The organism is Labilibaculum euxinicum (assembly GCF_963678175.1).
Lineage (GTDB): Bacteria > Bacteroidota > Bacteroidia > Bacteroidales > Marinifilaceae > Labilibaculum > Labilibaculum euxinus.
Map to the genome: position 1 here is coordinate 2,595,215 of NZ_OY782756.1, position 115,343 is coordinate 2,710,557.

Annotated in this window: 82 protein-coding genes, 2 tRNA genes and 3 riboswitches (2 of these 87 running past the window's edge); of the genes, 59 read left to right on the forward strand and 25 right to left on the reverse strand. The window is 35.5% G+C overall.

Annotation, left to right across the window (positions count from 1 at the left end):
* On the forward strand, positions 1 to 825 hold the 3' portion of the coding sequence (locus ACY0M5_RS10440) for a PfkB family carbohydrate kinase (RefSeq protein ID WP_461629048.1). 207 nt of this gene lie to the left of the window's left edge; the window shows 825 of its 1,032 coding nt (coding positions 208-1,032); its start codon lies beyond the left edge, outside the window; it ends in the stop codon at positions 823 to 825.
* A 242-nt stretch (positions 826 to 1,067) separates the two neighbouring features.
* Here ACY0M5_RS10440 and ACY0M5_RS10445 read toward each other — a convergent pair.
* A tRNA-Arg gene (locus ACY0M5_RS10445) sits at positions 1,068 to 1,141 on the reverse strand.
* A gap of 306 nt (positions 1,142 to 1,447) precedes the next feature.
* On the opposite strand from ACY0M5_RS10445, the gene ACY0M5_RS10450 reads away from it, so the two are divergent.
* Together ACY0M5_RS10450 and ACY0M5_RS10455 are read left to right on the forward strand one after the other, a co-directional pair.
* Positions 1,448 to 1,828, forward strand: a complete 381-nt coding sequence (locus ACY0M5_RS10450) for an ISAon1 family transposase N-terminal region protein (protein WP_156197417.1) — start codon at positions 1,448 to 1,450, stop codon at positions 1,826 to 1,828.
* Entirely contained in the window at positions 1,803 to 2,786 is a 984-nt protein-coding gene (locus ACY0M5_RS10455; RefSeq protein WP_461629049.1) for an ISAon1 family transposase, read from the forward strand. Before ACY0M5_RS10450 ends, ACY0M5_RS10455 begins: the two co-directional genes overlap by 26 nt.
* Positions 2,787 to 2,904: 118 nt before the next feature.
* On the opposite strand, the gene ACY0M5_RS10460 is transcribed toward ACY0M5_RS10455, so the two are convergent.
* Positions 2,905 to 2,978 (reverse strand) — tRNA-Arg (locus tag ACY0M5_RS10460).
* A gap of 256 nt (positions 2,979 to 3,234) precedes the next feature.
* Here ACY0M5_RS10460 and ACY0M5_RS10465 point away from each other — a divergent pair.
* The gene (locus ACY0M5_RS10465) at positions 3,235 to 5,712 is read left to right on the forward strand and encodes an AsmA family protein (RefSeq protein ID WP_461629050.1); all 2,478 of its coding nucleotides are present in this window, start codon (positions 3,235 to 3,237) and stop codon (positions 5,710 to 5,712) included.
* Positions 5,713 to 6,120: 408 nt separating this feature from the next.
* Here the strand turns inward: ACY0M5_RS10465 and ACY0M5_RS10470 are convergent, their stop codons facing one another.
* The 4 genes from ACY0M5_RS10470 to ACY0M5_RS10485 all read right to left on the reverse strand — a co-directional run bounded on the left by ACY0M5_RS10470 (position 6,121) and on the right by ACY0M5_RS10485 (position 12,661).
* Positions 6,121 to 7,296 (reverse strand): TolC family protein, encoded by a 1,176-nt coding sequence (locus ACY0M5_RS10470; RefSeq protein WP_461629051.1) that lies wholly within the window; start codon positions 7,294 to 7,296, stop codon positions 6,121 to 6,123.
* On the reverse strand, positions 7,289 to 10,381 hold the full coding sequence (locus ACY0M5_RS10475) for an efflux RND transporter permease subunit (RefSeq protein WP_461629052.1): 3,093 nt from the start codon (positions 10,379 to 10,381) through the stop codon (positions 7,289 to 7,291). Before ACY0M5_RS10475 ends, ACY0M5_RS10470 begins: the two co-directional genes overlap by 8 nt.
* Positions 10,382 to 10,460: 79 nt before the next feature.
* On the reverse strand, positions 10,461 to 11,984 hold the full coding sequence (locus ACY0M5_RS10480; RefSeq protein ID WP_461629053.1) for an efflux RND transporter periplasmic adaptor subunit: 1,524 nt from the start codon (positions 11,982 to 11,984) through the stop codon (positions 10,461 to 10,463).
* Between the two features lie 260 nt (positions 11,985 to 12,244).
* Entirely contained in the window at positions 12,245 to 12,661 is a 417-nt protein-coding gene (locus ACY0M5_RS10485; RefSeq protein WP_461629054.1) for a hypothetical protein, read from the reverse strand.
* 231 nt (positions 12,662 to 12,892) lie between these two features.
* Between ACY0M5_RS10485 and ACY0M5_RS10490 the strand changes: the two genes are divergently transcribed.
* Positions 12,893 to 14,266, forward strand: a complete 1,374-nt coding sequence (locus ACY0M5_RS10490) for an MATE family efflux transporter (protein ID WP_461629055.1) — start codon at positions 12,893 to 12,895, stop codon at positions 14,264 to 14,266.
* A gap of 113 nt (positions 14,267 to 14,379) precedes the next feature.
* On the opposite strand, the gene ACY0M5_RS10495 is transcribed toward ACY0M5_RS10490, so the two are convergent.
* Positions 14,380 to 14,637 carry a hypothetical protein gene (locus ACY0M5_RS10495; protein WP_461629056.1) on the reverse strand — a complete coding sequence of 86 codons (258 nt, stop codon included), beginning with the start codon at positions 14,635 to 14,637 and terminating at the stop codon, positions 14,380 to 14,382.
* A gap of 878 nt (positions 14,638 to 15,515) precedes the next feature.
* On the opposite strand from ACY0M5_RS10495, the gene ACY0M5_RS10500 reads away from it, so the two are divergent.
* Positions 15,516 to 16,286 carry a hypothetical protein gene (locus ACY0M5_RS10500; RefSeq protein WP_461629057.1) on the forward strand — a complete coding sequence of 257 codons (771 nt, stop codon included), beginning with the start codon at positions 15,516 to 15,518 and terminating at the stop codon, positions 16,284 to 16,286.
* 145 nt (positions 16,287 to 16,431) lie between these two features.
* Here ACY0M5_RS10500 and ACY0M5_RS10505 read toward each other — a convergent pair whose 3' ends face one another.
* Entirely contained in the window at positions 16,432 to 17,028 is a 597-nt protein-coding gene (locus ACY0M5_RS10505) for a hypothetical protein (RefSeq protein WP_124993845.1), read from the reverse strand.
* A 427-nt stretch (positions 17,029 to 17,455) separates the two neighbouring features.
* Here ACY0M5_RS10505 and ACY0M5_RS10510 point away from each other — a divergent pair, with 427 nt between their 5' ends.
* The 11 genes from ACY0M5_RS10510 (at position 17,456) to ACY0M5_RS10560 (ending at position 34,296) form a co-directional block, all read left to right on the forward strand.
* Complete coding sequence (locus ACY0M5_RS10510; RefSeq protein ID WP_461629058.1) at positions 17,456 to 18,454, forward strand: TIM barrel protein; 999 nt, start codon at positions 17,456 to 17,458, stop codon at positions 18,452 to 18,454.
* A 154-nt stretch (positions 18,455 to 18,608) separates the two neighbouring features.
* Positions 18,609 to 18,814, forward strand: a riboswitch (cobalamin riboswitch).
* Between the two features lie 88 nt (positions 18,815 to 18,902).
* Positions 18,903 to 20,084: an ABC transporter substrate-binding protein gene (locus ACY0M5_RS10515; RefSeq protein WP_461629059.1), complete on the forward strand. Its 1,182-nt coding sequence runs from the start codon at positions 18,903 to 18,905 to the stop codon at positions 20,082 to 20,084.
* Between the two features lie 7 nt (positions 20,085 to 20,091).
* Positions 20,092 to 21,147 (forward strand): iron chelate uptake ABC transporter family permease subunit, encoded by a 1,056-nt coding sequence (locus tag ACY0M5_RS10520; protein WP_461629060.1) that lies wholly within the window; start codon positions 20,092 to 20,094, stop codon positions 21,145 to 21,147.
* Positions 21,148 to 21,157: 10 nt separating this feature from the next.
* Positions 21,158 to 22,192 (forward strand): ABC transporter ATP-binding protein, encoded by a 1,035-nt coding sequence (locus ACY0M5_RS10525; protein WP_124993849.1) that lies wholly within the window; start codon positions 21,158 to 21,160, stop codon positions 22,190 to 22,192.
* A gap of 26 nt (positions 22,193 to 22,218) precedes the next feature.
* Entirely contained in the window at positions 22,219 to 23,385 is a 1,167-nt protein-coding gene (locus ACY0M5_RS10530) for an ABC transporter substrate-binding protein (protein WP_461629061.1), read from the forward strand.
* A 96-nt stretch (positions 23,386 to 23,481) separates the two neighbouring features.
* Positions 23,482 to 23,688, forward strand: a riboswitch (cobalamin riboswitch).
* A 165-nt stretch (positions 23,689 to 23,853) separates the two neighbouring features.
* Positions 23,854 to 25,977: a TonB-dependent receptor plug domain-containing protein gene (locus ACY0M5_RS10535; RefSeq protein WP_461629062.1), complete on the forward strand. Its 2,124-nt coding sequence runs from the start codon at positions 23,854 to 23,856 to the stop codon at positions 25,975 to 25,977.
* Positions 25,978 to 25,995: 18 nt separating this feature from the next.
* Complete coding sequence (locus ACY0M5_RS10540) at positions 25,996 to 27,294, forward strand: DUF5074 domain-containing protein (RefSeq protein ID WP_461629063.1); 1,299 nt, start codon at positions 25,996 to 25,998, stop codon at positions 27,292 to 27,294.
* A 109-nt stretch (positions 27,295 to 27,403) separates the two neighbouring features.
* Positions 27,404 to 27,609, forward strand: a riboswitch (cobalamin riboswitch).
* A gap of 90 nt (positions 27,610 to 27,699) precedes the next feature.
* Positions 27,700 to 29,574: a TonB-dependent receptor plug domain-containing protein gene (locus ACY0M5_RS10545; protein ID WP_461629064.1), complete on the forward strand. Its 1,875-nt coding sequence runs from the start codon at positions 27,700 to 27,702 to the stop codon at positions 29,572 to 29,574.
* A gap of 10 nt (positions 29,575 to 29,584) precedes the next feature.
* Positions 29,585 to 30,985, forward strand: coding sequence for a cadherin-like domain-containing protein (locus tag ACY0M5_RS10550; RefSeq protein ID WP_461629065.1), 1,401 nt, complete (start codon positions 29,585 to 29,587; stop codon positions 30,983 to 30,985).
* A 153-nt stretch (positions 30,986 to 31,138) separates the two neighbouring features.
* Positions 31,139 to 33,391: a family 20 glycosylhydrolase gene (locus ACY0M5_RS10555; RefSeq protein ID WP_461629066.1), complete on the forward strand. Its 2,253-nt coding sequence runs from the start codon at positions 31,139 to 31,141 to the stop codon at positions 33,389 to 33,391.
* 92 nt (positions 33,392 to 33,483) lie between these two features.
* A complete protein-coding gene (locus ACY0M5_RS10560; RefSeq protein WP_461629067.1) occupies positions 33,484 to 34,296 on the forward strand; it encodes a hypothetical protein in 813 nt (270 codons plus the stop codon).
* Here ACY0M5_RS10560 and ACY0M5_RS10565 read toward each other — a convergent pair.
* A complete protein-coding gene (locus ACY0M5_RS10565) occupies positions 34,293 to 36,689 on the reverse strand; it encodes a transglycosylase domain-containing protein (RefSeq protein WP_461629068.1) in 2,397 nt (798 codons plus the stop codon). The two genes, ACY0M5_RS10560 and ACY0M5_RS10565, sit on opposite strands and share 4 nt — an antisense overlap.
* 254 nt (positions 36,690 to 36,943) lie before the next feature.
* Here ACY0M5_RS10565 and ACY0M5_RS10570 point away from each other — a divergent pair, with 254 nt between their 5' ends.
* Together ACY0M5_RS10570 and ACY0M5_RS10575 are read left to right on the forward strand one after the other, a co-directional pair.
* Positions 36,944 to 38,080: an FIST signal transduction protein gene (locus tag ACY0M5_RS10570; protein WP_124993858.1), complete on the forward strand. Its 1,137-nt coding sequence runs from the start codon at positions 36,944 to 36,946 to the stop codon at positions 38,078 to 38,080.
* A gap of 5 nt (positions 38,081 to 38,085) precedes the next feature.
* Positions 38,086 to 40,224 carry a PAS domain S-box protein gene (locus ACY0M5_RS10575; RefSeq protein WP_461629069.1) on the forward strand — a complete coding sequence of 713 codons (2,139 nt, stop codon included), beginning with the start codon at positions 38,086 to 38,088 and terminating at the stop codon, positions 40,222 to 40,224.
* Positions 40,225 to 40,237: 13 nt separating this feature from the next.
* Here ACY0M5_RS10575 and truA read toward each other — a convergent pair whose 3' ends face one another.
* The gene (gene truA, locus ACY0M5_RS10580) at positions 40,238 to 41,044 is read right to left on the reverse strand and encodes a tRNA pseudouridine(38-40) synthase TruA (RefSeq protein ID WP_461629070.1); all 807 of its coding nucleotides are present in this window, start codon (positions 41,042 to 41,044) and stop codon (positions 40,238 to 40,240) included.
* Between the two features lie 210 nt (positions 41,045 to 41,254).
* Here truA and ACY0M5_RS10585 point away from each other — a divergent pair, with 210 nt between their 5' ends.
* Entirely contained in the window at positions 41,255 to 42,868 is a 1,614-nt protein-coding gene (locus ACY0M5_RS10585) for a dipeptidase (protein WP_461629071.1), read from the forward strand.
* A 209-nt stretch (positions 42,869 to 43,077) separates the two neighbouring features.
* On the opposite strand, the gene creD is transcribed toward ACY0M5_RS10585, so the two are convergent.
* From creD to ACY0M5_RS10600, 3 genes are read right to left on the reverse strand one after another with little or no spacing between them, the layout of a single operon-like run.
* The gene (gene creD, locus ACY0M5_RS10590; RefSeq protein WP_461629072.1) at positions 43,078 to 44,421 is read right to left on the reverse strand and encodes a cell envelope integrity protein CreD; all 1,344 of its coding nucleotides are present in this window, start codon (positions 44,419 to 44,421) and stop codon (positions 43,078 to 43,080) included.
* A gap of 55 nt (positions 44,422 to 44,476) precedes the next feature.
* Positions 44,477 to 44,767, reverse strand: coding sequence for a winged helix-turn-helix domain-containing protein (locus tag ACY0M5_RS10595; RefSeq protein ID WP_124993863.1), 291 nt, complete (start codon positions 44,765 to 44,767; stop codon positions 44,477 to 44,479).
* Positions 44,764 to 45,381 (reverse strand): hypothetical protein, encoded by a 618-nt coding sequence (locus tag ACY0M5_RS10600; RefSeq protein ID WP_124993864.1) that lies wholly within the window; start codon positions 45,379 to 45,381, stop codon positions 44,764 to 44,766. Before ACY0M5_RS10600 ends, ACY0M5_RS10595 begins: the two co-directional genes overlap by 4 nt.
* A 239-nt stretch (positions 45,382 to 45,620) precedes the next feature.
* On the opposite strand from ACY0M5_RS10600, the gene ACY0M5_RS10605 reads away from it, so the two are divergent.
* From ACY0M5_RS10605 to ACY0M5_RS10615, 3 genes are all read left to right on the forward strand, one after another.
* Positions 45,621 to 46,424: an ATP-binding cassette domain-containing protein gene (locus ACY0M5_RS10605; protein ID WP_156195743.1), complete on the forward strand. Its 804-nt coding sequence runs from the start codon at positions 45,621 to 45,623 to the stop codon at positions 46,422 to 46,424.
* 121 nt (positions 46,425 to 46,545) lie between these two features.
* Positions 46,546 to 47,247: a GTP-binding protein gene (locus ACY0M5_RS10610; RefSeq protein WP_461629073.1), complete on the forward strand. Its 702-nt coding sequence runs from the start codon at positions 46,546 to 46,548 to the stop codon at positions 47,245 to 47,247.
* A 27-nt stretch (positions 47,248 to 47,274) separates the two neighbouring features.
* Entirely contained in the window at positions 47,275 to 47,934 is a 660-nt protein-coding gene (locus ACY0M5_RS10615) for a (Fe-S)-binding protein (protein ID WP_461629074.1), read from the forward strand.
* A gap of 164 nt (positions 47,935 to 48,098) precedes the next feature.
* Here the strand turns inward: ACY0M5_RS10615 and ACY0M5_RS10620 are convergent, their stop codons facing one another.
* The 10 genes from ACY0M5_RS10620 to ACY0M5_RS10665 all read right to left on the reverse strand — a co-directional run bounded on the left by ACY0M5_RS10620 (position 48,099) and on the right by ACY0M5_RS10665 (position 58,820).
* Entirely contained in the window at positions 48,099 to 49,124 is a 1,026-nt protein-coding gene (locus ACY0M5_RS10620) for an inorganic phosphate transporter (RefSeq protein ID WP_461629075.1), read from the reverse strand.
* A 155-nt stretch (positions 49,125 to 49,279) separates the two neighbouring features.
* Positions 49,280 to 49,924: a response regulator transcription factor gene (locus tag ACY0M5_RS10625; RefSeq protein ID WP_461629076.1), complete on the reverse strand. Its 645-nt coding sequence runs from the start codon at positions 49,922 to 49,924 to the stop codon at positions 49,280 to 49,282.
* On the reverse strand, positions 49,921 to 50,862 hold the full coding sequence (locus tag ACY0M5_RS10630) for a sensor histidine kinase (protein ID WP_461629077.1): 942 nt from the start codon (positions 50,860 to 50,862) through the stop codon (positions 49,921 to 49,923). The genes ACY0M5_RS10625 and ACY0M5_RS10630 overlap by 4 nt, the downstream gene beginning before the upstream one ends.
* Positions 50,863 to 50,997: 135 nt before the next feature.
* A complete protein-coding gene (locus ACY0M5_RS10635) occupies positions 50,998 to 51,303 on the reverse strand; it encodes a superoxide dismutase (protein WP_101311721.1) in 306 nt (101 codons plus the stop codon).
* 246 nt (positions 51,304 to 51,549) lie between these two features.
* Positions 51,550 to 52,767: an ammonium transporter gene (locus tag ACY0M5_RS10640; protein ID WP_191991634.1), complete on the reverse strand. Its 1,218-nt coding sequence runs from the start codon at positions 52,765 to 52,767 to the stop codon at positions 51,550 to 51,552.
* Positions 52,768 to 52,789: 22 nt separating this feature from the next.
* Positions 52,790 to 53,590, reverse strand: coding sequence for a TorF family putative porin (locus ACY0M5_RS10645; protein WP_461629078.1), 801 nt, complete (start codon positions 53,588 to 53,590; stop codon positions 52,790 to 52,792).
* 1,213 nt (positions 53,591 to 54,803) lie between these two features.
* Complete coding sequence (locus tag ACY0M5_RS10650) at positions 54,804 to 55,451, reverse strand: response regulator transcription factor (RefSeq protein ID WP_461629079.1); 648 nt, start codon at positions 55,449 to 55,451, stop codon at positions 54,804 to 54,806.
* Positions 55,452 to 55,558: 107 nt separating this feature from the next.
* Complete coding sequence (locus ACY0M5_RS10655) at positions 55,559 to 57,325, reverse strand: sensor histidine kinase (protein WP_461629080.1); 1,767 nt, start codon at positions 57,323 to 57,325, stop codon at positions 55,559 to 55,561.
* A gap of 185 nt (positions 57,326 to 57,510) precedes the next feature.
* Positions 57,511 to 58,209 carry a HEAT repeat domain-containing protein gene (locus ACY0M5_RS10660; protein WP_461629081.1) on the reverse strand — a complete coding sequence of 233 codons (699 nt, stop codon included), beginning with the start codon at positions 58,207 to 58,209 and terminating at the stop codon, positions 57,511 to 57,513.
* A 191-nt stretch (positions 58,210 to 58,400) separates the two neighbouring features.
* Positions 58,401 to 58,820: a DUF3788 domain-containing protein gene (locus tag ACY0M5_RS10665; RefSeq protein WP_461629082.1), complete on the reverse strand. Its 420-nt coding sequence runs from the start codon at positions 58,818 to 58,820 to the stop codon at positions 58,401 to 58,403.
* Positions 58,821 to 60,681: 1,861 nt separating this feature from the next.
* Here ACY0M5_RS10665 and ACY0M5_RS10670 point away from each other — a divergent pair.
* The 7 genes from ACY0M5_RS10670 (at position 60,682) to ACY0M5_RS10700 (ending at position 70,228) form a co-directional block, all read left to right on the forward strand.
* Positions 60,682 to 61,215 (forward strand): STM3941 family protein, encoded by a 534-nt coding sequence (locus ACY0M5_RS10670; protein WP_461629083.1) that lies wholly within the window; start codon positions 60,682 to 60,684, stop codon positions 61,213 to 61,215.
* 242 nt (positions 61,216 to 61,457) lie between these two features.
* On the forward strand, positions 61,458 to 63,548 hold the full coding sequence (locus ACY0M5_RS10675; RefSeq protein ID WP_461629084.1) for an ATP-dependent nuclease: 2,091 nt from the start codon (positions 61,458 to 61,460) through the stop codon (positions 63,546 to 63,548).
* A complete protein-coding gene (locus ACY0M5_RS10680) occupies positions 63,541 to 65,301 on the forward strand; it encodes a UvrD-helicase domain-containing protein (RefSeq protein ID WP_461629085.1) in 1,761 nt (586 codons plus the stop codon). Before ACY0M5_RS10675 ends, ACY0M5_RS10680 begins: the two co-directional genes overlap by 8 nt.
* Positions 65,302 to 65,696: 395 nt before the next feature.
* A complete protein-coding gene (locus ACY0M5_RS10685; RefSeq protein ID WP_461629086.1) occupies positions 65,697 to 66,896 on the forward strand; it encodes a hypothetical protein in 1,200 nt (399 codons plus the stop codon).
* Between the two features lie 11 nt (positions 66,897 to 66,907).
* The gene (locus ACY0M5_RS10690; protein WP_461629087.1) at positions 66,908 to 68,266 is read left to right on the forward strand and encodes a hypothetical protein; all 1,359 of its coding nucleotides are present in this window, start codon (positions 66,908 to 66,910) and stop codon (positions 68,264 to 68,266) included.
* The gene (locus ACY0M5_RS10695) at positions 68,263 to 68,664 is read left to right on the forward strand and encodes a hypothetical protein (RefSeq protein ID WP_461629088.1); all 402 of its coding nucleotides are present in this window, start codon (positions 68,263 to 68,265) and stop codon (positions 68,662 to 68,664) included. Before ACY0M5_RS10690 ends, ACY0M5_RS10695 begins: the two co-directional genes overlap by 4 nt.
* A complete protein-coding gene (locus ACY0M5_RS10700) occupies positions 68,654 to 70,228 on the forward strand; it encodes a DEAD/DEAH box helicase (RefSeq protein WP_461629089.1) in 1,575 nt (524 codons plus the stop codon). The genes ACY0M5_RS10695 and ACY0M5_RS10700 overlap by 11 nt, the downstream gene beginning before the upstream one ends.
* 544 nt (positions 70,229 to 70,772) lie before the next feature.
* On the opposite strand, the gene ACY0M5_RS10705 is transcribed toward ACY0M5_RS10700, so the two are convergent.
* Entirely contained in the window at positions 70,773 to 70,937 is a 165-nt protein-coding gene (locus tag ACY0M5_RS10705) for a group II intron maturase-specific domain-containing protein (RefSeq protein ID WP_461629090.1), read from the reverse strand.
* A gap of 301 nt (positions 70,938 to 71,238) precedes the next feature.
* On the opposite strand from ACY0M5_RS10705, the gene ACY0M5_RS10710 reads away from it, so the two are divergent.
* The 18 genes from ACY0M5_RS10710 to ACY0M5_RS10795 all read left to right on the forward strand — a co-directional run bounded on the left by ACY0M5_RS10710 (position 71,239) and on the right by ACY0M5_RS10795 (position 96,386).
* A complete protein-coding gene (locus ACY0M5_RS10710; RefSeq protein WP_461629091.1) occupies positions 71,239 to 71,643 on the forward strand; it encodes a hypothetical protein in 405 nt (134 codons plus the stop codon).
* The gene (locus ACY0M5_RS10715) at positions 71,612 to 71,821 is read left to right on the forward strand and encodes a hypothetical protein (RefSeq protein ID WP_461629092.1); all 210 of its coding nucleotides are present in this window, start codon (positions 71,612 to 71,614) and stop codon (positions 71,819 to 71,821) included. Before ACY0M5_RS10710 ends, ACY0M5_RS10715 begins: the two co-directional genes overlap by 32 nt.
* 556 nt (positions 71,822 to 72,377) lie before the next feature.
* A complete protein-coding gene (locus tag ACY0M5_RS10720) occupies positions 72,378 to 73,565 on the forward strand; it encodes a tetratricopeptide repeat protein (RefSeq protein ID WP_461629093.1) in 1,188 nt (395 codons plus the stop codon).
* 334 nt (positions 73,566 to 73,899) lie between these two features.
* Entirely contained in the window at positions 73,900 to 75,459 is a 1,560-nt protein-coding gene (locus tag ACY0M5_RS10725) for a hypothetical protein (RefSeq protein ID WP_461629094.1), read from the forward strand.
* 169 nt (positions 75,460 to 75,628) lie between these two features.
* A complete protein-coding gene (locus tag ACY0M5_RS10730) occupies positions 75,629 to 76,165 on the forward strand; it encodes a hypothetical protein (protein WP_461629095.1) in 537 nt (178 codons plus the stop codon).
* A 372-nt stretch (positions 76,166 to 76,537) separates the two neighbouring features.
* Complete coding sequence (locus tag ACY0M5_RS10735) at positions 76,538 to 76,798, forward strand: hypothetical protein (protein ID WP_461629096.1); 261 nt, start codon at positions 76,538 to 76,540, stop codon at positions 76,796 to 76,798.
* A gap of 285 nt (positions 76,799 to 77,083) precedes the next feature.
* Positions 77,084 to 77,623, forward strand: a complete 540-nt coding sequence (locus ACY0M5_RS10740) for an RNA polymerase sigma-70 factor (protein WP_124991353.1) — start codon at positions 77,084 to 77,086, stop codon at positions 77,621 to 77,623.
* Positions 77,624 to 77,715: 92 nt separating this feature from the next.
* A complete protein-coding gene (locus ACY0M5_RS10745) occupies positions 77,716 to 78,897 on the forward strand; it encodes a FecR family protein (RefSeq protein ID WP_461629097.1) in 1,182 nt (393 codons plus the stop codon).
* Between the two features lie 17 nt (positions 78,898 to 78,914).
* The gene (locus ACY0M5_RS10750) at positions 78,915 to 82,616 is read left to right on the forward strand and encodes a SusC/RagA family TonB-linked outer membrane protein (RefSeq protein ID WP_461629098.1); all 3,702 of its coding nucleotides are present in this window, start codon (positions 78,915 to 78,917) and stop codon (positions 82,614 to 82,616) included.
* A 110-nt stretch (positions 82,617 to 82,726) separates the two neighbouring features.
* Positions 82,727 to 84,268, forward strand: coding sequence for a RagB/SusD family nutrient uptake outer membrane protein (locus ACY0M5_RS10755; RefSeq protein WP_461629099.1), 1,542 nt, complete (start codon positions 82,727 to 82,729; stop codon positions 84,266 to 84,268).
* Between the two features lie 10 nt (positions 84,269 to 84,278).
* Positions 84,279 to 85,169, forward strand: a complete 891-nt coding sequence (locus tag ACY0M5_RS10760; protein ID WP_124991356.1) for a hypothetical protein — start codon at positions 84,279 to 84,281, stop codon at positions 85,167 to 85,169.
* Positions 85,170 to 85,200: 31 nt separating this feature from the next.
* Positions 85,201 to 86,268 carry a thioredoxin family protein gene (locus tag ACY0M5_RS10765; RefSeq protein WP_461629100.1) on the forward strand — a complete coding sequence of 356 codons (1,068 nt, stop codon included), beginning with the start codon at positions 85,201 to 85,203 and terminating at the stop codon, positions 86,266 to 86,268.
* On the forward strand, positions 86,255 to 87,463 hold the full coding sequence (locus ACY0M5_RS10770) for a TlpA family protein disulfide reductase (protein WP_461629101.1): 1,209 nt from the start codon (positions 86,255 to 86,257) through the stop codon (positions 87,461 to 87,463). Before ACY0M5_RS10765 ends, ACY0M5_RS10770 begins: the two co-directional genes overlap by 14 nt.
* Positions 87,464 to 87,856: 393 nt before the next feature.
* The gene (locus ACY0M5_RS10775) at positions 87,857 to 88,408 is read left to right on the forward strand and encodes an RNA polymerase sigma factor (RefSeq protein WP_124991359.1); all 552 of its coding nucleotides are present in this window, start codon (positions 87,857 to 87,859) and stop codon (positions 88,406 to 88,408) included.
* A 260-nt stretch (positions 88,409 to 88,668) separates the two neighbouring features.
* Positions 88,669 to 89,856, forward strand: coding sequence for a FecR family protein (locus ACY0M5_RS10780; protein ID WP_461629102.1), 1,188 nt, complete (start codon positions 88,669 to 88,671; stop codon positions 89,854 to 89,856).
* A 205-nt stretch (positions 89,857 to 90,061) separates the two neighbouring features.
* On the forward strand, positions 90,062 to 93,583 hold the full coding sequence (locus tag ACY0M5_RS10785) for a SusC/RagA family TonB-linked outer membrane protein (protein ID WP_461629103.1): 3,522 nt from the start codon (positions 90,062 to 90,064) through the stop codon (positions 93,581 to 93,583).
* Between the two features lie 80 nt (positions 93,584 to 93,663).
* Entirely contained in the window at positions 93,664 to 95,055 is a 1,392-nt protein-coding gene (locus ACY0M5_RS10790) for a RagB/SusD family nutrient uptake outer membrane protein (protein ID WP_461629104.1), read from the forward strand.
* Positions 95,056 to 95,216: 161 nt separating this feature from the next.
* Positions 95,217 to 96,386, forward strand: a complete 1,170-nt coding sequence (locus tag ACY0M5_RS10795; RefSeq protein ID WP_461629105.1) for a thioredoxin family protein — start codon at positions 95,217 to 95,219, stop codon at positions 96,384 to 96,386.
* A 468-nt stretch (positions 96,387 to 96,854) separates the two neighbouring features.
* Here the strand turns inward: ACY0M5_RS10795 and ACY0M5_RS10800 are convergent, their stop codons facing one another.
* Positions 96,855 to 97,298: an HU family DNA-binding protein gene (locus ACY0M5_RS10800; RefSeq protein WP_461629106.1), complete on the reverse strand. Its 444-nt coding sequence runs from the start codon at positions 97,296 to 97,298 to the stop codon at positions 96,855 to 96,857.
* 436 nt (positions 97,299 to 97,734) lie between these two features.
* On the opposite strand from ACY0M5_RS10800, the gene ACY0M5_RS10805 reads away from it, so the two are divergent.
* From ACY0M5_RS10805 to ACY0M5_RS10855, 11 genes are all read left to right on the forward strand, one after another.
* A complete protein-coding gene (locus ACY0M5_RS10805; protein ID WP_461629107.1) occupies positions 97,735 to 98,292 on the forward strand; it encodes an RNA polymerase sigma factor in 558 nt (185 codons plus the stop codon).
* 211 nt (positions 98,293 to 98,503) lie between these two features.
* Positions 98,504 to 99,691: a FecR family protein gene (locus ACY0M5_RS10810; protein ID WP_461629108.1), complete on the forward strand. Its 1,188-nt coding sequence runs from the start codon at positions 98,504 to 98,506 to the stop codon at positions 99,689 to 99,691.
* Between the two features lie 175 nt (positions 99,692 to 99,866).
* On the forward strand, positions 99,867 to 103,388 hold the full coding sequence (locus ACY0M5_RS10815; RefSeq protein ID WP_461629109.1) for a SusC/RagA family TonB-linked outer membrane protein: 3,522 nt from the start codon (positions 99,867 to 99,869) through the stop codon (positions 103,386 to 103,388).
* 10 nt (positions 103,389 to 103,398) lie between these two features.
* Positions 103,399 to 104,814, forward strand: a complete 1,416-nt coding sequence (locus ACY0M5_RS10820; protein WP_461629110.1) for a RagB/SusD family nutrient uptake outer membrane protein — start codon at positions 103,399 to 103,401, stop codon at positions 104,812 to 104,814.
* A gap of 236 nt (positions 104,815 to 105,050) precedes the next feature.
* Entirely contained in the window at positions 105,051 to 106,352 is a 1,302-nt protein-coding gene (locus ACY0M5_RS10825; RefSeq protein ID WP_461629111.1) for a peroxiredoxin family protein, read from the forward strand.
* A 247-nt stretch (positions 106,353 to 106,599) separates the two neighbouring features.
* Positions 106,600 to 107,391, forward strand: a complete 792-nt coding sequence (locus ACY0M5_RS10830) for a peroxiredoxin family protein (protein ID WP_461629112.1) — start codon at positions 106,600 to 106,602, stop codon at positions 107,389 to 107,391.
* A gap of 130 nt (positions 107,392 to 107,521) precedes the next feature.
* A complete protein-coding gene (locus ACY0M5_RS10835; RefSeq protein WP_461629113.1) occupies positions 107,522 to 108,691 on the forward strand; it encodes a thioredoxin family protein in 1,170 nt (389 codons plus the stop codon).
* Positions 108,692 to 109,296: 605 nt separating this feature from the next.
* On the forward strand, positions 109,297 to 109,854 hold the full coding sequence (locus ACY0M5_RS10840; protein WP_124991370.1) for an RNA polymerase sigma-70 factor: 558 nt from the start codon (positions 109,297 to 109,299) through the stop codon (positions 109,852 to 109,854).
* A gap of 272 nt (positions 109,855 to 110,126) precedes the next feature.
* Complete coding sequence (locus ACY0M5_RS10845; protein ID WP_461629114.1) at positions 110,127 to 111,284, forward strand: FecR family protein; 1,158 nt, start codon at positions 110,127 to 110,129, stop codon at positions 111,282 to 111,284.
* A gap of 103 nt (positions 111,285 to 111,387) precedes the next feature.
* Positions 111,388 to 115,065: a SusC/RagA family TonB-linked outer membrane protein gene (locus tag ACY0M5_RS10850; protein ID WP_461629115.1), complete on the forward strand. Its 3,678-nt coding sequence runs from the start codon at positions 111,388 to 111,390 to the stop codon at positions 115,063 to 115,065.
* Positions 115,066 to 115,076: 11 nt separating this feature from the next.
* Positions 115,077 to 115,343, forward strand: partial view of a RagB/SusD family nutrient uptake outer membrane protein gene (locus tag ACY0M5_RS10855; protein WP_461629116.1) — the 5' portion only. It continues 1,140 nt past the right edge of the window; 267 of the gene's 1,407 nt are visible here — the first part of the coding sequence; it begins with the start codon at positions 115,077 to 115,079; its stop codon lies off the right edge, out of view.

Below are 115,343 nucleotides of genomic sequence, written 5' to 3' on the forward strand. Positions count from 1 at the left end.
CTGAATGAGCTTGGTGTAAATACGCACCAAATTGTTTTTGGTGGGGAACGTTTGGGAATTTATTTTTTGGAGACAGGAGCAGTTGCCCGAGGTTCAAAAGTAGTTTATGATCGGGCTTGTTCTGCATTTACTGGATTTAAAAAAGGCATGATCGATTGGGATGAGGTATTTCGAGATGCAGGCTGGTTTCATTGGACGGGGATCACGCCTGCCATTTCTCATGGTGCCACTGAGGTATTAGAGGAAGCATTGGTGAAGGCGAACGAAATGGGAATAAGTGTATCTTGTGATGTAAATTACCGCAGCAAGCTTTGGAAGGAAGGCAATAAGGCGGAAGAAGTAATGCCTGCCTTAATTGCTAAAACAAATGTGCTGATAGGAAATGAGTTTGATGCAGGTAAAGTTTTGGGTATTCAAACCAATTTACCCGCCGATGCTGAGTATTCGAATGAAACTTTTGGTACTGTATCCAAACTTTTGATGGAAAAGTATCCAAGGCTTGAAAAAATTATAACCACACGAAGAGGAACCATTAGTGCTAATCACAATAGTTGGATTGGGATTATGTTCGATGGAAACCAAGTGTTGAAATCTTCAACTTATCAAATGACTCATATTGTCGATCGTGTAGGTGGAGGGGATGCTTTAATGGCCGGATTAATTTATGGTTTTCTTACTTATCCCAACAATCCTCAAAAAATAATTGATTTTGCTGTTGCATCCTCATTTTTAAAACACACAATTTCTGGTGATGTGAATGATGTTAGCGTAGAAGAAGTGGAACAGTTGATGAAAGGGGACTTGGGCGGTAAAATTGATTGGTAGTAAAATCTTCTAAAATACACTATTGTTTCCAAACATATTGATCTTAAATCAGTAGGGGCAATCATTCTTATTAAAACAAAAAAACTCATCAAGAAATTGGTGAGTTTCCTGTGAACGCGGAGGGATTATTCCTCGTCCCTCGTCATGAACTTGTTACGAACCTTAATTGGGTTCTCATCCCTGAATGTGTTTTGAATTTGAAGTATAAAAAAACTCACCAATATATTTGATGAGTTATTCTGTGAACGCGGAGGGATTCGAACCCCCAACCTCTACGGCCGTAACGTAGTGCACTATCCAGTTATGCTACGCATCCTTTTTTGCTTTTTAAGGCGGTGCAAATATAGGTATTTTTCTGTTAATACTGCAAGTTTACATTTAATTATTACGAAAAAAAATGTCTTTTGTTTAAATTAAGATTTAAATAGAAAACTCATTAATTTTTTGATGAGTTTCTGCAAACACGAAGGGATTATTCCTCGTCATAAAAAATAAGTTACGAACTACAATTTCTGAGTGAACAAGCCCGAGTCAGTCATGCACTATACAGTAATGCTGGATCAATTCAAAAAGTAGGTGGATCAAAAGGAATAATTTAATTTTGTTGTCTAAAATTTAGACGATGGATTCAACAAAAGATCACTACACCCTCTTACTTCAAGCAATTTTACCAGAAGAGATATTTTCCTATTTTGAGATCACTCAAGTTATTATTGATGAAAATCGATTGGATGTTCATCTGGATGAATTACATCAATTCCCAGAAGAATTTTCATCAGAAAAGCTGACTTCAAAAGGTTTTCAGTCAGCAGTGGTGATTCAAGATTACCCTATTCGGGAACGCATGGTTTACCTGCATGTTCGCAAAAGGAAGTGGCTCGTTTGTTCTACGGGTCAGATTGTAAGCAGAGATTGGGATTTGATAGCAAAGGGAGCTCGATATACAAAAGGGTTCGCTTCTTTTTTAAAAGAATTATTTGGACAAATACCCGATCAGCAGTAAAAGCCTTGAAAAACATTATCATATCAATGGGAATCAATTTTCTCAGCAATACAAAGAACACTTAAGTGATTTTAATCAATGGGATCAGAAATCTCATGCTCACAAGTGGATGGTTTTTCCTGAAAATATTGGTACTAAGCTAAGTATTGATGAAACAGCCTTAACCAATGGAGAGCTTTATACAATAATTACCAATAAAGCAGCAAAAGGCCGAAAAGGAGCATTGGTTGCCATGATTCAAGGGACTCAATCTGAAAATATCATCTCCATCTTAAAGAAGACTCCCAAGAGTATTAGAGGTTTAGTCGAAGAAGTAACTCTGGATATGGCGGGAAGCATGAATAAAATCGTACAAAGCAGTTTTCCCAAAGCAAGCAGGGTAATTGATCGTTTTCATGTTCAGAAATTGGCTTATGACGGTTTACAGCAAATGCGGATAGCTCATCGTTGGGATGCTCTAAATGAAGAATCTAAAGCGATCAGAGAAGCTAATTACAGGGAAGAGAAATATCAGCCGGCCGTATTTGATAATGGGGATTCTAAAAAGCAACTTTTGGCAAGAAGCAGGTATTTACTTTTTAAATCTGCAAACAATTGGACAAGAAGTCAGAAAAAACGTGCAAAAATTTTATTTGCCCAATATCCTGATATGAAAGAAGCATACATGTTAACTCATAACCTGAGATTGATATTTACACAAACCAAAGAAAAGGGTATTGCTTATACAAAATTAGCTCATTGGTTTAGAAAGGTTGAAGAGACTGGATTTAAATCATTCAGAAGTATTAAAAACACTATCCAAGATCATTATCAAGGTATTTTAAACTACTTTGATAATCGCAGTACGAATGCTTCGGCGGAATCTTTCAATGTAAAACTGAAAGCATTCAGGACATCACTTAGAGGGGTGAGAGAGATTAACTTCTTCCTTTTTAGGGTAGCTAAAATATATGCATAAAAAAAACTTACTCCACCTTATATTTGAATTGATCCATTTTTAGTTGTTTGTTCGAATGATTTAAACGGATATATTTTAAAAATAAAAAAAACTCACCAATTTCTTGATGAGTTTTCTGTGAACGCGGAGGGATTCGAACCCCCAACCTCTACGGCCGTAACGTAGTGCACTATCCAGTTATGCTACGCATCCATGATTACCTCGGTAATGCGGTGCAAATATAGATAAATTTTACATTTTGGGTCTATAAATAGGAGTCTTTTTTTAATAAAAATGAAACTTCAGAAAGAAGCTGGTATTAAAAAACTCTAAATCTTTTAGTTAGGATTTTAGTTAAGGATAAAAAAAACTAAATTTACTTTGTTCATGATTATTTTTTCATTGAATCGAGTATAATCCTTCAGGTTTTGTACTTTTGTTATGTAAAACCATATAAATAAATGATATAATGAAGAAGTTTCTAAAATTTTTTGGAGGATTTGTAGTCTTACTTTTAGCGCTGCTAATCATTTTACCCTTTTTCTTTAAAGATAAGATAATGGAGCGGGTAAAAACCGAAATTAATAATACGATAGATGCCAAGGTTGAAATAGGAGATTTGTCCTTATCGATGTTCAAAAATTTCCCAAACCTTTATGTTGAGCTTGAAGATGTGACTGTTGTTGGTAAAAATGAATTTGCAAATGACACTTTGGCTTCAGTTGGTAGTTTATATACTGCAGTTGATTTGGGTTCAGCGTTGTCCGGTACTCAAATAAAAGTTGGGGCAATTGTGCTGGCCAACGCAAAAGTAAATGCTGTTGTTTTGGAATCGGGTAAAGCAAATTGGGATATTGTAAAGGAATCTGATGAGGCAGTGGTGGAAGAGGAGACTGGCGAGGTTTCCGATTTTAAAGTGATTTTTGAAGAAGTGCGTATTGAAGATTTCTTTTTGCGTTATGCGGATGCATCCATAAAAACTGTTCTTGTTGTAGATGATTTGGATTTGACGTTAAATGGTGATTTTACAGTGAAATCGACGAATTTGAATGTAAAATCGCAAATTACAGGAATTGATTTGGATTACGATGGCGTAAAATATTTGAAAAAGGCGAGTGTAACGCTTGATGCAGTTATTGTAGCTGATCTTCAGAATATGATATTCACATTTAAAGAGAATAAACTAACCTTAAATGAACTGGTGTTCGGTATAGATGGAAATGTTGGAATGTTAGAGGATGGTTATAGTCTGGATCTGAAAATGAATGCTCAGAAGGCAGATTTTAAAACCTTGCTTTCAATGGTTCCTGATGTATTCAAAGCTGATCTTAATGGATTGGAGACTAACGGAACTCTGGCATTAACAGCTTTCGTAAAAGGGGATTATAAAGAAGATTATATGCCGTCATTTGGTGCTAAACTAGCAGTTGATAAGGCTACTCTAAAATATCCTGATCTAAGAGAATCGATTAACAATATTACCATAAATGCAGAAGTAAAACATCCGGGAGGAGATCTGGATTTATTGACAGCTGATGTAAATTCATTTCATTTTGAGGTTGCCAACAATCCGTTCGATGCAGAAATTCATGTGAAAAACCCAATATCTGATCCTTACATGAATGGTTTATTCAAAGGAGTGATTGATTTTGCTAAAATTCGCCATGCAATCCCAATGGATAGCATTAAAATTACAGGCATCGTAACTTCTGATGTTAGTTTTAGCGGAAAGATGTCTGCTATAGAAAAGGAGGAATATGAAAAAATTACGACCAAAGGGGATGTGAAATTGAAAAACTTCGAATTCTCAACTCCTGATTTTCCGCAGGGAATTAAGATCATAAGTTCTGTTCTGAATTTTACGCCAAAATACATTAGCCTGACTTCTTTTAACTCCAAAATTGGATTTTCGGATATTCAGTTAACTGGAAAAATAGAGGACTATATCCCTTACGTTTTAAAAGATAAAGTTTTAAAAGGAAACTTCATTTTGAGTTCAAATTTATTTGATATAAATGAATTTATGACTGAGGAAGAGGATGCAAAAGCAGTTTCGGATACAATTCCATTAAGCGTGATTGAAATTCCGGCTAATTTAGACTTAAAATTGGTTTCTTCGATGAAACTGATACGGTTCGATAAAATGAATATCGAAAATATGAAGGGACTAATTGTTGTTAAAAATGCTAAAGCACAGTTAACTGACTTATCCATGGATATGTTAAAAGGCTCGATGACAATGAATGGTTCCTACAATACTAAGAATATTCAGAAACCAGCCATTGATTTTGGTTTGGATGTGAAGGATTTTGATATCAATTCAGCATACGAATCATTAAGCATGATTAAAAAGATGCTCCCAATTGCTATGAATTGTTCCGGTAAGATTTCATCCGATTTAAAGATTACATCTTTGCTTGATCAGGAAATGAATCCGGTAATGAATACATTGAATGGAAATGGAGCAATTCATTCCAAAATGATTGTGATAAAAGATAATAAAGCTTTCGACGCCTTGGCTGCAGCATTAAAAAATGACAAATACAAACGGATTTCGATAACTCAATTCGATATGAATTTTGTAATTACTGATGGAAATGTGGAGGTAAAGCCGTTTGAAGCTAAAGTTGCAGGACATCCGGCACAAATTTACGGAACTCAGTCTGTTGATGGAAAATTGAATTTTACCATGGATATGAAATTGCCAAAAGATGAGTTGGGCAAAGAGGTAAATCAGTATTTCGATAAATTACCTGGTTTCGATGAAGTTAAAGAGCTTGATGTTGCTGTGAAGATTACTGGTACGGTTGATAATCCAAATGTGAAGCTTGATTTAAGTAAAGCAATTAAGCAGGCTCAGTATGCCGTAGCCAAAGAGTTGGAACGACGGGCCAAGAAAGAATTGGAAAAGAAAGGGAAGGATTTACTGAAGAAATTATTTAAATAGATTAAGAATTTCTAAAAAAAGAATATGTGAAGGAGGGATCTGATATTCCTCCTTTTTATGATGTTTTTAAGAGATTTGTATTCAAACAAAACATGAGTTTTCTCATGAAAAAAGGGATGGCAACCACTCCATCCCTTCTCTAATTCACTTTATAACCTGAATTTTCAATTGAGAATTCAACTTAAATATAGGAATAAATTTTTTATTGTCAAGTAATTGATAAATATATTGATAATTTACGATGAAAAATACTAATTATTGGACAACAAAAAAGGATGGTAACCACCCCATCCTTTTTTAATCTATTCACTTTAAACCTTAAAAACGGAAACCGTTTTGCTACTTCTACGCTAAGGGTTTCAAAAAAGTTATACGAAAAGTGATATTTTTAATGGATCTACATAAGTATTAAAGTAGATATCTTAGTATCTTAGCCTTGTTGATGTTGTATTCATGTTCAATTTCAAGATAAGTATCGAAACTTTCGTAGTAGTAAATACTCTCCATAAGATACTCAATTCCAGATATTTCTCCGAAACTAAGAGCCTTGCGTAAAAGAGAATCATATTTCTTTTCCGCAAATACATTTTGATAATCGGAAAGACTGGATTTTAGACTGAAAAAAGTTTGAAAAAGTTTCTCATATTCATTTTCTTTCTCCATTTTCTCGAAGGACAGCTCTTCTTTTCGGAACAGTTCCATTAGTTTTGCCTGCTTTACTTTGTTTTTATTTTCCCACAAAGGAATGCTGATTCCGAGTTTCATACCGTTGGCTTCTTTCATCAAATCTGAACCTAAATAGCGATATCCGATTGATATCTTAGGAAGAGAATTTGTTTTTACCAAAGAAGTTTCTTTCGAAGCCATCTGTTCATTTGCTCTTAGTTGGTTTAAGTAAGGATCGGTGGTTACAGCATTTGCAAGTAGAAGTTTAGTGTCCTCGTCCATACTCACAACAGGATACTCAAGGTCATTTAAATTCAGTTCCAAACCTCCATTCTGCTTTTGTAGATCTTTTTTTAGATTGGATATTTTGTTTCGAACCAGTTGCAGCTGATTTTTTGTGTTAAGAGCCAGCATTCTGATTTTATTAACCTCTAGAATATTGGCATCTCCTTCTTGTAACCTCTTCTCAAAAAAGCGTGTTAATTTTTCAGCATTATCCAATCTTGTACTCAACTCTATATTTTGTTTGTTTCGGTAAATAAGCTCAAAACAAATCAATTCTGTTTCCAGTAAAATGTCTTGTCTTACTTTTGCCTGTATATTTTTCAGATTGGTTATTTTCTCATCTCTAAGCTGATTTTTGTAGATATAGCTGGTTGGAAAATCAAAACTCTGACTCACCAAAATTTCGTAGGGTTTGCCCTCCTGCGAAGAAAAACTTTTTTCCCATTCCAATTCAGGATTGGCCAAATTGTTTTGAGACCGTATTCCTAATTTTTGTGCTTCCAAATATTGCTGATGTGCTTGAAGTTTTGGATTGTTTTTTTCAATCTCTTTCAGAATTTTCTGAACGGAGGATTGAGCCATTCCTTGAAAGCCCAATCCAGTTATGGTGATAAATAATAAAGTTTTAAGCATTTCCTTTGTTTTTAGTGTTCAGTAAGAGATACACGATTGGAATAATATAAATATTCAGTAGGGTAGAACTCAATAGTCCACCCAGAATAACAACTGCCATCGGACTTTGAATTTCATTTCCCGGCTGATCACCAGCTATTGCCATTGGAATTAAAGCCAGTGCTGCTGTCAATGCTGTCATTAAAATAGGACTCAATCGGTGAACAGATCCCTGAACGATAATATCCTTAATTTCCAGTCCCTTTTTCTTCATGCTCTGGTAGTTAGAGATAAGTAAAATACCATTTCGTGTAGCAATACCAAACAGAGTGATGAATCCAATTATTGCTGGAATACTAAGCATTCCAGATGTGAAATAAATTGTAAAAACACCTCCAATAAGCGCCAAGGGTAAATTCAATAAAATGATACCCGCCAGTTGAGGACTTCTAAATTCCTGAAATAGCAGAAGGAAAATAATCAGAAAACTGAACATTGATGCGATCATCAAAACCCGGGAAGCTTTGGCTTCACTTTCAAACTGTCCGCCGTACTCAATTCTATAACCTTCAGGTGATTTTATGTCTTGCTCAACTTTGTTCTGAATATCAGTAACAACACTGCGAAGATCACGATCGGCAACATTGGCAGAAACAACCAGCTTGCGTTGAACATTTTCGCGGTGAATGGTATTTGGACCCGATAGCGATTGAATTTCGGCTACATAACTAAAAGGAATTTTCTTTCCATCCCATGTATCAATCAAGGCATTTTGAATGGCATCATAACTACCACGGTTTTCTTCGTTGTACTTTACCACCAAATCGAAAGCTCTAATTCCTTCAAACACATCCGAAACTTTCGATCCAGCAAATGCTACATGAATAAATTCAGAGAATTGAGCAATTGAAATTCCATATTTAGCCAGCATATTGCGTTTTGGCAAAATGCGGATTTGCGGAATTTCTACCTGCTGTTCCACATTCACATCAACAACACCTGCTATCGGAGAAATTGATGCTTTGATATCATTTGCCAGCTTGAACATTAAATTTAAATCATCACCAAAAATCTTGATCGCAATATTGGCTTTAGTGCCGGAAAGTATATGATCTATTCTGTGTCCTAAGGGTTGTCCTATGGCGAAATTAACGCCTGAGATATGACTCAATTTTTCACGGACTTCCAGAAGGAATTCAGATTTGGTTCTTTCTGTCAATGTAAAAGGCACTTCAATTTCAGAGGTATTGACACCAAACGAATGTTCATCCAACTCAGATCGGCCTGTTCGTCGGGCGGTTAAATGGATTTCAGGAACTGTTCTTAAGGCATCTTCGGCCAAAACTTTAATCTTGTTCGATTCTTCCAAAGAAATTCCCGGTTTGGTGATCGCTGTAATGGTTAGAGAGCCTTCGTTGAATTCAGGAAGGAAATTTCTGCCTAATCCCGAAAGGATAAAAATGGAAACAACAAACAGGAGGGCAGCACTTCCCAATATCCATTTTTTATATTGCAAGGCTTTCCCGAGAGAATGGCCATACCATTTGTTTAAATGAGCAACCAACCAGCTTTCTTTGTTCTTTCTGTCGAGCATTTTATTGCTGGTGAGCATGAAGCTGCACAAAACAGGAGTGAGAGTAAGCGCAACAACCAATGAAGCAAAAAGAGAAACGATAAACGCAATGCCAAGTGGCTGAAGCATTCGGCCTTCCATACCACTTAGGAAAAATAAAGGCAAAAAAGCAGCAATAATAATAAAGGTTGCATTGATAATGGATGAACGAATTTCGCAGGATGCAGAGTAAACGATTTTAATTGGTTTTTTTCTCTGTTCCTTTGGTAAAAGATGATTTTGCCTGAGTCGTTTGTAAACATTTTCCACATCAATAATTGCATCATCAACCAAATCACCAACAGCAATGGCCATACCTCCTAAAGTCATGGTGTTTATGGTAATGCCCAAAAATTTAAGGGTGATCATGGTTACCAAAAGCGAAATTGGAATTGCTAAAAGTGAAATTATGGTTGTTCTGTAGTTCATCAGAAATACCAGTAAAATCACAATCACAAAAATGGAACCTTCCATCAGTGCTTTTTTAACATTCCCGATGGATGAGTTAATAAAATCCGCCTGACGGAAAATGTGTGTGTTCACAGTGACCCCTGCCGGTAATGATTTTGATAATTCTGCAATAGACTGATCCAATTTTTCGGTCAGCTTTAGTGTATTGATGCCTGGTTGCTTTTTTACAGTTAGCAAGGCTGCCTGCTCACTGTTAATGGTTCCCAAACCAATTTTTGGCGCAGCGGCAGCCTTAACTTCAGCAATATCACTAATTCGAACAGGAATATTGTTGTACATTTTCACAACAGAGTTCCCAAGTTCTTTAAAATCTGATGTGCGGGCAATTCCTCTAATGTTATAATGGTTTCCGTATTCGTTGATAAATCCACCGGCAGAATTCTGGTTGGTAGAGCGGGCTGCCTTCATTAATTCATCAATACTAACTTTGTAATACCTCATTTTTTGAGGATTGGCCAAGATCTGATATTGTTTGAATTCGCCGCCGATTACAACAACCTGTGCAACCCCGTTAATCGCCAGCAAATGCGGACGAATGGTCCAGTCAGCCAAAGTTCTTAGTTCCATTGGAGAAATGCTGTCCGATTGCAGTCCAATTATTAAGACTTCTCCCATAATTGATGATTGAGGAGCCAAACTAGGATTTCCAGCTCCTTCGGGCAAGCTTTCGGAAACTGCTAACAGCTTCTCGCTCACAATTTGCCGGGCTTTGTAAATGTCGGTTCCCCATTCGAATTCGATCCATACGATGGAGAATCCTGCTGATGAGGAGGAACGTAAGCGTCTGACATTAGTAGCTCCGTTAACAGCAGTTTCAATAGGGAAGGTGACCAGTTTTTCAACTTCTTCGGGAGCCATTCCATGAGCTTCTGTCATAACTACCACGGTTGGGGCAGTCAGATCGGGAAACACATCCACATCCATGTTTGCTGTTGTATAACCACCACCTAAAATTAGGAGGATGGATACAAACAGCACAAGAATACGATTGTGTAATGCATATTGTATGATTTTATTTAACACGATAGTTTATTTTAAATTTTTTGTATCAGTTTTAGTTAAGCCTGCTTTCTTGTTCATTACTACGCACTTGCATCAAAATTTAATGCTCGTGCGTGTGTGCGGGCAATGCACCTGCCATTGAGGCAAGTTTTACAAAATAAGCACCCTTGCTTACAACACGCTCGCCGGCTTTAAGTCCTGAAGTAATTTCTACTTCCTGACCGTTACTAATACCAATAGTTACAAATCGTTTTTCGAAGCTTTCGCCGGATAATTGCACAAACACATATTTTAGTCCCTGATCTTCCAGAACAGCTGACTTTTCGATATGAAGAACATTTGATGATCTTTCTGATTTCAGATAAACTTCAACAAACGATCCGGCGTATAAATCCGAAGTCAGATCCAATTCAAAATACAGAGGTGTTGTATAATCATCTTCGTGTATGTCTTTACCGTAGGCGATTAATCTTCCGTTCAGCTTTTCTGTATCGAATATTTGTTCGCTGTACGGTAATTTAAAGTTTGCTGATTTAATGTGTTTCAATTGCTGAAGGTGTTTCTGATACACATCTGCTTTTAGTAATAATTTAGATCCCTGATCAACTTTAGCCAATACATCTCCTTTTTCAACATACTGTCCTTCGTTCACATAAACATCACAAATAAATCCGCTGACAGGCGAAGCAATCAAAAAACCATTCGAATTGTAATCTTTATTGATGCTCTCGTAATTTACGCTTGCATTCTCGAAATTGCTTTTTGCTTCCACAAAATCTTTTTCGGATATAATTTGATCTTCGTGTAGTGTTTTAGCTCTTTCGAAAGCTGATTTTGCCTTTTCCAGATTGGTTTTTGCCTCGGTAAATTGAGTGGAAATATTATTGCCTGCCAAGCCGTTTCCCGAAAGATTGAATATCGGATCGTTCTTTTTAATGGTTTTGCCGGGAACAAGATCCTGCGATTGAAAATGAACGATACCACTGCTTTTGGCTACAATTTGCTTTTCCATATTAACAGATGGAAGTAAAATTCCTGTTGTTTTAATGATTTGCTGAAAAGGACTCAATTTAGCTTCAGAAGTCGCAAAATCGATTTTCCAGGCTTGCTCTTTCAGAAAATTTATTCCTTCGGCGGTTTCAGGTGTTTCTGCCAATTCTGCCTCTTCGTGATCTTTATAAACATGAATATTTTTAGCTGAGAATTGTTCTTTCCCATATTTCGATTCAATATCAAATACGAGAGTGTAGACTCCTGCTTCTTTTGCCTGTACATTTGGAGTAAATATCCCTTCTCTCGCCGGTGCTTCTACTGTTTGACGAACTACTTTTCCCTCTTTTATCAGGCTAACGGTTAACTTTCCTTCTGTGTATGGTTTGTAGCTTTCCAAATTGGTGAAGTGAGTTAAAAATTGACTTGTATGTCCCAACATTAAAGTAGGAAACTCTACAAATAGTTCCGTTTTATCATTAAATAAGGTCAGGCTTTCTGTGGTATGATCTTCGTGAGCTTCCGTTTCAGCAGAATGATTGTGACCTTCGTGATCGGTATTTGAACTTTCTGAAGAATGACAGGCGCTTAATAGCATTGATAAGCAAAAGCTTATCCAGATATATTGTTTCATTGTATTTATATTTTGTATGATGCCAAATTCACCTTAAAATAAGTCGATAGAATGCAGTCCCGAATGCATTGGGATTGCACAGATAGAAATTATTTTAAAAAAGAATCGGTTTTACAGCATAAAACAAGTGTTTGTAACATTGGTCTTATTGCAGATTTGTGAGTTTTTTATACCATTAATTATTAGGTATATCGATTATCTCAATAGAGTTCAGTCCATTGGATAGTCTGCCTGCTGATAATTTGTAACTATCAGTATGCTTAAACTAAAATTGAATTTGGAGGGCCTCTTCTGTGAGGGGAAAACCGAAGCGGTTCAGGAATCAGGATATAGTTATGAACCCGGAATTTTTCAACTTTCCGTATGTCTTCCGAATCAAGTCGGATTGCATCCGCTTTAAGGAAAACCTGATATTTGATTTCTTGCTGAACTCTATTATGAGTCAGAATGCAGCAAGATTCACTGTTTTTTTCGTTTTGATGGTTCCAGTTCGTTTCACCATGATTGTGATGATTGCAGGTATTGCATTTCACATGTTGATGAAAGTGAATAATCGAAATTTGTTGATCTTCGGTGGTGTTATGATTGTGGTTGTGAGGAATTACATCATGCGCAAGCAATACCAACATTGGTATTAGCATGAGCAGACATAACATTTGTTTCTTGAAATTCCTCATTTTCGACAAATATGCAACAAATATAGATGTTCGCTGATTGATATCCAATACCCAATTGTTGGGATTGCAATTTCATGAACCGAAATAGTTTGTTGTCTGATTGGAAAAATTGTATTTCCTCAATTGGAATTGGAGCATTCAATCGTGATGTTTACATTTGTCGGCTCTAAGACAGATGTCCTTCCCCAAATAGAATATCCAACTTATTTTTAGTGTCACATTTTAATTAGCATGAACAGAATTTCGAAAGCCTTTTCCTTACGAGTTTATTTACCTCATTACGGCCCAATTGTAAAACTTGGATTGCCGGTAGTTTTAGCGCAATTGGGACAAATCACAGTGGGATTGGTTGACAACATGATGATTGGCCATTTGGGAACTCACGAACTTGCGGCAGCTTCTTTTGCCAATACAATTTTCTGGCTGGTGATTATTTTCGGTACCGGATTTTCATATTCAATTACTCCTTTGGTAGGCGAGGCCAGAGGCGATTTCAAGAAATTGAAAATAGGATCGTGGTTTAAAAACGGAATGCTGGCAATGATATTGATGGGCATATTACTTACCGTGGTAATTTTATTGCTTAGCCTTTTAATGGGAAAAATGGGACAGCCATCGGAAATTATTACTGATGCGAAAAGTTATTTGTGGATTTTAGCTGCCAGTATATTGCCCATGATGATTTTTATGGGATACAAACAATTTGGCGAAGGACTTGCCAATACTAAAGTAGCTATGAATATCATGTTGCTTGCCAATTTGGTGAATATAGCTGCAAACTATATTTTGATTAACGGGAAATGTGGTTTTCCGGTAATGGGTTTAAACGGAGCAGGTTATGGAACCTTAATTGCCCGTGGTTTTATGGCAATTGCTTTTTTCTGGGTTTTTCGGACTGGAAGATTTTTTAAGCCATATCGGGAAATGATCAGGAAATCAGTTTATTGTTTGAAAGATTTTTGGCGGATTTGGCAATTGGGATTACCCATTGGTTCGCAGCTGGTAATGGAAGCTTCGGCATTTATGCTGAGTACCATAATGATGGGCTGGATTAGCGTTGAAGGGTTGGCAGCACATCAAATTGTATTGAGTTTGTCTACGGTTAGTTTTATGATTTATCAGGGGATTGCAGCAAGCACAACCATTCGGATTTCGTCTTTACTGGGTGAGAAACGTATCCGCGAAATGAAGAATTCCGGTTGGGCTGCAGTTCATTTGGTGTTGGGTATAGTTGTTTTTATGTGTATACTTTTTGTAAGCCTTCGGCATATTTTACCCACATGGTTTACACAGGAACCGGCAGTTATTCAATTAACAGCTCAGTTTCTGATTGTAATGGTAATCTATCAGTTTTTTGATGCTCTTCAGATTGTATTTGGAAGTATTTTAAGAGGAATGTCGGATGTGAACATACCTACATTGCTCACTTTTGTTGCCTACTTTCTGGTTTCGTTACCTACCGGATATTTATGTGCTTTTGTTTTCGGTATGAATGAAGTGGGAATTTGGTGGGGATTACCAGCAGGATTAGGAGCAGCCTCTTTTCTGTTTATGCTTCGGTTTAGAAGTCTTTCGAATAAACTTTTGCAGGCAGGAAAAAAGTAATTTCTGTTTGTAATAAAAAAAGCCATAGAGAAAAACTCCATGGCTGATTTTTATTTTGTTTGTGTCCTGCTTGTTTCCTGCTGTATTCTTTTGAGCAGGCAGAGTGTACCTTCTTATTTTGCTTCTTCTGCAGCAACCTCTTCAACAACAACTTCTTCTGTAGCTGTTACTTCTTCTGCTGCAGTAGTATCCTTTGTACATTCAGCTTTAGCAGAACAACATTTATCAGCATCTTTTTCAAGTTCTGCAGAAGCTTCTGTTTTTTCTTTTGAACAACATGCTTTTTCTTCAGAAGCAGCAGCTTTAGTTTTGTTTCCACAAGAAGTAAATACGAATCCGCAGATGGCAATAGCAAATAATAATTTTTTCATAATAATTAATTTATAGTGGTTTAATTGATGCTAAAAATACGTTTTTTTATCCTGAAATGAAAGTGAATATATCTTTTATTATTTATTTTAATATGTGTTTTTGTTAAAATATAACATATTGTATAGTAGTTTTTTAAGTGGGATATTAAATTTATTTAAGCGAAAATTCTTTACTTAAATTTGTATTTGTTTTTCCATCTTCCTCCAAAAGAGGATAGATAAAAAAGTTAACCAAACCATTCTTGTCGTTTTCCAGTTCCAGAGCTCTTCCCTGGGTAAGTTCAACTGAATGTTTTACAGGTTTTTGTTATATGTAAAATTAATGTTAAAATATTTGATGAATTATATGGAATAAACTAATTTAGGTATACTTTAAATGGGTCTATTCCTATTTGCTGATTGTTTTGTCGTTCTTTTTGTCTGATGTCACTTTTAACAACTGATAAATAGTTAGTTGCTGTGCTGATTTCATTAGGGATTTTGTCGGTTAGATAAGTGTTTCCGGCTTTGTGATTGAGAAATTAGTCTCTTTCTCAGCCATTGTTACTAAAGGGAGTTTAAATGTTGGTTAAAGTACTTTATATGTTAGTTAAGGGACTGTGAATGTAACTTAGGGGATTTGGATTGTTGGCAAAGGGACTTGTAATGTAGGTCGTGGGAATTGAAATGTAACTCAAGGGACTTGTAATGTAGTTAAAGGGAGTGAAAATAAGTTTTAAGTTATTGAATTGAAAAGGTGAAATTTTGTGGGTTTGTTATTTGTTTTGAGTGTATAGCTTTAAAATAAATATGAAGTGTGCTTGGGGAGTTTGTTAGTTGAAATTTGGAACAAATTATTTTAAAATCAACATAGTATTAATCAAACTAATTATTTACACATGGGTTTATATTATAAATTCAGACAAGAAGAACTACCAGTAGTGGGAGAGATTCTATTGCAATTATTTTTGCGTGACCGTGAAAAGTTCTCAAACTTTTCGCCGGAATTTAATGATGAGTTTGTTACTGATTTTCAGAATAGAATTCATCGGGTGGCCGATCTTACTCAGTCGAAAACACAAACCGCTGAGATTAAAAAAATTACTTCTGATTTGTATAGTGGTCTTGATGCAATTCTTCATAAGTTGGAATTGATTGCAGCTTATACTCAACGGGCAAACAAATTAATGCTTGTTAAAGCCTCCGATTTTGGAGTGAAAGAAGCGAAGAAAATGATCCGGATAAGGAATGTTGAAGGCTATTGTGCAAAAGCGAAAATAATTCAACAAAATATTGCTAAAAATCTTGAAGTATTAAAAGAGAAAGGGTACAAGGATAGTTTGAGTACTGAGTTGGAGCAGATGACTCAAAAAGTGTATGATTTAAATTTATTACAGGAACAAAAAACCAGTGAACGCAAGCAATTGGTTGTTGATAACAATGCCGAACTTAATCTTTTTTGGAAGCAGTTAAGCGATATCTCGAAAACTGGAAAAATGCTCATGAAAGAGGATGAATCGAAAGCCGCAGACTACATGTTTAGCTGCTTAATTCATAAGGTTCGTAAAATAAATACCAAAATTGAATCGAAAAAAAAGGTGACATCTACAGCACCAGTTGGTGAGATTCCTGTTTCAAAAGAAACTGTGCCTGAGGGAGAAGAGTCGTAATTATTGTGAAATAATAGAATGCCTCCTTCGGGAGGTTTTTCTTATAAAGCAAAAAAATAAGTGTAGGTCCGATTTCTCTGGGCTTACACTTATTATATAGGAATGATTCTTTTGAATCATCTGGTCACTTGAACCGCTTTGGTCACTATTTTCTGAAGGCATAATTGTACTCTTTTTTGTCAGACACTAAACGAACTTTATAATCTCCTTTTGGCAATGCTTCTACATTGAATTTTTTAGAGAAAGTCGGTTCTGATGCATAAGAGCCATTAAATACTTCATTTCCAAATTCATCATTTATTGAAATGTTGAATGCTTTGTTTTCAAAAGACAGGTAGGTTACAAACAAATTGTTATCCTCTGTTCTGAAAAGAGTTTTTTCTGCAGTGTTCTCAGCTAATTCTGCAACAAGTTTGTTGTTGGCAACTACAAATTCTTTTTCAATATTATCTCCTTTACCAGTTAAAACAATTTTGTAGGTTCCATCTTCAAGATAAGAGAAATCAAACAATTTTTGAGCTGTGGTTTCACCACCTACTTTTTTTGAATAATACAAGTTTCCAGCTTCATCGTAAATCTTCATTTTAAGCAATGATTCGGTTGGATTGATAATAGATACAATTGATAAATCAGTATCCAAATAAGGGTTAATTCGAATGTTTCCGGTTGCAAATGCTGAACTTGCGCTTAAGAATAGTATTGCTCCGAATACCAATCCTTTAAATGTGTTTTTTGTTTTCATCTTTTTTAAGTTTAAATGAGTAATAATTTATAAAATCAACCATCGGTTATTTGTGATTGGCTGACATTGTAAATCTAGAAATAAATCATAGAAATGATCTAAATAATAACTCCCAAAATTGAAGAAATAACAAAAAAAACAACTTAAAACGGTTGCGAAAGCTCCCGAAATTGTTTGCGTTACAAGGATTTAATAAAGAATTTTGTCATTATTAACCTTGAAATGGCAAATTTGTTTTTATGATAACGTTTTCGAATTTTGTGAAAAATGGCCAAAACGTCATTTTTTTATTTGATGAGTGAAAAAAGGATTCAGAAATAGATAGTAAGGGGGGTGTTAAAATGATCATTTAAAACTATTTTTGATGTGAATTTTTAAACAGCCCCTTAATTTTGTGGTTGTGTTGGTGAAAAATACATTATTATATATGAATTATAAAAATTTAATGGACTTCTCTGTTTATCCATCTGATGTGAGTCGTTTTGAGAACGGATGGAAAGGACTGGAAGAATATATTATTGACAAAAAAATAGATGGGGTTGAATTACTAATCGGTTATGATTCTCCATCCGAAGAAATCCCAAAAGGAATAGTTAAAAGTGTTCATTTGCCATTTTGGGTAACCTGGTTGGATGTTTGGCGAAAAGGAGAGGATGCTGCCAAATATTATTTTCCTAATATGTTAGCCGAGCATTTGCAATTTTGCTGCGGAGGTACGAATGCTGCAGAAATGATTACTTCTCAGAAGAAACTGTGGGAATACGCAGCACATTTTCAACCATCTCATGCTGTTATACACGCTGCACATGTAGAATTGGAACATGCTTTTACGCGTGATTTTAACTATAAAAGCACTGAGGTAATGACGGGTTTAGCAGAAATGCTGAACAGAACGGCTCAGGAATTTGGTGATGGAGAACCTCCTGTTACATTAGCAATCGAAAATTTGTGGTGGCCTGGTCTGGATTTTTTATTTCCGGCTGAGGCCGATGATTTTGCATCACGACTGGATTTTTCAAATTGGAATCTACTTTTGGATACGGGACATTTAATGAATACGAATATTACATTGAGATGTGAGGATGAGGCCATTGATTTTGTTTTGGATCGGATATCACGATTGTCAAAAGATATTCAGGCGAAAATTAAGAGTCTGCATTTGAATTTGAGTTTATCAGGAGAATATCAAACGAAACAGGTTATGAATGGTTTGCCAACAGGATGGTCAGACTTAAATCATACGGAGAAATATACTACAGCACGTAATCATGTTCTGCAGATTGATCAGCACTTGCCATTTACCAGTAAACGGGTAAAAGAGATTATTCACGAGATTGAACCTGAAATTGTAATTCATGAATTCATTACAAAGGATATCAACGAATATTCAGAGAAATTGGATGTTCAGATGAATGCCTTACGTTAGTGAAATTGCATGAGATGTCTTTAAATAGCATTTTTCACATTTCTGCATCTTATAATAAAGACTGTTTCGTTCAATACGATTCAGTCTTTTTGTTTTTGTATGACAGTTATTCCTGATTGCTTTTTTAAAACCTCTTCTTTTTCCGAAATATTCCATAGATTTGCAGGAATTGGGTTTCTCTCTTTTGAGAATTAAAATGGGAATCCGGTGCAATACCGGAGCTGTCCCCGCAGCTGTAAGCCCTCAATGATTTTTCATTGATAAGTTCTGACAAATCAGCCACTATGTGAATGTAGTTTTACATGGGAAGGCGTTAGAATTGGGTAAAGCCAGAAGACCTGCCTAATAAATTGAACTGTTTCGTAACTTCGGGGAACTGAGTAACGAAGGTATAATTGTAGTAATTGTATTTTCTTGTCTGCTATCCCCACAATTATTGTGGAAGAAAATGAATTTATTAAAATCAAGCTGTTGGGCATTACTCCTAATCCTGTTATTGGGTGCTATTTCCTGTCAATCCGGCGATCCAAAAAAGAAAGAAAAACAAGCTGATAATTCAGCTGTCGATTCATCTTTTTATCATCAATCTCAATTAAAGTACGCCAAAGGCTTTCAAATTAAACTTCTTGCCAGTGGCTTAAAAGAATTGATTGTTTGGGATCCTTGGAACGAAGGCAAAATTTTCCAAAAATATTATTTGAAGAATCGTGGGGAAAAAACGGATATTCCGGTTCCTGCTGATGGTTTGTTGGTAGAGGTTCCTGTAAGAAGTATTGCCGCGCTATCGAGTACTCAAATCGGAATTTTAAAGTTCTTAAACGTTCAGGATCGAATTGTTGCAGTTTCTTTGCGCGATCGTATTTACGATGAGGAGTTGGATAAAAAGGCTCAGAATGGAACGATACAAGCGGTAGGTCATTCGGAAAGTCTGAATTTTGAGAAAATTGTTGAGTTGGATCCTGAATTGGTAATGGTTGCCGGTTTTATGAACATCACCGACAAGGAAACTAAATTAATGAACGCAGGTTTACCGGTTGCTTATAATATAGAGTGGATGGAAACTTCACCCTTGGCACGTGCTGAATGGGCAAAATTTATTGCAGCCTTTTTTAATGAGGAGGCCGAGGCCGAAAAACATTTTAATGCTGTAGAAAGGAGATACAATGATTTGAAAATGTTGGTGGAACATGTGGAGAGTAAACCAAGTATTCTTTCAGGCTATAATTTTAAAGGCATTTGGTATATGCCAGGCGGACAAAGCTACTTAGCGCAATTCCTTCGCGACGGAAAGGCAGATTATTGTTGGTTTTCTGATAGCATCAGTGGCAGTATGCCATTAAGTTTTGAGATTGTTTTCGATAAGCAGGGAGAAGCAGATATTTGGTTTGGCCCCGGACAATGCAGAACTTTGGAGGATATGAAAAACATGGATGAGCGTTACACTTTATTTCGATCATATAAAACAGCTCATGTTTTTTGTTCAACAAAACGAATGAAAGATAGCGGCGCCAACGATTGGTTTGAGTCTGGTGTAATGCAACCCGATGTTGTGTTTAAAGATGTGATTAAGATTTTACATCCTGAATTGCTGCCAAATTATGAATTGTATTACTATCAACAATTGAAATAGGAGAGCTATGCTGTTGAATAAAAAAGGAAGATTGTTTTCGCTCGTATTTGGGATACTATTCCTTCTCATTTGTGGTATTTTCCTGTTGGATTTGATATTCGGAAGTGTAAATATTCCTTTTAAAAAGGTGTTTGCAATTCTATATGGTGCTGATGTGAAAAACTCATGGAACTACATCATTTTAAATTTTCGATTGCCGAAAGCTTTAACTGCCATTTTTGTTGGAGCCGGATTATCGGTTACAGGCTTAATGATGCAGACACTTTTCAGAAATCCATTGGCAGGACCTTACGTTTTGGGAATTAGTTCCGGAGCAAGTCTGGGAGTTGCTTTAATGGTAATGGCATCGGCTTTAATGCCGGTTGCTTTTGGTGTAATTTCGGCTTTTCTGGGTAGTTGGGCTTTGGTTGTTGCTGCTGTTTTAGGTGCATCATTAGTATTTATGCTGGTTGCTTTGGCCTCTCTTAAAATATCCGATAGTGTTTCATTGCTGATTATCGGGATCATGTTTGGAAGTATTACCGGTGCTGTAGTAAATATTCTGCAATACTTTAGTGATCCGGAGCAAATACAAAGTTTTATAATATGGACTTTTGGTAGTTTGGCAGGTGTTACATGGACCGAAATGAAAGTAATGGTTCCAATTGTTTTTAGTGGCTTGATCATTGCTTTTTTTCTGATAAAACCATTGGACGCACTTTTGTTGGGCGAGAATTATGCGCGGGGAGTTGGAATATCAGTTAATAAGACTCGTATAGCCGTTATTATTAGTACGGCATTAATTGCAGGAACATTAACCGCATTTACTGGTCCTATTGCTTTTGTTGGTGTTGCAGTGCCGCATATTGCACGATCTATTTTCAGAACCGCAAGTCATAAAGTATTAATGCCGGCGGTAATATTAATTGGTGCGGCTATCATGCTTGCTTGTGATATTATTTCTCAAATGCCTGGAAATCAGAATACATTACCAATTAATTCGGTAACAGCATTGTTTGGAGGGCCGGTTGTAATATGGGTGATTATGCGTAGTAGAAATGTGAAGGCTTCTTTTGCCGGGTAAGGATTGGGTTATGAGTGAAATTAAAGAAGTACAAAAAGACATATTGGTAACTCAGGATCTTTCCATTGGATACAAGCAAGGGAAAAAGGAACAGCTATGCTTGCTTTCAGATATTAACCTGACAATCAGGCGGGGCGAGATGGTCTGTCTTTTAGGACCAAACGGAGCAGGTAAATCAACTCTTATGCGAACCATTGCCGGTATTCAATCGCCTTTGGCAGGATATACATTGGTAGAAGGAATTCCTATTCGTGATCGTAATTTTAAAGAGATTGCCCAATTGCTAAGCATCGTTTTAACTGAGCGAATTAATGTGGGAAACCTGACCGTTTACCATATCGTTTCTTTGGGTCGACATCCTTATACTTCATGGATGGGACGTTTATCGGAAGAGGATAACGATAAAATTAAATGGGCATTGGAACAAGTTGGTTTATTGCATTATGCCGATCATTTCATCAATCAGTTGAGTGATGGAGAACGGCAACGTGTGATGATCGCCAAGGCTTTGGCGCAGGATACTCCGTTAATCATGCTCGATGAACCTACTGCGCATTTGGATTTACCAAACCGTGTTGACATCATGCGGTTATTGCATCGTTTGGCTCGTGAAACCAATAAGGCAATTTTACTTTCTACCCACGAATTGGATTTAGCACTTCAGGCTGCAGATGTTATTTGGCTGATGGCACTGGGGCAGACGATTAAAGTTGGTGCTCCTGAGGATTTGGTTTTGAATGGCAGCATTGAGGAAACTTTCCATAATAAATCCTTCATTTTTGATCGGAAAACAGGAAATTTTATTATGAATTACCAAAAGAAGCAAATCATTCAGCTGTTGGGTAACGATGTAATGGGATTCTGGACGCAAAGGGCATTGTCCCGCGAGGGATATCAGGTTACCTGCGAAGAAGTTGGAAATTGTTCCGTGAAGTTAATTGAAGATTCTATGGAGTGGGAGATTCATAATAATGGGGAAACACGTAAATGTCAAAGTATACAGGACTTACTAGCTTATCTTAGAACTTCTTTTTCTGTAGATTAACTCAAGATCATAAAATAAAAAGTGAAATGATACAAAGATTAGCTCTTGTACTGTGTATGTCATGTTTGTATGCTTGTAATCCAAGTAAAACAAGACTGAAAAATGTTGTGTCAGATGTTGAAATTAACAATGGTTATGAGTTTACCAGTTCGATATTGTATGCAAAAGGATTTACAATTGAAAAAAAAGAGAATTATAAAAAAATAAGTGTTTATAATCCTTGGAAAGAGAATGCTGTTTTGCGGGAATATGCTTTAATTCCTAGAAATGAAAGCATTCCTGATAATCTTCCTGATAATCTTATAGTAGTTAAGGTACCCGTAAATTCTGTGTGCACATTTTCTAATACACATATCGGTTCGATTGTTACGCTTGGTTTGGAGGATAAGTTGTTAGGGATGACACGAGCAGAGAAAGTTTATAATAAAAGTATCTCGGAAAAAGTAACGAGTGGCGAAATTTCAAATTTAGGCGGAGCACACAATAAGAATATAGATTTTGAGAAAATGATTGATCTGGCGCCGGAATTAGTTATTTTATCTGCCTTAAATGGGATGAAAGCGGACGAAGGTCAAATGGAAGAGCTTGGCTTTAAATTGGCATATTCCTTGAATTGGATGGAAGAAACCCCATTGGGAAGAGCTGAATGGTTGAAATTCACAGCTGCTTTTTTTAACAAAGAAAAGATGGCAGACTCTTTATTTAAGCAGATTGAAATAAACTATAAACAACTTAAGGCTAAAGTGGTAAGTCTTAAAGCTAAACCAAATGTTTTGTTGGGATGGAGTTATAAGGGAATATGGTATGTTCCCGGAGGAAAGAATTATATGGTAAGCTATTTGAGGGATGCAGGAGCTAATTATTTTCTTTTTGATGATGAAACAAGAGGGAACATTCCAATGAGTGTAGAATCCGTTTTGGATCAATGCAGTCAAGCTGATATATGGATTTATCCCGGAACCACTAAAAGTTTAGCTGATATTGAAAATAACGGCGAAATATTTACACAATTTGCGGCCTATCAAAATAAAGAAATCTACAATATCTACAAAAGATCAAATTCTAATGGAGGGAGTGACTGGTGGGAGACCGGCAGTCTTAGACCGGATCTTGTGTTAAAGGATTTTATAAAGGTGCTGCATCCTGATTTATTAGCTCAGGACACAACATATTATATTAATAAGCTGAATTGATATAATGAACAGTAATATATTGCCTTCATTTTCAGAGAGGATCAAATAAAGTTTCTTTTATTTCTGTAGAAATTATTTTGTGCAATAAAAAAAATCATACATTTGCGTCGCATTTGGTATTTTGTTCCTCATTATTCAGGAATGAAATGAAAAGGGAATTCGGTGAAAATCCGAGACTATACCCGTAGCTGTAAGTTCTAAAAAGAGCTTTTTGAAAGTCCTATGCCACTGTTCCGATTTTGGAATGGGAAGGCCTCAAAAAGTAGAACAAGTCAGAAGACCTGCCTTTGCAATCAATTTTAAGTCATTGCTTTCGGGAAAAAGAGCAAGTGAACGAAAACTTTATCGAACATTGATACAAGGATTGATTTGCCATAACCGGTCCTCCATGTCATGTTGCGAAATTTTCTTTTAGCTCCCTGTCTGCATTGCATTGGTTAAACTTATTTTCATTTATTCTTAAAAAACATGAAAAGAACATTTTTAACGGCTTTTGCATTGCTGTCACTATTAAATTCTGCAGTAAAAGCTGATGAGATTCCAAATCCTGCCAAAGATACAACGGCAGTGAAACACCTGAATTTATCAGAAGTTAAGATTAACGCATCACGTGTAAATGCAAAAATGAAGGATCTTCCTCAAAAGGTTGAGGTGGTTACAAGAAGAATGATTGAAGCGACTCCTGCAGTTGATATGGGTGAGTTGTTAAAGAAGACTGCAGGTGTTGATATTATTCAATATCCAGGAATTTCTTCAGCTGTTAGTATGAGAGGTTTTGCACCATCTACATCAAATAAATACAATGTGATTTTAATTGATGGCAAACCTGCAGGAACTACCAATATTGCAACAATAGATATGTCGAATGTAGAGCGGGTTGAAATTTTAAAAGGCCCTTTTTCAGCACAATATGGCTCTTCGGCTATGGCCGGAGTAATCAATATTGTTACCAAAGAGAGTACGCAAAGTATTACCGGAAATGCAAGTGTTTCTTACGGAAGCTTCGAAACATATACAGGTAGTTTAAATGCCGGTGGTGCTTTATCTGAATCTATGGATTTTGATGTGAGCTGCAATTACCAAAAACAAGGAAAGGATTATAAAATTGGGAAAAATAATATCTATGATAAGGATTATGCAGAAACCATATTAGATCCAACTACCTACGGTGAGAAAATGGAGCACTCGCAATTCGAAAGACAGAATGCAAGTGCACGTTTAGGTTTTATTTTAGATGAGAACTGGAAAATCAATATACATCAGTCGGTGTTTATTGCCAATGATGTTGAAACACCAGGTTCTTTTTGGCATGTGAATGGTATGAATTCAAAAGATATGAATAAGTATACAACAAGTGCGGATGTACTGGGAAAAATAGGAAATCATAAGCTTAGTTTATCACCTTTTCATACAAAAGAAGAATCAACTACGTTCAATTCTAAATATGGAGATACAGAAAATATTCATAAAAATTACGGTTTCATTCTTGAGGATGCTTTTAAAGTAGGAGAGCACTCTTTTGCTTTTGGTATTGATAATAAAAATGATGTTTCCGAAAGTAATAAATGGAATACTTTGGGTGATATTACAGCCCCTTCTACTCCAAAATATAAAAATGTATCGACTGGTATTTTTGGTCAGGTAAATACAAATACTTTAGATGGAAAATTGAATATTGCTATAGGAGCGAGATATGATTTGGTGAAATTGAAATTGGAAGCAGACGATTTATTAGGAAATGAAGCAAGTTCAGAGGAATACAACGTGTTTACGCAAAATGTGGGGGTAAAATATGAATTTCTTGAAGGATTAGCGGTTCATTCAAGTTGGGGAAATGCATTTTATGCTCCTGATGCTTTTCAAAAGGCAGGAATGTATACCACTGCATATGGAACCACAAAGGGAAATCCAAATTTGAAGGATGAGCAAAGTAATACTTTTGATGTTGGATTTGAATATAAGAATTTTGGGAAAGGATTTAATTTCGATTTTACTTATTTTAAAACACATCATAATAACATGATCGTTAGTTATTCTGTTGACCCGGATGGCACAGCCTACAATGGTGATGAGTATAAAACATACAAAAATGCCAATTTTGCCGATATGGATGGAATTGAAATTGAATCATCATTTGATTTTGGCGCATTGGCAGACTACAATTATTCCTTGAAACTATATGCAAATTATACTCATATCATTGATGCGATAGTAACTCAGCGAGTGAAACAAACTGATGGAACTTATAAAAATGAAGAAAGTCAGATGAGATATGTTCGCGATAATAATGCCAATTTCGGTATCGAATTCGATAATTTGAATGGGTTTTCTACTCGTTTAAATGCGCGATATATTGGTCATAGATATGAAGATAATTGGTATACATATTATCCAATTCGTACTAATGTTACTGAAAAAGTTCTTCGTCACCCGGTTTCAATGGTATTTGATTATTCAGCAAGCTATACAATTAAAGAAAAATATACCATTGGTTTGTCGGTATCTAACTTATTGGATGAAAACTATACCGAAAAAGATGGATACAATATGCCGGGTAGGGCAATAACTGCTAAGTTCGGTTATCAATTTTAATAAAATAAACAGATCGAAATGAAAAAATATTTATTTATATCAAGCTTAATTATATCTTTTTTACTTCTTGGATGTTCAGACGATGATAATTTAACAGCTCCTCTTCTTGCTGATGAGAATACCAAACATGAAATGGATTTAGGGGGAACGGTTACTTTGCAACCTAAAATTGAGAATGCAGAGAATGGTTCTATTGAATGGTTTAAGAATGGAAAGTTGGTTTCAATAGAAAACAGCTATACTTATAAAGGAGAAAACGCAGGTGTTGATACCTTAAAATTAGTTGTGGAAAATGGAGCTGGAAAAGAGTCTCTAACGTATATAATGCAGGTTTTTGGGGAGTATTCAGAAGGGGTTTTTATTATTGGAATGTCATCAGAATCAAATAATGGTACGCTTGGATTTTTAAATGAAGAAGGCTTTCAGTCTAATGTTTTTCAGGGAATTAATCCGGGTAAAGTTTTAGGTAATAATCTGTTAAGTGGGAGATTCTGCGATGGTCAAATTTATTTGGTTTCACAAGTAGCTCCATATGTTTCTGTTGTTAATGCTCAAACAATGAAAATAAACGATGAGATACTTACTTCTGAAGCTTCTTCTCCAGGTTATATTGATGTTGCAGGCAATAATGGATATGTTGTGAATACTGCTAATGATGCAAGAACTTTACATCCATTAAATAAGGGATCTATTGGTAATGCTATTGAAGGTATTTCGGATATTCCGGGAGTTAAATCATCAATTTTAGCTTTAAAGGAAAAACTACTTGTTGCTTCGGGAAGTGACTTGAAAACAGTAAATTTTGACAATGATGAGGTTAAAACAATCGCCAGTTACAATGAAAAAATATCAGGTATTGTAGTAGATAATAACGGTAATATATGGGTAGGTACTGAAGGTAGAAATGAGCCGGCAAAATTCAGGATGCTAAATGAAAATTTAGAGGTTGTTGAAACTGTGAGCCTGGACGAGAGTGTTAAACTATATAGAAATGGTGTGTTGGCTTCTGCTAAAACGAAGTATTTTTACTGGCAAGAGACTTCAACTGGCAATATTCATCGTTTTAACAGTGAATCAAAGGAACAAGAAGTTTTTGTGGCTCCAATGATGCATGGTATATTCTTTACGACAGCTGTTAAAGAACATCCAGTAACGGGAGATGTTTATATTGCTGGAGCTGCCGATTTTATGAATATGGATAAAAGTAAATTAATTGTATTTGATTCGAAAGGAGAAAAGGGTAAAGAAGTTGAAAATATTGGAGAGTCGGTATTAGACTTTATTTTTAGCTATAAAGATTTATATAGAAATAAATAGATAAAACATAAATAGAGATTGTAAAGCGAGAGGCAATTTATTATTGTCATCTCGCTTTTTGCATCCCAATATAAATTATTATACAATCTATTAATCTATTGTTTTTTTATACATTTGCAATGCAATTGGTTCTCATATATCTGAATTAATCAGATAGAGATGAAAAGGGAATCCGGTTAAAGTCCGGAACTGTTCCCGTAGCTGTAAGCTCAGAAAAATGCTTTTTCACCACAATGCCACTGTTCCGATACCTCGGGATGGGAAGGCCGAAAAAGTTGAGTAAGTCAGAAGACCTGCCAATGCAAACTTAATTTTCAAAACATTCGGAGAAGATGTTTGGAAGACGATTGAATCATCTATTTCTTTTGTTCTGTCCTTGTGTTTTCTTCTTTATCAAATTATAAGATGAAGTTGAAATTTTTATTTACAGTAATTGTAAGCTTTTTGAGTTTCGGTGTTTGGTCGCAAACCTTAGGTGTGGATACCATCCAGATTGAATCCATTGATATTGTGGCGCCAAGACTTCAACATTTTTCTTCCACCGAAAAAACTGTGCAAATTGATTCTATTCTTATCCAGAGGTACGATGGAAAGGATTTGTCGAGCTTACTTCAGAAAACATCTTTGGTAAATATTTCTTCAAATGGTGCGTTTGGGGCTCTTGCTACGGCTGGGATGCGGGGTGCATCAGGAACACATACATCTGTGAATTGGAATGGGATTCCTGTTAATTCATTAACAACAGGTTCGGCAGATTTATCTTTAATAAATGCAGGTTCTTTTGATCAAGTTCAGGTGATATACGGCGCCGTAGGATCTTTATATGGTTCTGGAACATTGGGTGGTGCTATTGAATTGTCAAATAAACCCGATTGGAAGAAAAAGTCGGAAATAGGATTGAGTTCTGAAATAGGCAGCTTCTCAAATTATAAAACAAAACTACACAGTAAGTATTCTAATAGTTGGATTTCATATACAGCTCAGGCATTTTTTCAGTATGGGAAGAATGATTTTACTTATACTGACAAATATGATTTTGACTCTCCGACTGAGAAACTTACCAATAATGAAAATAGAGCTTATGGTACAATTCACGATTTACATTTAAAACTAAATAATCATTTTATTGATTTAGGAGCTTGGTATCAAGCAAAAAAGAAAAATATAGCTGGCTTAATGGGAATTGGAAAACCCTTCAGTCATCAACAACAAAGAGATTCTTCATTAAAAGTGTATTTAGGCTGGAAGACTTTAGTTGGGAAATTTAGAGTTGAAGCCAAAACAGCTTACCTGTATGATTATTTAAAATACACAGACGGTTATACTTCCGAAATATCATCGGAAAGAGTATTAAATGACGCAAATTTGCGTTATTATTTGAATAGTAAATTTAGTTTGGATGTAAATGGCAAATATTCTTGGTTGAAAGGGGAAACCAATAATTACGAGAAAGAAGAAAATGAATCAAGGTTGACTGTTGCAGGAAAGTATTCTCCCAATTTCGGTACTTTTATATTTACGTTTGGTAGAGAATGGAGTTCCGAAGTTAATCCCCCTGAAATGTACTCCTTTAGTTCATTATTACATATAATATCCAATGTTATTGATTTGCGTGTTAAAGCAGGTACCCATTATCGACGACCTACCTTTAATGAAAGGTACTGGCAACCTGGAGGTAATGAAAATATAAAATCGGAAGAAGGCTGGAGCGCAGACTTAGGTCTGGCCTTTTTATCTTACTCTACTAATTATGGAGAATTTAATGCAGATTTAAGTTTGTATCACTCTAAAAATAAGAATGCTATATCGTGGCGACCTACTGGATCATTCTGGAGTCCTCAAAATACTGGACAGATGATAAGTAGAGGAGTTGAATTGGAATTGAATCATATCTTAAACGTTGGGAGCGATAGAATTCATACATCATTAAAATATGCTTACAATGATGCTTACAACAACGATAAATTCAGTGATGATTATAAGCAAACAATGGCTTATCGTCCTCATCATATAACTAAAATTCTGAGTGATCTTATTCATGAAAAATGGGATGCTGGAATAATAGCAACGTTTAGATCACATTCACAAAACTGGGAAGAGCAAAAAGTTGAAGGGAATTTTTTACTTGATGTGAATGCAGGTTATCTATTTGAAACTGGTTTAGCTAAAATCAAGTTGACAGGGAGAATTGAGAATTTACTAGATAAATCTTATGAGTTGGTTAAGTATTACCCCATGCCTGGCCGAGCTTATTATTTGGGGCTTAATGTAATTTTCTAATATCGTAACTATGAAAAGGTTTTTAAAATTGGGTTTGGGCTTGTTAATTGCAAGTTCTTTATTCGTATCGTGTTCTGATGACGACGATAATGCAATGCCGAATCTGTCGGTGAATAATGGTATTGTTCTTGAAAATAGTGCTACAGCAGCTATTACAGGATCAGAATTAAATGTTGTAGATACTGATACAGATGATATTGATATTATATATACGGTAACAATTGCTCCTGAGAATGGTTTCCTTGCTAATACTGCTGATATTACAACTTCTGTAGCAAACTTTACTCAAGCCGATTTGACTGCTTCTAAAATTGTATATGTACATGATGGAAGCCAAACTTTAACTGATGAGTTTTCTTTTACAGTTACCGATGGAGACAATGTATTAACAGGTATTTTTAATATCAGTATTGGCGAAAAACAGATTGGCTATTTTTATGTATTAAACGAAGGTAACTCTAATGGTTCTGTTACAATGATCAACAGAAATGATGAGGTGACCAACAATTATTTTTCATCAGCAAATAGTAGTGTTGCTTTAGGTCAATATCCTCAATCTATGGCAATTAATGATGAATATGCATTTATTGTTGTAACAACGGCAAGTGGTGCCGGTTATGTTGAAGTTGTTACTGCTTCCGATTTTGTACATTACGCAACTATTGATGGTTTATCTTATCCTAGAGAAATTGCTTTTGCAAATGGAAAGGCTTATGTTTCAAATGGTAACGGAGCTGATGCTAATTATTCAAAACAGAATAATGAGGTTTACGTTATTGATTTAAAAACAATGAATAAAACCGGACAAATTGCGGTTGGCGCAGGACCAGAAAAAATGATTGTTTCAGGCGATAAACTTTATGTTGCAAACAGTGGGGGATGGTCGAACGACGACAATACTGTTTCGGTAATTGATGTTGATACAGATAAAGTCGTTGAAACAGTAACAGTAAAATCTTGTCCTAAAGATCTGGTTGTTGATGCGAATGGAAACGTCTGGGTTTATTGCGGAGGTGCTCCTGATTATTCAAACTATCCCAATGTGACTTATGTGAATGCTGGAATTTCTAAGATCAACACATCGTCAAGTGCGGTAACATCTTATGATTTATCCAATTTAACCACAACAGGAATCAAGAATATTGCGATTAGTAAAGATGAAAAAACAGTATATTATATGTCTGATGCAGTATACGCAATGAACATTACCGATACAGCTTTACCAACAACTAAATTTATTGATACAACATTCTATGGTATGGATGTGAATCCTGTTAATGGAAACCTTTGGTTGTGTGAATCAACGGGTGCTACTACTCCAGGGAAAGTTCACGTTTATTCTCCTCAAGCTGATAAAATAAAGGATTTTACTGTAGGGGGTGCTCCTAATTCGACTGTTTTTCGTTACTAAGCAATTGATTGTTATGTGAAATTTTTAGTGGCATTTCCGAATAAGAAATGCCACTTTTTTTATGCTTATTAATGAATAATAGGAGGACAATCGATTATTTGCTTATTTTTAAAGCTCCAAAAGCCTAACATAAACCAATAATCAATTAATTCTATGAGAACTTCTATTTTGTTCTTGTTGCTGGTAAGCGCACAAGTTATGAATTCCTTTACTTCCACTGCACAAACAAGTAATTCTGTGAATATAATTCCAAAGCCATCAAGAATTATTAATGCAAAGGGTAGTTTATTGTTAAAAGAAGATGTGAAAATATTCTTTTCGGACGAAGTGGAAAACAAAGAGATATTACTTTCCTATTTGTGCGATCAGATAAATCAATTAACAGGTGTTGAAATTCCTAAAAAGATAACGGGAAAGTTACCGGCATCTAATAAAATCATTTTTAAAAAAGTTAATGATAGCAATTGGGGAGAAGAAGAATACTCTTTGATTGTTGATGTTACAGGAGTTTTGATTGAGGCTAAATCGGGTAAAGGTTTTTTTTACGGAATACAATCCCTTTTGCAATTGGTGCCTTTAAATACCGAGTTGAAAATTCCTTACGTAAAGATATTGGATGAGCCAAGGTATCCGTATCGGGGAATGCATTTGGATGTTTGCCGTCATTTCTTTTCTGTTGATTTTATCAAGAAGTATATCGACTTAATGGCAATGTATAAGATGAATACTTTTCATTGGCATTTAACCGAGGATCAGGGCTGGAGAATAGAAATTAAAAAATATCCAAAACTTACAGAGATTGGTGCGTGGCGAATTGAGAAGGATGGGAGTAAATACGGAGGTTTTTATACACAGGATCAAATTAAAGAGATTGTAAAATATGCGTCGGAACGATTCATAACAGTTATTCCGGAAATCGAATTGCCGGGTCATTCTGTGGCTGCACTTGCAGCTTATCCCGAACTGGCTTGTAACAAAGGACCTTTTGAGGTGGAGAACGAATGGGGCGTTTTTGATGATGTCTATTGTGCAGGGAAAGAGACTACTTTTGAATTTTTGCAAAATGTTTTGCTGGAGGTTATTGAATTGTTTCCCTCTAAATACATCCACATTGGTGGCGATGAATGTCCAAAGGCAAGTTGGGAGAAATGTCCTTTGTGTCAAAAGAGAATGAAAGAAGAGGGACTGAAAGACGAACATGAACTACAGTCTTATTTTATTCAGCGAATAGAGAAGTTTTTAATCAGTAAGAATCGTAAAATTATTGGTTGGGATGAGATATTGGAAGGAGGATTAGCTCCTGAGGCAACAGTTATGTCATGGAGAGGAACTGCAGGAGGTATTCAGGCTGCAAAACAAAAGCACGATGTGATAATGACACCTGGATCTCATTGTTATTTCGATCATTATCAGGATGATAATTACATTGAGCCTACTGCTATTGGTGGTTTTACTTCCTTACAAAAAGTATATGAGTTTGAACCAACACCTTCAGAATTAAATGAAGATGAGGCAAAATATATTTTAGGAGCACAAGCAAATGTTTGGACTGAATATATGAATACCTCAGATCGGGTAGAGTATATGCTTGCTCCTCGAATTTGCGCTTTGGCGGAAGTTGTTTGGTCACCTAAAGGTCAGCGAAATTGGAATGATTTTCAGGACAGAATGAATCATCATTACGAATTACTGCATAAATATGAGATAAATTCATTCATTCAGGCACCGCATGGAGGAGTTAATAAGAATTTCTTTTTTGATCAGATGGAAATGCCTTTAGAGGTAAAATTGCAGGATGCTGAAATAAGATACACACTGGATGGTTCAAATCCAGATGTGAACTCTAAAATTTATACTAAACCGTTGGTGATAGAAAATACGACAACCATTAAAACTCAAACCATTCACGAATCAGGCTTAAAGAGTAAAATAAGAACTATTGAATGTGTTAAAATTTCACCATTGGTGTCCGATACAATTTCTGAATTAAGTGAGGGATTAAAGTACAAAATTATAAAAGGGAAATTTAATAATCTTGATGAGGTAACGTACGATGAGGTGATGCAGTGCGGAGTTCTGGATAAAATTAAGTTTCCTAAGGATATCGAGGAAGAGTACTATGCAATGGAAATAACAGGTTATTTAAAGATTGATAAAAAAGCAACTTATACCTTTTTTAATTATGCTGTAGATCCTGTTCAAATATCCATTGGAGGTCATGTTATAATAAGTAACGAAGGACTGAATGCAAGACAGGAACGCAGAGGCCGGATTCATCTGGACGAAGGTATGTATCCTGTAAGAATTGTGATGGTGAAAAATACTCCTTACGCTAATCAGCAAGTATCTTGGTGTTCCAATTATTTTGATCAAATACCAATTAATTCCGAAAATCTATTTCATTAAAACAGGAGATCTAAATTTTATATTAAAAATCATTATTGTCTCATGCTTGTAATTTTCTGATTTTATGTATCTTGTATATAAAAACAGGAAAAATGCAATCTAAAGAAGAAAATATCGGTTTAAGTTCATTTTATAGAGAGAGGTTCGATTCTTTTTTGAATAATTTGTCATTGGCTAAGCAAATTAAAGAAGAGGACATTCACAAGTTGCGCGTAGATATTAAATACATACGAAGCTTACTGCTATTGATTGAAGAATTTGATTTGGATACCGATGCCGGCTCGAAACTATTGAAGCAGTTGAATGGCATTTTTAATAGTGCCGGTAAACTTCGGGCTCTTCAAGTTTCTAAATCATTGTTGTCAAACAGTAATGTTGATATCCCCTCTGAGATAATGCTTGTTTTAGATGGCAGGATGAATGTGAGTGTTGAAAAATTTGGAGCTAAATGGTCTGAATTCGAGATCCTAAAGTTTAAAAAAGGAGTAGCAAGTTTATGTTCCTCATTAAATCAGGTGAATATTTCGGAACTTAAAATAAAAACAGACAGCATTATTCACGATGAATTGGAAATAGTAAACAAGTTATTTAATTCGTCACAAGGAGAGGAATACCATCATGAAATCAGAAAGCTGCTCAAGGTTGTTAAGGCTCTTCAGCAATTACTGCTTGTCCTGCAGGATGATGAGAAAAGAAGACAAGCTTTGGATATTGTAAATTCAACCGAAACATTACTAGGTAATTGGCACAATTACAAAGTAATGGATAAGTTCTTGATTAAACTGGACAAGGAATTACCTCAACCTTCAGTCAAGAGAATTCTTAAAAATTTAAAAAATCAGAACAATAAATTAAAGCTGGAATTAAAAAATGAAGCCGATAAATATTTGCGGAAGCATTTCTAGTTTTTGCGTCTAAATATGTTTTTAATTTTTTGATAAATTGATTTTTTCTCATTCTTACGCTTTTCCCGTCTCGCTTTTCGTTTCATTAATTTATCTTGATCTGTTGCTGTAACACCAAATAAATTATCAAAAAAGTTTGATTCCGGAGGTAAATAGTGTGGCATATCCAAGTCTGCCAAAATATCGCTGTCAGGTTTTGCAATAGGTGAGTTTGTATAGCGTTTAAAGTTTTTATTTGTACTTAATTTATTCATGAATTTACCGTAAATGGGTAAAGCCATGCTTGCTCCTTGTCCAAGACTCAAAGAGTTAAAATGAATACGCATATCTTCGGCACCAACCCATGCTCCGGCCACTAAATTGGAATTGTAACCAATATACCAGCCGTCCGCCTGATCTTGTGTGGTACCTGTTTTTCCGGCTAATTCTCCTTGCAATCCATAAACTGAACGAAGCGATTTTGCTGTGCCTTCATTAACTACAGCCTGTAGCATATGATTAATTATATCGGCATTTTGAGGAGATATCACAAACCTGTTTTCTTCCCTTTCAGCCGAAAGATCTACGATTAAATTGCCATTGTGATCTTCAATTTTGGAAATGTAGTAAGGAGCCGTATGAACACCTCTGTTAGCCAGAGTAGCATAAACCTGAATCATCTCAAACAGTGAAATATTAGCTGTTCCCAAGGCAAGAGATGGTACTTTTGGTAAACTACTGTCAATTCCCATTTCTTCAGCCAACACTATAGTATTACGTATTCCGGTTTCCAAAAGAACATCCACAGCAATAGTATTTACCGATTCAGCAAGAGCTCCTTCCATGCTGTAACTTCCTTCGTAAAGGTTATCCGCATTTCGTGGCGACCAATTATCGTATTCTTCATAAATTTTGCGTTCGTTGGGAAGGTACTCGAAAGGGGAAATTCCTTCTTCCAAAGCAGCAGTATAAACAATTGGTTTAAAAATTGAACCAACTTGCCGCTTTGCTTTTACATGATCATATTTAAAATGATCGAAATTGATTCCGCCAACCCAAGCTTTAATTTTCCCACTCTGAGGTTCCATGGCTAAAAATCCGGTGTTTAATATTTGGATGTAATGTTTTATAGAGTCAAGAGGAGACATTTTTACTGTTTTATCTCCATTCCAGGTGAAAATTTTCATGTTCACCTTTTCGTTAAATATTTTATTAATTTCCGCAGCAGATTTTCCTTTTTGTTTAAGGGATTTGTAACGGTCAGATCGTAGTTTAGCGTCTTCTATTACATCTGTATTTTCCCCCCAGGGAGACCTTTTGCCCCAATGCTGAACGAATTGAGTTTGCAGATTTTTCATATGCTCTGCAACTGCCTGTTCAGCATTCATTTGCATTCTCGCATCTAATGTGGTTATAATGTTTAGTCCATCACGGTAAACATCATAGTAAGTACCATCTTCTTTTGGGTGTTTTTTTAATATTGTATTTGTTTCAATTCTTATTCTTTCCCGAAGATAAGATGCCAAACCTTTTTGGGTTGATTGTTTCTGATAATTGATAATTAGTGGCCGGGCCTGAATTTCATTCAATTTACGATCCGTAATGAAGTTATATTTAGCCATTTGACTCAGGACAATATTTCTTCTTTGTTTTGATCTTTCAGGATGAAGTCTTGGATTATACGATGTTGGCGCCTTAAGCATTCCAATAAGTACGGCACATTCATGAATTTTAAGTTTTGATGCCGGTTTACTAAAGAACTGTCGGGATGCACTTTCAATACCAAAAACATTTTCGCCAAATGAAACTGTATTTAAATACAACTGAAGAATTTCTTTTTTCGAATAAATTTTTTCCAGACGGGATGCAGTTATAGTTTCCTTAATTTTGTTTACCGGCATGCTTAATGGACCAAAATTTCCCCGGGGATAAAGATTTTTTGACAGTTGCTGACTCAAAGTACTTCCTCCTCCTGAACTTTTATCGCCCATAACTAAGGATTTTACCAAAACGCGCATCAAACTTCTTTGATCAATGCCTTGATGTTCGTAAAAACGAGCATCTTCAGTAGCGATTAGCGCATTGATTGCATCTGGAGAAATGTCTTTAAAATTTACATTGGTTCGGTTTTCAGCATAAACTCTTCCCAACACAACACCATCTTCAGAATATATTTCAGATGCATTTGCATTTTTAATGCTTTTAAGAGTATAGTAATCCGGCAATTTGCCCCAAAGGCCGATGTACACAGAACCTATTAAGATACCAATAGTTATCAGGAATAATAGTAGCCCAAATCCAAAGAAACGGATTAAGTAACTAGAAAATGAACGTTTTCCGGTATTCTTTTTTTTACTGCTTTTTTTCTTTTGAGAAGGAGCTTTTCCTTTGGAAGTTTTTTTTGCTGTTGCCATTCTAAATCTAATAACATCTTATTTGTTACAATAACGCATAAATTTCAAAAAGATTATAACCTGAATAAATCCATTCTGAAAATTTCGCGTTCAAATGTAAACAATAATACTTATTTTTTTAGTATCTTAATGTAACAGTCTGAATTGTTCATCGTATCACACAGTTGACGAGAAGACTTTTGGATGGTGTTAATTGCTTTAATTGTATGATTTATATGATGTGATTAGTAAGTCTCATTTTTAAATTTACAGATGTGGAGATAGAAAAATTAATCATAAGTTCAAGAAGTGAGTTTTCTAAAATAAAAGAGATTCGGTTTAAGCCGGATTTGCTAATTATTTTTGGTGATGGAGAATTGATGTGCGAAAAGGAATTTAAGTCAACAATTAGAAATTCTTTTCCGGATACAAGGATTTTTGGATGTTCGAGCTCTGGTGAAATTTCAGGCTTGGAGGTATTCGAAAAGAGTATTTCCATTGCAGCAGTTAAATTTTCTTCTACAAAGCTTAGAATAGAATCTGTTGATCTTACCAAGTATAAGAACAATATTGAATGCGGTGAGAAATTGTGTGAGAAATTTCCTCAGAAGGATTTGAAGCATTTAATGGTTTTATCCGATGGGATTACTATAAACGGATGTAATCTTATTGAAGGGATTCAAAATAAATTGTCGAAGAAAGTTGCAGTTACAGGAGGATTGGCCGGAGACGGAACAAGATTTTCTAAAACCCTTGTGTTCGATAAAGAAGGAGTGGCAAAATCAAATTGTGTTTGCGCCTTAGGATTCTATGGAGATTCTATCTCTATTGGATACGGAACAAATGGTGGATGGAAGAATTTTGGCATTGAACGCCTTGTTACAAAATCAAAGGGTAATATTTTATACGAATTGGATCACCAACCAGCTCTTTTACTATACAAACAATTTTTGGGGGAACGAGCAAAAGACTTACCTGTATCAGGTATGTCATTTCCATTAAGCTGTCGGGTGGGAGATTCTCAAAATGCTGTGATTCGCACCGTTCATGGAATAAATGAGAAGGATCAAAGCCTCATATTTGGTGGCAATATTCCTGATGGAGGATATGTGAAATTGATGAAAGCAAACGTAGATCGATTAATTTCAGGAGCTGAATTGTCGGCTAAAGCAAGTACTGATATGATTCCGAAAGGAGAGTCAGAATTCGCTGTTTTGATTAGTTGTGTTGGACGCAAATTAGTGCTTAAGCAATTGGTTGAAGAAGAAGTTGAAGTTGTTGCCGATGTGATAGGTAAACAGGCTGTCCTTACGGGATTTTATTCTTACGGTGAAATATCTCCGTTTAAAGAAGATGGTCCTAGTTTTCTACATAATCAAACCATGACTATAACCACCTTTTCTGAAAAATAAAGCATATGCATCGATTATTGAAAAGGCAAGTCCGTAAGTATTTATCTGCAGAAGATGAAAGTAAATTTAATGACTTTCTAAATGCTGTGGAAGAAGCGTATGAGGATTACGATAAAGATATAAAACAAACGGAGAATATTTTAGATACTTGTTCCCTGGAACTTTTTACGCTTAATAAGGAATTGCGAAAAGCAGTTGATAATAAGACGCAGGAGGTTGAGGCTGCATCTTCCAGAATGGAATCAATTGTAAATAATATTTCAGAGGTAATTTTTCAAACTAATTTTACGGGAGAATGGTTGTACTTAAATTCAGCATGGACAAAAATCACCGGGTTTAATATCAAAAAAAGTATTGGTTCCAATGCATTTGAATTCGTTCATCCTGATGATATTGAGAGATGTATGTCGAAATTAAGAACTTTAATTGAGCATAAAATCAGTTTCTGCTTTATTGAAGTCCGAATGGTAACAATTAGTGGTAGTTACAAGTGGTTCGAAGCTACAGTTAGAGTTACAAGAGGTGCAGATGGAAAGAGAAATGGTTTTACTGGAACTTTAAAAGATATTACTGAGAAAAAAAGACTTGAGGAAGAAAAAAACAAAACGGAAGAAAAATTCAAATTGATATTTGAAAAATCATCTGTTGCCTATCTTCTAATTAAAGAATCCCGGTTTATTGATTGCAATAAGGCTTGTCTTGATTTATTTGGTGTAAGCCGGAAGGAGAATTTTATTGGGAAATATGTAAAAGATTTTTCTCCTGAATATCAACCTGATGGCTTGTTATCTTTTGATAAAGCTAAAATGTATATTGAAGAAGGTAAGATTAGAGGCAATGCTAAGTTTGATTGGATTCACCGCAAAGAGAATGGAATAGAATTTCCTGTTGAGGTTGCATTAAACAAAGTGCCGTTAATGGATGGAAATGTTTTATTTGTTGTGCTAAATGATTTATCGGAAAGAAAACGAGTGGAACAAGAATTGATTATTGCAAAAGAGAAGGCAGAGGAGGCAACTTATGCGAAAGCACAGTTTTTGTCTACTATGTCGCATGAGATACGTACCCCAATGAATGCGGTTATTGGAGTTACTCATTTATTGTCAGAGGATAATCCAAGAGAAGATCAAATTCAGAATATCAATATCTTGAAACTATCAGCAGATAATTTAATGACTTTGATTAATGATATTTTAGACTTTAGTAAGATTGAGGCTGGTCGTGTTGATATTGAATCTTTGGATTTCAATTTCAGAAATCTGATTCAGAACATAGCTTCGGGTTTTGATATGAAATCGAAAGAGAAAGGTTTGGATTTTATTGTTGATGTGGATCCTAAAATTCCTGCCTATTTAATTGGTGATCCAACCCGTATCTCGCAAGTCCTTAATAATTTGTGTGGTAATGCAGTTAAATTTACCGATAAAGGAAATGTTCAGGTGATGGTGTCTTATCAGGAAAAATATGATGATAAGGTGAAATTGAAATTTGAAATTAAAGATACAGGTATCGGAATTCCCGAAGATAAACAAGATCAAATATTTCAATCTTTTTCTCAGGCAGACTCAAATACGACAAGATTGTATGGAGGAACCGGTCTTGGTTTAACAATTTCAAAAAAGTTAATTGAGATTATGGGTGGTTGCATTAATGTTAAGAGTGATCTTGAATTTGGAACTACTTTTTCTTTTGATTTGTGTTTGACAATCAGCCATAAGTCAAAACCCAAATTGGATTTTGTTACCGAAGGTTATCAAAACAATGATAAAATGAAAGGTTTGCATATTTTGCTGGCTGAAGATAATCAGATGAATATATTGATTCTGAAGCAATTTTTGAAAAAATGGGAGATTACGTACGACATTGCAATGAATGGGCAAGCTGCTTTTGAAAAGGTGCAGGCGGGCAATTTTGACATGGTACTAATGGATTTACAGATGCCAATAATGGATGGTTATAAAGCCACACAAAGTATTCGGAGTCTGCCCGATGAAAAATACAAAACAATGCCAATTTTAGCAATTACCGCTTCTGCATTTAACGAAATTCGTAAAAAAGTATTGGATGCAGGAATGAACGATTTTGTAACCAAGCCAATAAATCCGGAAGATTTGTATCTAAAAATTGAAAAATACATTCTCTAATTACCGATTGCAGTTACACATTATTTATTATTAGCCACTTATTCATTTTTAAAAGGGGACAAAAATCGTCAACAGGATTTGTATTTAAAAATGGATATTTTATTTCTGAAAGATACAAGCCTTGAGGATAAGCTAAATTTAAAAATTGAAGAGGTGTTTTGCTTTTAATCATTTCTTCAAACTCGTCTACGCTTTTTTGGCCTGTTCCCACTTCGATTAATTCGTGAACAAGAATTCGAATCATCCCTCTTAAAAATCTATTGGCCGTTATTTGTAAACGGAAGTTTGTTTCCGAAGCATCAGTAAACAGTTGCACAGAGAATATATTACAGAGCGTATTGTTGTGGCTGTCCGGGGATTTGCACAAAGCTCTAAAATCGTTGTATTTTGTAATTACAGAGGCCGCTTTAGCCATTTTCCCCACATCAGGAGTTATATTGTAAAGTGTACTTATTTCATTTAAAAATGGATTTTTTTTGGTGTGGATAAAGTAGTTGTATGTTCTTTTGCTTGCACTTGTTTGTGCATGATAATGGCTATCCACTTCAAAAATATCGTAAACCGAAATATCCGAAGGAAGGATTTTATTCAATACAAAAAGATGGTGATCGTTCCATTTCCTGTCAGTATTGATATGGAAAAAATACTGTGAGGAATGTACTCCCGCATCTGTTCTGCCACATCCAATACAAACGATCTTTTCCTTAAGTAATTTGGATAATTTATCTTCAAGTACCTCCTGAACACTCACAATATTTTTCTGTCGTTGCCAACCTCTATATGCGGTTCCTTTGTATCCGATGTGAAAAAAATACCTCACTCTTACTTGTTTTAGCTTTTGAAATTTTCTATTCGGCAAAGGTATCAATTCATAGGATCTATTTTAAAAATGATCAGGAATTCTCTAAACTGCTTTTAAATTAGCGGCGAATAGCCAATAAATATTATCAATAAGTTATCTTAGAGCTCATTTTTGGGAAAATATGAACATGATTTAATGTTTTTCGAAGATAAACTAAAACAACAAGCAATGAAGAAATTATTGATTGCCATTTTGGTGATTTTTGCAATTAGTACTCACCAATCAAATGCTCAGTCGGTATTCGATCAGGTGAACGATCCTTATTTCGGAGAAAGCTGCACGAGTATAATGGTTGGAAAAAAGGCTACTACGGATGGATCTGTAATTACCAGTCATACCTGCGATGGCAGATACCGAACTTGGTTACAGGTTGAAAAAGGACAAAAATTTGAGAAGGATACTACCCTTGAAATTTACAAAGGCAGTTTGAAGACAGAAACGGCCTGGGACAAACGAAAAATGAAAGTGGTTGGAACAATACCTCAGGCAAAGGAAACTTATGCCTATTTAAATACAGCCTATCCTTGTTTGAATGAGAAACAATTAGCTATTGGCGAAACAACTATTGTTGGTCCGAAAGAGTTGGTGAATGATAAAGGAATGTTTCTGATTGAAGAGTTGGAACGTATTGCACTTCAGCGATGCACAACGGCTCGCGATGCTATTGCATTGATCGGGAAATTAATTAAGGAATATGGTTACGGCGATTGGGGCGAATGCATTACAATTGCTGATAAAAAAGAAGTTTGGCAATTGGAAATTTTTGGTGAAGGTCCCGATAAAACAGGAGGTGTTTGGGCTGCGCAGCGCATTCCGGATGACCATATTGGTGTATCGGCAAATATTTCAAGAATTGGAGTAATTGATGAAAAGAACAAAGACTACTTTATGTATTCGGAGAATGTTTTCTCTGTGGCGAAAGAACTTAAGCGTTGGGATGGTAAAGAGGAATTTAAATTCTGGAAAGCTTATGGTAAGGTTGAAAAGCCTTTTAAAATTCGGGAGTTTTTTATCATGAATGCTTTGGCTCCATCTTTAAAATTAGATTTTGAGGCGGAAGAATTACCTTTTTCGGTCAAACCGGATCAGAAAGTTTCAGTACGCGATATTATTGCGTTGTATCGGGAAACCTACGAAGGAACTAAGTATGATATGACTCAGAATTTGAATGTGATAAGGAAAAAATACAATAAAGAGAATGAGGAGATAGGTGCCGATACCATTAAGGCTTTAAATGCGCATCCATGGCCGAATGGTGATAATCGTAAATTGTATAATTACTTAAAAGATGGAACAGTTGAATATCAGAGAACTGTTGCTGTATCGTGGTGTTCGTATTCTCACATTATTCAGTTAAGAGATTGGTTACCAGATGAAATTGGTGGAAGGGCGTGGTTTTCTTTTGACAATCCAGCTCAAAGCCCTCGTATTCCTATTTACTCCGGAACAACCGAATTACCGGAAAGTTTTCAATATTGCGGTCAGCATCGCTACCGCAACGATGCTGCTATTTGGCAATATCGAAAGGCGAACAAATTGGCAACTTTGCAATGGCAAACCACTCGAAAGGGAATGATGGAAGAAGTTGCTTACTTTGAGGAAAAAGGATTTAAAGAGTCCGCTGAACTTGAGAGCCAAATACAGAAGCTATTGAAGGATGGTAAAACAAAAGAGGCAAAAGTATTGTTGAACAAATATACCCGCGATTTTACAGGCGCGACCATGTTACGTTGGAAAGAGCTGGAAAATGAATATTGGGGGAGATTTGGATTGGGATTTTAATTAAATCAGATTTTTATCCAAACGCATAAAAACCGGTTGAACATCTGCTTCAACCGGTTTTTTCAGTAGCGAAAAAATTTAAAATTGGAATCCAAAGCCATAATCCCAATACCATTTGCCAATTTCTACACTGAAAATATAGAGATAGCAGTACTTGCGAGCAGAGGGGAGAGGAATTATGGATAGATGGATTTTCATTTGCAGCTATATTATTCTGTTTTCATATTCAACTTGTACCAATTGATGTTACGGGTAAAATACATGGTTATTCCCAGAATTAAAGCTAAGCCAATACTTCCCATTAATAAAGCATAGTCGGCTAATTGAAGAGTTACGAACAGAAAACCATAAATACCCAATATGGTAGCTGTTAAAACTCCTGTGAACTTTCGCGATTTAAATACACTTTTGGCATAAATTAATATCATCAGTGATGTTATGCCTGCTGAAATTAAATAGGCAATGTTAAAATTGGAATGCTCCGATATGGATATCAGTAAGATGTAGAAAAGACAAAGAGCCAGACCAACCAAAGTGTACTGAAACGGATGTATTTTCCGTCCATTCAAAATCTCGACTAAGAAGAATACCAAGAATATTAAGGCAATGGTCATAACTGCATATTTGGAGGAGCGCATGGATTTTTGATAATCGTCCAGAGGCATAATCAGATCAACACCCAAGGCTGAATACTGCATTTCGTTTCGCATGTTTTTATCTACCCATGTTTGCGGATAGTTACGGTTTAGTTGCAGGATTTTCCAATCGGCCGAAAAACCTTCATCGCTTACTTCTCTGTTGTCGGGAAGAAAGTTGCCATTAAAACTTGGTGAATTCCAGGTGGAAGATAGGTTTACTTTTGTGGTGCTGCCTAGCGGTATAAAGGAAAGGTTCTGGCTCCCCTGCAAATTTAATTTGAATGAGAAATCAATATTTGTGTTGATTTGGTTGCTTACATCAGGCAAATCGATGCTAATGCCCGAACTAATCATATCGTTTAGTTTAGACCCGGGTTGTACATCCAGTTTTTGATTTCCCCAGTTCAGTGTAATTTGATCTTTTATGCCTCGAAGATCCGATATTCCAACGGTTAGGAAGGCTTCATCGTATTTGATTTCTTTCAATCCGTTTTGATCAATTTTGGTATTTAGTTTAAATTGACCGCTGAAATCTAAAATACTTTTGTACACAACTACCTCATAAATTCCTCTTTTTAATTTTTCAGGCTCTATTTTACCCGTTATTGCCAGTTGCTCGGGTAGTAGATACAGGTATTTTGTTTTCGTGATCATCTTAGCATCTTCAACCTCATATTCATAGATTAATGGGATGGTAAGCACCGGGCCATTAATTTGCTGTTTGCCAGCCCATTTTTGGCTTACTTCGTTTAATACCGACTGATTGAGCATTTCTCTTTCGCTGATGATTGATTTAATCATGCTGGCAGGAATCAGTAGCAAGAGCATTAAAATGGTGATGGTTCCTAGCTTAAGTCCAACCGAATTCTTAATCCAGCTGTTAACTTTGTCGAGTGGTGATTGTGAATCGTTCATTTTTTAATATTTATTTAAAAGTACTTTGGAATTCAAAGTGAAATGATAAAAAAAATTATTTAAGCAATTGTTCTATAGCCTTTATGTGTTTGATAAAGGCCAGTTTGCCTTCATCAGAAGCAGAATATTTAGTGTTGGGTTTTCGATCCAGAAATTCTTTTTGCACACGAATGTAATCACTTTTTTCAAGCGACTTTAAATGGCTTGCCAAATTCCCATCGGTAACGCCCAAAAGGTTTTTTAGGGCGTTAAAATCGAGGTAATCGTTTACCACCAAAGCCGACATAATTCCCAGCCGGATTCGGTTTTCAAAAGCTTTATTTAAATCTTTAAGTAGTTCCTTCACGACTTGTATTTTATCTCCATTATGACTCCATAAATGATATGCAGCAGACCGAATCCGATACACCAGAAAATCAAACCATATCCTATGAAATAAGTTGCAGTCAAACCTAGTAAAATTTCAAGCATTCCCAAACTGCGGATTTCGCTTATTGTGTATTTACTGGCATTTACCAATGCCAAACCGTAAAATAGTAAAGTTAGTGGCGCAATTAATCCGATGTATCCTTTTATTAAAAGGAGCAGGCAAAATATACCACCGCTAAGCAATGGAATTAACAAATTAATCAGAAGTGTTTTGGTTTGAGAATCCCACACTTTTTGTTTTAATTTTTTTGTCTTTAATCTGGTGAAAAAGAGTCCAAAACTTAAAGCGAGTAGGAGTGTTACGGTACCAATTGTCAGTAATTCTATTAACTGATTATTATTTAAAAGTGTTCGGTTAAAATCTTGATATCCAGTTTTGGAATAAATTGTTATCCAGGCAAAATAGGCACCAATAAGTGCAATTATTCCTGCTGATATTCCCGATAAGCCACTCAAAGAGATGAATTTAGATGATTTGCTCATCATCTCTTTAATGTTCTTTAAGTCTTCGATGTATTTTTGCTGGTTCATGAAAAGTACTTTGTAATTCAAAGCAAAAGTAATGGAAAATTTTAAATATTCATTATTTGATGATAAATAAATGTTTTTTTTGATTTGAGATTGATCGTATTTGAAGCGACAAAATGTGAAAGAGCTTATGAAGAAGGGTGTACGTACAAATGCTTATTCTCATAATACGTTCATAAGCTGTTTCTTCTGAACAGAATAAGCTTGAACTTTGTTCCATATCAATTTGAACAGAGTAGCTTATGAAAATACATCAAATTACAATACAGGCAGGTATTGACAAGTTAGGCAATACGGAGCGTTTGCCCGATTTACGGATAAACAAAGGTGAAATATATGGAATTGTTGGCCCTACCGGGAGTGGGAAAAGTCAGCTGATTGCAGATATTGAGCAGTTGGCACAAGGAGATACGGCGAGTAAACGCAAAATTTTAATTAATGGTGAAATTCCTTCCCATGAACTTCGGAGCGATCCCAGAAAGAAAATGGTGGCGCAATTATCACAGAATATGAATTTTTTTGCAGACATGCCCGTTGCCGATTTTTTGAAACTTCACGCCAAGTGCAGAGGGAAAAAAAATATTGATGTAAAACATGTAATTTCTATTGCCAACACACTTACGGGCGAGCCAATCAATGCAAACGATAATCTAACGATTTTGAGCGGAGGACAAACCAGAGCTCTCATGGTAGCCGATGTTGCCATTATCAGCGAATCGCCGATTGTCTTAATTGATGAAATTGAAAATGCCGGAATTAAAAAACATGAGGCTTTGCAGTTGTTGTCGGGAGAGGGGAAAATAATTCTTGTGGTTACCCACGATCCGGTTTTGGCATTAAGCGCCCAAAAAAGAATTATTATGAAGAATGGGGGCATGCGCGATATTATAGAAAGTACGTACCGTGAGAAACAAATATCATTGCAGTTGAATGATATCGATCAGTATATCTTGACTTTGAGAGAGGATGTGCGGGCGGGTAAAAAAATAGAAGAAGTAAATTTTGATGCATTGCTTCACGAATCGAGTTTTTTGAAATGCTTATAATCGATGAGTGATTGAGTTGCGCATGTGAAAATAACAGATTAGTGAAACGAGCCATGCAAAATCATTTTCTGCAACGAATAATGATTGCCAAGCTTTTTTCAAAGGTCTTAATTAAAAAAATATGAAATTTATTATTGTTGCCGGAACTCCGGGTGCCGGAAAAACCGCGGTTCTAATTCATACCCTGAAAATATTGTTGCAGCAGAATATAAAGCCAGCAGTAGTTAAGATCGACTGTTTGTATTCTGATGATCCCAAACGCTTTGCAAAATTGGGTGTTCCGGTTCAGTTGGGCTTATCGATGGACATGTGTCCCGATCATTTCTCAATTTACAATACCGATGCAATACTGGAGTTTGCCAAAGAGCAAAATTCGGAGTTTCTGATTATGGAGACGGCAGGTTTGTGTCATCGATGTGCACCTTATACCGATAATAGTTTGGGTGTTTGTGTTATTGATGCGACCAGCGGACCCAATAATCCTATGAAAGTCGGTCCTTTTTTGAGTTGTGCTGATATTGTGGTGATCACAAAAGGAGATATGATATCGCAGGCGGAGCGGGAGATATTTCGGGAGTGTATTTTGGAAACCAATCCGAACTGCTCAATCATAGAGGCAAATGGATTAAGCGGACAAGGAGCTTCAGAACTGGCTTTGCAAATTAAAAGTACTGAAAAAGTAGTGTCTGAAAATGAAAGTTTGCGGCACAATGCACCTTTTGCGGTTTGTACGCTTTGTGCGGGTGAAAAAAGAGTTGGTGCTGAACATCACCGTGGTTTGTTGCGCAAAATGAATGGCATGCAGGAATATGTAGGCGAATAAGTTGTTGCTGTTTTAAGGAATAGAAATATGGAAAAAAAGATAATAGAGTTTCTTCCCGGGTTCAATTGCGGGCGTTGCGGCTTTGGTTCATGTACTGATTTTGCTGAAGCGATTAAAGTTAAACCGTCAAGCCTGGATTTATGTCCTTTTTTGACACAGGAAAGATTTATTGCTAATAAAATAGAAATTGGGAGATTAGTTGCGGGTGAGCCGAATGAGTGTCAGAAAAAAACAGTAGGAGTAATTGATGTTTACGAAGCTGATATTGTTTTGGATCCTCTGAAAGGAGAAATTTCATGCAGGGAAGTGCTGATGCCTATGGCTTTAGTTAATTTACAGATAGGAGAAGTGATTGAGTACAGACCCTTGGGATGTCCGATAGTACATTACGGGAAAGTGATAAAGATTGATCATTTGTTGGTTACTGTACACCTAATTGGGCCGTGCAGAAGGAGAGAAAGCGAGACTAAGTTTACACCGGTGGGTTGCTGTATGGTCATTGCTTTTGAAGGGTGGTTTCATGGAAAAAATGTAAAAGTGGGTGAAACGGTGAGGTTTTTACCGAAACATTGCATGATGCAAAAGGTACACTCTGGAGTAGTGGTTAAAATTGAAGATGAGAATGTCCTGATTGAAGGAATTGACTTGAAAGTATGGCAGCCTCCTGTTGTTTGTTCTATGAAATAAGTTTAGTTAAAAATGTAAAGCGCCCTCAGAGATATTTAATCGCTAAGGGCGCTTTTTTTTGATATGCTACATCATTTTAAAATCAAAATAGTTGAGAACGTTGTTCCAATAATTGAATCCTTTTTTTAATAAATATTTTTGAAAGTTTACGGATCAAAAACAAATTATAAATCAACGAGTCCTATTATATCCAGCAAATAGATGAACAACAGCGACAAACCAAAAGAAACCATGGGAGCGATGATCCACATCACAAAAAACCGATCGACTTCAGTTTTCCGGAATATGTTTCGGAATCCCAATTTAGCAACTCCAATTCCAATAATAGCACCAACGTTAAGCTGTACCAACGAAGTTGGAATTCCTTTGATTAGTGACGCGCTTAGCAATAAACTTGCTGAGATAAAAGCAATGATAACTGCTTCGATTCTTCCAAACAGCACGATTTCTTTTCCTGTGTTTTGTAAAATTTTATCACCAAAAACTGAGCTGCCAATGGAAAAACTTGGTGCGACTATTAATGTGGCCAGTATCATTACCTGCAAGTAGCGGTTTTGACTCACCATTAGCTCGTTGCAGGCCATTGATGATAAGGGGCCGGCAGCATTGGCAACATTATTGGTTCCTATTGAAAAGGCCACATATAAGGACATAATTACAATTAGGCCTTTTAACAGATAGCTGTCGTTTACTTTTTTGGAGATTGTGTATCCACGTTTTCGTATGGGTTTGTAAATGTATTTGCCAATAAAAAATGCCAGTGCAAAAGCCACAATTGGCATGATGAACCAGGTTGGGAGAATTTCGAATAACAGTTTGTTGGTATTTAGTGAATTGAAATAGATTGCCGGTGCAGTTACGGCCATTACAGTCGACTGACTGGTTGATTGAGGGATACCAAAGAGATTGGCAATTAGTAAGGAAACCGCTACGGCTAATAATATGGCGGAGACAACCGAAAAGCTCATTAATTGTGGATCCAGAAGGCCTTTTCCAACGGTTTTGGCTGTTTCTTCACCACCTATAATTGCACCTGTAAAAACCATCAGTCCAAATAAGCCTGGAATCAAACTCTTTTTAATAACATTAGAACCATAGGCTGCAGAAAAGGCTGGTCCGGTACCACTTCCCCCCATATTTACAGATAAAAAAATGGCGATTACAAAAGGAATTAAAAAAGGGATCAGCATAGCAGAATGTTTTGATTTGTTATCATCAAAAGTATTTCATCTGTAAGCTATATATCAGCGTATAAAAACGTAATTGCGCAATAGGTATTTGTACGTAGTGTGTCTGAAGTAAAAGGAATGTCTTTATCCTTTTCAGATTTTGGATTCCCTCTTTTTTACACCTCAAAAATGTGATTTTTAATGGCATAAATAACTAAAGATGCTGTGTTTTTCGATTGGGTTTTTAGTAGTATGTTTTCGCGGTGTTTGTCAACCGTACGTTTGCTGATAAAGAGCATTTCGGCTATTTCCTGATTCGATAAGCCCTTGCAAATGTTGTATAGAATTTCAACTTCCCGCTGTGTTAAATCAGATTTTGAGGGCTGATTTTTTTTTCGGTTCAAATTGGCAATAATACTTTCCAATATTTCGGGTGAAAAATAGTTTCGTCCCTCCATAACGGCTTCGATGGCTTGCTGAACTTCTTCGAAACTGGAATTTTTCAGCAAAAAGGCTTTGGCTCCGGCATCTATCATCTCCGAATAATAATTCTCATTGGCATGCATCGAGAGAGCAATTATTTTGGAGGCTGGATATTTTTTCATCACCTCATTACTTGCCTCTATTCCATTCATTACCGGCATTTCAATATCCATAAGAATAATGTCAGCCTGCCAGTTGGCAAGCAAATCCAATAATTCCTGACCATTACTTACTTCCTTAATTTCAGGTTTGCTGTTTTGATTGTTGAGAAGAAAGGATAGCCCTTCACGAAACAAATCGTGATCATCAACCAGTGCCAATTTTAAAGCTTCAGTCATGATATAGGTATTTCAATTTTTAGATAAACCCCTTCATTTTTCCTGCTGTTTATTTCAATGGTTCCGTCCAACGATTTTACCCTCGTGTGGATGTTCGATAAGCCCATTCCTTTTACCGGTTTTGGTTCGGTGGAAAAGCCGATCCCATTATCACTGTATATCAATTCTAATTTTTGATGATAGCTAAGGAGTGAAAGGTCGATTTTAGATGCAGAAGCATGTTTTATGGTGTTGCTGAACAATTCACCGATGATCCGGTACAGGATCAACTCCACGTTGTAGTCGAAACGTTTTCCGCACAATTGAATATTCAATTGAATTTGGTATTGATCGGTCAGCTGAATTCCCCCGACAAATGTTTTAATGGCTTTTTCCAAACCGTATCGTTCCAAAATATGAGGACTCAACTTGTTGGATATCTCCTTAACGGTGATAATGGCTTCGTTGATGGCCTGATCTGTTTTTTGAATGATTTGCAGGTTATTTGAATTTTCAGCAGATTTATTTAAAGCGGAATTTGTCATTTTAATGGTGGAGAGAATCGGCCCCAATCCATCGTGCAATTCTTTGGCAAAGCGATGGCGTTCCTGCTCTTCGGTCTTGATAACTGCACTCAGCACTTTTGCTTCATTTTCTTTTCTCTCTTTATCTACCTTATCTTGAAGCTGAAAAATACGGCGAATGTAGAAAGCGCCAAAAAACATGAGCAATGAAATTACGACAGCCATCCAGTTGGTGATGAATATTTCCGGTTTACCTTGGTCTGCATTGAATACACTAAAAAGTTCTGTAAATCTGCGCAAAGCCATAAGTAAGAAACCTATGGAAACCATAATCCAGGAGCTGTTGAAGCGTGTTTTTGGAATCAGGCTAATGGTAATAAAAAAAGCTCCGAATTGTAATAAAACCGATACTATTAGTGCAATTTGTAAAAGCATGAAACAAGAGTAAGGATTCTATTGTTTAAAAGACTACGTTTAAAACCGTATTTTTGAGAACTTCACATGATAACCTAAGTATCAGTTCAAGTTGTCATGTGAAGTTCATATATTTCGAGAAGAAAAGGGGTATAATTATTTTTTTTGGATATTCTCTTTTTTGATAATTCGTTTGTATCCAGTGTAAGGGTTGAGTTGCATGATCTTAAATTTGATCAGCTTTTCTTTTACCAAAGGGAGTTCATCTAAAATTTCTTTGGCATGTTCCAAACTCTTGCATTCCATTATCAATACAGCATTATTGTCTTCATTAAAATAGATTTCACGCAAGTATTCTGATATGTATAATTCGTGAACGTGACGGGCTTCCTGCTCTAAAATGCAGCTTTTGTTACTCCAGTCAACATCTTTTAATTCTTTTTCGACGGCTAATATTTTCATAATAAGTGTTTTATGTGTTTTGGGTTTGGCCATGAACAGTTACAATTAACCGCAGGTCTTAGTTCTATTTGCTTCTTTGATAATCAAGGAAACTTATTCACTAATGTATTAAAATATATTTCAATGCAAATAGAAAAATTTACACTTTTATTACATTCTGCTGATTTCTGATTTGGAACCAGTTAAACACAAAAAAAGCAGCTCCTAAAAAGAAGCTGCTTTGGATAAATGTATGTAGTAAAAAGATTATAGGGCTCCATCATCGTAAGCACGTTCACCATGTAAAGATGCATCCAATCCATCATCTTCATCTTTCATTTTAACTTTAACGGGAGTTATAAAGTTGATTATTGTCAGCATTAAATAAGTGAAAATGAAAGCATAAGTGGCACTGATTAACACGGCTACCACCTCTTTAAAGAAGAAAGCACCATCTCCTTCTAAAAGACCCGATTGACCGTTAATTGACGAAGATGCGAATACACCCAATAAGATAGTTCCAAAGACACCACCCATACCGTGAACGCCCCAAACATCCAGAGCATCATCCCAGCCCCATTTGTTTTTAAGTTGAACAGCAAGGTAACAAAGTGCACCTGCAAGAATACCAATAAGCATTGCAGCCCATAATGGTACGAAACCAGCTGCTGGCGTAATGGTTGCCAAACCGGCAACAGCTCCTGTTAATAAGCCTACAAATTTAGGTTTCCCTTCTCGTGACCACTCTATAATTAACCATGTAATAGCCGCAAAAGAAGCTGCAACGTCGGTATTTAAAAATGCAAGTGTTGTAATGTTATTCACATCTAATTCACTGCCGGCATTAAAACCATACCATCCAAACCATAATAAACCAGTACCAATTGCTACCAATGGAATGCTGTTAGGAGGGCTTTGTCTGTCACGGCGTTTTCCTACATAAAATACTGATGCAAGTGCTGCAAAACCAGCAGTTGCGTGAACAACCACACCACCGGCAAAGTCAAGAACACCCCATTCCTGAAGGATTCCTCCGCCCCAAATCATATGCACGAATGGATAATAAACAAATAATTGCCATACCACTAAAAAGAAGAGGTAAGCTTTAAATGTGACACGATTCACGAATGCCCCGGTAATCAGAGCAGGTGTAATGATGGCGAACATCATTTGATAAGCTATAAATATAAAATTTGGATACTTATTGCCGGCACCTGCGTACATGGTATCAAAACCGACTCCATTTAAAAAGGCAAAATCAAGGTTTCCAATTATACCTCCCTCGCCACCGCTAAAACATAGAGAATAACCAATGGTTACCCACATAATTGTGGTGATGCCTAATGAAACAAACGTTTGCATCATTACGCCTAAAATATTTCGTTTTCCGGCTAGTCCGCCATAGAAAAAGGCCAGTCCTGGTGTCATTAACATCACCAGACTGGTACATAAAATCATAAAAGTAGTTGATCCTGTATCAAGCATGATATTTAGTTTTTAGTGTTTATTAAAATGAAAATCCAAATACAAAATAGATTTTTTCATCTACTGGATTGGTGATTACAGATGCTGAAACGGGTAAAGAAAATTTCTCGTTGAGTGCAACTTCTTTAGAAAGAGTTACACCTAGATTAACAACACCTGCTTTACTTCCGTAGTATCCGCTTTCGCCGTTAAATCCTGTAGAGGTTTTTGCTTCTGCCGGTTTGGTTAAATTCACTCCTAAAAAGGCATCAAGAGTCACGTCGTTAGCCATTTTATGACTGTACGACAGCTCAGTGTAAGTAGAATACTGGAGTCCGGTTTTCTGATTGAAATCAGCTGCGTTTGGATGATTTCCAAGTTTAACGGCATCTGCTCCCCAAAAGTTAACGGCAACCATCAAAGCAAATGGAATGTTGTCATTGCCGTTAAAACGGAAACTTCCTTCCAACACATGACCAGTAAGATCATTGTTGAACTCGAAATAATTGTAATCTTCGCCTTCGGTTGGGAAGTAGTAATCTGTTAGTGTAAGGCTAAACAGATCTTTGGCAAAAGTGTAACCCAAATAAAGGTCGAATTCCTGACCTGCATTGTTTCCGCCTAAGGAATAAGCTCCCCATGCACCCAATTCCCAGCCTTTGTAGTTGAGAGTTACCGATGGTTGAAGACTCGGACTTGTGCCTCCAAATTGTGTTCCCCGCCAAACATAGCGGCTCATTACATCGGCACCAAAATCAAGTACCGCTTTCTCTTTTTGTCCAAAAGAAGAACTGCAAATACTCAGCATAAATGCGATTAGCAGATATACGCCTGATCGTTTCATAGAATTAATGTTAGTTTGTTATTGTGTGAATTATTCTATGACGAATATAGGAGAGAGCAAATCAGCCCGAAATAGAGAATTACCCCTAAAATGAATTACGAAAAATGGCGATGTGCTAGGTGAATTACCTAGTGTGGAAATAAAGTAGGATCAGGAGATAATTTTAGGTTACCTTAATAATCAGGCATAAATTTTAGTCAATCTACATCCTCGAAAGATTGAGATCTTGCATATTCAAAGAACAGCGGGGTGTATGTTTATAATCAAATTTTTGTCTGGGAAAGCGAATATTTGTGTATAAAGAGAAGCTCCCAAAGGAGAAAGGAAAACAGCTTCAATTTTTTTGTTTGTTGGATTTGTAAAGCTCCTTCTCCTTTAGGAGAGGATTGAGGTGAGGTTTTTAAAAGTCTGTTAAGCAGTAAATAATTCTGATAATTGTAATTTTTACAATGCACCCTTTCGCCTGTCGGCACCTTCCCTTAAAAAGGAAGGATTCATTTATTTAAGGTGTTTCTCCCTTTTTTAAGGGGAGATGTTCAAAGAACAGAGGGGTGTATGTTTACAATCAAATTCTTGTCTGGGAAAGTGAATATTTGTGTATAAAGAGTAGCTTCTAAAGGAGAAGGGAAAACAGCTTCAATTTTTTTGTTTGTTGGATTTGTAAAGCTCCTTCTCCTTTAGGAGAGGATTGAGGTGAGGTTTTTAAAAGTCTGTTAAGCAGTAAATAATTCTGATAATTGTAATTTTTACAATGCACCCTTTCGCCTGTCGGCACCTTCCCTTAAAAAGGAAGGATTCATTTATTTAAGGTGTTTCTCCCTTTTTTAAGGGGAGATGTTCAAAGAACAGAGGGGTGTATGTTTACAATCAAATTCTTGTCTGGGAAAGTGAATATTTGTGTATAAAGAGTAGCTTCTAAAGGAGAAGGGAAAACAGCTTCAATTTTTTTGTTTGTTGGATTTGTAAAGCTCCTTCTCCTTTAGGAGAGGGTTGGGGTGAGGTTTTTAAAAGTCTGTTATGCAGTAGATAATTCTGATAATTGTAATTTTTACAATACACCCTTTCGCCTGTCGGCACCTTCCCTTAAAAAGGAAGGATTCATTTATTTAAGGTGTTTCTCCCTTTTTTAAGGGGAGATGTTCGAAGAACAAAGGGGTGCTTATGTTTATAATCAAACTCTTGTATGGGAAAGCGAATATTTGTGTATATTTTGCTAATTGACTTCGATAATGTGGTTTTTGATTGCATATTTTACCAATTCGGCAGTTGTGTTTAAACCTAATTTGCTCATAATATTGTTTTTATGGCAATCAACTGTGCGAACGCTGATGCTGAGTTGGTCTGCTACTTCTTTATTCATGAATCCATCTGCCACCAAACGAAGCACTTCGGTTTCCCGTTTGGTTAACTCCCCGTGATTTTTGTCATCTTTATTGCCGCGCATAAGGCTTCTCATTACAATATTGCTGATCCCCTGATTAAAGTACTCGTTGCCTTTGTTCACTTCTTGAATGGCTTTGTTAAGTTCTTCTCCCGCAATATCCTTTGGCAGATACGCTTTTGCACCGGCATCCATGGCACTTAAAATAAATTCCTTATTGTTGTGCATGGATAGAATGATAGCTTTTATGCAAGGATGCTTTTTGGCCAGATATTGAGTCAGTTCAATGCCGTTCATTCCCGGCATGCTAATATCAGTAATGATAATTTGAGCAGCCAATTGATCCACCTGTTTAATCAAATCATTTGCGTTTCCAAATTCTCCAACAACTGTTATGTCCTCAGTGTTATGCAATAAGGATTTTAATCCGTCGCGAAACAGTTTGTGATCGTCAACCAAAACAACATTAATCTTATTCATATGTTTATAATTTTAAGTTTTTGTCATATGGTCCCGAAAGCTTTCGGGATTACCATGCACGGAATAATCATCTCCCTGTGTGTAAAAACACCTTTAGAATGGACGTTTCATACTGATATTTTTACTAATGGAATTTTACATTGTACCTTTAAGCCATGAGGATATTCTTCCTCTAAAAATACATTTCCGCCCAATATGGAAATGCGTTCCTTAATATTTGATAAGCCGTTGCCGTTTTTAGGAATTCCATTCAAAGGCAATCCGATGCCATCATCTTTTATTTCGAAAAACAGGGAATCTGCTTTTTGCGTTAACTGGATGTTGATATTTTTAGCCTGGCCGTGTTTTATGATATTGTTAGTTGCCTCTTGTGCAATTCGGTAGAGGTAGGTCTCTGTTTTTTTGCTGATTTCAGGTAAATCGCCCTGAATCTGTAAATCAGTTTGTAATAAGCTGTTTTCTTCGATTCGCTGCAACAGACTGCCAAGAGCATGATTCAATCCGAATTCCCGTAAAACGGCAGGCATTAAATCATTCGACATGCCCCTGATCTCTGTCATTAAATCGGAAAACATTTCCCTCGATTCCCCCAATACGGCAGCAGCATTTTCCGGAGCGGTATTTTCCAAGCGCATTTTAATAGCCAAAATTGTTTGAGCCAATCCATCGTGCAGTTCTCTGGCCAGTCTGCTTCGCTCAGCTTCCTGTCCATCTATCATCGATGAAATACTTTGGTCTTTGGCAATTTGAAGATTCTCCTGCTGTTCTTTTATTTTCTGAGTCATTTGGTTGAAAGCGGCCACCAATTCCATTATTTCACCATCCGCTTTTATATCAGTAACCTGTTCATAAATTCCCGATGAAATTTTCTCGGTTTCGGCCCGTAATTTTCGGATAGGAGCAGTTATGGTATTGGCAATTATGGCAACAACGCCCAGCAGCAACAAACTTAGAATAATCAGAATGTAAAACATAGAGTTTCCGTAATTCCGAATGGGAATCATGGCTTCGTGTTGATCTATTTCAGCAAGAATCACCCAATTTAAATCCGGCAGATTCATTTTGCTGTAAGAGCTTAGCACCTGAACGCCTCGGTAATCTTTAAAAATATCAGAACCAATACTATCCTGAAATGCCAGTTTCACACCTTTGGTTGAGGATTTTACGGCGTAAATTGAATTTTCCTGAAAGCGGCTCGTACTTCTAAGCAGATGATCTTCGCCTACCAGATAGGCTTCGCCGGATTTACCCAATCCGTTTAACGGATTTCTATCCAGCATAATGGAATTGATAATCTCTGTATTGATACCAAAAGCCAGAACCACCTTTTGCTCTTGAAAGCTGATTGTTTTACAGATAAGAATTTCTGTTTTTGACTGATCTTTTGGGTTGAGCAGTTCCCGAACCGAAATTTCATTTTTAGGAAGCAGACCGGCAAACAATTGAAGATGTTCAGGCTGTAATTTTGTTTGGCTCAGATCACCGGTTTTTGGCTTGATTTGGAAACCCGAAGAAACTGTATTCGACTGATAGATGTAAATGCTTTTATAATTTTGTTTGCCGGTAAGTAAGGAAGCAAAACCAGTTTTAAAAATGCGATGATCACTAATGAAATGGGAGAGATTCACCTTACTTTTTTCAGGAGGGAAACTGAATGTAAGAGTACTGATTGCTTCTATTTCATGAATGCATTGTTGGAAAAAATCTTCAACGCGTTTTTTCTTTTCAATGCGAACGGAGGTAAGCTGGTTGAAAGTACGCAGAATTAAAGCATCTTTTGCCTGAGTATAGGCAAATATACCAACAATAAGTATTGATAATAAGTTGAGTACGACAAAGTAGATCAGGAGCTTGTTAGCTAAAGATTTTCTCATACCGGTTTCTGTAAATTGGTGTGTTTGTTGCTGTCAAAGGTATTATTTCTTCTTAAATCAGGCTTTCGAAAACGATTGTTTTATTGAGAGAAGTTATTTTTTATAATGAATCCACATTAAGCCGGGGTCAATTGTTACTTGTCTGAAGTATTGCTTTTGGTTCTTTACTGCAGAAAGTAATTGTTTTAGTTGAACCTGCTGATAAGCAGTAAGCTTCGGTCAATTTCCTGAAGTAATCGAAGCGTGTTAATTTGTTGTTGTTGATCCAGCAAAAAGGTTTTGCTTTCAGGAAATCCACTCATGGCACGAATAATTTTCCACTGAAGTAAGTTGTTGTCCATATATTGACGATAACATTCCAGCAAGTGTTTCAATAGTTTCGGTTCTGAATTGTAGAAATTTATAAATCCAATGGCATCAATGGCCTCGGAAATTTGTTGCGGCTTATTTTCTTCGAGTACAGTAAGCAGCAGCGGGAGAGCTTTTTTTCCGAACCGGACAAGAGTACGGGCTGCAATATCCCTTGGTAAAGGATAACTGATCTTTTTGAATTCTTTTGCCGGAATTTTTTGATGTTGATTGCTTCCTATTTGGCCTAATTGTGCCAGTAAAGGCTTAATAGACAAAGAACCTATCTTTACCAGCGAATTGCAGATTTCGAGTTTGGGATACAGCTTTGTTTCTACCTGCAGTGCCGAAATCAGAGCAAATACAGATTCTTGAGTGGGGCTGTTGGAAAGTAATCTGGCCGCGACAGATCTTTCGGCGGGGATTTTGCTGTTGAGCAAATGAATTAGTTCTTTACAATCGCAATGGGTAAATTCTGTTTCTGCACCATTTGGGACATAGCCACGGGAACTTTTTTGAGCTTCTTTTTGGTTCATCAAACTATTCTAAATAGATTCTGTTTTTTGCAAAAGTATTTAATTTGGAGGACTAAAAGCCGAAATAGGATGCGGTTTCGTGATGCATGCTTCCCAATTGGTTTCCCGTTCGCAGATCACGTTTTTTTGATCCCTTTGGCGCGCTCGCTTTAGCTGCGGTTCCGTTTTAGTCTGTGTGTTGTAAACATTGGTTAGTTCGCAATTTTTATATCGATTAATTTTTCGATGTCGTTTATCGGTTTGGCATTGTGAACCTCAATTGAAAGGCCTCGTCCTTCGGCATATTTTTTAGCACCAGCCAAATCTTCTTTTATGGATGCATCGATATCACACGCCATAATCTGATCTGTTGCCTTTTGTCCAAAAACAAAGGCCACTTTAAAATACCCTTGCCGGGGAAGAAGGTAAATGATAGCCCGTTTTTTATCTTTTAGGCGAAAGCTCCATCCGTAATTTTTACCGGGATAGTTCCACTCTTCTTTTGGGTTTGGATATTTTTTTCGAACACTTTCTGCAATCTGTTCCCATAAAGGATAAAGCGAAGCCAATTGTTCCTGTAAATCTTTCTGTGTGGGTTCTGCTGTTTTGTCGGTAAAAATGCTGATGTCCATCGTATTTTTGAATTAGCTGGTTTCTATTTTTGATTAATAGTTTGATCAACTAAAGTTAAATAAGATTTGAACGCGAACAAAAAAACAAATAAAGAGGCGAAAAATGGTGAAGTGCTTGCTGTGAGAGGCTTAGGGTGAATTGAAATTGCAAAGCCTGTTTTGCTGCCAAAACAGAATTTTTTTTCATTTCAATTGAGGCACCTTGGCCAAAAAAATGTCTCATAGTATTCGATAAAATCTTTTTTTAATGATTGTCTGTGCCATGTTACTAATTTTTATTGGTTGAACATATTGTTTGGGATCCTGTATTAAAGCTAGGAAAGATTTTTTAGTAAAAATGCTTTTTTTTTGATGTTTTTTTTCTCGGGAGACTTAACATCGCAAAAATACTGGGCTTACAGGATGAAAATTAATTGTATTGATAGAGTGTTTGTTACTGAATTTTGAATGTTTTTTTATAAATCAAAAAGCAAAATAATATATGGTTAAGTTTAAATAAAGCCTAAACAGGGCGAAGTTCAAAAAATCACCCCTTTTGTTTTGTGTTGCTACTATTTAATAAACAGGTTTTTGCATGTGCTTTAAGCGAAAGGATAAAAAAATGACGTTTTGCTATATTTAATTTGTTTTGTTAATTATTTTGTGTGTGGTGATTGGTTTGAAATACCTGTTTTTATTGTCTGCTTACTGCAAATTTTGTTTTTGTGAAAAATATGGCGTGTAAGTGTTTTTCGGAACAAATTATATCATGCAGCAATTTGCAAAAGACATTTTACAATTTGCAAAAGACCCGTTTGCGTTTGCAAAAGACGTTTTGGAAGTTAATTTTGGCATTTTTGGCGCTTCAAATGAGCCAAATTGTGCCCATTTTCGTCTCAGAAAAATCCCAACATGCATTTTGAAACTCCCAACATGCATTTTGGAAATTGCAAAATGCCATTTGAAAGTTTCCTGAGAGCCAGATTAGTACCTAAAAGATCCTTTCTGAAGGCAAAATATATTCTTCTGCAGAGACAGAGAATGAAACTATTTTTTTTTGCAGTAAAAAAATACGTGGCTTTCTTTAGCCGAATCCCTGGTCTCAAAAAACACAAATAGTGTAATACCGATTTACTATCAAAAGCCTGCATAAAATCTTAGGCTGGTCATGCTCCGACTATAAACAAGCCGGTCATGTCAGGGTACGACTTGATTATAAATCTAAAAGACCTATTTTATAAGATGAGTTTTGATGTTAATTTGGTATAAACATATATTTTTTATGATTTCCTGTTGCAATTAGAAAAAGATTATTACTTTCGGTTTCTAGTAACTATAAGTAATTACAAACCAGTGCTGCTGTTTCGAGGAGTAAGAACAATACTCTTGTTGGAAACTAATTTAGGATGCATTTGAGGCCTTAACAACCAAGCAGACGATTGAAAAATGAAGTTCAACAAAAACGAAACAAACTTAGGTCTTACTCCCTATGTTTCAGAAAATGTTGATAACAAATAACCCCGATGAGTTGGGGCCAGCAAACCAATTATTGTTTTGCAATTTTATTTAAAGAACATAGGATGTGTACATTTACTGGCCTGTACAGGTAGCTATATACACTTACACCTCTATGAGATGGATAAGTGTATGTTTTAAGATTGATAAAAGAAATATAAGTGTACATACACATTCACAAGCGTTGTATGCAAGCGATGAGCATAACCTGCAAGAATACAAAACTTGTGGAACTAGATATAGAAAGGATTGTTTTGATTCAAGAACATTAGGAATAATTGAAAATTTTGGAATTTGTCCCATTGTTTTTAATCTAATTGAGTATTTAAAAGTGGAATTAAATTATAAATATTGTCATTGACTTATAATGAAAGTGTATTATTCTAAAAAATCACGAAAGTCAACTGTTATTAGACTCGTTGCAATACAGTTGTTAGTCAGTTTTGGATTCTATTTTATATCAGGTGATTTAACAAATGTTTCAATTGGTTTGTGGATAGTGTGGATTTTGATTTTATTATTTGTTCTATTAGGAATTTTAAAAGCTATCCAAAATAAACCAACTTTGCTAATTGAGAAAGATGGTATTATGGAGAGCTCAACTTTACAAAGTTGCGGTAAAATTAGTTGGGATAATATTAAAAATGTAGCGATAAAAAAAGGTGTTAATATGACTTTTCTATGTGTTGATTTAATTGAAGAAAAATTAATATTGGATGCAGTTAATCCAGTTGTGAGATTATTAATGAGAAGCAATAAAAAGAAACTAGGAACTATTTGTGCAATACCAGAGATTTCTTTAGATGATAATTTGGATTCTGTTTTGAACGAGATGAAAAATTATATGGAAAAATATAAACGCCAGCATACAACAAGCGGTCATAAAACATTGCGCGGATAGTGCTATATTTAAACAAAATAACATTTAATCAATGGTTTAACGGGTTGATAGTTTTGTGCTTCGAAATGCGCAACGTTTCATACCGCAGGCCGTTAGCGTTCATGCAAAAAGAACGAAGTACCTTAAATTGAATTGATGAAAAGCCAACACACAAATAGCACATTTGCAAGCTCCAACACACAGGCTGATACTTCAGCTTGCAAAAGAGCTATTTTTTGCCCTCACACCGATAAAATCAGAATATGTATATATCAGGAATAAAAATTAAGAATTATAAAAATTTCAAGGATTTAGCCATTGAATTCAACCATGGACTAAATGTCATAATTGGACATAACAATTCAGGAAAAACTAATCTAATTAAAGCTCTCCAACTTGTGTTAGATAGGAACTTAAAGGATAAGCCTTCAATAGATGATTTTTGTAAATCTAACCTCGATTATACAGAACCTCCATCAATAGAAATATCCGTTTTTATTAAAGAGCACAATGATGAACCTGATGATAAAAATGTTGTTTATGATTGGTTGATTAAAGAATCTCCTGAGTATATAGCACAACTAACATATGTTTTCGAGCTGCCAACAAAAAATCATGAAGAATATAAAGTTCAAATCGAAGAATGTAGAAATGATGGTGGTTTTGACCAAGAGAAATGTCTGAAGCTGATAAGTAAGAAATTTCTACAAAAGTATGTTGCTCGAATCTATGGAGGTAATCCTTCTAAACAAGAAAAAGCTGATTCAGAAAACCTTGATAGGTTTGACTTTCAATTTCTAGACGCAATTAGAGATGCAGAAAGGCAAATGTTTTATGGTAATAATACTCTTCTAAGAGATGTGCTGAATTATTTTCTAGATTATGACCTTACGAACGGGCAAGGATTTGAAAATCTTACTGCGGAAAACATTGAAGCCTTAAAGCAACGAGAAGATGAATTTAATGAAAAGTCAAAAGAATTACTCGAAATCTTAATTAGACGCATAGATAGAGATAAAATACTTCAATATTCAAATGAAACAGGTGCGGACAAAGGAGGTAAACCAAATTTTGATGCAGAAATCACAGAACAAGAACTATTATTCGCCTTAAGGTTAATAGTTGAAAAAAGCGGTTTTAAATTGCCAATAAAAAACAATGGTTTAGGATATAATAACCTTTTGTTTATTGCTTTAATCCTTGCAAAAATGCAAATGGAGTCCTCCAATTATATGGGTGATAATGCTAAAGTTTTTCCTGTGTTAACAATTGAAGAGCCTGAGGCTCATTTGCACCCTTCGATGCAATCGAAATTCCTTAAATTCCTTAATTCAAATAAGCAGGCTCGGCAAATTTTCATTACATCCCATTCTACCCATATTACTTCTGCAATAAGTCTTGAAAGCATTGTTTGTTTATATGATGACTTAGGTGGAAACTCTGCCGTTGGTTATCCTGGTAAAGTTTTTTCCGACTCAAAAAAAGATAAAGATTCAAGAATATATGTTCAGAGGTTTTTAGACGCCACTAAATCTAATATGCTATTCGCTGATAAAGTTGTATTTGTAGAAGGTTTAGCAGAACAACTATTGATTCCTAGTTTTTCGCAATACTTAGGTCTTGAAGATTCATTAGTAAATGAACACATTGCTGTCATTAGTGTAGATAGTAGAACATTTACGCATTTTCTTAAATTATATGCCTATAACGAAACAGATTGCCCAAATGCAATAAATAAAAAGATAGTTTGCATAACGGATGCAGACCCGTCAATTAAGAAAAATAATAAGTGGGTTTCAGCTTTTCCATTTGAATTAGATGAATCAGAAAACAGCAAGTCCTTATCTGCGCATGTGACAGAGCTAAAAGAAAAATATGAGGACAAATATGCTAACATCTTTGTATTTCATCCACCAAAAGGAAAAGGTAAAACATTAGAGTATGAACTTTGCAAGGAAAACCCTCAATCGGCTTTACTAATAACTGATTCTTTTCCAAGCCAGAATAGTGCTCATACACTTACCAATTATCAAGAAATAATATCAAAGTTTGATGATAGCTTAGATGATATCATCGAAGAGTACAAGTCGAAACTTGGGATTGATGAGTTAAAAGAAAACAAAATTCTAGAAAGCATAAGCACTTGTCCTTGGCCGAATGAAATAGATAAGAAAAAGGCTTTAATAGCAGCGATATACTATAAAATTGTATCTAGTGCAAAAGGGCAGCATGCTTTCTTTTTCGAACAAAACTTAAGAGAGAATTTCACCAAAGAAGCAGGAGAAAAACTTGATTTCAATGTTCCTAAATACATTGTTGATGCATTAACTGAAATCGTTAAAGAACATGCCTGATATTAACGAACTACCACATATATCTACTCTAAGTGATATTGAAACCGACTTAAAAGTTTTTGCTGGGCCAGGTGCAGGTAAAACGAGGTGGTTGATTTCACATTTGGAACGTGTCTTACTCGAATCAAATAGATTAAACAAAACTGGTAAGATAGCCTGTATTACTTATACAAATGTTGCTGCAGAAGAAATTCTAAATAGATTAAAATGTGATAAAAGTCGTTTTGACATATCTACAATTCACAGTTTCTTATATCGTAATATTGTTAAACCTTTTTCATATTTAATAGAAAAAACTGATGAGGGCGAAATTTTATTTGACACATCCAGTTTAGATGGGCATGAAGAACATATAGTACATGGAGATAGGATAAGAAGATGGATAAGGTCAATAGAACAATTAAATGGTGAAAGTTATAATTCATATAATTGGCCTCAAAACAAACCAAAAATTATAGCTGAATTATCTAGTCTTGATTATGAATTTAAAAATGGAACTGTTGATTTAATTATAAGGCAAAATAGGGGAGCTAGAATCGCTAAATCAAATGGAGAACTTTGGATTTATAAATCAAAGTATTGGAAAGATGGAATAATGCATCATGAAGATGTACTTTATTTCTCTTATCTTATTTTGTTACGTTCGCCAAGAATTCTTGAGTTTATCAGAGCTAAATTCCCCTATATTTTTATTGATGAATTTCAAGACACTACCGAAATACAAACTTGGATTATTGAAAAAATTGCTGAAGAAGATACAAAAGTTGGAATCGTTGGTGATCTAGCACAATCGATATATAAGTTTACAGGAGCTAAAAGGACTGATTTTATTGATTTTAAAAAAGATGAAGTTTCTGAATTTAAGTTGAACCACAACTATCGTTCTACCAAACGAATTGTTGATTTCCTTAATTTACTTAGAACTGACATTGATCAAGAATATGGTGAGGATAAACCAGATGGATTTTTGGTAAAGGTACTAGTTGGAACAATTCAGGCTGCTAAAGCATGGTATGAGGCTTATTTCCCCGATTCACCACTTTATATTCTTACAAGAAAAAACACTACTGTTTCTGAAATAAACAACCAAATTGGTGTAGCTAATACTAACCTTTTAAATGAATTATATTCTAATGATACAAACCAGCAAAGAGTAAGATTTATTCACTCTTTATTGATGGGTTTTAAATTTCATAAAAAGGGTGATTTGAAAAACGCTCTAAATGAAGTGTATAAGTCTTTGCGGAGAGCAAGTGGTTCATCTGTTCTAAAATTAAACCTTAGAAGGCTTGCGATTGATATAATTGACTCATTACAAAGCGAAGTAAGTAGAAATAAGTCAATAGCAGAATTTTATATAGAATTAAGAACTGAAGTGCTTGCTGAATATGGTTTTAATATTGGAAGTAATTTAAGTCGAGGAAATGCAAAAACATTTTATGAAAATCATAGCTTAAATGAAATCTTACCATACATAAAGGTAGATACAAAATCTGATGACCTAGTAAGAACAATTCACAGTGCAAAAGGGACTGAGTTTGAAAACACACTTGTTCATTTTGAAACCGTGAACGAATTCAGAAACTATATACTCGATGGGCAAAATCACATTGATAGTACAGAGGATGATTGTCGGATTTATTATGTCGCTTGTAGTAGGGCAATGAAGAGACTATTTATTAATATACCTGATGCGAACCAATCTGATATTGATTTAATAGAAAATATGAACATATCTTATGAGCGAATATAGAGACCTAAATGTGATAGAAAATCCTATTATCAAACTCAATAATTAATGTTATGGCAAAATATCATTGTGGTGCTCATGGATGTTCAGGGCATTTTAGTCCATTAGAAAAATGCACAGAAGAATATTTTTATTGCAAAGAGCTTAATTGCCCTGGTCATTTAAGTGGTTGGGAGAAATGTAATAAACCATTTTAATAAAAATCAATTAAATAATGAAGATATAAATTTTGAACCGCTATATTATTGCGGGTATGAGGATTGCTCTGGTCACTATAAAAAAGATGAAAAATGCATTTATTATTGCAAGATTCAAGATTGTCCTGGGCATTTTAACAAATGGCAGTCATGTTCAAGGTTTACTAAATCATGTTAACTAAATATTATTCCAACATAAGAATGGAAAATAGATTCTTTTACTCAAAATATAAGCCCAAACATGAAAATGTAACTGAAATTATTAAAACTAACATGATTGGTAGTTTTGTTTCGGAAACAGCAAAGGGTGTAACTAGCCTAATTAATGATAAGCATTCCAACGAGGAGATCTTTAGCGATATATTTAGGGATATTGTAATAAGTGGTTTAGATTATAGCCTGAATCATGTGATAAAAGATCAAATTGAGCATCAATTTATCAATAATTGGGAAAATGGTATAAAAGATATCTTTCTAGATAATATTGATTTTACTTTAAACTTTTCAAAATCATTATTTAATTATTCACTAGGAAAAATAGATGCTGATGAATTATTGTCAAATACCTTAAGCAATGTGGTTGTTTCAACAATGTCAACACTTGGTGCAAAGGCCTTTACCCTTGTTTCTAATTCGGTTGGCTTTGGAGCATCAATAGGAACAGCCTTGGGACCTTTAGGTACTATTGTTGGAAGTGTTCTCGGCGGTTTAATTGGCGCCACTATTGTTTCTAGTGCAAAAGAGGATGGCTTAGAACGCTTTAAAAATCAACTGGATCAACTCAACACTAGACATAACAACCAGCCTTCAATTTATAAGTACCTCGATGTGGCTGGCACAATGTCAGAATACAACTTTTCATTTAAATTTCTGGTTCCATGTTATGGCACGATTGGAGTGCTTTCCGAATATAGAGCTAAAAAGCAGGTGCTTCAAAAAATTAAAACCACATTGCAAAACCCTGATTTCTTAACGGATTCAGATTATTACAACTTCATGGATGAAATCAACAATCAATTTAGTGCTTCTAATAGAAAAATAAGAAAGGAAATGTCTGCCTCCAGGGTTCTTTATAATGCTAGGGCTGAAGAATATGTAGGACAATTATCAGAGGAAGTAAATCAATATGTTTTTTCTAAAACAAATTCTTTAAATATTGTGAAAAACAATTTTATTGATCAGGTATATCAGTATCAGCATGTTTTTAACTCAATTGAAAACCGTAAATCGAAACTTTACGATTTGCAGGGTACCATTGAAGCACTTAAATTAGAAATTGAAGATCTTGACAGAACCGCAAATAAAGAATACTATTTAAGAATGATAGAGGATATAACAAATGGAGTTATAGGTAACCAGATTTTAATGCCCATTGAACAGGCTGAACTATTCTTCTCATAACAATATTAAATATGTTGTATCTTTTAATTAAAAATATTTGTAATAGGAAACTTGCGAGAAGGCAGGCTGAAATAGAAGAACTGCTTGAAAACTATCATGAAATAGTTTTAAAATCAAACGAAAAAGTAAGGCAATATTATGAAGAGAAAAAGAGGGGGCAACAAGAATTAATTACCAGCTTAGAAAATGAGAATCGAAGGTATTTTAAAATTGTTGATGAGATTATTTATATTTCAAAATCATTTTCTGAAAAATATTTGCAAATACTGGATCTTGGTATTGCCTATTTCAATGCCAAAATGCAGGAGCAATTAACACAATTACAAATTGGAGTTATTGAGTCAGCCAAAGAAGTAACTAAAGAGGAGATTAAAACCATAAATGAACTTTTATCGCTGTATAAAAAACAATCAGACTTAGATCAAAGAATAGATTATTTGTGTAATATAAAACTAGAATTTAATGATCAGTATATTACTACCATTGATGAGTTTGAAAATTATTTGAAAGAAAAGAAGTTCATGCAAGGAGACAAGTCAGATCTTATTCTATTATCCGAAAGGGAAAGTTTTAAGAGGGTTAGCATACGTCTGGTTAATGAACGAAAATTAAGAGAATCAATAAAGCGAACAGAGCAAAAAGGGGTTCTATTAGAAGCGCAGAAATCAAAACTTTATAGGGAGAAGGGTAAAAAAATAAAAGAAATAGTAAAGCAGAAACACAAGCTAAAAGAACTCATGCAAAGCTATAAATACCAAGGCAATAAATACTCCGAAATATATTATAGTATTGATAGTAGATATATACTACGTGAGCTGTACTCAGAAATAGATAGCTTTAATAATATAAAGAGAGAAATCAATAGAGAAAAAAGGCTACTTTCTACTAAAATTAGAGAGATCATAAATAGACAAAGAGAAATTAGCACTGATTCGAAAGTTAATAGTGAAGAAATTCGATTAATAAAACTTGAAGTTAATGAGTTATTTAAGATGAAATCGTATTGCCACGAAAGTAATGATTATTCAGAATTTGAAAGTATTAAACGAGATATATGCTTAAAGAAAGAGGAATTATCCATACTTAAGGATGCAGAATCAAAATTGAATAGTTCAAGAGAATATTACAATGGGGAGTTTCAAATAATAAGCGGGATGCAAGAAAAACTAAATGGAAAGCTTGCTGAAACTCAAAGCAATTTGAACGAATTGGAACAACAGAAAAAAATCCTGACTGATTTATTGTATAATTCCATAAAACCATTTAACCCTGGTAGTATCTCTTATAGATTCAATAACTTAAATAAAGAAATTACAGATATCGGTTTTTATTACTTGCCAGGTTTACCTGCTATTAAAAGAAACAAATGAAAGACTCTATTATGGAAAAAGATAATTGTCTGGATATTTTTAAAAAGAAAAAGTTTACGCCCTTACATAAAGCATTTATAAAATGCATTGAGTTCAATTATGTATATCCGAATGAAATAAAAAATATCCTTAAGCTTATACCTCAGAACAGATTGACTTATACACTATCCGATTTAATTGAATACTCTCTTGTTGAAATAGATGATGTATTTGGCTGCTTAAATCTTACAAAAGATTATCATACCATTCTGGATAATCTTGATAACATAATCGCCATAGTAAAATTAGATGATGATAATAAGGTTAAATACCATCAAATTATGGAGTTATTTGAACGAGTTGAAATGAATCATCCGAAACAGTTGGTTAAGTTAATTAATTTCAGAAATGGAAAATAACCCATATAGATCATATTTAATACTTTGGAGGAGGTTTCTTAAAGAACTTATTTCAAAACCTGATATTGAAAATGGAACAAAAGTAAAATACCAAAGGCAGCTTCAGTCAGTTTCTGATGCATTAAATGCTGCACCGTTTAATATATCCTTGTTCAGATTGCTTCTAGATATTTATAACGATTGTTATCATGTTTTGCCAGATTCTGAAAATAGTATTGCTGCTCCTTCCGAGATTACAAATTTTTTCATAAGTCATTACAATAACTCAACTAATAGTAGCGGAAAAGTAGCAATTAATAAAGCATTGCAAAGCGAGAGCCTTTTTTTAATTCAAGGGCCTCCAGGTACTGGTAAAACTTCGGTAATAGCAGAAATTACTGCACAGGAATTAGCAAAAAATAAAGAAGCCAGAATTGCAATTGTTTCAGAGACTCATGTTGCGGTTGATAATGCCCTTGAGAAAATTATTGAAATAATAAAGGGCGAAGCATTCAAAATACTTCGTTATCCTCATTTTAAATACTCATCTTCAAAATTCAAAGCATATGAATTCAAATCATATATAGAAGAGTACGAAAAACATTTATCGACCCACTATGGGGATGTATCGGATGAAATCATCCAGATTCTTGAATTGGATTCATTGGTTAAGGAAGACGATCCAGATGATTATGTAAGAACTAAATGGATTCATAAGCTCATCTTGGAGAATATATCTGTACTAGGAATAACCTGTAATCATTTAGGTCGCTTTTATCTTGAGTTTGGGGATGAGGAATGGGATCTTGTTATTATTGATGAGGTTTCAAAAGCAACTTTACCAGAAATTCTTATAGCATCCTCAAATGCTAAAAAAGTAATATTGGTTGGCGATCCAAATCAACTTCCTCCTGTGTTTTGTAAAGAAGAAATTGAAATATCTGAAGAAAAGAAAATTGACGCAGACCAGTTGATAAATAATAGCTTGGTTGATAAGTTATTTGATACCTGCCCAGATAATATGAAGGCATTTCTCAATATGCAATATCGGATGACAGATGAAATTGGTACTTTGGTTTCTAACCAGTTTTATAAGGGTAAGTTACTCAATGGAAGAAATGTAAGTAATCCTCAATCTGTTCAGTGGCTTGATTCAAGTAGTCGCATCAAGATCCCCGAAAAAAAAACATCTCAAGGTGGTGTTTTAAAGAACGATTTAGAAGCAATGCTAATAAAAAATCAATTGGGTATTTTAGAAGAATCGATATCACTAGATACTCAAATTGCAGTTATCACTCCCTATAAAGCACAAAAACATCATTTGAGATCAGTTTTGGAAGAGTCAAAATTTAAAAATATTGAAATAGATACCGTTGATGCATTTCAGGGAAGGGAAGCAACAATAGTATTTTTCTCAGTAACTAGAAACAATGGTTCGATAAGATTCTTTTCTGATGCGAGAAGATTAAACGTAGCACTATCAAGATCAATTGACTATTTTTATTTGGTTGGTTCATATGATTACCTTAAACGGATTGAATTTTTTAGAAAATTAAGAAATGCAAGTAAACAAAGATTTAATTAGACAAACAGCACAGTCAAGCACATTGCCTGGTCGCACAAGCACTCGCACAACCAAAACCAGCCAAAGAGCTTGCCTTTCCAACGCTCGGGCTGATAGGTATAAAGCACGAAACGCTAATCGAATAGCCCGCCCCGCTAGTAATCACTAGCAGGGAGAGGCTTTCACACCACCAGATACTTCGCAAGCTCAGCATAAACCAAGCGGGTCTCGTATACAGTCCCGAGGAATCGGGATTAAGTTATGGGGAATAAGGAATCACGTCGAACAGGCGTGATTTGTTTGTAAATGTCGAGCATAGATTCATAACCACGTTTCCGCAATCTTTCAAGAGTAATAGTAGTTACCAAAATAGGACTCTGAGCAATCGCCCATCCCCCCATGATTCATAAATACTTATTTTTATGGGCATTCATGAATTCGTTCCTCATTGCGTGAACGAGACCATGCATAGGCTTGTCCTTGCTGAACGCCCAAACGGATAAGGCTTCGCCTTTTCTTTTCGGGTTTTTATTCACGAATTCTATTAAAAAAGGTGTTCATGATCTCACTTCATTCGGGACCAATGGTGCCATATACAATACCTGAGCCTGTTGCGCAGCCAACCGTCGAGATCTTGAAGTTTGACTAAAATACTTGCCATACGGAAGTTATTTACCCAACCCCGCTGAACCTCTTTCAGTTTTTGGATGCGTTCTTCGAGCCTGTGCAAACTGTAAAGTAAAAAGACTAATGCTGTAAGGCTGTCTGTGAGGCAATCACCCCATCTTCTTAATCGTAATGCTAGAGTTAAAAGTAGCCCAAATAAGAACCCAAATTCTATTTCTAAATAAAAGCATTTTCAATTTTTATGTATCCCTAAAACCACTATATTTAAAATTCAATTGAACAGTTTGATTCGTTTTTAGACAGACTGCCGTTATGGCCAAGCGTAAAATAAGCATATGAAACAATTACTCATAATAGTAACTTTTCTATTTCCAACTTATTTATTGGGTCAAGATAGACCTTTAATGAAAGATGAATCAGGTATACTAAAAGCAGATATCAATAATTACCAAGACGAAATCTTGATTTTAAATGAAGATGGTTCTATATGGATGAAATTTGATTTCAACGGAGAAAGTAAGGTGGAAAACAAAGAATCTTACACTTCTGATGACATCAGAAAACTATACAATTGGAAAGACGAATTTAATCCATATGCTTTTCACTATGACTATGTTATTTTAATGTTCAAGTGTTTGAGTTATGATGGTGAAAGATATAAAGTAATTGTAGACGAAAGAACTGGTTTAACAAAGTGGATTAAGTCAAAAAGCATTTGGAAGCTTGAAAATTGGGAAGAACATATTGTAAATTCTGTTGCCACTATTGATGCAGATTATGAATCGAATCCAATTAGAAAAAAAAACTGATGTTTCATCAACTATAATCGAAATAAATACTGAGAATTTAGATCCGGCAATTGGTCCATTATTAATCGAAGGAGATTGGTTAAAAATAAAATATTGGGAAAATGACATTAAGAATACAGGGTGGATTCGCTGGAAAGAAGGGAAACAGATAATTATTAGCTTATGGTATTTGATGTGATGCCAGGCCATAACAAAAGTAACCGTTGCACAACCAACTAATATTTCAAAACAGATATAATTAAAGCTCTAAAATCATGTGAATTCACATGATTTTAGAGCTTCCTTTTTTAGGTTAAAAATCCAGAAACTCTAAATTATTGAAGGCTTAAAAAGGACATAAATGAGCCAAATGAGTTCATTACAACAGAAAAACAGGCAATGGCCTGATTAACCATTATCTCAGTCTTTTTTGTCACGAATTTCAGCAGTTTTTTCAGATGATAGGCGCAGGCAGACATGTGCATTAGCTTGTTGGCCTGAAAACCCTTATGGTATGGGTACTACAGCAATGATCTTATTTTCCTGAATTAATGGAGCTGTTAAAGTTGAAATTGGTCCAAATAAGAAGCTCAATTTGATATCAAAATAAAAGCAATATCAATTTTTATGTATGCTTAAAACAACTATATTTAACACTTCATTGAGCAGTTTGATAAGTTTTTAGACGGACTGCCGTTAGCGGTCAGCTTAGGATACTGCATAATTCAAGATTTAACACAAATAATAAAAATATAATGAGAAAAATAATTATACTATTATTGACGCTTCTTTCGCTTTCAGTTTTCGGACAGACAGAAATTGAAACAATTAAAAAGGCAAACGACTTTATCGCAGAAAAAAAATACGAAACTGCGTTCAACTTGCTTGACAAATTAGACCCAGCAAACGACAAACCTGACGTTGTTTTGCTTAAAGAAGATATTTTGCTAAATTATTTTGTAACAAGCATTATGCACCAAATGTTTGCATTGACAGACATTAATAAAGACGAAGATATTCTTGATTACAGAGGAAAAGAAGGTTCATTTAGTATGCATATGTTCCAAGTTGACAGCATTCTTACAAGACTTACCAAAATTTATCCAACGAACTGCAAACTCAACAAAGGACTCGCCGACTATTATTATGAAGTTCATTTGAAATATGGGGGACGTTGGTTAAAAGATGATAAAGAATTGTTTCCGCTTATACAGACAAATTTTCAAAAAGCAATTGACGGAAATTGTGCTGATTATTTATCTTATTACGTTTTGGGTTACATAAACCTAGTACAAGAAAAAAATAAAGAATGTATTCCTTATTTTTTGAAATCAATTGAACTAAATGACAAATACGCAAGTTCGCATTACAATTTAGCGTATGCTTACCTTTTTACAGACGATAGAGAAAACGCATTGAAATACGCAAAAAACTCACTTGACATTTACAACGACAGGGAATATAAAAGCGATGCTGCACGAATGGTGGGACAAATATATACCGAACTCAAAGACGACAAAAATGTTTTGACATATTATGAAATGGCGGATAAAATTGACCCAGAAAATTATTACAACATTAAACCAATTCTCAACTTATACTTAAAGACAAATAACAAAAAAGCAAATGAAACGACAAAAGCGTTTTTCAATTTAGCCCCAGCAAATCCGACAATTTACAACGACCTTGAAGAAATTTATTTCAGCAACAAAAAAGACAATGAACTAATTGATTTTTATAAATCACAATCTTCCGAATTCAAAGACGATAAAAAAGTTCAAGGAAGTTTAAATTTTTATTTAGCAAGGATTTACCTTGAAACAGACAAGAAGGTTGCGAAAGATTATTTTATCAAAGCGAAACAAGAATTTGAAAAAGTATTTGAAAAAGACCATGCAGTTTTTAACGCAATTGAAGAAGGACTTGAACAATGTGAAAAATGATTATTTCAAATAAAAAAAGCCGAACCGCTAATCGAATAGCCCGTCCCGCTAGTAATCACTAGCAGGGAGAGGCTTTCCCCGCTTGTGCGCGATTGTATCGCGTTCCTTTAGATTGGAAAAGAAGACATCATTACCGTAAGTACACTATAAAATGGTGTGGTAGCGGGTGCTGGTAAAGTTGAAATTGGTCCAAATAAGAAGCTCAATTCTATTTCAAAATAAAAGCAATATCAATTTTTATGTATGCTTAAAACCGCTATATTTAAAATTGAATTGAGCAGTTTGATAAGTTTTTAGGCAGACTGCCGTTACCGCCAATTTTAGAAATGAATGCATGGAGAAAACTATTTACTCAGGAACAAATATTCTAACAGACAATTGGTCATTACAGGTCATAGCTGATTTTCTTTCCGCAAAATGTGACTCATCACAAGATTGGGGGTGGATTGGGACAAATACCAAGACTGTGTATAATGGCACAATAAAAAGTGGTGCTTTTCAGATAGACGCCTTGGTGGCTCTTTTAGAGCAGATTCTATTTGCAAATAAGATTTATGTAATGAAAGAATGGATTCCTCTATGGTATGGAAGAGGGACAGACCTTGATTTACTATATTCAGAATCCCAAACGGGGATTATTGATTTCTTACCAACATCAGGAGTTGATATTTCAGAACCAAAAAATGTATGGACAAAAGAATTACTTTCTAATGAGAAAATAAAAGAGAAGTTTTCTGAAGGAATGGAAGATTTTAAAAATGGCAAAGAAAACTTCTGGTCACAAGTGTTAAATGGCATCTCTGAATATTTAGCCTTTTCATCTGTAAATAATTTGACTTATTCACCACACCCTGCTCGTGCTGGGTATTTGAAATCAACTGTTTGGGAAATATCAAATGGATATGGATTCCCTACTTCTGGAATAAATAAATTTAATCAAATTATAAATAATAAAAGAATTGCTCTAGGTAATAGAATTGGTTATGATGATATTCTGACTAAGCTAAATACACAAATTCCTTCGGCTGCGATGTTGTGTATTGCAGATTCAAGCCCGACTTGTTCTCCAATACAGGTTGCTTTACAAATGAGGAATAATGACGAGGTTAAAAATCTTCGTAATATCCTTCATAGCTTAACTATAGCGATAGGGAAAGCAGAAATAGGACTGTTAGGAGTAAATCAAGAAGTTGATTTTTATATTAAAGCATTTGAAAATGCATGTTTGGAGGCGGAAGGTATTATGAAGATACCAACAAGTTTGGGAGGTCAAAATAAGCCTGGATACATAGATATGGAATACTTCAATTATGAGAAGCACAGAGGCGAAAACCTATTGAAATCAACAGACATATCCAAACATTCAGGAATTATTACGCGTTTATTAAATACTGGAACAAGCCATTCTCGGAAAATATTTGAAGCCAAATTGAAAATCACAAATTCACAGGTTTACAAACACCTATTTCATTGGCATAATACAGACTTCTTTACAAAGGTTGAATCCAAAGAAAATATTAATTTATATAAAATCGTCATGGAAGAAAATAATTACATAAATAAAGGTAATGCAGGAATAGTTGGCCCTGATGGGAAAATTATTGACTCAAAATTTGAACAGTCAATTAATATTAATGAAGAAGGTAAAAGTGAAATAGAGATAATTTCAAATGAACTTGCAGAACTTCTAAAAAGTTTAAAGGAAAGTGCAACAAAGCCAGAACATTTTTCGGCTTGTGCTATTGTTGCAGAGGCTCAAGAAGTAGCTCAAACTGGAGATAAAAATAAGACATTTGAAGTTTTAAAAAAGTCGGGAAAATGGGTCTTTGATACTGCCACACAGATTGGGATTAGATTAACTGCAGCTTTTCTAAAGGAGACAGTGATGAAATAAAAACTGGCGGTAACAATATATAAAAAATAATAGCCGAGATAGTAGTGAATTCAGGGGTTGTAGCCCGCTTCATCTCCATCTCGGTTTGATAGGTTTGAAGCACGCAATCGCCTACTTGCCATATACTAAACATTGTGGTTAATATTTCCCAGACCTAAAAAAAGTATAAATGAAAAGAACATCAACAATATTAATTTTTATTGCCCTTTTAACATTAGTTAGTTTCAAATCTTCATGGGTAAAAAACATTGAAATACTTACTGAAAAAATTAAAAAGGAGAGTATTCTTGTTGATCAATTTGAAGATATCAAGAACAAAGACCGTTACATGAAAATGGAATTGCTCAAATCTGGTAAATACAAGCTTCTAAAGACGGAGTTTTTTAATAGAACTACTATGCAAACAAAAACAGAATTCTATTTAAGGGATTCTGTATTCTTAGAATATAAATGTTCAGGATTAGAAAGCAGATTTGAAACAAAGAGTAATAGTTTTTATTCAATAGTTTTCGAGGATTTTTATTATTTTAAAAACAATCAGCATGGAATAGTAAAGGAAAGAGAAATTAGAATAGGTTCCTTTAAAGAATCCAATAAAGCCCGAATCAAATTAAAGGATAAGGAGTTTAAAACAAGAGAAATGACGGAAGAAGATATAATAAAATTACAAGGTGAATATAACAGCTTGAGTCTTTTATTAAAATAATACTAACCACAACAAAAGTAACCGTTGCACAACCAACTAATATTTCAAAACAGATATAATTAAAGCTCTAAAAACATGTGAATTCACATGATTTTAGAGCTTCCTTTTTTAGGTTAAAAATCCAGAAACTCTAAATTATTGAGAGCTTAAAAAGGATTTTTCATTTTTATGTATGCTTAAAACCGCTATATTTAAAATTGAATTGAGCAGTTTGATTGGTTTTAGACAAACTGCCGTCAGAGCTAAGTATACAGTAACTTTGAAATTAAATCTGTAAAATTAAAATGTTCGTTATAAGAAATATATATAATCCTTATTGTCCTGCTTTTTTTCTCCTGTCAGAATTTTGTAAATGAAACACCAAAAGGGAATTTGATTCCTAAGACAGTAGACGATATGGGTATGATTCTGGATGCTTTCGATATCTTTGAACCCAATGCAATTTCGTTTGGTCATGTAAATCAGACTTTAATGACTGATGACTGCAAGCTTCCTGAAGATGTTGCCTCTTCTGCAAATCCGGCTGTTGTAAAAAGTTATACTTGGGCGAAGCACTTATTTGATGTTTCGAAGAATGATGGGAATGGCATTTCCATTAATCATGTTGCTTACATAGTATTTATGAGTAAATAAAAAACCTCCCGAAAAGAGTATCAATCACACATTTTGTAGGATTGTGTTTCCCAATTTTTAAACAATCTGTCTTATGGGCAGCTTTTTGTTTTTATTATTTTTTCGAATCAAATGTTAAAAATCGTTTGTCATTTGCATAAAATGCTTAATCAAAAAAGAGTGGTGAAAATTTTAAAAAATGAAAATTTACTTCACCTATTTTCTAATTTGCGTGAGTTTATTACTTGAAGTAGTAAATTAGGAGCGTCATTAGAGTGAATTAATTTCAAATAGAATAGTGAAAGATTGGCTAAACTACTCATAAATACAACCATTTTAGAAGAATTGTTTAAGGAACACTATAACAGTTTGTATTATCATGCCCAAAGTTTTTTAAACAACTCCGAAGTTGCGAAAGATATCGTGAACGATTGTTTTGAGGAAGTTTGGAACAAGCGCAATCAATTGGATATTTCCTATTCCTTAAAATCATTCCTGTATAGTATGGTCAGGAACAGATCTTTAAATTACCTGAAACGACAAGAAGTGGAGAAAAAATACATCAGCAGAACCTTACACAGTTCCGGATATGGTGAAGACGAATATCAGGATTATGATTCCGTACTGGATGAAATTAGGAAAGCCATTGAGGAATTACCCCCCCAAGGCCGAAGCGTATTTAAAAAATGCTTTATCGAAAATTTAAGTTATAAGGAAACTGCTGAAGAATTAAATATCTCTGTGAATACCGTAAAAACACATGTAACCAATTCCCTAAAAAAATTGCGTCACGATCTGGACCGCGATTTATTGTTGTTTTTTCTTCATGTTTCGAAGAAAAAATAAAAAAGAATTCACCCATTTCATTTTTTCCTTGTGTTGTTTTTGTAAGACGAGGATATTCTACATGTCTCAAATCTGATAATATTATAAGAAAGATGAAAAAATCATATAATCATGATCAATTGGAGGAGGTTTTTCAAGTACTGAAAAATCCTCAAAAATATGGGTCTAACTTCTTTCAAAAATACGAGAGCAACCAGCAAATGCTCGATTTGTACAAAGAGTTGCGGCAATACAAAGAATCCGGACAGAAGTTAGAGCAGATTGATGCTCCAAATATTGGTTTGGAGTGGCAAAAGCTAAATTACAAATTGAAAGAGCAGCAAAGAAGAAAGAGAGGCTGGATGATAGCAGCAAGTGTTGCTGTCTTATTATCCTGTGCATTCATTTTTCAATTTGATAAAATTGTCGGACGACTGGATCAGGATGGAAATCAGCTTGTACAAATAGAAAAAGGAAACAGCAAAGCTTTATTAATTACGTCCGGTGGGAATGAGTATCGTTTAGATGAGGGCATCAATAAAATAATCTCCGAAAAGGAAGGGGTGCAAATTCACACCGATTCAAACCATGTAGTTCAGTATGCAGGTTTTGCAGGAAAGAGTAACGAAAGCAAGTTGGCTGATATGTACAATACTTTGAAGGTGCCGCGCCTGGGAGAATATCAACTGGTTTTATCTGATGGAACAAAGGTTTGGCTAAATTCAGAATCAGAACTTCGTTATCCTGTGAAGTTTACCGGCGAAACAAGAGAAGTGGAATTGCTTGGGGAAGCATACTTTGATGTTGAAAAAAATCCCGACAAACCTTTTTTAGTAAAGACAAAGAGTACAACTACGCGTGTTTTGGGGACAGAGTTTAATGTGAGTGCTTATCCCGGCGAGGAACTAAATATTACATTGGTTGAGGGAAGTATTGTGCTCAATTCAAAACAAATCTCAGGTAAGGTGCAATTGATACCAGGCGATAATGCCAACTTGAAAATTGGAGGTGATAAAATTTATGTTTCGCAAGTTGATGTGAGAAAATATACTGCTTGGAGAGACGGGTATTTCTATTTTGAAAAAGAACGCTTGGAAGATATACTAACAAAGTTGGAACGTTGGTACGATTTTAAAGTTTTTTATCAAAATCCGGCGGTGAAAGATTACACCTTTCGAATGCGGGCTGACCGGAATGAAGATTTTGCAGAAATTGTCAGAAGGCTGGAGCAAACCGGCAGGATAAGCATGAAATTGAAAGGAAATGTAATTGTGGTTTCTGATGTTAATAGATAACCCCTAAAAATGATATAATGCTGAAGTCCCCATCAGGGGATTTAGGAGTGAAAAAAGGGATAGTTGGAGCTATCCCTCAAAATTTAACCGTTCATCCTTGGAGGGATGAACTATTGTTTAATCATCATCACAAATTTATGAAAAAAAAACTAACCCACCTTATTCCGAATTGGGATAGGGCAAAAACCCGACAGTGGCTTATGAGACTTACTGTATTAAAAATGATTTTGTTGATGAGTTTACTAACGACCTATGCGCGGGTAAATTCTCAAATGATCATTTCGAATTTAAAATTGGAAGAGGTAGAACTCTCCGAGGCTTTGGAGAGAATTGAAGAATTGACAGATTACGATTTTGTATTCTCTTACGATGATGTAGAAGGTTACCAGGTATCGGTTGATTTGGAATCTGCAACATTGGAGGAGTGCCTCAGTAATCTATTTCAAGAATTACCATTTACTTATACTACAGATGGAGATGTAGTAATTATAAGCTACAGAACAAAACAACCAGTTAACGAAGCAGAACAAAAAAAGAAAGAAATTAAAGGTAAAGTTACCGACGAAAATGGTATTCCACTGCCAGGAGTATCAGTTGTTGTTAAAGGGACTACAAATGGTACAGCAACTGATGCAAATGGTGATTACTTTATTTCTTTTGAAAATGAAAATGCGGTACTGTTATTTTCCTTTGTTGGAATGTTGCAGCAAGAGATCACTTATAATGGACAGACCGATTTAAAAATAGTTTTGAAATATGATACGGCAAATTTAGATGAAGTTGTTGTAACAGGATATCAAGTGATCGATCGTAGAAAATTGACAAGTGCAGTTGCTTCTGTTAAAGCAGAAGATATTTTGGTGACAGGAGGGAATACTATTGATAAAATGCTTGAGGGACATATTTCAGGTATGGCTGTAAGTACAAATTCAGGAGAGGTTGGAGCTGTACCAAAAATACGAATCAGAGGTACCTCTACCTTGATCGGGAATCGTGAACCATTGTGGGTTATTGATGGTATTGTTGTTTCTGATCCGGTAAAAATATCTCCGGAAGAGTTGAATGACCCTGATTACGTAAATCGCATTGGAAATGCTATTTCAGGCTTGAATCCTCAGGATATCGCAAGGATCGATGTTTTAAAAGATGCTTCGGCTACGGCTTTGTATGGAACAAAAGCAGCCAATGGTGTAATTGTAATTTCCACTAAAAAAGGTCATGCAGGAAAACCAGTTGTTTCCTTCAATACTAATAATAGTTATAAGTTACGACCTCGTTATTCGAACCGCAATATTAATTTAATGACTGGCAGGGAAAGAGTAAATTTTTCCCGTGAGCTTTTAAATGATAATTATGGGTATTCAAATACGGTTTCCTGGGTCGGTTACGAAGGTGCGTTACGAAGCTTATACGCAGGAGAAATTGGCTACGATGAATTTAACAAAAAGGTCTCTTCGTTGAAGAATACAAATACCGACTGGTTTAAAGAATTGACTGAAGACTCATTTTCGTCAGACAATACAGTTAGTGTTACAGGTGGAACAGATAATATCCGTTACTATTCTTCTTTTGGATACTCGAACAATAATGATGTTATTAAAGACAATACGAGCAAACGTTATACGGCGATTCTAAATTTAGATGTGAGATTTTCTCCTGCTTTTTCTACCTCATTTGCTTTTAATGCAAATAAAGGAAAGCGCAGGTATTATCAAGATGAAATTTCTCCTGTTAATTATGCCTACAATACAAGTAGATTAATAACTCCGGAAGACAATTATATTGTTGGTGATGGCTACGTGTATAATATCTTGAATGAATTAGCTAACAGTGGCTGTAAACAGGAGAGCAATAACTCTACCTATCGTATCAATATGAATTTTTCTCCTAAAGATTGGTTATCATTTAATGGAATATTTTCATATACACAGTCCAATACTGACATTAATTCTTATTGGGGGGAGTCTACTTTTCATGCTTCGGAATTACGTAGAGCTAACCTTGGTGATAAAATTGATTCAGAATACAGCGAGTTGCCATTTGGAGGTGAATACACAATGAATCAAACCCGGAACAATTCTTATACTGCACGTTTGCAGTCTAATGCAAATAAATATTGGGGAGAGTCGGAACAGCATAATATTAATGCCACGGTGGGCTTCGAGATGAATTCTGACAGGTACAAAGGGTACCTTAATAGCACAAGGGGCTATTATCCTGAGAGAGGAATGCAGTTTGCTGTAGTTTCTCCGGCTTTATATCCTGCCTATGCAAATTGGCAAAGTGAGAATTTACCTGTTGTAAGTGATAACCTTTCTAATGTACTTTCCTTCTATTCGAGTGTTTCCTATAGTTATAAAAATTTGTTTACCGTGAATGGTAACATGCGTTACGATGGGTCAAATAAATTTGGAAGCAAAAGTAACGACAATCTTTTGCCTGTGTGGTCGGCTTCGTTTTCATACAATCTGAATGAGCATTTGAAAAGTTTTACAGGAATTTTTGATGAGTTGCTTTTGAAAAGTTCGTATGGTTATCAGGGAAATATGTTGAGTGGTCAATCACCGGAAATGATTATTTCAAAACAGCCATATGATACACATTACAATGAATATGTATCGAAAGTTTCTATATTCCCTAACGAGAATTTAAAATGGGAGCGTACGGGTTCCTTTAATTTAGGTCTGGAGTTTTCGATGTTCAGCCACAGAGTAATGGTAAGCAGTTCTTATTATCATAAAGAAACAAAAGACGCCTATATGCAAAAGAAGATATCCGGCGTGAATGGTTTAAGTTCGACTGTAGTAAACGGGGGGCAGATTATTAACTCGGGCTATGATGTTTCAATTACCGCGATACCTGTAAAAACTGAAAATTTTAAATGGTACTTGTCTGCTTCAGGTTCCTACATGGATAATAAAGTGAATACACTTCCTTCTGCAGAGCAATACGATTATACAGATTTTTTAAAAGGAACCGCTACGGTAAAAGGGAAATCGGTTAGTTCCTTTTATTCCTACGATTTTATTGGCTTAAACCCAAACGATGGGGGACCAATGTTTAATGATTTGCAGGATAAGAAAGAAACTTTGTATGGCATCGACAATTATGATGTATTCATGAAGGTAATGAAATCAAGCGGACGTAGAGAACCTATCGTAACAGGAGGTTTTAATACAACGTTAGAGTATAAAAACCTGAGGTTGAACGCTAATTTTGCCTATAGTTTAGGGGCAAAGACCCGCCTTTTTCGTCTGTACAATCAAACAGGATCAGAAATTCGACCAGAAGACAATATAAACAGGGAGATGCTTAACCGATGGCAACATTCTGGTGATGAAAATGTGACCAATATTCCTGCTGTTATTAGTCCGAACTCAAGTGCATATACTGATTATCAGTACCATTGGTCAGGATTCACATCTGGGCAGGTTCCTACTATTGCCAATAGCTTGTGGGAAATGTATGATTATAGTGATTTACGGGTAGTGAGCGCCGATTATTTAAAATGTTCAAGTCTGTCTTTAACGTATTCATTCCCAGAATCAACGATTTCACACTGGGCGCTATCCAGATTAGAAACCTCTTTCCTGGTTTCCAATCCATTTATTCTTTGTTCAAGTAAATTAAAAGGACAAACCCCAACGCAAAGTGGATTTACTGATATTCAGCTGTCAGAGCGTCCTGCATTTACTTTGAGCCTTAGTGTATCATTCTAAAAGTTTTACGATTATGAAACGTCCATGCCAAAGCGATTTTGACACACAGGGAGATGATTATCTCCGCATGGTAAGTTCCATATGGCAATTAAAAAACAAATTATAATCATATGAAAAAATATTTAATAATATTCCTTCTGTTTGCACTGGCCTCCTGTTCTAATTTTTTAGAGGAATACTCGCAGGATCAGGCATATGTTAAAGGGTACAACGATCTTGATGAATTGCTGTTAGGCAATGCCTACATGTCACGTAACGATGTGCAATCTTATCAGTGGGGAGTTCGGGAAGGTCTTTATTACCCTTATATACACTTTATGGCAGATGAAACCGAGCAATATATACAGGGTGATGATTATCTCCCTAAAGCGGCATGTTATGCTTTATCTGGATATTATACCTGGCAGCAAAAAGTAACACGGAATCCCGATGGGGGCGATAGCTGGGACGATTCTGCAGATTGGAATAATTTGTACAGTCATATTAATTCTTTGAATGTTATTCTTTCATCGATTAATGATTTTAAAGGAGAAACAGATACCGACATTCAGAACATTAGCAGAATAAAAGGAGAGAGTTTATTTTTACGGGCGGCATACTATTTTGTGTTGACAAATCTTTTCGGAGAGGCCTACAATCCATCTTCTGCTGAAACTGCATTAGCGGTCCCCTTAAAAACTACACCCTATATCGAAGATCTTACTTATACACGAAGTACAGTTGCAACAGTATATCAGTTTATTGTTGAAAATCTATTGGATGCAGAAAAAGCATTGGAAGGAGTTGAGCATCAATCATTATATCGAGTTGACGTGAATGGGGTTCGATTATTGCTAAGTCGGGTTTATTTGTATATGCAGGATTATGAGAATGCAAAGATTTATGGACAAAAAGTATTGGATGCAAAAAGTTCGCTTCAAGATTTAAACACATTTGCAGGCGAAGAATTTTTAAATCCATCCTCTCCCGAACTGATTTTTTCCATGGGGGCAGCATCAATTCCAGGAAATATTGCTGTAAGCACCTCTCTTTTTTCCAATAATTTTCAAATCTCTGCAGATTTGTACAATTCTTATGAGCCAGGAGATTTAAGAACAACGTATTATGTGGTAAAAGAAGGGCAAATTACATACCTGAAAAAAATGACAGGAGCTGATTTTGAAACCAAAGATTTATCGGATAATTTTGTTCTCAGAACTTCAGAGGCTTACTTAAATTTGGCTGAATCTGCTGCTTTTTTGAATGATGACAATGTGGCAAAACAAGCTCTAAATGAATTAAGAAGCAATCGTTTTGCCAGTGATTTGTATGATAATTCAAAAGTAAATAACCTTACTCATGACGAGTTAATTTATTTTATCAGGGATGAGCGTCGCAGGGAGTTGTGTCTCGAAGGTCATCGTTGGTTTGATTTACGCCGGTACAATGTGGTTTCGGAATATCCCAATACAAAGACACTAACTGCATCATATACTTATTTTGAGGAAGATCCCAATACATACAAATATATTCCCTCAGCGAGAAGATCATATGTTTTGCCTCCCAATGATCCTGCTTATACCTTGCCTATTCCTCAGGTCGAATTAGAGTACAACAAAGGAATGAAAGACAATAGGAGAGATGCTAGAGACGGTTTTAATGAAAGTTTATAATACGATTGATATGAAAAATATATATATAATTTTGTTTTGTCTGATTTTATGTAATTCGTCGTGTAGTGAAGACGAAGCCTATCTTGAAACAGACTATCCTCAAGAGAATATTTTTGCCCCTGCCCAGGGAGCTATGGATGAAGAATCTTTGCTTAGGAGGGAATTTTTTAATGCAACGGGAGTTTACCTACTCTTTAATGATACCTTAACTACCTATACTGTTACATCTTTGGCCGGGGAATCAGTTGTTGTAAATGAGGTTTTTAATCCCGGCTATTCTATGACCAGTTCATCTTCAGGTAATAAATTTGAATTTAACTACTATGATGATATCGAACTTCAAAAGTTCGCATCTGATTTCGTCAAAGAGGAAATTCTTCCCAAAATCCCAAAGGAAATGCATCCGTTTTCATTTTTACTAACAAATAGCATGTTAGTAAGCAAAAAAGAATATGGATATTATTCTGAACCGGAATTAACTAATTTCTATAACGGCTTACAGGGTACTGCTGTTGCTCTGGGTGATTTAAGTATTTTAAATGAAAACGAGAGAAAATCTTTGGCCTCGGATCTATTAAAAAATCTAATTATTGCGCAGATAGATAAAATTCCTGCAGCAGAATTTGAAAAGTTTTACAATTACAGTAATGAGTACTATGATATCTACCCGTGGAATGTTCCAAATCCATACCAATCAGTAGGATTACTAATGACTTATGCTGATGATTGGTTAGTAACCTTTAATACTGCGAAGTATGATCTGAGAGCCTATATTGAGGAAGTTTTTGCAATGAGTGAAGAAGAATTCAGAACAAAATATGCTGAATATCCTATTTGCATTGAAAAGATGGAAGAGCTGATAAAAGTGTTGGGATCGTACGGAATAGTAGTATATGAATAAAAATCCATTTAAAATTTTTTAAAATATAATTATGAAGAATATTTTATTGGTGATTTTGTTGTTTTGTTCATCTCTTCTTTTTTCACAAGAAGGGGTGAAGATAGAATCAATAACATTTAAAGAAGCTTTGGTTAAAGCAGAGCAACAAAAAAAATTGGTTCTTATAGATGGATATACATCATGGTGTGGTCCTTGCAAATGGATGAAAAAGCAGTTTAAATCTGCTGAAGCCGGTCTTTTTTTTAACAAACACTTTGTTTTTCTGGAATTCGATATGGAAAAAGAAGGAAAAACTTTGGATGAGAAATACAAAAAAGAAATTACAGCTTACCCAACGTTTTTAATCATTCGTCCTGATGGAGAAATCCAGCATAAAGTGGTTGGGGCTGATACACTATCTATCTTTATAAATATGGTCAAACGCGGTCTTACTAAAGAGACTTCATTGGATTATTTAGAACAGAATTACAGACAGGGAAAACTGAGTAAAAAACAGATGTTAGATTATATTAATGCTTTAACGGATGCTTCTTCAAAAAAAGAAGTCGCAGAAGTGGCAAATCAGCTTTTTGAGAACTTAACTGAAAAGGAAAGAGTAAGCATTGATTATCTGATATTGTATAATTGTATCGGTTATGCCGATTGGAACAGTGCCCGTTATGCATACTATTTACAGCATTACAAGGAGATTACTCCTATGATGGATAAAGAGAGTATTGCTTATGTGAAAATGGCTGCATTGTGGTCTCATTTTTATAATTACTTAACAGGAATGATAACTCCGGAAGAGAATTATGGGGCTGAATTGAAAAATGAAATTCCTTCGTTCAGAAGCTTGCTTGAAAATGCAGCAATTCCGGATCGAGATTTTTATTTAGCATTAGGAGATCTTTCTGAAGCCCAGTTCTTGAATGATAAAATTGCTTATGAAAGAGATTTTAACAAAATTTTATCGTTCCCTGTTGACGAAGAAGTTTACGATGTGCTTATGAAATCTTTGCATTTAGTTTGGGGAGAATCTTCAGAAACAATGAAAATAGAAAACAAAACAGGTCGAATGTTGGAGGAAAAATTAAACAGATCTTATGAAAAAAAATAAAATGAGCAGATTTACCATTTTAATTTTAGGGATCGTTACACTTTCTTTAAATGCGTGCAAAAACTCAAAGAAGGAATTTGAGATTACAGCAAAAATACCGGGAATGTACAATGGTTTAATTGTTGAATTGATTAATGAGGAGGATGGGAATAATTCTCTGATGGCAATTGATACTGTTGAAAATGAATCTTTTGTTTTGCATGGGAGTGTGCAGGAACCTGTGGCTGCTAAGTTGGTTATAACTAACCGGGCGTTGATTCCAGTGGATGCGTCTTATGAACAACAATTCGAAACAACTACTTCCTTATGGGTGGAAAATGTTAAAATGCAGTACAAAGCGGCTCATTTGGATAGTATCCCTCTTTCGTATGTATATCTATCCTCGCCGCTGTACAAGGAGGCGAATGTAAGTGTTGACGGAGGAAAAGGAGAGGAAATGTTTACAGCATTTCGTAATCAGTTGCGCCCTTATGAAATTGACTATTCTGAGAAGAGTATGCGATATTATTCGTGGGATGAAAAGAGTGAAGTTTCCAAGGAAAGTCTGTACAATGATTTACACAATGCACACCAGTCACTTCTTGCGGCTTACAAATCGTTTATCGAACAAAAAGGGGGTTCTGTTTCTCTATTCATAATGAGTAAATTTTTAGATGCAGAATACAGCTTTTCACAGGAAGATTTAGCCATATGGAGAAAGGTTGCAGGTGTGGTAGAAGGAGATTCAATTCGGGTATCTGAAATTAAAAAGAAGCTGGATGAAATGGCGCCGTATACAACAGGAACGCCTTTTCAGGATATTGATGTTTTAACCGGAAAAGGTAAAAAGTTAAGACTGTCTGATTTTATGGAAGAGGAAAAGTTTCTATTTGTTGACGTGTGGGCTTCGTGGTGCATGCCATGTCTTGCAGCTGTTCCTACTGTAAAACAGTTGCATTCTAAATACAATAGTAAGGTGAAATTTGTAAGTCTTTCTATTGATAAGGATGAAAAACAGTGGCGGAAAGCATTGGAAAAAGAGGACATGGAATGGTCTCAATTGCTGCGGGATACTGCAACCATGGATCAACTCGAAAAAGCTTATCATTTAATGAGTGTGCCAACTTTTATTTTAGTAGATAAAAGCGGAACAATTCGTCACGTTGGGCATGATCCTGGGGCGTTGGATATTATTATTAGTAAAATAATTAAGTAGAAAATTAATTAAGAGTTGTTTTAAATAAATTTTAGTTTTTAACTAAAGTTAATTTAAAATAATGCAGATTGAAAAAGAGGATGTGCAGATTGGCTCATCCTCTTTTTATGTAACGCTATTTTAAGACTAGTCATTGACTTCTCTTTGGGTAATTGGAAGCATTATCGCATTTTGTATAATTGCACTAGTACTATTTTTTGTATTCAAAAAAATATTGAAGAAGCTTTTACGAAAGAAAAACTTAATGAAATAATAGTTCATAATGATTTATTTATTTTTTCCAGGATTTGATTTGTAAATCAATGATTGTTTTTTTGTATCCACCTGATAAACGGGTGAATTGTTGATTCTTTTGTATTTTCCTTATGCTTTTCTACATTTACAGACTGAAATATGGAAAATCACGAACAAGATATCATCAGTAAGTTTAAAAGTGGAGACGAATCAGGACTCCGCCTCTTGTTCGATTTATACTATGTACCACTCTGTGCATATGCCCACAAATATTTTGATTCCATCGATCAGGCCGAAGACATTGTTCAGGAAGCTTTTATTACATTATGGGAAAAAAACAGGTTGATTCATTTTACAGGCTCTATTAAAGCCTACCTGTTTAGTATAGTAAGAAATAATTCCATCAATAAAATTAAACAAGAGAATCGATATCGGTTTGAAGAAATAGAGAACAAAGCTTATGGGATTATCGAAGATAAATTTGAATCCCAGGAATTGGACGAACGTAAGTCTAAATTGTATCAGGAAATTGATCTATTACCAAAGCAATGCAAAAAAGTGTTTGAAGCCATTGTTTTTGAAAAGATGAAATATGCTGAGGTTGCTGCCGAGTTAAATGTATCGGTGAATACCGTTAAAACACATTATTCAAGAGCCTTAAAACAATTGCGCAGCAATTTGGATATTCTTATCATGATCATGTTGCCCTAAAGTTCCAAGTCTAAAGTATCAAGTATAAAATGTATTGCTCCGTGCTTTAGCTCGGAGTTTCAGATTTCAGATTGTTTTTAAAGTCCTCTTTAGGATTAGGGGTTCTTAACCAGTTGTAATTATCTTTCGACTATTCAAGACTCTTCCAGACCCGAATTAACTCTAAATTCTTACCCTTTCAGGAAAATTTATAAAAAAAAATAAAAATTCTTGTCACCCTTTTTTATCATTTTCACTTATAGAGTTAAAAGAACAATAAAATGAATTTTTCAAAAGAACATATTATAGATCTTATCGCATCCTATCATCAGAATGCGATTTCAGATGAAGGGATAAAACATTTAGAGAATTGGTTGGCAGAAAATGAAACAAATGCCGAAGAATTTGCAAACTATTTGGCTTTGCTTAAGGAGAGTGGAGCGATAAGCAGTCTTACGGAAATAAAGACACAAGAGGCTTGGTCTAAAATAATTGGGGCAGTATCAGTAGCTAAGAAGCAGCCGAAAAACAGTAAATTACATTATTGGTTGCCATATGCTGCAGCAGTGATCGTGATGTGTGTGATAGGATATTTAATGGTGTATCAAGTTGAAAAAGATTACAATTTCGATGGAAATTACAATTTTGCCGAAATATCAACTATTGGTTCCAAAAAAGCAGTTTTAATATTGAACAACGGCAATGCAGTGAATCTGGAAGAGAATCTGGATAGCGTAATTGCTGAAGTTGATGGAACTTTGATTCAAAACGATGCGTCCAACGCTTTAACTTATAAGAAGAGCAGTTCACTGCAAAGCAAACTAATCTACAATCAGATTAACATACCGCGTGGAGGAGAATATTCGTTAACACTGGCCGATGGAACCAAAGTTTGGTTGAATTCAGAATCGTCCTTGAAATATCCGGTGCAGTTTATTGGTGAAATCCGTAAGGTGGAACTCACCGGGGAAGCCTATTTCGAAGTCGCTCATAATAAGTCGAAACCTTTCATTATTGAATCGCATGGTACCGAGGTGAAAGTGTTGGGAACCAAGTTTAATGTATCGGCTTACAATGATGAAGAGGATATTACAACAACATTGGTTGAGGGAAGTGTTCAGGTAAGTAGTCTGGGCAATTCTGAATTATTGGAGCCGGGTTACCAGGCAGTTGTTAAAAGAGGCAGCAATCAGTTTCAGGTAAACAAGGTAAATGTCGATTTGTATACTTCCTGGATAAACGGCGTGTTTCAATTCAAGAATCAGTCTTTAGAAGAAATTTGCCATCAGTTAAGCAGATGGTACAATGTAGAATTCTTTTTTACTGAGAATCAATATCGGAATTTACGATTTGCAGGAGCTGCCAAGAAGGACAGGTCGCTCGATTTTACTTTGGAAATAATTGAAAAAATGGCTGATGTTAAGTTTGCCGTAAAGGGAGATAAAATAATAGTAGGAAAACCCAATTAGCAAATGTCAATTTGCCGGGAGTTGCGGTGTTTTGACGGTATATCAATAAAAAAAAAACAGGAAATGCGGACACATTCCCTGTTTGAATAGAAACTATCCATTGAGTTATGAAATCAATGGCAGTATTAATCTAGACCCTAAAGTTATGAAAAAAAACCTGAAATGGCGGTGTTTATCACCAGCCGTTAGAAAAACCCTGCTGGCTATGAAGCTAAGTTTATTATTAATGTTGGTTTGTACCTTGCAGCTTTCGGCATCGGTATCCCTCGGTCAACAAGTTAGTGTTCAATCCGGAGAATCTTTGTTGGGAACTATTCTGGAAGATTTGAATCATCAAACCGGAACCATTTTCATGTACAACAAAGAGGATGTTGATGATCGCGTAAGTGTTGAATTGAATATGGATAGAGGAAGTTTAGAAGAAGTTCTGGATGAAATCTGCAGGCAAACTCCTTTAAAGTATGAAATAATCGAAGAGTTTGTTGTAATTACAAAGAAAGCTCCGGTAATTGATCAACCCGTTCAGCAAAAGAGAATTAATGGTAAGGTTACCGACAAATATGGGTCGCCTCTACCTGGTGTTTCTGTTTTTGTGAAAGGTACGACAACAGGTGTCGCTACTGATATTGATGGTAACTATACAATTTCTTTTGATAATGAGAATGTTGTTTTGGTATATTCTTTTGTAGGAATGCTTCCACAGGAAATTGCTTACAATGGACAAGCATTACTGAATATTACACTTCAGGCAGACTCAGTGCAAATGGATGAAGTGGTTATTACAGGTTACCAAACCCTAAGGAAAGAACGGGTTACCGGATCTTTTTCAAAACCGAACTTGGATGTTGTGCAAGACCGAACCAGTAGTATGAATGTATTAAATCGTTTGGATGGATTAGTGCCCGGTTTAGCGACAAATAATGCTCCAAATGCTGAAGGTATTTTAATAAGAGGTCTGTCATCAATTAATGCAAATCGAGCCCCGCTCTACGTTGTGGATGGAATTCAAATGAGTGATATTTCTTCAATTAATCCACAAGATATTGCAGACATATCAGTATTAAAAGATGCCACCGCAGCTTCGGTCTGGGGTTCTCGTGCTTCAAACGGAGTTATTGTTATCACCACAAAAAAGGGGAAGGCTAGTGATAAAATAAAAGTCACCTATGATGCTTTTGTTAATTTTCAGGGCAAACCGGATTTAAATTATTTGCCGGGTTTAAACAGTGAACAATTCATTCAAACAGCTAAAGAAGTTTTTGATCCGGTAGCAGTTCCCTATTCAGATGTGCTTAATTATGTTAATACAGGATCGCATGGAGTTCCCCCACATGAGGCCATATTATATGACCAATTTTTAGGAAATATTACAGATGCCCAAGCCAATGCAAAACTTAACAGCCTGGCATCCATCAATAATCTTCAAGAGATTTCTGATCTATGGTATCGCAATGCTTCTTTGATGAATCATACCCTCGCACTGTCAGGAGGTAGTAAATCTTATTCTTTTTATAGCTCCTTGTCTTATACGAATACACAAAGTAATCGGCCGGGTGAAAAGGATGAAGACTATAAAATAAATCTTAGACAAGATTTAAAATTAAATAAGGATATTCGCTTATACCTAATCACGGATCTAACAAGAACGGTTACAGAGGCAAAACGAACACTCGGTATAGGCAATCGTTTTTATCCCTACCAAAGGTTTCAGGACGCAGAAGGTAACAATCTTTCTATGCCCTATATGAGATATTTTAGTGAGCCGAACCGTGAGCAATTTGAACAGAGAAGCCGCATTGACCTGGATTGGAATCCACTTGATGAATTTAATTACGGCTATACAAAAGGGAATGATTTTTTGGCCCGAATTACAGGAGGTATAACTGTAGATGTGTTGCCCGGTTTAAAATTTGAAGGGGTTTATGGTTATGTTAGGGGTAATTCGAAAATCACAAAGTATGATGATGAAAAAAGTTATCTGGTAAGAGCTGAGGTGGCGCAATTTACAGTTGCCGATAGTCCAGAAGATACGCCCGTTTACTATCTTCCTACCACTGGTGGTAGATACTCGATCAATGATCAGTTTAGTAGAAACTGGACAATCAGGAACCAGATGACTTTTGAAAAAACCTTTATGGAGAACCATGAATTAACTGTATTATTTGGACAAGAATCCCAGGAACAATTAACTAAATTAAATGGGAGTACAGTAAGAGGATATAATGAAGCATTGCAAACCTTTTCTCCATTGAATTATGAGATTTTGTCAAAAGGAATCGGTGGAACTGTCGTCCCACAAGTTGGTGGTAGATCCAGTATAAATGCTGATTATTTTAATCAGAGAGAGCAACTAGTTCGTATTTCTTCTTATTATGCAAACATGGCTTATACTTTTGACAAGAAATATTCATTTAATGGAAGTTGGAGAATTGACGAAAGCAATTTATTCGGGCTTGAAAAGTCAGCCCAAAATAAACCGTCTTGGGGTCTTGGTTTTAAATGGAATATAAGTGATGAGAACTTTATGGGAAATCAATCCTGGATTAATCACTTGGCATTCAGGACTACTTTTGGTGTTACAGGAAATTCACCTACTCCCGGTACAGCTTCATCTTACGATATTATTCAGGCAAATGCTAGTTCCAGGTACAATAATGGACTTACAAGTAAGATTACATCACCTGCCAATAGCAAGCTTACATGGGAGAGCACGAAGACCCTTAATACTGGAATAGATTTTGCCTTGCTTAATAATAGATTAAGCGGTACAATTGATTTTTATTCAAAAAAGACCACGGATCTAATCGGATATTACCCCACCAATGCTTTCACCGGATATTCCGCTACTATAGGAAATTTAGGAGATATAGAAAATAAGGGGGTCGAACTTAGTTTAAGCTCTCTGAACATTCAAAAAAAGGATTTCAGCTGGACCAGTTTATTTGTACTCTCTTATAATAAGAATAAGATCACCAAACTAAATACAGAAACTCCTATTACAGGGGATTGGGAAAAGATCAACACAACCTTCCTGGAAGGCTATGAAGCTTTTGCCGTATTTGCATATAAATATGCTGGTTTGGATGAAATGGGCGATCCACAGATAATGCTGGCAAACGGAGATATTACCAAGGCTCCAAACGCCGCTACGGCGGAAGACGTTGTTTTTATGGGAACCGGGCAGCCAAAATGGAGTGGTGGTTTTTCAAATACATTCCGATATAAACAATTTAGCCTTTCAGCTAATATTGTTTACAACTTAGGATATGTAATGAGAAAGCCTGCTGAAAATAATTTTACAGGAGAGTTTGCACATCATACTGGTTCTACTGGAACCGGTGGAAATGTGTCAGCTGAAATCTTTAATCGTTGGAAAAAACCCGGAGACGAAGATATTACAAACATTCCAGCTTATATCACCAATAGAACTGAAAATAGCCGTAGAGATATAAATTATTATAATATGGGAGATATTAATGTATTTAGTGCTTCCTTCATAAAACTACGCGATATCACACTTTCATACGGTTTGCCTAAAAGCCTTCTCAGCCGGATTAATATTGATGAAATTATCCTAAGGGCACAAGTATCAAACATTATGTTGTGGAAAGCCAACAAGCACGGCCTTGACCCGGAATTTACTGGTTCGGATATTTATGATAATAGCATTATCACGATACCAGTAAATCAAAATACTTTAACATTAGGCCTTCGGGTTGTTTTTTAAAGATCATAAAAACATAAAAGACATTTATTATGCAAATAAGAACTAAATATATAAAAATAACAGCTCTATTAGTATTGATTATGCTTGGGCTGGGATCCTGTGAAGATAGCTTCCTGGAGGTTAAACCTAAAGGTAAATTGATCGCAGATAAAACATGGGATTACGACTTATTACTTAACAATCGTGATTTAGTCGATCAAATTTCGACTGCATCAATTGTTTTGGGTGATGAGATTGCTGCCATACAGCCTGAATTCCAAATTACAGATCTACATTCTTCACGTTCTTTCAAATGGGAGGATGTAATCTATGATAATGATGAAGATGCAGATGAAATGAAACAATTTATGATTATGCTTTATTGTTATAATAAGATTATAAACGAAGTCATGGATTCCGAAGGTGGAACTGAAGAGGAGAAAAAATCGATACGTGCTCAAGCTTTGGCCGGTCGTGCCAATACCTATTTATGGTTAATTAATTTTTATGGGAAGCCCTATAATGAGGTGAGTTCTGCTACTGATCCGGGATTTCCGATTATCACAGAATCAGATATTACATTAAATGATTTTACCAGAGCCAGTGTAAAAGATGTATATGATTTTATTGTCAATGATTTGGTTGAAGCCATCCCCGATCTTCCCCATATGGATGAGCGTATGCGACCGTCTGATGCATTCGCAAAAGCCTTACTAGGGAAAACGTATATGTATATGGGCAAATTTAATGAGGCTTTGCCCTTGTTCAATGGTTCTATTGCAGATTTGAGCAATGCAACAGTGCCGGTAGGTCTTTATGACTATAATGTAGAATTTTCCGATGGAGGAGCTTTCCTGCCAATCGGTTTTTTTGGTCCCGAATACCCAACAGTAGAGAGCTGTAAGGAAAGTATGCTCGGTTTTCAAATGATGAATGGCTGGTCTTACGTTTGGAATGAACTAGTACTTCCTCCTCAAACTGTGGCATTGTATGACAACTCTGACCTGCGATTGAATTGGTTTAGAACTACATATTTTCCATTCGGTAACTTACCGGAAGGTTTCTTAAGGAGATGTAGCCCCATGGCAGTATATGTTGGCTTTAATATCCCTGATCTTTACTTATATAGAGCAGAATGTAAAGCACGTCTGAATGAGCTTCCAGAAGCTGTTGAGGATCTTGAAACATTACGGAAACACCGAATGCCTCAGGAAGATGCTATTGTGCCTGTGGAAATTGCCAGTCAACAATTAGATCTTATTAAGTTTATACTGGATGAACGCATCAGGGAATTTGCATTACAAGGTTATCGTTGGTTTGATATGAGAAGACTGTCTGTTGATCCTTTATTCTCAGGTGCTACATACACCCATGTCATTTATACAGTCTCCGGAGAAATCGAGACAACCTATACATTAAGTCCTGAACGTTTAACCTTGCGTTTCCCTCAAAAAGTAATGGACCAAAATCCGGGAATGGAGAATAATCCTTAAATTTTTTGTAACAGAACCGTCCTAAAGTTTGATACCAAATTTGTCAGGCTTAAAGGCGGTTCTGTGCTAATATTGGATTGGCTAGTTTTCTAAAGACATTTCGACAGAGGAATTTTGGGAAAGACATTTCAATCTATTAAAATAACTATAAAAAGAAAATTATGAAAAAATTATTACTAGTGATTGTCGCATTTACATTTTCAGTGGGTGTATTTGCACAAGGAATTGAATTTGAGCACGGAACCCTTGACGAAGCCCTGGCAAAAGCAAAAGCTGAAAATAAAATGGTTTTCATGGATTGTTTTACCGTTTGGTGCGGCCCGTGTAAATTTCTTTCAAGCGAGGTATTTACTCAAAAAGAAGTGGGAGATTATTTTAATGCCAACTTCGTGAGCATTAAAATGGATATGGAGAAAGGTGAAGGAATTGAATTGACAAAAAAATACGGGGTAAAAGCATACCCAACCTTATTGTGGTTAGATGCAGAAGGGAATATTCAACACAAAGCTATAGGTGGCATGTCGGTTTCGGCTTTACTTGAAGTAGCTAAAACGGCATTTGATACTGAAGAAAATTGGCGAAGTTTTACAAAAAAATACAATAATGGAGAACGCAGCATTCCTTTTCTTCAGGAATATATTTTAACAGCTAAAAATCTGCGTGAAGATGTTGATGAGGCTGCAGAAGCTTATTATGCCCAGCGGACAAACGAAGAATTGGTCAACGCTAAAGATCTTGAAATCATGAGTGCTACCATAAAATCTGTGAACGATAAAAAATTCATCTTTGTTATGGAAAATAGCGAAAAATTTAAAGATGTAGTTGGTGAAGCTACAATCAATAAATTTATTGAAAAGACCATGGAAAAAGATCTCAATAATGCGATGAAAACAAGAAATGAAGAGACAATTGCACAAAAGAAAAAAGAATTAATTAAAGTGGATGAGGAAGTTGCAAACAAACTATTTGCTCTAATGGAATTGGAACAATTATATAGCGATCCAGACGAGAACAAATTTTTCGATGCCCTTGCTGACTACGCTCTAAAATATGTATCTGATGATGCAAAAACCTTGAACCAATATGCATGGATGATTGTTGATGCGAAAATAGAAGTAAAAGAAGATATTTTGCAAAAAGCTTTAGAAATAGCAAAACGTGCGGTTAAACTGGATGAAGGCTTTGCCAATCTTGATACTTACGCTTATGCATTGTACAAAGTTGGAGAAATTGACGAAGCCATAAAAATGGCTAAAAAATCTGTAGATATGGCTTCCGAGGAAGAGAGAAAAAATTTATGGTCTCAAAAATGTTTGAACGGAGAATTATAAAATACATCAAAACATATTATAATAAAAAACCCGAAATTTTAATTTTTCGGGTTTTTTTATTATCAATTGAAAATTACAATTGTTATTGCAGGAGATAATGAGAAAGCTAAAAAAATAGGGAATGATTACTTAAAAAGGATAGAAGGGAAGAGTGATTATGGTACTATTTCAACAAGAGAATATATTCAATATCTGTTGAGTGAAATAAAATAGTTTTTTTGAAAAACGTTGGGGTATTTTAGGATAACAGAGGGTTAAAATTAGAGTAGGTTTTAGGAAAGAGTAATTGAAGAAATGAAGCTTTGCTTTATTATTTAGGATATTTACAATACACAAATGTGTTTACTTCCAGGTAAACCACGAGTTTGTTTTTGTGATAAGCAGATTTAAAAAAGAGAATCAGTAGTGTACAAGAGCGGAATGCTTATCCTGTTTCAAAATTATGCTTACTGCAACTTTTTGCAGTGCTTACCGCAAAAAGTTGCAGTAGCGATTGCAAAATGTTGCGGTAAGCATGAAATTTAAGGCCTGCAATTTATGGTACTTTAAATGATTCAGCATCCCCTTTAAATTTTTGCCGGGAGTGAAGATAATCTTCGATTTTTTAATGCAGTTGGCATTTACCTCTTCAGCGGTTTCTTTTCCCTCGCTGTTGATACTTACCCGGAAGTTTCCTACTTCGCCAAGTTTCACAGATTTACCATCGGCAAGCATAGTTGGAATAACATCAGTCAGGGCATAAAGTACGGCCCGGATATCGGCACCACTCACGGTACTTATTTTTTCTATGCCTTCAGTTAATTCCTCAATGTCAGCATTTCCACTGATCATGTTGCTTGCATAGTATTTTTTTTCGCCGCCACCTACTACACCTGGTTGGCCTCTTTCAATGACTTTAAAATTTATTGCCATTTGTTTTATGAATTTTAACCGTAAATGAATTCCCTTTGCCGTATTTGCCTCCAATACAATTAGTTACGATTTTGTTGTATATCACAGAACCCATCGGCCTCCTCTTCCAGTCTCACGCTCAAATCAGTCCGGTTGATGACCAGCCGGTGGGTTGCCTTTTTGTTCCGAAAATTAAAATCCTAATGGATCTCATATTTCAAAAATAGTTTTAAAATTAAGTCAAATAAATAGAAATTTAATCTGTCAAATGTGCCAAGTTTCCCCGATTCAGTAAATTTGAGTTGATTTAACACGTATTATTTTTTGTTGTTAATTAGGTGTAGGTGCCGGCAGCGGAAGCAGCTAATCCTATTCTAAATGTCTTGAAAACAACTGTTTTCTTCTTTCAAAAAAAATCCTATTTTTGCTTTCGCTAACCACGATCTAAAAACCCCAAATGCCCGAATCAAAAGATATACTTAATGAATTGATGCGTACCGGAAGTCGGAAATCTTATGAGGTATTCTTTAAGAAATATTATCAGGATTTGTTTTTGTGGGCAAATAGTATTCTAAAAGATTCGGAAGCGGCCGAGGATATTGTTCAGGATTTCTTTGTTGATTTTTGGGAGAAGAAGCGATTTAAATCGGTTACAAAAAATCTTCAGTCCTATATTTTCCGATCGGTTCGAAACTCATGTCTGAATTACATCAAACGCGAACAAAAGCTGATTCATGATATAGATCATTTGGAAAAAGAAGAGGTTGCCCCCAAAGCAAATGCCAATACAATTGAGAACTCTCAGCTAATTTATTCTTCCATCAACGAATTGCCGGAAAAATGCAGAGAAGTATTTGTGCTTTGCTGCGTACATGGATACACTTATAATGAAGCGGCAGAAGAACTGGGTGTTACCATAAATACTGTTCGTACTCATATGGTGCGTGCATTCAAATTCCTGAGAGAAAAACTCAAATCACCGCATCTGTTCTATCTACTGTTTTTTCATGAATAGACCTTTCCAAATCACTTCTCATTTAAAATCAAAATAAGTTGGTTGTAATAATGCAGTTACTTACGGGCTATTGCACCAGATTATTATTTCTTGTTTAAAAGCCGGCATTTACTAAATTGTAAAAAAAAGTTAATTTTTTGTCACATCATTTCTAAACAGATCTGTCTTAAGGGTGTACACACTTAATCGATAGATTGAATTTTAATTACAAATGGAAGAAAAAATTATTGATATTATTTCCAGGTCTCTTGGGGGACAGCCTATTACCAATGAGGAGAAACATGAGTTGGAATTGTGGTTGAAAGAGAATGGAAATAAGCGCTTTTATAAAGGATTGGAGATGTTCTCTGCAAATTCAAAGGAAGCGTTGCAATTACCACAGGCAAATGTGGGGCGGGCATTTGAAAAGTATCTTGGAAAGCTACAGCAATCGAGGGCAACTCTTCGGATGAGATTTATTAAGAAGGCAATGCCATACGCCGCCTCAGTTTTATTGATGCTTGGCTTATTTTCAGTAATGATGTATCTGGGCAATTCCGATTCAGGAATCGCGAAACAAGAACAATGGTTGGCTGCAATTGAGCCTGGATCGCAAAAGGCCGAGCTTATATTAGATGATGGTGAAGTATTGAATTTGGAAGAAAAGAAGGAAAAAGATGAAATTAAGGAAAAGGATGGTACGGTAATTAGTAATACCGGCTCTGCTTTGGTTTACAATGTTAGTGCAAAAACAAATAACCAAAAAACAATTTACAATAGCTTGGTGGTACCAAGAGGCGGAGAGTATCAATTACAATTGGAAGATGGAACTAAAGTTTGGGTGAACTCCGAGACCCGCCTGCGTTACCCTACCCAGTTTGCCGACAACAAAAGAGTGGTGTTGCTGGAAGGAGAAGCTTATTTTGAGGTGAGCAAGGATAAGACCCGTCCGTTTATAGTGAAAACACAAGGTGTTGATGTACGTGTTTTGGGAACGCATTTTAATATTTCGTCGTACGCCGACGAAGACGCCATACGTACTACACTGGTTGAAGGAAGTGTTTCGGTAATGGATAATAAGAATCCTGAGGAAAACCTGTTACTCAATCCCGGACATCAGGCCGTTTTCTTAAAGAAGAGCGGTGATCTGAAAAATAAAAAAGTAAATGTTGATTTATATACCTCATGGAAAGATGGAAAGTTTGTTTTTCAGGAATCGAGCTTGACTGATATCATGAACCGGGTATCGCGCTGGTACGATGTGAAAGTATTCTATCAGAACAGGGAGGCAGGAGATCTAAACTTTACAGGAACATTAAAGAGATATGAGAGCCTGGACCGCTTGCTTGGAATGATTGAAAAAACAAATGAGGTAAAGTTCTTATTTAAGGATAAAACAATAATTGTTCAAAGAAAATAAATGAAATAAAAAACCAACCAATGAGAAAAACCGACCCAAAAAGATTAAACCCCAATATAATAAGTAGAAAAATCGGGTTTGCGCGAACAAACCCGAAGTGATAAAAATTACTGTATTCATCCCTGAGTGGAATCAATAGATGAATACTAATGTGTAATGTAATCCTAACAAATTTATGAAAAAATCATTTGGAATTACCTCCTTTTTCGAGAAAAGAAGGTGGAGGAAAGCTGTAATGCGTATGAAGCTATTTACAATATTTATGCTGGTTGGAGTTTTTCAGCTTACAGCAAGCGTGAAGGGACAGAATGCATTGGTCAATTTGAATATGCACGAAGCCAGTCTGGTTGAGTTCTTTTCGGAGATTGCTCATCAAACCGATTACGAGTTTCTTTATAACCACGACTTGGTGTCGGGAAAGGAAACCGTTAGTCTCGAAGCTGATCAACAGGATTTAAAAGAGCTCTTGGAAGATGTTTTGTATGAACGTGGTTTAGACTACCAGTTGGATGATAATGTAATTATCATTTCGAAAAGAGAATATGTTGCTCCTGTTTCAGAACCAGCACCAGCACCAGCAGTGCAGGAAAAGCGGGTAACTGGTAACGTAACCGACGAAAATGGTATTCCACTGCCAGGAGTATCAGTTGTTGTTAAAGGAACCAGTAATGGTGTAGCTACTGATATTGATGGAAATTATTCCATTAAGGTTGAATACAAAGATGCATTTTTGATTTTCTCTTTTGTGGGTATGACATCGCAAGAGGTAGCTTATAATGGGCAAGCTGTGCAGAATGTAATCTTGTCAGCTGATTCTGAAACTTTGGGAGAGGTTGTTGTAACAGGTCTTCAGACTATTGAAAAAGGACGGGCTACCGGATCATTTCAAATTTTAAAAAGTGAAGAACTAGATGCTGTTATTTCTACGGATTTTAGAGAAAAATTGATTGGAGCTGCTTCCGGTGTTTATGTCGATAAAGACAATAATCTAATGATTCGTGGTCAGAGTACTTTTAACGCAAGTACTAAACCCTTAATTGTTGTTGACGGTATTCCTTTGGAAAGTTCGGATTTTAATATTAACCCGAACGATATTGATCAGATTTCTATTTTGAAGGATGCTGCATCGGCTTCTATTTGGGGGGTGCGTGCTGCAAATGGTGTAGTTGTGATTTCTACTAAAAGAGGGAAAAAGGATGGGAAATTATCTATAAACTATTCAGGAAGTTACAGTGTTGAAGACAAGGTGGATATTTCTGACTATGGACAGTTAAATTCTGCTGAATATGCGGCTTTGGAATTTGAGAGATTGTTAGGTAAGGGATTCATTGAATGGGGGAGCACAGCAGGATCGAATCCTCTGGAGCGAGTTTATCTTGACTATGAGAAAGGTTTATATGATCTTGATGAGGCATGGAAGAAAGTTGATGAAATAGGAAGTTTCGATAAAGAATCACAAGTTGAAGACCTGTTTTATAGGAGAAAAACACTTCAACAACACAATATTTCATTAAGTGTTGGTACAGAGAGAGCCTCGCATTATTTTTCGGTAAATTACGATAAGATAAATGCCGAGCTTGTTGGCAACTCATCGGAAAAAGTGAATTTTGTTGGAAATACCGATATTAACCTGAACAAGGGGATTGATCTTCAGTTAGGAGTTCGAGGTGTATATCGCAAGGGTTCCAATAATGGTGATGCAAGAGCCTGGGAAAGGGCACCCTATCTTAGAATTCTTGACAAAAATGGCGACTATGAGAATCAAAACTACGACATTAAACAGGAGTATCAGGAATTAACTGAAAGTAAGGGGTTTTTGGATTGGAGTCAGAATAATCTTCGTAAAGTACGAATGAATGATATAACATCAGAATCTTCAAATATAACAACCAGCCTGAAGTTAACTATTGAACCAATAAAGAATTTGAAATATTCTGTTTATGGTAGTTATGAAATAGGGAACACTAATGGTGAAGATTATTATTCTCCAGATCACGATTATACTCGTTTTATGAAGAATACTTATACTGAGGTTGATAATATTACTGATGCTAATATTATCGATTATCATTTGCCAAAAAAAGGCGGTATTCTCGATAGGAGTAATTCAAAGTTTAAATCATATGTATTCAGAAATACACTGGATTATCTGTTGGAGCTTGATGATTTTTGCTTTAAAGTAATGGGGGGTACCGAATTGTATTCGATTCAAGTTAAAAATAATAGCGATAGATTATATGGATATGATCCAGATATCATGAGTTTTGAATCTATCGATCAGGCATCTTTAGCTGCGGGTATTTTAAAGGGAGCTACCGGAAGCGAAATTGGTTTGAAAAATTATACGGATATTTCCGAAATACTGGAGAAATATGCCTCCTATTTTGGATCAGCTTCGGTTACTTATAAGGAAAAATATGACCTTTTTACCAGCCTACGCCTCGATCAAACCAATATGTTGGTAAATTCAAGCGATTTCAGAAATAACCCTTCATGGTCTGTTGGTACGAAATGGCATATTTCTGAAGAAGCATTTTTTGGCGAGGGAATTGTAAATGATTTAGCCTTAAAGGTATCTTATGGTTTGAGTGGAAACATTGATAAATCAACGGGTCCTGATATGGTGGGAGAGATTACAAGTTCCTCCTTTCTGGAAGGCCTCAATTACTTAGACATTACTAATCCTGAAAACAAAGAACTTGGATGGGAGAAAACAAAAGTTTTAAATGTAGGTTGTGATTTTGCTGCTTTTAATAGCAGGCTTATGGGGACTGTTGAGATATACAACAAGGTGTCTAATGATGTGTTAAGTCGTGTTAGTAATGATCCCACAGCTGGTTGGTCGACTATCTATAAAAATGCAGCATCAATTAGAAACAGGGGTATTGATATAAATTTAAATGCTAGAATACTTGATAAGAAGTTGAAGTGGGATGCTGGTTTGAACTTTTCTTATAACAACAATGAAGTTACCTCAATAGACTATACTCCTACTGCTGATGGTCTTTTCACACCATCACCAATGGAAGGACAATCCATCGATTTTATTGCCGCAATAAAATATGGAGGATTGGATGAAACGGGCGAGCCTTTGGTTATGAAACGAAAAGGAGACGAGGTTTATGCTTTTAAAGAGTTGTCTAATTTTACTATTGATGACTATAAAATTATGGGTAGAGCAACCCCACCTGTCTTTGGTAGTTTTAATACGAGTTTGAAATATAATGGTTTTAACTTGTCTATGCTTATTACCTACAAGTTCGGACATAAAATGAGATTGCCTGCTCCGGATAATTCGGCCTTTATTGGCTTTGATCCTACTAAATGGATGTCGGAAAAATACAGATGGGTTAAACCCGGAGATGAGGCTGTAAAGATGTTTCCTAAGCTTGAAACTACTGGCAGTTTTAATAATTCTTCAAGAGTTCTTGCTGTCAAGAATAGTGATTACCTGGTTGATGATGCTGATATTATTCGTTTAAAGAGTATTAGATTGGGATACGATTTGAGTAAGCTTAAAAAAATCCTGCCGATTAAAGGAGGAGAGTTGAGCCTTAGTGCTGAAAATGTATGGTTTTGGGCTGCTAACCGATACAATCTGGATAGTGATTATGTCGATAGCTTTTCTTACCGAAGTTCATTAATTTCTTTGCCGGCAAGAAGTAAATATACAGTTAGTCTTAAGTTAAATTTATAAGAAAAGAAGAATGAAAAATATATATATACTATTGATATCTTTTCTCTTATTGTCGTGTCAGGATTTTGTGGATGAGACACCAAAAGGGAAAGTAATTCCCAAGACGGTTGATGATTTTGGAATGATTCTAGACGGATTTGATCAGTTTGATTCAAATTCAATGACTTACGGAATTAATAATATGACCTTGATGACTGATGATATTACTATGACCGATGCGATAGGAAATCAGACAGATGTTATTGGGTTGAATGCTTTCTTGTGGGAAGATTACATGTATAATTTTGATGAGGATGATGATGATTGGAATCACCTGTATCATGTTATATACCTCTCTAATTTTGTTATAGAATCAATAGATGAAGCACCTGAAGGAGCAGGCAATTACAACAGAGATGTTGTTAAAGGAACGGCGTTGCTGTATAGAGCCTACAATTATTTTGGACTTGTGAATTTGTATGCAAAACATTACGATAAGAATACGGCATCCACAGATTTAGGAGTACCATTAAAAATAGCTTCAGATGTGAATGAGAAAATAGGTCGTGCAACAGTTGCTCAGGTTTATGAGCAAATAGAAAAAGATCTGGATGATGCACAGAATTTACTTCCACGAGAGGTTGAGTATTCTTTCAGAGGAACAGAGCAGGCTGTGTATGGATTAAAAGCAAGACTTCATTTGTATAAAGGGGAGTATAAGTTGGCATGGAAAGCAGCAGAACAAGCTCGATTATTGTCCAGAGAAATTAAAGATTATAATACGATAATCCCCGTTATGGAGGGACAACCTGATTTTGGATTTACGAATTGGCCAACTGCCTACAGAGCTTGGGAACGACCAGATGTCATCTTTTTTAAAGATGCGTCGGATAAGTCAGAGGCGTATTATATGTCAGATGAGTTATTAGGTCTTTTTGATCAGGTTAACGATCTTAGATTTAGTTTGTTCTGTACGGATTTAGCATTTTATTCATTTTCTCCGGATCCTAATGGAACCCGTTTTTCGGGTGATGGTGATTGTAGCAGAGGTATCACTTTAGGAGAAATTTACCTAAATGAAGCTGAGGCTAAACTTAGAGATATTCTGCAGAATTCTGCAACAGAAGTGACTGTTAATGACGTATTGGATGTACTTAACCAGCTTCGTGCAAAAAGATATAAGACTGGTGTGGTTGATATCACAGAAACAGATCCTCTTGTGCTTTTGGATATTGTTTTAAAAGAAAGACGTAGAGAGTGTATGTTTAAGGGATTAAGATGGTTCGATCTTAAGCGGTTAAACAAAGAAACGGCTTTTAAAAAGACAATTAGCCATACCCTGTACGGGGAAACAAAAACTTTAGAACCCGAAGATAATAAGTATATCTTGCCAATTCCTCGAAAAGTGATTGCATTAAATCCACTGATCGAACAAAACCCTAGATAAATAAGGAGGAAATAAATAATCATGGTCTCGCTTTTTTAGCGAGACCTGATTTAGTACCCTCGTTTTATTAGCGGATTCTATTAATGATTATGAGAACATTAATCTTTTTATTATGTACGACTTTTTCGCTTTAAATTCAGAAAACGGGTTGGCTCAAAAAAAAATAACAAAAGTACAGGTTTTGCAAGAAAAGCTTGAAGGATAAATTATACAAACTCATTATAAAAAATATTATTATGAAAGGATTGATCATGTGCCTATTGATAACCTGTTCAAGTTGGGTGCAACAGGAAGTAATTAAAAAGTACAACTATGAAGATTTTGATTTGATTGTTAAAGTGGAAGATCAGGAGAAGTATTTTAATGAAATGCTTCAGGAAGATCCTGAGGTTGAATCCAAAACTAAACTGTATAACGTGTTCCGTGTAGCTCTAGCAACGGGTTGGTTAGCTGAAGGGAATATTGAAAAATACAGGTACTATATGCAAACGAATCCTGAAATTTCAGGGGTAAGCTTGATTAACTTAACCTATGTTTTGCAAGATTTGGTAGACGATAAGAAGTACTTAAATATTGTTGAAGAAATTTCAAAAGGTATTATAGATGATATTGAGAAGAAAGGTAAGGACGATGATGTAATAGGCATTTATCAATTACAAGTGCTGCTAGAGGTAAATGCCGTGGCTAATGCAGAATTAGGAAACGTTGATATAGCTTTAAAAAATATTAAAAAGTCATCAGAGATTAAGGATGGAGCTAGAGAATTGAAATACTTTAAAGATTCAAAATCTAATTACTATAACCGATACGCTATTGTTTTATCGGCAGCTGGTGAGGATAAAAAGGCTTTAGATACTCTCGTTAATGCGGTTAGAAATGCAGACTCAAATCCAAAGTTAGTTAAGACTTTAAGACAAGTTTATAAGAAAGTACATGGAAATGTTAAAGGAGCTGATAAATTAATTGCAGACTTACAGGAAGAGGCCTATGAAAATGAATACGAGGAGGTTGAGAAATTGTACATAGGAGAAAGTACTATACCATTTCAAGGAGTAATTCCACCACCGAGCGGTAATGGCAAACCATTTTCTCTTTTTAATGCTACTAAGCAAGTATATGAGATTTCCTTACCAGACCTGAATGGTAATACCATAAACTTTAATGATTACAAAGGAAAGATTCTTGTTATCGATTTTTGGACCACCATGTGTACGCCTTGTGTTTCTGCCTTTGCAGGATTTAAACGGGTTGTTTCTGAATATAAAAAGGAGCCTTTTCAACTTTTTATTATCAATCTATTTGAAGAACAGGAATCGGTTAAAAACTTTATAACTAAAAAAGGGATTTCCCTAGATGTATTGCGTGATGAGCCTAACGAAGCATATGGTGTTAACGGAACGCCAACTAAAATAGTTTTTGATACTATGGGTAATATCAGGTTTTATTCTTCTGGTTATGCTGGGTCTACAGATAGAGAATATTATAAGTTAAAAGCTATGGTAGAAATTACTAAGGCTAAAAATAAAAGTGAAGACTGAAAAGAAAATATTTTCATCTTAATGTTTCCATCGTTAAGTATAATAATAATTTGGATTAGATGTTAAATTGAAAACTTTGACAAATAAAGAGCTAAAAATGTTAAACGTAAAATAAGTATAAATGAAGAAAGGTATTTTAATTGTACTATTTTGTTCAATGGTTTTTATTGGGTTTTCCCAGAATAACCAAATTGTATCATGGGAAATTGACACGGTAAAAACAGGTTCGCTTACTTATGACTTAAAAATGAAGGCAACAGTAAAGGAGCCATGGCATATTTATACGCAACAAGTATCTAATGCTGGTTTGGCAATGCCAACTCAAATAAGTTTAAAAAAAAACAGCAATATTCAATTAATTGATGCAACGAAAGAAAAAGGAATAGAGAAGGAGCATGAGCAGAGTTCTTATTATTCTAAAGGAGTTATTTTTACACAAAGCTTAAAATTAAAATCAAAAGAAAAAACAAACTTAAATTTTACGATACAATACATGGCATGCACAAATGGTATGTGTTTACCTCCTAAAACAGAAAAGTTTTCGATAAGCTTTAATACTGATTCTTTAGTTGCTTTAAAATCTTCAGCAAATGATAGTAGTACTTTAATTAAAGAAGAGGATAATACAAAACAAGCAAATGTATTTATACTTAAGGACGCGAAAGATAAAGAGCACAGTCTCAGTGAATTTAAAGGGAAATATGTTTTGGTAGATTTTTGGGCATCATGGTGTAAACCATGTAGAGCAGAAAATCCCAATTTAATTAAGGCTTATAAGGAATTCAAGAGTAAAAATTTTGAAATAATTTCTATATCCTTGGATCAAAATAAGGATTCTTGGATTAGAGCTGTTAAAAAGGATAGTTTATCGTGGTTAAATTTGTTAGATAAAACTAATTCTGAAAGTACAGTTGCGAACATGTATGGTGTGATAACAGTTCCTTCAAATTTTTTAATCGATCCGGATGGTAAAATTGTAGCTAAAGACCTTAAAGGAGAAAAATTACAAACAAAATTATCCGAAATATTTAAAAACTAGGTAGTTCTAGTTATAATGTTTTTTACTTGATCTTTCACCTTATTATAGGTTTTTGTTGTCTTATAAACAAGACAGAAATATTTAGAGATTGATCTTTAATAATATTCACCAAGTAAAAAAAATAAAACACATGAAGAAAATAATTTTATCATTAGTAAGCATATTCGTTTTTGTCAGCGCATTTTCGCAAGGCATAGCATTTGAACACGGAACATTTGCAGAGGCCCTGGCAAAAGCAAAAAAAGAAAATAAGACTGTATTCATAGATTGTTACACCACATGGTGTGGTCCTTGTAAATATTTGGCGAAAAATATCTTCACTCAAGATGAAGTCGGAGCTTTCTTTAACAAGAATTTTGTGAATGTGAAAATGGATATGGAATCGGAAGCAGGAAAACCTTTAATGGAAAAATATCAGGTTGCTGCTTTTCCTACTTTATTGTGGTTGGATGCCGATGGCAAACTGCAGCACAAAATGGTGGGAGCAGGCGATGCACAATCACTTATCGCGACAGCTACGTTAGCTTTAGATCCTAAAAATAACTGGGCTGCACTAAACAAACAATTCGAAAAAGGAGATCGTAGTTCCGAATTTATGCAAAGGTACATCATGACCTCTGCAAACGCGGGTATTGATGCAAAAGAGGCTGTTGACAGCTATTTTTCAAGTAAAAAAACTGAAGATCTGATTAATACAAAAGATGCCGAGTTAATTGCCAGTACAATTAAAAGCACATCAAATCCTGTTTTTCACTTTGTGTTGAAAAATAAGGCCAGGTTTTATGCTGTAGCTGATAAAGCACAGGTTGACCAGTTTTTGGAGTATACCATGTTCGGTGAAATGGTACAATTGGCTCGTAAAGGCGATATGGAGGCTCTAAGTCTTAAAAAGAAAGAGTTAATTGCTCTCGACAAAGAAGTTGGAACAAAGATGGTTGCATTTTTGGATATGAATATGCTTCAAAGTGATCCTGATCAGAGAAAATTTTATCAGGCAGTGGCTGATTATGGAATAAGGTATGATTTTGACAACTTCGAGAACTTGAACCAATATGCATGGACTATTGCTGAAGCAAAAGAGGATCTTGATAAAGAATTGGTAAACAAGGCTGTGAAAATGGCCAAGCGCTCTGTTGAATTGAATACTAATTTTGCGAATATAGATACATATGCCTGCATATTGAATAAAGCAGGACGAACAGAAGAGGCGAAAATTCAGGCTACAAAATCAATAGAGTTAGCACCCGAAGATCAAAAGAAAGACTTGTGGTCAGCAATATTTTTGAATGAGAAAAATTAAATCTGCTGATTTTTTTGCTCATACAAGCCAAACCCACCTTTATCTTTGAACTGCACCCCAAATGTTAGACACAACATTTGGGGTATTTTTATGTCTCAAAAAAAGAGAAACAAATTCAGCATTAACCAAAGAGAAGGGAGTTCCTCAATAAATATTACGAGCCGATGGGTTGTCTGTTTTTACCAGAAACAGATCTTTTCAATTTATTTTCCATTTCAATAAGTGTAAAACTAAGTAAAACCTGCATTTTGATAAAGTGTTAGGTTTGCCAAGTTCATCAGTTTAGTCTTCGGAATAGTATTTAATAGGGAAAAGTAGGTTAGGGTGAATGCAATTTGCAGGGGTTCAATAATTGGTAGTGCCAATGTATTTTGCTTGGTATAAGCTTTTTTCCCCTTTTTTAAGTTTGTTTTGCATTGCGAAAAAGGAGGGCTGTTTGTTGCTGCCGAGGGAGCTTGGTTGCTGAGAATGTATTTGGGATCGAAGGCTTATATTGAAATGTTTCTTATGAAAACAATAGGTAGAATAAGGAGATAGAATTAAAAACAAAGATTTTTTGATTGTAAGGAAATCTGATTATTTTAGAGGCCGAATTAAACTCCCCTATGCCCTTGGATCATCTAAATAAAATAAGATTAGATAAATCGAGCTTTAAAAAGATCTTTGAGCAATATTTTGCGGGCTTGGTTGGTTTTGCCAATTCTTATTTGGGAAGCGTTGATTTAAGTGAGGATTTAGTTCAGGATGTGTTTGTTCGTTTGTGGGAGAAGCAGGATGAATACCAAAACGAGACAAGTCTAAAAGTGTATTTGTATCGTGCTGTTCGAAACAAGTGTTTGAACCAGATTAAACACGAACAGGTAAGAAGAAATTACAAAGAAGAAACCTTGCCTCGATTGGAGTCAGAGGAGTTTTTTTTGGATCAGGTACTCTCCGAAGAGGTCTCCGGATTGCTCTACAAATTTATTGCAGAACTGCCTCTGCAACGTCAAAAGATTATCCGATACAGTTTATTAGGCTTAAAAAATAAGGAAATTGCCGATATAATGGGATTAAAAGTGAATACCATTAAATCGCACAAATTAAATGCGTACAGAGAACTTCGTGAGAAGTTGGGAGAGCATGCTTTTGTTATTGCATTGCTGTTGGGAATCAATAGTTAATCAGGCCTAAAACCATGTTTTGAAATTATCTTTAGAAATTCATGCAAGGGGAAAAATATACCCGGCAGCTCAATCTCTCTGTCCCTAAAGAGTTATATTTTGTGGTTTTAATTTAACCCATTTTCCCAGTGAGTTTAGCATTTGTGTATACACGATTTCCTGCGTAGTTCATCGATACATCCTTTGCTAATAATATTTTTAGAAAAAAAAATACTTTTTCACTAACACTCTTTTTCTTCATAGTGGTCTCTTTAATAAATCACACACAATAAATGAAGAATATTTTTCACATAGCTGAGCTTATTACCAAGCAGAAAGTTGGTCAATTGACCAACGAGGAAGAGATGTTGCTGGCAGATTGGATAAGCGAAAAGAAGAGCAATCAGGAAGCATATCATCAAGCATCGGATTCGCAACAGATCCGTAAGAAACATGATTTGTATGCAAAGGTTGATCGCAAAAAATCGTGGAGTAAAATAACCGATCAGGTTCCGGAATTGGTCAATCGTCCGATTGTTTACATTCGAACAGCACTAAAGTGGGCCGCAGTGATTCTGTTGCCTTTGCTTGCTACAACTTATTTGTTGAATGAGGTGTATTGGAGCAGCAATCAGGTTATTGTAGAAGCGGGAAGTGCCAAAGCCAGCTTAAAATTGTCCAATGGCAAAACCATTTACCTCGAGGATTTTCAAGGAAAAGAGATCAAATCAGGAAAAGAGAAATTGGCAACAAATCTAAATCACAATCTAATTTATCAGCAAGGAGAGACTCGCGGGGAAGTGTTGGAGTACAATACCATTGTTACTCCGGTAAAAGGGGAATATGCAATGGTACTGTCCGATGGAACAAAAGTATGGCTGAATGCACAAACAGAACTAGAATATCCGGTAAAGTTTGGAAAAGGGAAACGCGGGGTTACGCTTAAGGGAGAAGCCTATTTTGAAGTGTCAAAAGATGCAGCAAGACCATTTACGGTTCACATGAATGATGGTTCCGATGTTGAGGTGTTGGGAACATCTTTTAATGTTATGGCTTATGACGATGAAGCAGAGGTGCAAACTACTTTGGTTGAAGGGAAAGTAAAGTTTGCTTATGGTGGCAACCAAGTGGTGCTTGCACCCGGAGAGCAAGCTGGATTAGATCGTAATTCGAATCAAATTAGGGTACGTGAAGTGAAAACTTACGAGTATTCGGCATGGAAGGATGGAAAGTTTGTTTTCAACCGGGAGCCATTGGGAAGTGTATTTCGTAAAATGTCGAGATGGTATGGAGTAGAAATAAACTGTAAAGATGATGCATTGCTAAACAGACGAATATCAGGAGTACTCAACAAATATGAAGATATAGACAAACTAATTAGTTTAATTGAAGAGGTTTCGCCAGTTGAAATCAGCTTGAATCAAAAAGGATTGTTTGTCAGCGGAAAATAACCAGAATAAAAAAAACGGGGAACGGACCAGGTTCCCCGAAAACAAGAGTCGAAAGACTCAATAAATGTCAAGTTAAACGAAAGTCTAACCCAAATTCAAATTTATGAAAAAAAAATGTGTTTACATCAGTCGTGAGAACAGATACTCTCGGCTGCGAAAAATACTACTGACCATGAAACTAAGTGTATTTTTATTTTTATTTGGAATTCTGAGTGCTCAGGGCAACGAGATTTTCTCTCAAACCTCCTTGAGTATTCATGTGGAGAATACTAGTGTAGAGGAAGTTCTGGAGCAAATTCAGAAGCAGTGCAATTACGATTTTATATACGATTACGAGTATGTGAAAGAGTTAAAAGCTATTGATGTTGATTTTAAAGATGCAAGTCTTGACAACGTTTTGTACGAGGTTTTGAAGAACACCAGTTTAGATTATCGTGTTGAAGACAAAATGATTGTTTTGTTTCCTCGCGAGAATGTAATTCCTAAGCAAAAGGAATCTATTTCGACTCCTGTACAACAACAGAAAAAAGTAATTACCGGCCAGGTTACCGATAAAGATGGTTCGCCTCTGCCTGGTGTTTCTGTTTTTGTGAAAGGTACTACAACGGGTGTCGCTACTGATGTTGATGGTAACTATACCTTGAAATTTTCTGAAACAGGAGGAGTCTTTGTGTTCTCCTTTGTAGGGATGATATCTCAGGAGATTAAGTACACTAATCAACCGGTATTGAATGTTACTTTATTTCAGGATCAATCTCAATTAGGAGAAGTTGTTGTAACTGGTTACCAAACGATTTCAAAAGAAAGGTTAACTGGTAGTTTTAATGTTATTAATGAGGAAAAATTAAAAGAGACACCTTCTTTAAATGTTGTGAATAGTCTGGAATCACAGATTACGGGAATGCAGGTTTCTGTTTTATCGGGAGACCAAACTTTCACCTATAATAATACATCGAAAACACCAAGCTCCGGAACCCGTACTGTAGGGGCTTCCGATTATAATGTTACGATTCGGGGACAAGGCACACTCACAGGGGAAAGATTTCCATTAGTTGTTGTTGATGGAGCCATCTCTGAAATGGATATGTCGGCTGTAAATCCTGATGATATTGCAAGTATTTCTGTGCTGAAAGATGCTTCTGCAGCTTCAATTTATGGGGTGCGTGCGGCTAACGGTGTTATTGTAATTACAACTAAAAAAGGGAAAGAGAATCAGGCTCCGACAATTAATTTTTCTACAAATATTATGATGGCTGGAAAACCAGATCTATCTTATGTTGCAACAATGAATTCAAAGGAACAACTCAATTACGAAAAAGAATTGGTTGATAGAGGATTCATTGCACAACTTGATAATTCATCGTATTATACGGCCCAAAATATTGTAAGTAAAGGGAGTCAGCTGGCTTTACAACTGAAAGCCGGTTCAATTTCTGAAGAGGAATACAATGTTCAGGTTGCCGGGCTAAGTAAGATTGATAATCGAAACCAAATTTCCAAGTACTTTTTACAGCGGGCAAGTAGTCAAAACTATAATCTTTCTGTGAATGGAGGTACTGATAATTCAAACTATTATTATTCAACTTCTTATAGTAAAGAAAATCCGAATACTATTGGGAATTCCGGAGAACGTTTAACTTTTACTTTGAATAATTATTGGAAATTGTTCAAGAAAATTACTTTGTCAACGAGTTTTAAGGGTACTTTTTTTGATTACAAAAAGAATGGTATCTCAATAAGTTCACTTTACTCTTCATCAAATACAACCTTAATGCCTTACGATCGGTTAGCCGACGAAAATGGGACTGGTATTAGTTATGACCGTTATGATCCAACTTGGGTTAGCAGTCTTGGTCCAGTTTATAAAGATTGGACTTATAACTATTTAGATGAACTTAAAAATGCGGATAATACACAAAAGGTTAGCAATTATGCAGCAAATATTGATTTGAAAATTCCATTGTTTAATGGGTTGACTGGTACAGTATTTTATGCAATGGAGAAATCAAATGGTACTTCCAAATCATATTATAATCAAGATACATATTACTTTCGGAATATTGTTAATTACTATACGTATCCGACGGCAAGTACCAATAGTTTGGGGATAACAACAGGGGGAATCCATTCTAAAATATTAACGTATGAAAATAATTACAGCTTAAGAGGCCAATTAGATTATAACCGGATATTTAAAGACGACCATCAGATTACGGCTTTGGCAGGTGCTGAGATTAGAGAAACTAATATAGGTATGAGCAGCTTTTCCTTATTTGGATACAACCCTGATACGGGCTTGACCAATACCAGAATAAACTACAGTAATACACCAACTTACGCTTATGTTGCAGGTTACTCTCCAACTTCGTATACAACTTTTAATCCCGGAGGATATCCTGATCAGGCTGATAAAAAAAGACGTTTTTTATCCTATTACAGTAATTTCTCTTACGACTACAAAAGCAAATATTTTCTGTCTGGAAGTGTTCGCTACGATGATTATAACAACTTTGGAGTAGATCGTAAATACCGTGCTACACCATTGTGGTCTACAGGTATTAAATGGAATATCGGTCGCGAAGATTTTATGAGCGGTGTTAATTGGATTTCAAATTTGGGTATTCGGGCAACTTATGGTGTAAATGGTAACTTATCACTGAGCACCTATCCGTTCACCTATATTTCGATCAGTGGAAATGATTATACTACCGGACAAGAATATGCTTCAGTGATTTCGGCAGCAAACCCAGAATTAAAATGGGAAAAAGTTTATGTAACCAATCTGGCAGTTGATTTCGGACTGTTCAAGGGAAAGTTGAACGGTTCGTTGGATTACTATCAAAAAAACAGCAAGGATTTGCTTTATGCATATCCGATTGGTGCAGCTTACTATGGTAACATTGGTAATGGCAATCTGACCCGTAATATCGCTTCCATGAAAACAGAAGGTGTTGATTTTGGTCTGAATTCTAAACTTTTTAGTGATAAAAACTGGGATTGGAATATGCGTGTAAATTTATCGTACAATACCAATAAGATTACGGATGCCCGTTTCAAGGAAACCGATTACGTAAATTATTTTGGCTATTATCCGCAAGGGATTGGTTTAATTAAAGGATACGCTAACGACAAATTGTTGGTTTACAAAAATGCTGGTTTGGATGAAAATGGTTTGACTCAGATTTACGACGAAAATGGAGGTGTTATTTCGGCATCAACCACATCAATCACGTCATTTGGGGTATTTAAAGATGCCGGTCGCACAACGGCACCTTTCTTCGGAAGCTGGAATACTAGGCTGAGCTACAAACAGTTCAGTTTTTATGCAATGATGTCCTATCAATTCGGCAATGTTTTCCTGAAACCGTCAATTAGTCAATATTCTACTTCATCTTATCGGTTGCAGTATGACTTGAGTGCTGATATAGCCAAACGCTGGCAGAAACCGGGAGACGAAGAAATAACTAATGTTCCCGGATTGAATGGAACTGCATTAGATATCAATTATAGCCAGATGCGTTATAGTAATTCCGATATCAATGTTTTAAAAGGGGATTACATTAGGCTTCGTCAGGTTTCGTTTTCATATGATTTCCCTGAAGCATTGGTGGAGAAAGTTCATTTAAAAAGTGCTCAAATAGGACTTACAGTGAACAATCTTGGATTACTGTGGACTGCAAATAAGGAAGGTTATGATCCTGATTTTATTGCTTATCCGGGTAGAATCAGAAGTTTGCCTGCCACCAAATCATTTTTATTTACACTTAGTGTTAAATTTTAAAAATTACAAGCATGATGTTACGACGAAATATAATACCGTTCTTAATTATCACATTGCTGTTTAGCAGTTGTGAAGATTTTGTAGATATTAAAACGCAAGGGCAGCTGGTTCCGGATGAGACTGAAAATTACAGGTATATGTTAAATAATACATATGAATTTGAAAATGGACCTCAATTTTCAGCTATTGCGTCTGATGATATTGAATTGGTAGATGGTTCATCCCAGCAACAATCTTTGGCGAACAGTGAATATTACGATTGGTGGGGGAAAGTTTAT

What these genes read in the sequence shown, in the direction of transcription:
- ACY0M5_RS10625 (WP_461629076.1), bottom strand. Translation starts at nt 49,924, where the DNA reads ATGACTGAAGCTTTAAAATTGGCACTGGTTGATGATCACGATTTGTTT.
- ACY0M5_RS10560 (WP_461629067.1), top strand. Translation starts at nt 33,484, where the DNA reads ATGCAATCTAAAGAAGAAAATATCGGTTTAAGTTCATTTTATAGAGAG.
- ACY0M5_RS10790 (WP_461629104.1), top strand. Translation starts at nt 93,664, where the DNA reads ATGCTTGGGCTGGGATCCTGTGAAGATAGCTTCCTGGAGGTTAAACCT.
- ACY0M5_RS10825 (WP_461629111.1), top strand. Translation starts at nt 105,051, where the DNA reads ATGAAAGGATTGATCATGTGCCTATTGATAACCTGTTCAAGTTGGGTG.
- ACY0M5_RS10810 (WP_461629108.1), top strand. Translation starts at nt 98,504, where the DNA reads ATGGAAGAAAAAATTATTGATATTATTTCCAGGTCTCTTGGGGGACAG.
- ACY0M5_RS10765 (WP_461629100.1), top strand. Translation starts at nt 85,201, where the DNA reads ATGAAGAATATTTTATTGGTGATTTTGTTGTTTTGTTCATCTCTTCTT.
- ACY0M5_RS10730 (WP_461629095.1), top strand. Translation starts at nt 75,629, where the DNA reads ATGAAAAGAACATCAACAATATTAATTTTTATTGCCCTTTTAACATTA.
- ACY0M5_RS10785 (WP_461629103.1), top strand. Translation starts at nt 90,062, where the DNA reads ATGAAGCTAAGTTTATTATTAATGTTGGTTTGTACCTTGCAGCTTTCG.
- ACY0M5_RS10815 (WP_461629109.1), top strand. Translation starts at nt 99,867, where the DNA reads ATGAAAAAATCATTTGGAATTACCTCCTTTTTCGAGAAAAGAAGGTGG.
- ACY0M5_RS10695 (WP_461629088.1), top strand. Translation starts at nt 68,263, where the DNA reads ATGAAAGACTCTATTATGGAAAAAGATAATTGTCTGGATATTTTTAAA.
- ACY0M5_RS10650 (WP_461629079.1), bottom strand. Translation starts at nt 55,451, where the DNA reads ATGAATAAGATTAATGTTGTTTTGGTTGACGATCACAAACTGTTTCGC.
- ACY0M5_RS10645 (WP_461629078.1), bottom strand. Translation starts at nt 53,590, where the DNA reads ATGAAACGATCAGGCGTATATCTGCTAATCGCATTTATGCTGAGTATT.
- ACY0M5_RS10675 (WP_461629084.1), top strand. Translation starts at nt 61,458, where the DNA reads ATGTATATATCAGGAATAAAAATTAAGAATTATAAAAATTTCAAGGAT.
- ACY0M5_RS10820 (WP_461629110.1), top strand. Translation starts at nt 103,399, where the DNA reads ATGAAAAATATATATATACTATTGATATCTTTTCTCTTATTGTCGTGT.
- creD (WP_461629072.1), bottom strand. Translation starts at nt 44,421, where the DNA reads ATGAACGATTCACAATCACCACTCGACAAAGTTAACAGCTGGATTAAG.
- ACY0M5_RS10700 (WP_461629089.1), top strand. Translation starts at nt 68,654, where the DNA reads ATGGAAAATAACCCATATAGATCATATTTAATACTTTGGAGGAGGTTT.
- ACY0M5_RS10805 (WP_461629107.1), top strand. Translation starts at nt 97,735, where the DNA reads ATGCCCGAATCAAAAGATATACTTAATGAATTGATGCGTACCGGAAGT.
- ACY0M5_RS10540 (WP_461629063.1), top strand. Translation starts at nt 25,996, where the DNA reads ATGAAAAAATATTTATTTATATCAAGCTTAATTATATCTTTTTTACTT.
- ACY0M5_RS10635 (WP_101311721.1), bottom strand. Translation starts at nt 51,303, where the DNA reads ATGAAAATATTAGCCGTCGAAAAAGAATTAAAAGATGTTGACTGGAGT.
- ACY0M5_RS10530 (WP_461629061.1), top strand. Translation starts at nt 22,219, where the DNA reads ATGATACAAAGATTAGCTCTTGTACTGTGTATGTCATGTTTGTATGCT.
- ACY0M5_RS10550 (WP_461629065.1), top strand. Translation starts at nt 29,585, where the DNA reads ATGAAAAGGTTTTTAAAATTGGGTTTGGGCTTGTTAATTGCAAGTTCT.
- ACY0M5_RS10600 (WP_124993864.1), bottom strand. Translation starts at nt 45,381, where the DNA reads ATGAACCAGCAAAAATACATCGAAGACTTAAAGAACATTAAAGAGATG.
- ACY0M5_RS10840 (WP_124991370.1), top strand. Translation starts at nt 109,297, where the DNA reads ATGCCCTTGGATCATCTAAATAAAATAAGATTAGATAAATCGAGCTTT.
- ACY0M5_RS10485 (WP_461629054.1), bottom strand. Translation starts at nt 12,661, where the DNA reads ATGAGGAATTTCAAGAAACAAATGTTATGTCTGCTCATGCTAATACCA.
- ACY0M5_RS10710 (WP_461629091.1), top strand. Translation starts at nt 71,239, where the DNA reads ATGAAAGATGAATCAGGTATACTAAAAGCAGATATCAATAATTACCAA.
- ACY0M5_RS10535 (WP_461629062.1), top strand. Translation starts at nt 23,854, where the DNA reads ATGAAAAGAACATTTTTAACGGCTTTTGCATTGCTGTCACTATTAAAT.
- ACY0M5_RS10500 (WP_461629057.1), top strand. Translation starts at nt 15,516, where the DNA reads ATGGGTTTATATTATAAATTCAGACAAGAAGAACTACCAGTAGTGGGA.
- ACY0M5_RS10835 (WP_461629113.1), top strand. Translation starts at nt 107,522, where the DNA reads ATGAAGAAAATAATTTTATCATTAGTAAGCATATTCGTTTTTGTCAGC.
- ACY0M5_RS10750 (WP_461629098.1), top strand. Translation starts at nt 78,915, where the DNA reads ATGCTGAAGTCCCCATCAGGGGATTTAGGAGTGAAAAAAGGGATAGTT.
- ACY0M5_RS10640 (WP_191991634.1), bottom strand. Translation starts at nt 52,767, where the DNA reads ATGCTTGATACAGGATCAACTACTTTTATGATTTTATGTACCAGTCTG.
- ACY0M5_RS10845 (WP_461629114.1), top strand. Translation starts at nt 110,127, where the DNA reads ATGAAGAATATTTTTCACATAGCTGAGCTTATTACCAAGCAGAAAGTT.
- ACY0M5_RS10690 (WP_461629087.1), top strand. Translation starts at nt 66,908, where the DNA reads ATGTTGTATCTTTTAATTAAAAATATTTGTAATAGGAAACTTGCGAGA.
- ACY0M5_RS10555 (WP_461629066.1), top strand. Translation starts at nt 31,139, where the DNA reads ATGAGAACTTCTATTTTGTTCTTGTTGCTGGTAAGCGCACAAGTTATG.
- ACY0M5_RS10565 (WP_461629068.1), bottom strand. Translation starts at nt 36,689, where the DNA reads ATGGCAACAGCAAAAAAAACTTCCAAAGGAAAAGCTCCTTCTCAAAAG.
- ACY0M5_RS10610 (WP_461629073.1), top strand. Translation starts at nt 46,546, where the DNA reads ATGAAATTTATTATTGTTGCCGGAACTCCGGGTGCCGGAAAAACCGCG.
- ACY0M5_RS10800 (WP_461629106.1), bottom strand. Translation starts at nt 97,298, where the DNA reads ATGGCAATAAATTTTAAAGTCATTGAAAGAGGCCAACCAGGTGTAGTA.
- ACY0M5_RS10545 (WP_461629064.1), top strand. Translation starts at nt 27,700, where the DNA reads ATGAAGTTGAAATTTTTATTTACAGTAATTGTAAGCTTTTTGAGTTTC.
- ACY0M5_RS10715 (WP_461629092.1), top strand. Translation starts at nt 71,612, where the DNA reads ATGAATCGAATCCAATTAGAAAAAAAAACTGATGTTTCATCAACTATA.
- ACY0M5_RS10770 (WP_461629101.1), top strand. Translation starts at nt 86,255, where the DNA reads ATGAAAAAAAATAAAATGAGCAGATTTACCATTTTAATTTTAGGGATC.
- ACY0M5_RS10680 (WP_461629085.1), top strand. Translation starts at nt 63,541, where the DNA reads ATGCCTGATATTAACGAACTACCACATATATCTACTCTAAGTGATATT.
- ACY0M5_RS10505 (WP_124993845.1), bottom strand. Translation starts at nt 17,028, where the DNA reads ATGAAAACAAAAAACACATTTAAAGGATTGGTATTCGGAGCAATACTA.
- ACY0M5_RS10660 (WP_461629081.1), bottom strand. Translation starts at nt 58,209, where the DNA reads ATGAACCAAAAAGAAGCTCAAAAAAGTTCCCGTGGCTATGTCCCAAAT.
- ACY0M5_RS10795 (WP_461629105.1), top strand. Translation starts at nt 95,217, where the DNA reads ATGAAAAAATTATTACTAGTGATTGTCGCATTTACATTTTCAGTGGGT.
- ACY0M5_RS10775 (WP_124991359.1), top strand. Translation starts at nt 87,857, where the DNA reads ATGGAAAATCACGAACAAGATATCATCAGTAAGTTTAAAAGTGGAGAC.
- ACY0M5_RS10620 (WP_461629075.1), bottom strand. Translation starts at nt 49,124, where the DNA reads ATGCTGATCCCTTTTTTAATTCCTTTTGTAATCGCCATTTTTTTATCT.
- ACY0M5_RS10615 (WP_461629074.1), top strand. Translation starts at nt 47,275, where the DNA reads ATGGAAAAAAAGATAATAGAGTTTCTTCCCGGGTTCAATTGCGGGCGT.
- ACY0M5_RS10830 (WP_461629112.1), top strand. Translation starts at nt 106,600, where the DNA reads ATGAAGGCAACAGTAAAGGAGCCATGGCATATTTATACGCAACAAGTA.
- ACY0M5_RS10525 (WP_124993849.1), top strand. Translation starts at nt 21,158, where the DNA reads ATGAGTGAAATTAAAGAAGTACAAAAAGACATATTGGTAACTCAGGAT.
- ACY0M5_RS10605 (WP_156195743.1), top strand. Translation starts at nt 45,621, where the DNA reads ATGAAAATACATCAAATTACAATACAGGCAGGTATTGACAAGTTAGGC.
- ACY0M5_RS10725 (WP_461629094.1), top strand. Translation starts at nt 73,900, where the DNA reads ATGGAGAAAACTATTTACTCAGGAACAAATATTCTAACAGACAATTGG.
- ACY0M5_RS10450 (WP_156197417.1), top strand. Translation starts at nt 1,448, where the DNA reads ATGGATTCAACAAAAGATCACTACACCCTCTTACTTCAAGCAATTTTA.
- ACY0M5_RS10470 (WP_461629051.1), bottom strand. Translation starts at nt 7,296, where the DNA reads ATGCTTAAAACTTTATTATTTATCACCATAACTGGATTGGGCTTTCAA.
- ACY0M5_RS10670 (WP_461629083.1), top strand. Translation starts at nt 60,682, where the DNA reads ATGAAAGTGTATTATTCTAAAAAATCACGAAAGTCAACTGTTATTAGA.
- ACY0M5_RS10720 (WP_461629093.1), top strand. Translation starts at nt 72,378, where the DNA reads ATGAGAAAAATAATTATACTATTATTGACGCTTCTTTCGCTTTCAGTT.
- ACY0M5_RS10760 (WP_124991356.1), top strand. Translation starts at nt 84,279, where the DNA reads ATGAAAAATATATATATAATTTTGTTTTGTCTGATTTTATGTAATTCG.
- ACY0M5_RS10685 (WP_461629086.1), top strand. Translation starts at nt 65,697, where the DNA reads ATGGAAAATAGATTCTTTTACTCAAAATATAAGCCCAAACATGAAAAT.
- ACY0M5_RS10575 (WP_461629069.1), top strand. Translation starts at nt 38,086, where the DNA reads ATGCATCGATTATTGAAAAGGCAAGTCCGTAAGTATTTATCTGCAGAA.
- ACY0M5_RS10515 (WP_461629059.1), top strand. Translation starts at nt 18,903, where the DNA reads ATGAATTTATTAAAATCAAGCTGTTGGGCATTACTCCTAATCCTGTTA.
- ACY0M5_RS10780 (WP_461629102.1), top strand. Translation starts at nt 88,669, where the DNA reads ATGAATTTTTCAAAAGAACATATTATAGATCTTATCGCATCCTATCAT.
- ACY0M5_RS10655 (WP_461629080.1), bottom strand. Translation starts at nt 57,325, where the DNA reads ATGAGAAAATCTTTAGCTAACAAGCTCCTGATCTACTTTGTCGTACTC.
- ACY0M5_RS10465 (WP_461629050.1), top strand. Translation starts at nt 3,235, where the DNA reads ATGAAGAAGTTTCTAAAATTTTTTGGAGGATTTGTAGTCTTACTTTTA.
- ACY0M5_RS10520 (WP_461629060.1), top strand. Translation starts at nt 20,092, where the DNA reads ATGCTGTTGAATAAAAAAGGAAGATTGTTTTCGCTCGTATTTGGGATA.
- ACY0M5_RS10630 (WP_461629077.1), bottom strand. Translation starts at nt 50,862, where the DNA reads ATGCTTTTACAAATTGCACTAATAGTATCGGTTTTATTACAATTCGGA.
- ACY0M5_RS10755 (WP_461629099.1), top strand. Translation starts at nt 82,727, where the DNA reads ATGAAAAAATATTTAATAATATTCCTTCTGTTTGCACTGGCCTCCTGT.
- ACY0M5_RS10850 (WP_461629115.1), top strand. Translation starts at nt 111,388, where the DNA reads ATGAAAAAAAAATGTGTTTACATCAGTCGTGAGAACAGATACTCTCGG.
- ACY0M5_RS10510 (WP_461629058.1), top strand. Translation starts at nt 17,456, where the DNA reads ATGAATTATAAAAATTTAATGGACTTCTCTGTTTATCCATCTGATGTG.
- ACY0M5_RS10495 (WP_461629056.1), bottom strand. Translation starts at nt 14,637, where the DNA reads ATGAAAAAATTATTATTTGCTATTGCCATCTGCGGATTCGTATTTACT.
- ACY0M5_RS10480 (WP_461629053.1), bottom strand. Translation starts at nt 11,984, where the DNA reads ATGAAACAATATATCTGGATAAGCTTTTGCTTATCAATGCTATTAAGC.
- ACY0M5_RS10745 (WP_461629097.1), top strand. Translation starts at nt 77,716, where the DNA reads ATGAAAAAATCATATAATCATGATCAATTGGAGGAGGTTTTTCAAGTA.
- ACY0M5_RS10490 (WP_461629055.1), top strand. Translation starts at nt 12,893, where the DNA reads ATGAACAGAATTTCGAAAGCCTTTTCCTTACGAGTTTATTTACCTCAT.
- ACY0M5_RS10585 (WP_461629071.1), top strand. Translation starts at nt 41,255, where the DNA reads ATGAAGAAATTATTGATTGCCATTTTGGTGATTTTTGCAATTAGTACT.
- ACY0M5_RS10665 (WP_461629082.1), bottom strand. Translation starts at nt 58,820, where the DNA reads ATGGACATCAGCATTTTTACCGACAAAACAGCAGAACCCACACAGAAA.